This is a genomic window from Ensifer adhaerens (assembly GCF_028993555.1).
In the GTDB taxonomy this organism is placed as follows: Bacteria; Pseudomonadota; Alphaproteobacteria; order Rhizobiales; family Rhizobiaceae; genus Ensifer; species Ensifer adhaerens_I.
Window position 1 is genome coordinate 4,017,079 of the sequence record NZ_CP118610.1, and the last position, 109,702, is coordinate 4,126,780.

113 protein-coding genes, 2 tRNA genes and 1 other RNA gene are annotated in these 109,702 nt (G+C 62.9%); 67 read left to right on the forward strand and 49 right to left on the reverse strand.

Annotated elements, in window-relative coordinates; translation table 11 throughout:
• Window positions 1-13 precede the first annotated feature (13 nt).
• A complete protein-coding gene (locus tag PWG15_RS19330; RefSeq protein WP_275022179.1) occupies window positions 14-958 on the forward strand; it encodes an AEC family transporter in 945 nt (314 codons plus the stop codon).
• Window positions 959-1,106: 148 nt separating this feature from the next.
• Here the strand turns inward: PWG15_RS19330 and PWG15_RS19335 are convergent, their stop codons facing one another.
• Window positions 1,107-1,808 (reverse strand): c-type cytochrome, encoded by a 702-nt coding sequence (locus tag PWG15_RS19335; RefSeq protein WP_275022180.1) that lies wholly within the window; start codon window positions 1,806-1,808, stop codon window positions 1,107-1,109.
• 156 nt (window positions 1,809-1,964) lie between these two features.
• Here PWG15_RS19335 and PWG15_RS19340 point away from each other — a divergent pair, with 156 nt between their 5' ends.
• The 3 genes from PWG15_RS19340 to PWG15_RS19350 all read left to right on the forward strand — a co-directional run bounded on the left by PWG15_RS19340 (window position 1,965) and on the right by PWG15_RS19350 (window position 4,191).
• Window positions 1,965-2,723: a 3-deoxy-manno-octulosonate cytidylyltransferase gene (locus PWG15_RS19340; protein ID WP_275022181.1), complete on the forward strand. Its 759-nt coding sequence runs from the start codon at window positions 1,965-1,967 to the stop codon at window positions 2,721-2,723.
• A gap of 19 nt (window positions 2,724-2,742) precedes the next feature.
• Window positions 2,743-3,597 carry a prephenate dehydratase gene (locus PWG15_RS19345; RefSeq protein ID WP_275022182.1) on the forward strand — a complete coding sequence of 285 codons (855 nt, stop codon included), beginning with the start codon at window positions 2,743-2,745 and terminating at the stop codon, window positions 3,595-3,597.
• A gap of 456 nt (window positions 3,598-4,053) precedes the next feature.
• On the forward strand, window positions 4,054-4,191 hold the full coding sequence (locus PWG15_RS19350; protein WP_064817013.1) for a DUF1127 domain-containing protein: 138 nt from the start codon (window positions 4,054-4,056) through the stop codon (window positions 4,189-4,191).
• Between the two features lie 160 nt (window positions 4,192-4,351).
• Here PWG15_RS19350 and PWG15_RS19355 read toward each other — a convergent pair whose 3' ends face one another.
• From PWG15_RS19355 to PWG15_RS19370, 4 genes are all read right to left on the reverse strand, one after another.
• Entirely contained in the window at window positions 4,352-4,720 is a 369-nt protein-coding gene (locus PWG15_RS19355) for a VOC family protein (RefSeq protein ID WP_275022183.1), read from the reverse strand.
• 83 nt (window positions 4,721-4,803) lie between these two features.
• Complete coding sequence (locus PWG15_RS19360) at window positions 4,804-5,511, reverse strand: helix-turn-helix transcriptional regulator (protein ID WP_275022184.1); 708 nt, start codon at window positions 5,509-5,511, stop codon at window positions 4,804-4,806.
• A gap of 28 nt (window positions 5,512-5,539) precedes the next feature.
• The gene (gene nudC, locus PWG15_RS19365) at window positions 5,540-6,520 is read right to left on the reverse strand and encodes an NAD(+) diphosphatase (protein ID WP_275022185.1); all 981 of its coding nucleotides are present in this window, start codon (window positions 6,518-6,520) and stop codon (window positions 5,540-5,542) included.
• A gap of 2 nt (window positions 6,521-6,522) precedes the next feature.
• Window positions 6,523-6,927, reverse strand: coding sequence for an HIT family protein (locus tag PWG15_RS19370; protein WP_275022186.1), 405 nt, complete (start codon window positions 6,925-6,927; stop codon window positions 6,523-6,525).
• A 109-nt stretch (window positions 6,928-7,036) separates the two neighbouring features.
• Between PWG15_RS19370 and ffs the strand changes: the two genes are divergently transcribed.
• The 3 genes from ffs (at window position 7,037) to PWG15_RS19385 (ending at window position 9,411) form a co-directional block, all read left to right on the forward strand.
• An RNA gene (ffs, locus tag PWG15_RS19375) (signal recognition particle sRNA small type) lies at window positions 7,037-7,134 on the forward strand.
• 45 nt (window positions 7,135-7,179) lie between these two features.
• Complete coding sequence (locus tag PWG15_RS19380) at window positions 7,180-9,048, forward strand: DNA polymerase III subunit gamma/tau (RefSeq protein ID WP_275022187.1); 1,869 nt, start codon at window positions 7,180-7,182, stop codon at window positions 9,046-9,048.
• A 39-nt stretch (window positions 9,049-9,087) separates the two neighbouring features.
• Entirely contained in the window at window positions 9,088-9,411 is a 324-nt protein-coding gene (locus PWG15_RS19385) for a YbaB/EbfC family nucleoid-associated protein (protein ID WP_275022188.1), read from the forward strand.
• Window positions 9,412-9,474: 63 nt separating this feature from the next.
• On the opposite strand, the gene PWG15_RS19390 is transcribed toward PWG15_RS19385, so the two are convergent.
• Window positions 9,475-11,301: a patatin-like phospholipase domain-containing protein gene (locus PWG15_RS19390; protein WP_275022189.1), complete on the reverse strand. Its 1,827-nt coding sequence runs from the start codon at window positions 11,299-11,301 to the stop codon at window positions 9,475-9,477.
• Between the two features lie 135 nt (window positions 11,302-11,436).
• Between PWG15_RS19390 and PWG15_RS19395 the strand changes: the two genes are divergently transcribed.
• The 3 genes from PWG15_RS19395 to PWG15_RS19405 all read left to right on the forward strand — a co-directional run bounded on the left by PWG15_RS19395 (window position 11,437) and on the right by PWG15_RS19405 (window position 14,012).
• A complete protein-coding gene (locus PWG15_RS19395; RefSeq protein WP_275022190.1) occupies window positions 11,437-12,048 on the forward strand; it encodes a LysE family translocator in 612 nt (203 codons plus the stop codon).
• Window positions 12,049-12,124: 76 nt separating this feature from the next.
• The gene (recR, locus tag PWG15_RS19400; RefSeq protein ID WP_113538848.1) at window positions 12,125-12,730 is read left to right on the forward strand and encodes a recombination mediator RecR; all 606 of its coding nucleotides are present in this window, start codon (window positions 12,125-12,127) and stop codon (window positions 12,728-12,730) included.
• Window positions 12,731-12,773: 43 nt separating this feature from the next.
• Entirely contained in the window at window positions 12,774-14,012 is a 1,239-nt protein-coding gene (locus tag PWG15_RS19405; protein WP_275022191.1) for a lytic murein transglycosylase, read from the forward strand.
• Window positions 14,013-14,131: 119 nt separating this feature from the next.
• On the opposite strand, the gene PWG15_RS19410 is transcribed toward PWG15_RS19405, so the two are convergent.
• Window positions 14,132-15,871: an MFS transporter gene (locus PWG15_RS19410; RefSeq protein ID WP_425536766.1), complete on the reverse strand. Its 1,740-nt coding sequence runs from the start codon at window positions 15,869-15,871 to the stop codon at window positions 14,132-14,134.
• Between the two features lie 168 nt (window positions 15,872-16,039).
• Here PWG15_RS19410 and rimP point away from each other — a divergent pair, with 168 nt between their 5' ends.
• The 12 genes from rimP (at window position 16,040) to PWG15_RS19470 (ending at window position 29,950) form a co-directional block, all read left to right on the forward strand.
• Window positions 16,040-16,660 (forward strand): ribosome maturation factor RimP, encoded by a 621-nt coding sequence (gene rimP / locus PWG15_RS19415; protein WP_113538851.1) that lies wholly within the window; start codon window positions 16,040-16,042, stop codon window positions 16,658-16,660.
• Between the two features lie 45 nt (window positions 16,661-16,705).
• On the forward strand, window positions 16,706-18,325 hold the full coding sequence (gene nusA / locus PWG15_RS19420) for a transcription termination factor NusA (protein ID WP_275022193.1): 1,620 nt from the start codon (window positions 16,706-16,708) through the stop codon (window positions 18,323-18,325).
• Window positions 18,326-18,330: 5 nt separating this feature from the next.
• Window positions 18,331-19,038, forward strand: a complete 708-nt coding sequence (locus tag PWG15_RS19425; RefSeq protein ID WP_275022194.1) for an RNA-binding protein — start codon at window positions 18,331-18,333, stop codon at window positions 19,036-19,038.
• 105 nt (window positions 19,039-19,143) lie between these two features.
• Window positions 19,144-21,843 (forward strand): translation initiation factor IF-2, encoded by a 2,700-nt coding sequence (infB, locus tag PWG15_RS19430; protein ID WP_275022195.1) that lies wholly within the window; start codon window positions 19,144-19,146, stop codon window positions 21,841-21,843.
• A gap of 72 nt (window positions 21,844-21,915) precedes the next feature.
• Window positions 21,916-22,323, forward strand: a complete 408-nt coding sequence (rbfA, locus tag PWG15_RS19435; protein ID WP_275022196.1) for a 30S ribosome-binding factor RbfA — start codon at window positions 21,916-21,918, stop codon at window positions 22,321-22,323.
• Between the two features lie 8 nt (window positions 22,324-22,331).
• Window positions 22,332-23,267, forward strand: coding sequence for a tRNA pseudouridine(55) synthase TruB (truB, locus tag PWG15_RS19440; protein ID WP_275022198.1), 936 nt, complete (start codon window positions 22,332-22,334; stop codon window positions 23,265-23,267).
• Window positions 23,268-23,450: 183 nt separating this feature from the next.
• Window positions 23,451-25,160 carry a sensor histidine kinase gene (locus PWG15_RS19445; protein WP_425536717.1) on the forward strand — a complete coding sequence of 570 codons (1,710 nt, stop codon included), beginning with the start codon at window positions 23,451-23,453 and terminating at the stop codon, window positions 25,158-25,160.
• Window positions 25,161-25,186: 26 nt separating this feature from the next.
• Entirely contained in the window at window positions 25,187-25,531 is a 345-nt protein-coding gene (locus tag PWG15_RS19450) for an SH3 domain-containing protein (protein ID WP_275022200.1), read from the forward strand.
• A gap of 169 nt (window positions 25,532-25,700) precedes the next feature.
• A complete protein-coding gene (rpsO, locus tag PWG15_RS19455) occupies window positions 25,701-25,970 on the forward strand; it encodes a 30S ribosomal protein S15 (RefSeq protein WP_029742369.1) in 270 nt (89 codons plus the stop codon).
• Between the two features lie 349 nt (window positions 25,971-26,319).
• Window positions 26,320-28,470: a polyribonucleotide nucleotidyltransferase gene (gene pnp, locus PWG15_RS19460; RefSeq protein WP_275022202.1), complete on the forward strand. Its 2,151-nt coding sequence runs from the start codon at window positions 26,320-26,322 to the stop codon at window positions 28,468-28,470.
• A gap of 81 nt (window positions 28,471-28,551) precedes the next feature.
• On the forward strand, window positions 28,552-29,568 hold the full coding sequence (locus PWG15_RS19465) for a class I SAM-dependent methyltransferase (protein WP_275022204.1): 1,017 nt from the start codon (window positions 28,552-28,554) through the stop codon (window positions 29,566-29,568).
• A gap of 160 nt (window positions 29,569-29,728) precedes the next feature.
• On the forward strand, window positions 29,729-29,950 hold the full coding sequence (locus tag PWG15_RS19470) for a hypothetical protein (RefSeq protein ID WP_275022206.1): 222 nt from the start codon (window positions 29,729-29,731) through the stop codon (window positions 29,948-29,950).
• 76 nt (window positions 29,951-30,026) lie between these two features.
• Here PWG15_RS19470 and fabI read toward each other — a convergent pair whose 3' ends face one another.
• The 3 genes from fabI to fabA are packed head-to-tail and all read right to left on the reverse strand — an operon-like array spanning window position 30,027 to window position 32,624.
• On the reverse strand, window positions 30,027-30,833 hold the full coding sequence (fabI, locus tag PWG15_RS19475; RefSeq protein ID WP_275022208.1) for an enoyl-ACP reductase FabI: 807 nt from the start codon (window positions 30,831-30,833) through the stop codon (window positions 30,027-30,029).
• Between the two features lie 4 nt (window positions 30,834-30,837).
• Window positions 30,838-32,061 (reverse strand): beta-ketoacyl-ACP synthase I, encoded by a 1,224-nt coding sequence (gene fabB, locus PWG15_RS19480; protein ID WP_275022209.1) that lies wholly within the window; start codon window positions 32,059-32,061, stop codon window positions 30,838-30,840.
• Between the two features lie 47 nt (window positions 32,062-32,108).
• Complete coding sequence (gene fabA, locus PWG15_RS19485) at window positions 32,109-32,624, reverse strand: 3-hydroxyacyl-[acyl-carrier-protein] dehydratase FabA (RefSeq protein WP_029742379.1); 516 nt, start codon at window positions 32,622-32,624, stop codon at window positions 32,109-32,111.
• 322 nt (window positions 32,625-32,946) lie between these two features.
• On the opposite strand from fabA, the gene irrA reads away from it, so the two are divergent.
• Window positions 32,947-33,369, forward strand: coding sequence for an iron response transcriptional regulator IrrA (gene irrA, locus PWG15_RS19490; RefSeq protein WP_057247827.1), 423 nt, complete (start codon window positions 32,947-32,949; stop codon window positions 33,367-33,369).
• 66 nt (window positions 33,370-33,435) lie between these two features.
• Here the strand turns inward: irrA and PWG15_RS19495 are convergent, their stop codons facing one another.
• Both PWG15_RS19495 and PWG15_RS19500 read right to left on the reverse strand, forming a co-directional pair.
• The gene (locus tag PWG15_RS19495; RefSeq protein ID WP_275022210.1) at window positions 33,436-34,071 is read right to left on the reverse strand and encodes a trimeric intracellular cation channel family protein; all 636 of its coding nucleotides are present in this window, start codon (window positions 34,069-34,071) and stop codon (window positions 33,436-33,438) included.
• 67 nt (window positions 34,072-34,138) lie between these two features.
• Window positions 34,139-34,930: a YdcF family protein gene (locus PWG15_RS19500; protein ID WP_275022211.1), complete on the reverse strand. Its 792-nt coding sequence runs from the start codon at window positions 34,928-34,930 to the stop codon at window positions 34,139-34,141.
• A gap of 201 nt (window positions 34,931-35,131) precedes the next feature.
• Here PWG15_RS19500 and PWG15_RS19505 point away from each other — a divergent pair, with 201 nt between their 5' ends.
• Window positions 35,132-35,434: a hypothetical protein gene (locus tag PWG15_RS19505; protein ID WP_275022212.1), complete on the forward strand. Its 303-nt coding sequence runs from the start codon at window positions 35,132-35,134 to the stop codon at window positions 35,432-35,434.
• 337 nt (window positions 35,435-35,771) lie between these two features.
• Here PWG15_RS19505 and PWG15_RS19510 read toward each other — a convergent pair whose 3' ends face one another.
• On the reverse strand, window positions 35,772-36,800 hold the full coding sequence (locus PWG15_RS19510) for a MarC family protein (RefSeq protein WP_275022213.1): 1,029 nt from the start codon (window positions 36,798-36,800) through the stop codon (window positions 35,772-35,774).
• Between the two features lie 432 nt (window positions 36,801-37,232).
• Between PWG15_RS19510 and PWG15_RS19515 the strand changes: the two genes are divergently transcribed.
• Window positions 37,233-38,192: a CorA family divalent cation transporter gene (locus PWG15_RS19515; protein ID WP_275022214.1), complete on the forward strand. Its 960-nt coding sequence runs from the start codon at window positions 37,233-37,235 to the stop codon at window positions 38,190-38,192.
• A 584-nt stretch (window positions 38,193-38,776) separates the two neighbouring features.
• Here the strand turns inward: PWG15_RS19515 and PWG15_RS19520 are convergent.
• Window positions 38,777-38,852 (reverse strand) — tRNA-Ala (locus PWG15_RS19520).
• A 200-nt stretch (window positions 38,853-39,052) separates the two neighbouring features.
• A complete protein-coding gene (locus PWG15_RS19525) occupies window positions 39,053-39,442 on the reverse strand; it encodes a TIGR02300 family protein (RefSeq protein WP_275022215.1) in 390 nt (129 codons plus the stop codon).
• A gap of 377 nt (window positions 39,443-39,819) precedes the next feature.
• On the opposite strand from PWG15_RS19525, the gene aroA reads away from it, so the two are divergent.
• The 4 genes from aroA to rpsA all read left to right on the forward strand — a co-directional run bounded on the left by aroA (window position 39,820) and on the right by rpsA (window position 44,503).
• Window positions 39,820-41,166 carry a 3-phosphoshikimate 1-carboxyvinyltransferase gene (aroA, locus tag PWG15_RS19530; protein WP_275022216.1) on the forward strand — a complete coding sequence of 449 codons (1,347 nt, stop codon included), beginning with the start codon at window positions 39,820-39,822 and terminating at the stop codon, window positions 41,164-41,166.
• A 5-nt stretch (window positions 41,167-41,171) separates the two neighbouring features.
• The gene (locus PWG15_RS19535; RefSeq protein ID WP_275022217.1) at window positions 41,172-41,996 is read left to right on the forward strand and encodes a hypothetical protein; all 825 of its coding nucleotides are present in this window, start codon (window positions 41,172-41,174) and stop codon (window positions 41,994-41,996) included.
• Entirely contained in the window at window positions 41,993-42,631 is a 639-nt protein-coding gene (cmk, locus tag PWG15_RS19540) for a (d)CMP kinase (RefSeq protein WP_275022218.1), read from the forward strand. Before PWG15_RS19535 ends, cmk begins: the two co-directional genes overlap by 4 nt.
• Window positions 42,632-42,796: 165 nt before the next feature.
• On the forward strand, window positions 42,797-44,503 hold the full coding sequence (gene rpsA / locus PWG15_RS19545) for a 30S ribosomal protein S1 (RefSeq protein WP_275022219.1): 1,707 nt from the start codon (window positions 42,797-42,799) through the stop codon (window positions 44,501-44,503).
• A gap of 87 nt (window positions 44,504-44,590) precedes the next feature.
• Here rpsA and PWG15_RS19550 read toward each other — a convergent pair whose 3' ends face one another.
• Complete coding sequence (locus PWG15_RS19550; protein WP_275022220.1) at window positions 44,591-46,192, reverse strand: hypothetical protein; 1,602 nt, start codon at window positions 46,190-46,192, stop codon at window positions 44,591-44,593.
• A 365-nt stretch (window positions 46,193-46,557) separates the two neighbouring features.
• Between PWG15_RS19550 and PWG15_RS19555 the strand changes: the two genes are divergently transcribed.
• Window positions 46,558-46,887: a DUF6665 family protein gene (locus tag PWG15_RS19555; RefSeq protein ID WP_275022222.1), complete on the forward strand. Its 330-nt coding sequence runs from the start codon at window positions 46,558-46,560 to the stop codon at window positions 46,885-46,887.
• Here the strand turns inward: PWG15_RS19555 and PWG15_RS19560 are convergent, their stop codons facing one another.
• Both PWG15_RS19560 and PWG15_RS19565 read right to left on the reverse strand, forming a co-directional pair.
• Complete coding sequence (locus tag PWG15_RS19560) at window positions 46,888-47,646, reverse strand: hypothetical protein (protein ID WP_275022223.1); 759 nt, start codon at window positions 47,644-47,646, stop codon at window positions 46,888-46,890.
• Between the two features lie 184 nt (window positions 47,647-47,830).
• The gene (locus PWG15_RS19565; protein ID WP_425536718.1) at window positions 47,831-48,226 is read right to left on the reverse strand and encodes a BA14K family protein; all 396 of its coding nucleotides are present in this window, start codon (window positions 48,224-48,226) and stop codon (window positions 47,831-47,833) included.
• Window positions 48,227-48,575: 349 nt separating this feature from the next.
• On the opposite strand from PWG15_RS19565, the gene PWG15_RS19570 reads away from it, so the two are divergent.
• From PWG15_RS19570 to PWG15_RS19580, 3 genes are all read left to right on the forward strand, one after another.
• Window positions 48,576-50,009 carry a phosphomannomutase gene (locus tag PWG15_RS19570; protein WP_275022225.1) on the forward strand — a complete coding sequence of 478 codons (1,434 nt, stop codon included), beginning with the start codon at window positions 48,576-48,578 and terminating at the stop codon, window positions 50,007-50,009.
• A 77-nt stretch (window positions 50,010-50,086) separates the two neighbouring features.
• Window positions 50,087-50,173 (forward strand) — tRNA-Leu (locus PWG15_RS19575).
• A 367-nt stretch (window positions 50,174-50,540) separates the two neighbouring features.
• Entirely contained in the window at window positions 50,541-51,500 is a 960-nt protein-coding gene (locus PWG15_RS19580; protein WP_275022226.1) for an adenylate/guanylate cyclase domain-containing protein, read from the forward strand.
• A gap of 7 nt (window positions 51,501-51,507) precedes the next feature.
• On the opposite strand, the gene PWG15_RS19585 is transcribed toward PWG15_RS19580, so the two are convergent.
• The 3 genes from PWG15_RS19585 to PWG15_RS19595 all read right to left on the reverse strand — a co-directional run bounded on the left by PWG15_RS19585 (window position 51,508) and on the right by PWG15_RS19595 (window position 55,111).
• Complete coding sequence (locus tag PWG15_RS19585; RefSeq protein WP_275022227.1) at window positions 51,508-53,514, reverse strand: adenylate/guanylate cyclase domain-containing protein; 2,007 nt, start codon at window positions 53,512-53,514, stop codon at window positions 51,508-51,510.
• A 151-nt stretch (window positions 53,515-53,665) separates the two neighbouring features.
• Window positions 53,666-54,706: a hydroxyacid dehydrogenase gene (locus tag PWG15_RS19590; protein ID WP_275022228.1), complete on the reverse strand. Its 1,041-nt coding sequence runs from the start codon at window positions 54,704-54,706 to the stop codon at window positions 53,666-53,668.
• Between the two features lie 93 nt (window positions 54,707-54,799).
• Window positions 54,800-55,111, reverse strand: a complete 312-nt coding sequence (locus PWG15_RS19595; RefSeq protein ID WP_275022229.1) for a hypothetical protein — start codon at window positions 55,109-55,111, stop codon at window positions 54,800-54,802.
• A 108-nt stretch (window positions 55,112-55,219) separates the two neighbouring features.
• Between PWG15_RS19595 and PWG15_RS19600 the strand changes: the two genes are divergently transcribed.
• Window positions 55,220-55,846, forward strand: a complete 627-nt coding sequence (locus PWG15_RS19600) for a ribonuclease D (protein WP_275022230.1) — start codon at window positions 55,220-55,222, stop codon at window positions 55,844-55,846.
• Between the two features lie 25 nt (window positions 55,847-55,871).
• On the opposite strand, the gene PWG15_RS19605 is transcribed toward PWG15_RS19600, so the two are convergent.
• Together PWG15_RS19605 and PWG15_RS19610 are read right to left on the reverse strand one after the other, a co-directional pair.
• Window positions 55,872-56,216 carry a YqaA family protein gene (locus PWG15_RS19605; protein WP_275024467.1) on the reverse strand — a complete coding sequence of 115 codons (345 nt, stop codon included), beginning with the start codon at window positions 56,214-56,216 and terminating at the stop codon, window positions 55,872-55,874.
• An 83-nt stretch (window positions 56,217-56,299) separates the two neighbouring features.
• On the reverse strand, window positions 56,300-56,581 hold the full coding sequence (locus PWG15_RS19610) for an Rdx family protein (protein ID WP_275022231.1): 282 nt from the start codon (window positions 56,579-56,581) through the stop codon (window positions 56,300-56,302).
• Between the two features lie 220 nt (window positions 56,582-56,801).
• Between PWG15_RS19610 and PWG15_RS19615 the strand changes: the two genes are divergently transcribed.
• Window positions 56,802-57,257: a DoxX family protein gene (locus PWG15_RS19615; RefSeq protein WP_275022232.1), complete on the forward strand. Its 456-nt coding sequence runs from the start codon at window positions 56,802-56,804 to the stop codon at window positions 57,255-57,257.
• A 96-nt stretch (window positions 57,258-57,353) separates the two neighbouring features.
• Here the strand turns inward: PWG15_RS19615 and rnk are convergent, their stop codons facing one another.
• The gene (rnk, locus tag PWG15_RS19620) at window positions 57,354-57,758 is read right to left on the reverse strand and encodes a nucleoside diphosphate kinase regulator (RefSeq protein ID WP_275022233.1); all 405 of its coding nucleotides are present in this window, start codon (window positions 57,756-57,758) and stop codon (window positions 57,354-57,356) included.
• Window positions 57,759-58,113: 355 nt separating this feature from the next.
• Here rnk and PWG15_RS19625 point away from each other — a divergent pair, with 355 nt between their 5' ends.
• The 4 genes from PWG15_RS19625 to PWG15_RS19640 all read left to right on the forward strand — a co-directional run bounded on the left by PWG15_RS19625 (window position 58,114) and on the right by PWG15_RS19640 (window position 60,537).
• Window positions 58,114-58,869, forward strand: coding sequence for a type 1 glutamine amidotransferase (locus PWG15_RS19625; RefSeq protein ID WP_275022234.1), 756 nt, complete (start codon window positions 58,114-58,116; stop codon window positions 58,867-58,869).
• Window positions 58,866-59,345: a GFA family protein gene (locus PWG15_RS19630; RefSeq protein WP_275022235.1), complete on the forward strand. Its 480-nt coding sequence runs from the start codon at window positions 58,866-58,868 to the stop codon at window positions 59,343-59,345. The genes PWG15_RS19625 and PWG15_RS19630 overlap by 4 nt, the downstream gene beginning before the upstream one ends.
• Complete coding sequence (locus PWG15_RS19635; protein WP_275022236.1) at window positions 59,342-59,905, forward strand: sugar O-acetyltransferase; 564 nt, start codon at window positions 59,342-59,344, stop codon at window positions 59,903-59,905. Before PWG15_RS19630 ends, PWG15_RS19635 begins: the two co-directional genes overlap by 4 nt.
• 119 nt (window positions 59,906-60,024) lie before the next feature.
• Window positions 60,025-60,537, forward strand: coding sequence for a GNAT family N-acetyltransferase (locus tag PWG15_RS19640; RefSeq protein WP_275022237.1), 513 nt, complete (start codon window positions 60,025-60,027; stop codon window positions 60,535-60,537).
• 135 nt (window positions 60,538-60,672) lie between these two features.
• Here the strand turns inward: PWG15_RS19640 and PWG15_RS19645 are convergent, their stop codons facing one another.
• Entirely contained in the window at window positions 60,673-61,287 is a 615-nt protein-coding gene (locus PWG15_RS19645; protein WP_425536719.1) for a TetR/AcrR family transcriptional regulator, read from the reverse strand.
• Between the two features lie 127 nt (window positions 61,288-61,414).
• Here PWG15_RS19645 and PWG15_RS19650 point away from each other — a divergent pair, with 127 nt between their 5' ends.
• Window positions 61,415-62,881, forward strand: coding sequence for an MFS transporter (locus PWG15_RS19650; RefSeq protein ID WP_275022239.1), 1,467 nt, complete (start codon window positions 61,415-61,417; stop codon window positions 62,879-62,881).
• Window positions 62,882-63,003: 122 nt separating this feature from the next.
• Here the strand turns inward: PWG15_RS19650 and lepA are convergent, their stop codons facing one another.
• Window positions 63,004-64,830: a translation elongation factor 4 gene (gene lepA / locus PWG15_RS19655; protein WP_425536720.1), complete on the reverse strand. Its 1,827-nt coding sequence runs from the start codon at window positions 64,828-64,830 to the stop codon at window positions 63,004-63,006.
• 70 nt (window positions 64,831-64,900) lie between these two features.
• Window positions 64,901-66,142 carry an MFS transporter gene (locus tag PWG15_RS19660; RefSeq protein ID WP_275022241.1) on the reverse strand — a complete coding sequence of 414 codons (1,242 nt, stop codon included), beginning with the start codon at window positions 66,140-66,142 and terminating at the stop codon, window positions 64,901-64,903.
• Window positions 66,143-66,354: 212 nt separating this feature from the next.
• Here PWG15_RS19660 and PWG15_RS19665 point away from each other — a divergent pair, with 212 nt between their 5' ends.
• From PWG15_RS19665 to PWG15_RS19680, 4 genes are all read left to right on the forward strand, one after another.
• Window positions 66,355-66,933, forward strand: a complete 579-nt coding sequence (locus PWG15_RS19665; RefSeq protein WP_275022242.1) for a helix-turn-helix domain-containing protein — start codon at window positions 66,355-66,357, stop codon at window positions 66,931-66,933.
• 2 nt (window positions 66,934-66,935) lie between these two features.
• Window positions 66,936-67,463, forward strand: a complete 528-nt coding sequence (locus PWG15_RS19670) for a GNAT family N-acetyltransferase (protein WP_275022243.1) — start codon at window positions 66,936-66,938, stop codon at window positions 67,461-67,463.
• A gap of 299 nt (window positions 67,464-67,762) precedes the next feature.
• Entirely contained in the window at window positions 67,763-68,788 is a 1,026-nt protein-coding gene (locus PWG15_RS19675; protein ID WP_275022245.1) for a histone deacetylase family protein, read from the forward strand.
• Window positions 68,789-68,885: 97 nt separating this feature from the next.
• A complete protein-coding gene (locus PWG15_RS19680; RefSeq protein WP_275022246.1) occupies window positions 68,886-69,239 on the forward strand; it encodes an antibiotic biosynthesis monooxygenase in 354 nt (117 codons plus the stop codon).
• A 119-nt stretch (window positions 69,240-69,358) separates the two neighbouring features.
• Here the strand turns inward: PWG15_RS19680 and PWG15_RS19685 are convergent, their stop codons facing one another.
• On the reverse strand, window positions 69,359-69,997 hold the full coding sequence (locus PWG15_RS19685; protein WP_275022247.1) for an exopolysaccharide biosynthesis protein: 639 nt from the start codon (window positions 69,995-69,997) through the stop codon (window positions 69,359-69,361).
• Window positions 69,998-70,245: 248 nt separating this feature from the next.
• Between PWG15_RS19685 and PWG15_RS19690 the strand changes: the two genes are divergently transcribed.
• A complete protein-coding gene (locus PWG15_RS19690; protein WP_275022248.1) occupies window positions 70,246-70,908 on the forward strand; it encodes a YiaD family glycine zipper/OmpA-like lipoprotein in 663 nt (220 codons plus the stop codon).
• A 52-nt stretch (window positions 70,909-70,960) separates the two neighbouring features.
• Here the strand turns inward: PWG15_RS19690 and PWG15_RS19695 are convergent, their stop codons facing one another.
• From PWG15_RS19695 to epmA, 6 genes are all read right to left on the reverse strand, one after another.
• The gene (locus PWG15_RS19695; RefSeq protein ID WP_275022249.1) at window positions 70,961-71,785 is read right to left on the reverse strand and encodes a class I SAM-dependent methyltransferase; all 825 of its coding nucleotides are present in this window, start codon (window positions 71,783-71,785) and stop codon (window positions 70,961-70,963) included.
• 100 nt (window positions 71,786-71,885) lie between these two features.
• The gene (locus PWG15_RS19700; protein ID WP_275022250.1) at window positions 71,886-73,313 is read right to left on the reverse strand and encodes an MFS transporter; all 1,428 of its coding nucleotides are present in this window, start codon (window positions 73,311-73,313) and stop codon (window positions 71,886-71,888) included.
• A gap of 89 nt (window positions 73,314-73,402) precedes the next feature.
• On the reverse strand, window positions 73,403-74,296 hold the full coding sequence (gene sigJ / locus PWG15_RS19705) for an RNA polymerase sigma factor SigJ (RefSeq protein WP_275022251.1): 894 nt from the start codon (window positions 74,294-74,296) through the stop codon (window positions 73,403-73,405).
• Between the two features lies 1 nt (window position 74,297).
• Complete coding sequence (locus PWG15_RS19710) at window positions 74,298-74,729, reverse strand: carboxymuconolactone decarboxylase family protein (protein WP_275022252.1); 432 nt, start codon at window positions 74,727-74,729, stop codon at window positions 74,298-74,300.
• Between the two features lie 167 nt (window positions 74,730-74,896).
• Complete coding sequence (locus PWG15_RS19715) at window positions 74,897-75,949, reverse strand: lysine-2,3-aminomutase-like protein (protein WP_275022253.1); 1,053 nt, start codon at window positions 75,947-75,949, stop codon at window positions 74,897-74,899.
• Window positions 75,946-76,998, reverse strand: a complete 1,053-nt coding sequence (epmA, locus tag PWG15_RS19720; RefSeq protein WP_275022254.1) for an EF-P lysine aminoacylase EpmA — start codon at window positions 76,996-76,998, stop codon at window positions 75,946-75,948. The genes PWG15_RS19715 and epmA overlap by 4 nt, the downstream gene beginning before the upstream one ends.
• Before the next feature lie 160 nt (window positions 76,999-77,158).
• Between epmA and efp the strand changes: the two genes are divergently transcribed.
• Entirely contained in the window at window positions 77,159-77,728 is a 570-nt protein-coding gene (gene efp / locus PWG15_RS19725) for an elongation factor P (protein WP_275022255.1), read from the forward strand.
• A 163-nt stretch (window positions 77,729-77,891) separates the two neighbouring features.
• Complete coding sequence (locus PWG15_RS19730) at window positions 77,892-79,133, forward strand: SAM-dependent methyltransferase (RefSeq protein ID WP_275022256.1); 1,242 nt, start codon at window positions 77,892-77,894, stop codon at window positions 79,131-79,133.
• Here the strand turns inward: PWG15_RS19730 and PWG15_RS19735 are convergent.
• On the reverse strand, window positions 79,123-79,953 hold the full coding sequence (locus PWG15_RS19735; protein ID WP_275022257.1) for a C40 family peptidase: 831 nt from the start codon (window positions 79,951-79,953) through the stop codon (window positions 79,123-79,125). The genes PWG15_RS19730 and PWG15_RS19735 overlap by 11 nt on opposite strands.
• Window positions 79,954-80,116: 163 nt before the next feature.
• On the opposite strand from PWG15_RS19735, the gene mbfA reads away from it, so the two are divergent.
• Complete coding sequence (gene mbfA, locus PWG15_RS19740) at window positions 80,117-81,100, forward strand: iron exporter MbfA (RefSeq protein WP_275022258.1); 984 nt, start codon at window positions 80,117-80,119, stop codon at window positions 81,098-81,100.
• Between the two features lie 70 nt (window positions 81,101-81,170).
• On the opposite strand, the gene PWG15_RS19745 is transcribed toward mbfA, so the two are convergent.
• Window positions 81,171-81,791: a transglutaminase-like cysteine peptidase gene (locus PWG15_RS19745; protein WP_275022259.1), complete on the reverse strand. Its 621-nt coding sequence runs from the start codon at window positions 81,789-81,791 to the stop codon at window positions 81,171-81,173.
• A gap of 288 nt (window positions 81,792-82,079) precedes the next feature.
• Window positions 82,080-82,880 (reverse strand): alpha/beta hydrolase, encoded by an 801-nt coding sequence (locus PWG15_RS19750; protein WP_275022261.1) that lies wholly within the window; start codon window positions 82,878-82,880, stop codon window positions 82,080-82,082.
• Between the two features lie 219 nt (window positions 82,881-83,099).
• Between PWG15_RS19750 and infC the strand changes: the two genes are divergently transcribed.
• The gene (gene infC, locus PWG15_RS19755; protein WP_173518054.1) at window positions 83,100-83,636 is read left to right on the forward strand and encodes a translation initiation factor IF-3; all 537 of its coding nucleotides are present in this window, start codon (window positions 83,100-83,102) and stop codon (window positions 83,634-83,636) included.
• Window positions 83,637-83,833: 197 nt separating this feature from the next.
• Here the strand turns inward: infC and PWG15_RS19760 are convergent, their stop codons facing one another.
• Window positions 83,834-84,298, reverse strand: coding sequence for a hypothetical protein (locus tag PWG15_RS19760; RefSeq protein WP_275022262.1), 465 nt, complete (start codon window positions 84,296-84,298; stop codon window positions 83,834-83,836).
• Window positions 84,299-84,618: 320 nt separating this feature from the next.
• Here PWG15_RS19760 and PWG15_RS19765 point away from each other — a divergent pair, with 320 nt between their 5' ends.
• From PWG15_RS19765 to pheT, 7 genes are all read left to right on the forward strand, one after another.
• The gene (locus tag PWG15_RS19765) at window positions 84,619-85,128 is read left to right on the forward strand and encodes a PepSY domain-containing protein (RefSeq protein ID WP_275022263.1); all 510 of its coding nucleotides are present in this window, start codon (window positions 84,619-84,621) and stop codon (window positions 85,126-85,128) included.
• 8 nt (window positions 85,129-85,136) lie between these two features.
• On the forward strand, window positions 85,137-85,802 hold the full coding sequence (locus PWG15_RS19770; RefSeq protein WP_275022264.1) for a response regulator transcription factor: 666 nt from the start codon (window positions 85,137-85,139) through the stop codon (window positions 85,800-85,802).
• Window positions 85,799-87,166 carry a sensor histidine kinase gene (locus PWG15_RS19775; RefSeq protein WP_275022265.1) on the forward strand — a complete coding sequence of 456 codons (1,368 nt, stop codon included), beginning with the start codon at window positions 85,799-85,801 and terminating at the stop codon, window positions 87,164-87,166. Before PWG15_RS19770 ends, PWG15_RS19775 begins: the two co-directional genes overlap by 4 nt.
• Before the next feature lie 222 nt (window positions 87,167-87,388).
• The gene (gene rpmI / locus PWG15_RS19780; RefSeq protein ID WP_065372108.1) at window positions 87,389-87,592 is read left to right on the forward strand and encodes a 50S ribosomal protein L35; all 204 of its coding nucleotides are present in this window, start codon (window positions 87,389-87,391) and stop codon (window positions 87,590-87,592) included.
• 39 nt (window positions 87,593-87,631) lie between these two features.
• A complete protein-coding gene (gene rplT / locus PWG15_RS19785; RefSeq protein WP_275022268.1) occupies window positions 87,632-88,036 on the forward strand; it encodes a 50S ribosomal protein L20 in 405 nt (134 codons plus the stop codon).
• Window positions 88,037-88,308: 272 nt separating this feature from the next.
• Complete coding sequence (gene pheS / locus PWG15_RS19790; protein ID WP_275022269.1) at window positions 88,309-89,391, forward strand: phenylalanine--tRNA ligase subunit alpha; 1,083 nt, start codon at window positions 88,309-88,311, stop codon at window positions 89,389-89,391.
• A 31-nt stretch (window positions 89,392-89,422) separates the two neighbouring features.
• The gene (pheT, locus tag PWG15_RS19795; protein ID WP_275022270.1) at window positions 89,423-91,849 is read left to right on the forward strand and encodes a phenylalanine--tRNA ligase subunit beta; all 2,427 of its coding nucleotides are present in this window, start codon (window positions 89,423-89,425) and stop codon (window positions 91,847-91,849) included.
• Between the two features lie 71 nt (window positions 91,850-91,920).
• Here pheT and PWG15_RS19800 read toward each other — a convergent pair whose 3' ends face one another.
• From PWG15_RS19800 to PWG15_RS19810, 3 genes are all read right to left on the reverse strand, one after another.
• Window positions 91,921-92,319 (reverse strand): VOC family protein, encoded by a 399-nt coding sequence (locus PWG15_RS19800; protein ID WP_275022271.1) that lies wholly within the window; start codon window positions 92,317-92,319, stop codon window positions 91,921-91,923.
• Entirely contained in the window at window positions 92,316-92,678 is a 363-nt protein-coding gene (locus PWG15_RS19805; protein ID WP_275022272.1) for a nuclear transport factor 2 family protein, read from the reverse strand. The genes PWG15_RS19800 and PWG15_RS19805 overlap by 4 nt, the downstream gene beginning before the upstream one ends.
• Before the next feature lie 104 nt (window positions 92,679-92,782).
• Window positions 92,783-93,778: an aldo/keto reductase gene (locus tag PWG15_RS19810; protein WP_275022274.1), complete on the reverse strand. Its 996-nt coding sequence runs from the start codon at window positions 93,776-93,778 to the stop codon at window positions 92,783-92,785.
• Between the two features lie 250 nt (window positions 93,779-94,028).
• Between PWG15_RS19810 and PWG15_RS19815 the strand changes: the two genes are divergently transcribed.
• Together PWG15_RS19815 and PWG15_RS19820 are read left to right on the forward strand one after the other, a co-directional pair.
• Window positions 94,029-94,919: a LysR family transcriptional regulator gene (locus tag PWG15_RS19815; protein ID WP_275022276.1), complete on the forward strand. Its 891-nt coding sequence runs from the start codon at window positions 94,029-94,031 to the stop codon at window positions 94,917-94,919.
• A 92-nt stretch (window positions 94,920-95,011) separates the two neighbouring features.
• Window positions 95,012-95,647 (forward strand): hypothetical protein, encoded by a 636-nt coding sequence (locus PWG15_RS19820; RefSeq protein ID WP_275022277.1) that lies wholly within the window; start codon window positions 95,012-95,014, stop codon window positions 95,645-95,647.
• On the opposite strand, the gene PWG15_RS19825 is transcribed toward PWG15_RS19820, so the two are convergent.
• Both PWG15_RS19825 and PWG15_RS19830 read right to left on the reverse strand, forming a co-directional pair.
• The gene (locus tag PWG15_RS19825; protein ID WP_275022278.1) at window positions 95,599-96,072 is read right to left on the reverse strand and encodes a GNAT family N-acetyltransferase; all 474 of its coding nucleotides are present in this window, start codon (window positions 96,070-96,072) and stop codon (window positions 95,599-95,601) included. The genes PWG15_RS19820 and PWG15_RS19825 overlap by 49 nt on opposite strands.
• 19 nt (window positions 96,073-96,091) lie before the next feature.
• Complete coding sequence (locus PWG15_RS19830) at window positions 96,092-97,042, reverse strand: aldo/keto reductase (RefSeq protein ID WP_275022280.1); 951 nt, start codon at window positions 97,040-97,042, stop codon at window positions 96,092-96,094.
• Between the two features lie 200 nt (window positions 97,043-97,242).
• Here PWG15_RS19830 and PWG15_RS19835 point away from each other — a divergent pair, with 200 nt between their 5' ends.
• The gene (locus tag PWG15_RS19835) at window positions 97,243-98,229 is read left to right on the forward strand and encodes a Gfo/Idh/MocA family protein (protein ID WP_275022281.1); all 987 of its coding nucleotides are present in this window, start codon (window positions 97,243-97,245) and stop codon (window positions 98,227-98,229) included.
• Window positions 98,230-98,304: 75 nt separating this feature from the next.
• Here the strand turns inward: PWG15_RS19835 and PWG15_RS19840 are convergent, their stop codons facing one another.
• Window positions 98,305-98,721: a hypothetical protein gene (locus PWG15_RS19840; RefSeq protein WP_275022282.1), complete on the reverse strand. Its 417-nt coding sequence runs from the start codon at window positions 98,719-98,721 to the stop codon at window positions 98,305-98,307.
• 129 nt (window positions 98,722-98,850) lie between these two features.
• Here PWG15_RS19840 and PWG15_RS19845 point away from each other — a divergent pair, with 129 nt between their 5' ends.
• Entirely contained in the window at window positions 98,851-99,630 is a 780-nt protein-coding gene (locus PWG15_RS19845; RefSeq protein WP_275022283.1) for a helix-turn-helix domain-containing protein, read from the forward strand.
• A 43-nt stretch (window positions 99,631-99,673) separates the two neighbouring features.
• On the opposite strand, the gene PWG15_RS19850 is transcribed toward PWG15_RS19845, so the two are convergent.
• Genes PWG15_RS19850 through PWG15_RS19865 form a run of 4 tightly spaced genes read right to left on the reverse strand, consistent with a single transcriptional unit; the run spans window position 99,674 to window position 102,020 of the window.
• Window positions 99,674-99,886, reverse strand: coding sequence for a hypothetical protein (locus tag PWG15_RS19850; RefSeq protein WP_275022285.1), 213 nt, complete (start codon window positions 99,884-99,886; stop codon window positions 99,674-99,676).
• 14 nt (window positions 99,887-99,900) lie between these two features.
• Entirely contained in the window at window positions 99,901-100,263 is a 363-nt protein-coding gene (locus PWG15_RS19855; protein ID WP_275022286.1) for a DMT family transporter, read from the reverse strand.
• A 9-nt stretch (window positions 100,264-100,272) separates the two neighbouring features.
• Entirely contained in the window at window positions 100,273-100,977 is a 705-nt protein-coding gene (locus PWG15_RS19860) for a class I SAM-dependent methyltransferase (protein WP_275022288.1), read from the reverse strand.
• Window positions 100,974-102,020, reverse strand: coding sequence for a glycosyltransferase family 2 protein (locus PWG15_RS19865; RefSeq protein WP_275022289.1), 1,047 nt, complete (start codon window positions 102,018-102,020; stop codon window positions 100,974-100,976). The genes PWG15_RS19860 and PWG15_RS19865 overlap by 4 nt, the downstream gene beginning before the upstream one ends.
• A gap of 150 nt (window positions 102,021-102,170) precedes the next feature.
• Between PWG15_RS19865 and PWG15_RS19870 the strand changes: the two genes are divergently transcribed.
• From PWG15_RS19870 to PWG15_RS19885, 4 genes are all read left to right on the forward strand, one after another.
• Window positions 102,171-103,991: a hypothetical protein gene (locus PWG15_RS19870; RefSeq protein WP_275022290.1), complete on the forward strand. Its 1,821-nt coding sequence runs from the start codon at window positions 102,171-102,173 to the stop codon at window positions 103,989-103,991.
• Window positions 103,992-104,066: 75 nt separating this feature from the next.
• On the forward strand, window positions 104,067-105,671 hold the full coding sequence (xseA, locus tag PWG15_RS19875) for an exodeoxyribonuclease VII large subunit (RefSeq protein ID WP_275022291.1): 1,605 nt from the start codon (window positions 104,067-104,069) through the stop codon (window positions 105,669-105,671).
• 70 nt (window positions 105,672-105,741) lie between these two features.
• On the forward strand, window positions 105,742-106,341 hold the full coding sequence (locus PWG15_RS19880) for a chloramphenicol phosphotransferase CPT family protein (protein WP_275022292.1): 600 nt from the start codon (window positions 105,742-105,744) through the stop codon (window positions 106,339-106,341).
• A gap of 162 nt (window positions 106,342-106,503) precedes the next feature.
• Window positions 106,504-107,094: an NAD(P)H-dependent oxidoreductase gene (locus PWG15_RS19885; RefSeq protein WP_275022294.1), complete on the forward strand. Its 591-nt coding sequence runs from the start codon at window positions 106,504-106,506 to the stop codon at window positions 107,092-107,094.
• An 18-nt stretch (window positions 107,095-107,112) separates the two neighbouring features.
• On the opposite strand, the gene PWG15_RS19890 is transcribed toward PWG15_RS19885, so the two are convergent.
• Window positions 107,113-107,595 (reverse strand): MarR family winged helix-turn-helix transcriptional regulator, encoded by a 483-nt coding sequence (locus PWG15_RS19890; RefSeq protein ID WP_275022295.1) that lies wholly within the window; start codon window positions 107,593-107,595, stop codon window positions 107,113-107,115.
• 101 nt (window positions 107,596-107,696) lie between these two features.
• On the opposite strand from PWG15_RS19890, the gene PWG15_RS19895 reads away from it, so the two are divergent.
• The 3 genes from PWG15_RS19895 (at window position 107,697) to PWG15_RS19905 (ending at window position 109,702) form a co-directional block, all read left to right on the forward strand.
• Entirely contained in the window at window positions 107,697-108,575 is an 879-nt protein-coding gene (locus PWG15_RS19895; RefSeq protein WP_275022297.1) for an EamA family transporter, read from the forward strand.
• Window positions 108,576-108,647: 72 nt separating this feature from the next.
• Window positions 108,648-109,253: an RNA polymerase sigma factor gene (locus tag PWG15_RS19900; RefSeq protein ID WP_275022298.1), complete on the forward strand. Its 606-nt coding sequence runs from the start codon at window positions 108,648-108,650 to the stop codon at window positions 109,251-109,253.
• 47 nt (window positions 109,254-109,300) lie between these two features.
• Complete coding sequence (locus PWG15_RS19905; RefSeq protein ID WP_275022299.1) at window positions 109,301-109,702, forward strand: VOC family protein; 402 nt, start codon at window positions 109,301-109,303, stop codon at window positions 109,700-109,702.

The window sequence follows — 109,702 nt, forward strand, 5'->3', positions numbered from 1 at the left end:
CCAAGGCTCGCGCATGTCCGACATCTTCCAGAACGTCCTGCCCATCTTCATCCTGATCCTGGCCGGCTGGCTGCTGGTTCGGTCAGGCTATCTGAAACCGGCTGTCGGCGAGGCGCTCGGGGATTTCGTCTTTCGCGTCGCCGTTCCCGTTCTGCTGTTTCGCACGATTGCCGAGGCCGATTTCAAGGACGGTTCGCCCTGGCCGCTCTGGGTTGCCTATTTTTCCGGCGTCGCCGTCACCTGGACGGTCGGGCATCTGGCGGCAACGCTCATTTTCGGTCGCGACGCGCGCATGGGCGTGCTGGCCGGTGTCTCCTCCGCCTTCGCCAACACCGTGTTCATCGGCTTGCCGCTGGTCTCGCGCATCGTCGGGGAAGAGGGCATCGTCGCGATCTCCATCCTGCTCTCCGTCCATCTGCCGGTGATGATGATCGCCGGCACGCTGCTGATGGAGCGGGCCGAGCGCCGTGCAAGCGGCAAGCCAGGGCAACGCCCGCTGCAGCTTCTGGCCGGCGTCGGCCGCAACCTGGTGCGCAATCCGCTGGTCATCGGGCTTGCTTGCGGCGCGGCGTTTCATCTCATCGGTCAGCCGCTCGGCGGCCCGGTGAAGACCGTCGTTGACCAGCTTGCTTCGATGGCGGCACCGGCGGCGCTGATCTCGATCGGTATGGCGCTCGACAAGTACGGCCTTGCCGGCAATCTCGGCCTTGCTTCCTTCACGAGCTCGCTGAAGCTCCTCGTCATGCCCGGGGTGGTGTTCACCAGCTGCCACCTGCTTGGCCTCAACGACAACTGGACGACGGCGCTCGTGCTGACGTCGGCCGTGCCGACGGGTGTCAACGCCTGGCTGATCGCCAACCACTTCAACGTCGGCCATGCGCTCGCCTCGTCGACGATCACACTGACGACAGCACTCGGTGTCATCAGCGTTTCGATCTGGGCCTATCTGCTGGTGTGATTGCTTCGGAACGTCGGGAAAGTGTTTTCCTGCGAGAAGCGAAGTCTGCTCTATCGATTCGCGTGGATGTATCGCGTCGCGTGCCCCAAACGCAAAAGGCCCGGCGCGAGCCGGGCCTTTCGAATGGGTTGCTTCCAACCGCCAAAGCTTATTGCGCCGGTGCCGGCTGGCCTTCGGCAGGCTTGGCTTCCGTAGCCGGAGCGGCCTGGCCTTCAGCCGGCTTGGCTTCGGTTGCCGGAGTTTCGGCCGGCTTTGCGCCTTCGGCGCCAGCAGCCGGTGCCGCTTCGGCAGAGCCGCCAGCCGCATCCGGCAGCGGAGCCGGAGAATCGGCCTGCTCGCGCAGCCAGGCGATCAGGTTGGCGCGCTCATCCGGCTTCTTGACGCCGGCAAAGCCCATGGCGGTGCCCGGAACGTGCTTCTTCGGCGCTTCGATGAAGAAGCTCAGGTGGTCGTAATCCCAGACGACCTTGCTGCCTTCGGAGAAGGTCTTCATGCCGGCCGAGTAGCTGAAGCCTTCATGCGAGGCGATCGGACGGTTGACGAGGCCCCAGAGGTTCGGACCAACTTTGTTTGCGCCGCCCTTGTCGGCGGTGTGACAGCTCGCGCACTTCTTGAACACGGCTTCACCGGCAGAAGCATCGGCCTTGAGCAGCAGCGGCTTGATGTCGACTTCGACTTCTGCGGCGCCGCCGGCACCGGCTTCAGACGTGCCCTCTTCGGCAACGATCGTGAAGCCTTCCTTCTCGGGAGCCTCGGAGTGGAAAATGCCTTCCGATGCAATGGACACGGACATCAGAACGAAGACCGTCCCCAGAAAGGCACCCACGCCCATGTTCACATATGAATTCATCTGCAAACGCTCCCTTTGCCACCGGCGCAAACAAAAACCCGGCCTATCTTGAAATCGCGCGGAACCTATGTCTTTTGGCTCTGCGTTGCAACAGTGATTATCGGCCCCTAACTGAGACTTATTGACACTTTCAGCGGGGTTTTTGAAGGCCAGATCATGAATCGCGAAAATTCAGGTAAAGCCATCGTGCTCATTCCGGCGCGCATGGCCTCGACACGCCTGCCCGGAAAGCCACTCGCCGACATTTGCGGCCTCCCGATGATCGTCCAGGTGGCGAAACGCGCCAGCGAGGCGAATGTCGGTCGCGTCGTCGTCGCCGTCGACGACCAGCAGGTCTTCGACGTGGTTAGAGAGGCCGGCTTCGAGGCGATCATGACCCGCATCGACCACCAGTCCGGTTCCGACCGGATCTATGAAGCGCTGCAGAAGGCCGATCCGAATGACGAAGCGGAGATCGTCATCAACGTGCAGGGCGATCTGCCGACGGTCGAGCCGGCATCGATTCGTGCCGCGCTGAACCCGCTTGAAGACGCAGACACCGATATCGCCACGCTGACGGTGGCGATCACCGACGAGAGCGAGAAGACCAACCCGAACATCGTCAAGGTCGTCGGCGCGCCGCTGAGCGACAGGCGCCTGCGCGCACTCTATTTCACCCGTGCCACCGCACCTTACGGTCAGGGCCCGCTCTATCATCACATCGGCCTCTATGCCTATCGCCGCCCGGCGCTGGAGCGCTTCGTCTCGCTTCAGCCCTCGACGCTGGAGCGTCGCGAATCGCTCGAGCAGTTGCGCGCGCTCGAAGCTGGCATGCGCATCGATGTCGAGATCGTCGATTCGGTTCCGCTCGGCGTCGATACGCCGGTGGAGCTGGAAAAAGCCCGCCGTATCCTTTCCGCCCGCCATCCCGAATAAGCCTGAGAAGGAAGCTATCGTGACCGTCAAGACCAACAGGATTTCCTTCCAGGGCGACTACGGCGCCAATTCCGACATGGCCTGCCGCGACATGTTTCCGTCGATGGAACCGCTGCCCTGCCAGACCTTCGAGGATGCTTTCGTCGCCGTCGAGAACGGTGACGCCGATCTCGCGATGATCCCGATCGAGAACACGATCGCCGGCCGCGTCGCCGATATCCATCACCTCCTGCCGGAATCGCGCCTGCACATCGTCGGCGAATATTTCATGCCGATCCGTTTCCAGCTGATGGTGCTGCCCGGCGTTACCCGTGACGAAATCCGCACCGTGCACAGCCACATCCACGCGCTCGGCCAGTGCCGCAAGATCGTGCGTTCCAATGGCTGGAAGCCGGTCGTCGCCGGTGATACGGCGGGTGCCGCAAAGCTCGTCTCCGAGAAGGGCGATCGCTCGATGGCAGCGCTTGCACCAAGGCTTGCCGCCGATCTCTACGGTCTGGAGATCATCGCCGAGAACGTTGAGGATACCGAAAGCAACGTCACCCGCTTCGTCGTGCTGTCCCGTGAAGAGCAGCGAATCGCGCGCACCAATGACGACGAACTGATCATCACCACCTTCGTCTTCAACGTCCGCAACATTCCGGCCGCTCTCTACAAGGCCATGGGCGGTTTCGCGACCAACGGCATCAACATGACGAAGCTCGAGAGCTATCAGCTCGGCGGCAGGTTTGTGGCCACGCAGTTCTATGCCGATATCGAAGGACATCCGGATGATGTCGGCGTGCGCCATGCCATGGACGAGCTGCGCTTCTTCTCCGAAAAGGTCCGCATCCTCGGCACCTACAAGGCGCATCCCATGCGTGGCGTGCTCTGAGCAGGAAAGCCTGGCGCCACAAGACGAAATCCAAAGCTCAGCGAAATGGAGGTCCGGTCGATACGGACCTCCAATCCCTGTTTGATGTGAGGTGCTGCTGCTGCAAATCGGACGCCGCGATACGATCATGCCAGATTTTCCCATTGCGAATTGACGGGGCAGCTGCCTGAATTTCGATCGACGGTGAAACCTTTGGTTGTTTGTCGCCGCCTGCCGCGCAGGCCTGCTTTGCATCTGGCTAACATGTTCCGGCTACGCATAAAGGGCCGTCCAAAGGGAACTCGCTCGAATTTCCCGCGAGAATCATTGGCTTTGCAACTGAACTGCCACCGAAGAAAGTGGCAAAAATTCGTTAACCGGCTACGCGTCTGACGCATGCCTAGTTTGCAATCGCGGCGGTACACATATTTTAGGCAAATGCCTACTTAACGCCCGTTCAAGTATGGAGTGTTAAAGATGAAGATCCGTCAGAAGATCATGGAATATGCGAAGACCCGCCGTGCAATCCGCGAGCTGAACGCTCTCGACGACCACGCACTGAGCGACATCGGTCTGTCCCGTTCGCAGATCCAGGCTGCCGTTTACGGCCGCTAATCGCGCCATTCGCGCATCCCGTCGCGTCTGCATGTTTCCTTTGATCGTTCCGATCAAAGGATAAAAACATGCAGCAATGTAAGTGCTACAGCGACCTTTGCACGTCTACTAAGACGTGCGGCGCTGTAGGGCTGGCGGGATGCGCGCCGCTGCCTCCCGATCATGAATCGTAGAGGCAGACGCGCAGCCGGTGACCATCCGGATCGAGCGCGACGAAGGTCGGACCGAAATCCATCTCGGTCAAATCCTGCACAATCCGCAGCCCTTCCGCCTTCCATTTCTCATAATGCGCGCGCACCGCGCTCTCGTCTTCCACCATGAAAGCCAGCTCCGATCGGTGGCCTGACGCTGTCGGCTCCGGCGCGACCGTATGTTCGGCCCACAGCCCAAGCGTGAAGCCCCCAGGCAGTTCGAAGGATGAGAAGGTCTGATATTCGACCCGCGGCTGCTGTTCGAGCACTTTGCGGTAGAACGCCACGCTCGCCAGCGGGTCTTTGACGTAGAGAACGATGAGATTTGCCTTGGCCATGCTGTTTCCTCCTTGTTGCGGGAGTTGCAGGCTAGGCGCGGGCGCTGCCAACTTCTGTCAGCATGGCGCGGAGATCAGCCGTGTCAGGAGCCGACCGTCTGGCGCTTGGATGCGCCGATGTCCTGGCTCGCGCGCCAGTCCTTCATCAGTACCTGGCGGCGGCGTGGGTAACGCGCGTCGGTCACTGTCATCTGCTGCATGCGGTCGGCGCGAAAATGCCGGAAGTCCAGGCGCAGTTCGCACCACGCCATGACCATGCGGACATTTTCGAAGAAGCCGAGCGCGAAGGGCCATATGGTCCGTTGCGTTGCGGTGCCATCGTTGTCGACGTAGTCGAGTTCCACCTTGCGCTCGTTGCGGATCGCGCGCCTCAGCGCGGCGATGTCGATGCCGTTGGTGGCGGGCGGGCTCGGTCCGACGAGCAGGGTCGAGCTGTCCAGTTCCTCGCGAAGCTCAGCTGGAAGCACCGCGGCGATCTTGGCAAGGGCGTTTGCTGCCGCGCCTGCGAGATCGTCGTCGGTGCGCTTGGAGACCCAGCGCGATCCGAGCACCAGTGCCTCGATTTCCTCCGCGGAGAACATCATCGGTGGCAGCATGAAGCCGGGCTTCAGCACATAGCCGAGCCCCGGCTCGCCCTCTATATGGGCGCCCTGGGCTTGCAGGCTGGCGATATCGCGATAGAGCGTTCTGAGGCTGACGCCGGTTTCTTCCGCCAGCCGCTGGCCGCTCACCGGCTGGCGGTAGCGCCGGAGCACCTGCAGAAGATCCAGCAGCCGTTCGGAGCGGGACACGGTCGGCCCTCCTCGTAACCCGTCGCCCTCAGGCGCGCTCGGCCCAGGCGAGCCAGTCGCGCATCAGTTGATGCGCGATCGCGCCCTTTGGCGGCGGAATATGCTCGTCGCCGGTGTTGGCAACGCCGGTCGAACGTTCGAGCATCGCGATCGTTTCCTCACGCGTGAACCAGCGCACGTCCTCGAGTTCCTGCTCGTCGCGCTTGATGACGGTCGATTTCGCCTCGGCATAACAGCCGATCATCAGCGTGTGTGGCATCGGCCAGGGCTGCGAGGCATGGTAGCGCACCCGGCCCACATGGATGCCGGACTCCTCGTGCGTTTCCCGGCGCACGGCATTTTCGATCGTCTCGCCCGGCTCGACGAAGCCGGCAAGGCAGGAATACATGCCAGGCGCGAAATGCGGGCTGCGGCCAAGCAGGCAGAGGTCGCGCTCAAGGTCGATCGTCATCATGATGACGACCGGATCGGTCCGAGGGAACACCATATGGCCGCAGGCGGTGCAGACGCGTCGATAGCCGCCGGCCTTGCCTTCCATCGGCCCGGCGCAGCGGCCGCAGAAGCGGTTGTTGGCGTTCCAGGTAATCAGGCTCGAGGCTTGCGCGAACTGGCCAAGCAGTTCCTCCGGCAGCATCTGCTGCCGGTAGAGCGTGCGGCCATCGGCGATCTTGAAGGGCTCAGCGATCGTCTCTTCGGTCAGGCCCGTCGGCACGGCAAGCCGTGGCTCGCCGTTCGGCAGGTAGCCTAGCAGGATGGTCTCGTCGAGCACCGGCTCGAGCCCTTCGAGTTCGTAAGGGGCAAACAGCGGGTCGATGATCTTCTCGTCGTGCTTGACGATCAGCTTCGGACCCGAGAAGGCCAGGAAATGGGCGCCAGGGTGCTTGAGCGCGAGCTCGACGCAATCGTCGCCGCGGTGCTCCGACTGGCGGTCCAGGTGGTTTTCGGAAAAGGCGACGAGAGTGCTTGGCTCCGGATGCGGGCTACGAAGGTCAAAGATCGATTTCGTCATGTTCAGAGGTTTTCCAGAATGCGCGCTGCGAAGTCCTGATGTTCTTTCTCGTCCCACGGCTCCGACTTGCCGAAGCCCCAGACCGGCCCCGGCCAGTTCGGGTCGCCGTCGTTGCGGGCGATGATATGCACATGTAGCTGCCGAACGATATTGCCCAATGCGCCGACATTGATCTTTTGAGCGCCGGTGACCTTCTTCAGGGCCGTTGCAGCCATCGTCGTCTCGAAGGTCAGCATCGTCTGGTCGAGTGGGGTCAGGTCGAAGATTTCCGAAATGCCTTCACGCTGCGGAATGAGCACGAGCCAGGGCCAGCGGCGGTCGTTCATCAGCCGCATCTGGCAAAGCCCGATCGAGGCGATCGGGATGCCGTCGCGTTCGAGCCGCTCGTCGAGGGTGAAGGTCGTCAAGTGGTTCTCCTCGGCCATGGATTACGGATTCGCCTTGTTTTGCATATCGATATCAGTTTTTTGATGGCTTGGCTTGCATTTGCTTTCGATATTGCCGATATGGAAGCCGGGAGGTTGGTGGTGGACGAGCCACTCGCCAACCGGGTCAGGTCCGGAAGGAAGCAGCCCCAACGAGCTCCGGCACGGGTCATCGTGCCAGCCTCCCACCTTTTCCGTCCTGTCGGGACAAGAGTTCGAACAGCGGCAGGGTCGATGAGCGACGACACGTCCATTTCATCCGTTGAGAAACCAGCCGCCTACCGTGTTCTGGCGCGCAAGTATCGCCCCAAGGACTTCTCCGACCTGATGGTCGGCCAGGAGCCGATGGTACGCACGCTCACCAACGCTTTTGATACTGGGCGCATTGCGCAGGCCTATATGCTGACCGGGGTGCGAGGCGTCGGCAAGACCACCACCGCCCGCATCCTTGCCCGCGCGCTGAACTACAAGACACCTGAGATCGACAGGCCGACGATCGACCTGCGTGTGCCGGGCGAGCATTGCCAGGCGATCATGGATGGCCGCCATGTCGACGTCATCGAAATGGACGCCGCCTCGCATACCGGTATCGATGACATCAGAGAGATCATCGAGCAGGTCCGCTACCGTCCCGTATCGGCGCGCTACAAAGTCTACATCATCGACGAAGTGCACATGCTCTCGAACCAGGCCTTCAACGGCCTGTTGAAGACGCTCGAAGAGCCGCCGGAGCATGTGAAGTTCATCTTCGCGACAACAGAAATCCGCAAGGTTCCGATCACGGTTCTGTCGCGCTGCCAGCGCTTCGATCTGCGTCGCATCAGCGCCTCTGATCTCGTTGGCCTGTTTTCGACGATCCTCGGCAAGGAAGGCGTTTCCTTCGATCCGGAGGCGCTTGCGATGGTCGCCCGTGCTGCCGAAGGCTCGGCGCGCGACGGCCTGTCGCTGCTCGACCAGGCGATTGCCCACGGCGGCGGCGCGGTCGAGGTCGAGACCGTGCGCTCGATGCTCGGCCTTGCAGACCGCGCCCGCATCGTCGATCTCTTTGACCATGTCGTCAAAGGCGACGTCGCGGCAGCACTCCAGGAATTTACCGCGCAATACGAGGCCGGCGCCAATCCGACGGTTGTTCTGACCGACCTTGCCGATTTCACCCATCTTGTCACCCGCATGAAATATGTGCCGGAGGCGATCAACGATCAATCGCTGAGCGAGATCGAGCGCACCCGCGGTGCCGTCTTCGCCGAAACGGTTGCGGTCACGGCGCTGTCGCGCATCTGGCAAATGCTGCTCAAGGGCATCCCGGAAGCCGAAAGTTCGTCGCGTCCGGCAGGCGCTGCCGAAATGGTGCTGATCCGGCTGGCGCATGCCGCGCATCTGCCGGCGCCGGAAGAGGCTGCGCGGCGCGTGCTTGAGCTTGCCGGCGGTGAAGGCGGGGGCGCCCGCCCGGGCCCGATCGGCGGCAATGGCGGCGGCGCGCAGGCTTCCGCTTCAGGTTCGATTTCAGCGCAGGCCACCCAGGTGATGCCGGTGCAGCGCCCGACGAGCAATGGCGCGACCATGTTGCGCGCCGTACCGGATGCAGCACCCCAGGCGGTCACAGTTGGTCGTATCGAGGAGCGGCCCTCCGTAGCCCCGGCCGCCAAGCCGCAGCCGTCGGTGCCGGTCAACTCGATCGCAGACATTGCCGAACTTTGCGCCAAGAACCGCGACATCAAGCTGAAGACGCTGGTGCGGGGCTTCCTGCGCCTCGTGCATATCGAACCCGGCCGTCTCGACGTCAACGTGTCCGACGACGCACCGAAGACACTGCTCGGCGAGGTGGCGGTCAAGCTCAAGGAATGGACCGGCATCCATTGGATCGTCAGCTACAGCCGCGAGGCCGGCGAGCCGACGCTGATCGAGGCCGAACAGCGGGCGCAGGAACAGCGCGTCAACGACGCACGCCAGGACCCGGACGTTGCCGCCATTCTCGCCCGATTCCCGGGTGCGAAGATCACCGACGTGCGCATTCGCGCCGTCGAGGAAGAGACCGAGAGCGTTGCTCCGGCCACAGCCGAATCCGCCGATGGCGATATCGTCCCTGGCGACGACATCGAATAGTCCCGTCTGCGAGCAGAAACAGATAAACAGGAGACGACGATGCGCGACATCATGGGGATGATGGGCAAGGTCAAGGAAATGCAGGCCAAGATGGAGAAGATGCAGGCGGAGATCGCCGCACTCGAAGTCGACGGCTCTTCCGGCGGTGGTCTGGTGACCGTTCGCCTCGATGGCAAGGGCACCCTCAAGAGCCTGAAGATCGACCCCTCACTCTTCAAGGAAGATGACGTCGAGATTCTCGAGGACCTGATCGTTGCGGCTCACAAGGACGCCAAGGACAAGGCCGAAGCGGTCCAGGCGGAAAAGACCCGCGAACTGACCGCCGGCCTGCCGATCCCGCCCGGCATGAAGCTGCCGTTCTGACCAGCTTGAAAGAGTTGGAGCGGGGTTCGGGCGGATAACCGCACGCATTGTCCTCATTCCGCTCTATTGATCGGGCGCCGGTGGCGTGTCCAGCCGCGGCGGGTTCGCCCCGCGCGGATTGGTATCCATGCTGGCGGTGATCCTGAGATCCACCTTCTGGCTGGACGCTGGAGGAATGGGGCGCCGATCGAGTTCGGCGCCTATGGCTGCGAGCTTCTGGGCAAGCGCGTTCAGCGCCATACGATCAGCCTTTGTAACGCCGACGAGGCCGGTCGGATCGTATTGCGTGAGGATCGCCGGATAGTCGATCCGGCGCTCAGTCGCCGGTTCCATGTAGCGATTGGACAGCTTGCGCAGCGACTCTGAAAGTGTCGGCAGCATCGTCATCGCTCGACGCCATCGATGTTCGTTGAAATCGAAATTCTTGAGCACGACGTCGCCGGCCTTGCCGCCGAGGGTGCTGAGGAACTTCACGGTTTCCCCATCCATGTCGAGATTGAGCCCGCCTTCCTTGGCGTCATCGAGCCTGACTTCGACGATACGTTCGCTGTAGCCATGCAACTGGCATTGCAGCGTGTCCTGCCAGTTGCGGGCGGTATCGAGGATCGCCGCAACGAAGGCGAAAAGTCCCTCGACCGGATGGACCGGCGTCGCTTTGCCTTCGGCGGTGCGGCGCGGCAGGTGCACGCGGCTGCCACCCGATCCATCCTCATCCTCTCCATGACGTCTCGGATCATAACTCGCCAGCGAAATACCGAAGGTCGGGCGACCGGGCAGCAGTCCGTCGAACAGATGGATCGGGAAATTGCTGGTGATGCCGCCATCGGAAAACAGGCAGCGGATGTGGGTCGAGGGGTCGCGCCGCGCCGCCGCGCGCAGGGAATAGTCGTAGCGATAGAGTGGAACGCCGCGGATCAAACCGGGGAAGCTCAGACTCATGCGGGCGATGATCGCCACCGGCAGCTTCTTTGCCGGCGGCAGCTGGTAGAAGTCCCGTACGCCGTCCGGCCCCACGATGTCGCGAGGTTTGCTCTCCTTCAGGAGGTAGCTCATGATCGACGGCGGAAACAGCCTCTCGAATTCCGACTTGCGGTAATTGTGCACCCGGTCGCCAAAGGGCAGTTCGTAAGGCCGCCGCGAAGAGAGATCGGTGGTGACGCTCCTCAGTGTGATATCGTAGCGATCGAGATCGCCGATCGTCAAAGGCCGCGCTTCTCCGTCGGGGCGAACCGGCCCGGCAAGCGCTTCGATCCGCTCCGCGATCCAGTTGGTGAAGGCCGGTTTCCTCGCGCCCGGCTGGGTCAGGCCGCTGCATAGGCCAAAGTCGTGGGCCGGCAGCACCACCGCAACGGCGCGATAGAGCTGATAGATCAGCATGGCAATCGCGCCGATCAGGACGACGAGCGCCCCCAGGAGGCCAAGCGCCCAGTCGCGCGCGGCAATGCCGGCGACGATCAGCGCAAGGCCGGGGAGGGCGGCAAGAAGCAACGCCAGGTGAAAAACCCGGAGGGCCTCAAGGGCCGCCGCCACCACCTTGCTTCCCGGCGTTCGCACCATCGCCATCCCGATGCGAAAGAGCGGCGCTGTTTCCGCCGATGGCTGGAAGAAGGTCGGAAGATTGGCGGCCAGCTCTGCCGGCATCGTATCGATCAGCGCGAAGCCGGCGTTTTTTTCGTCCGCCGTTGCGGCACTCTGGCGTCGGTATTCGGCGGCCGCTGTCATGACGGCGGCGATTGCCCCGGCCGATGTGCCACCGATATGCATGAAGCGGTAGCGCGTTGCGAGTTCGGTGATGGCGCGCGGGAAGACGACTCCTGAGGCGATGCCGCCTTTCATGATCAGATCGCATTCATCGCTGGGGGCTGCGTAGCGGAAAGGCGTATCGCTCATCGGAGCCTCCATCTGCTGAAATCAACAATAGATTGCACCCGGCTCGTTTGCACGCCAATTCGCAATCGCCGCCCAACGCCCGGTGTCGTCTTCGCAAATCCGTGCTAGCTTCCCTGTCGGAAAAGGAGGCTGCTGATGACGCTCACGTCCCTGCTTGTCTTTGCCGGTGCATTGCTGGTTGCTGCCGGTTCGCCAGGTCCAAGTGTCGCCGCACTGGTTGCCCGCGTGCTCGCGAAGGGCGCACGCGACGTCATGCCTTTCCTTGTGGCGCTCTGGATCGGCGAGGCCATCTGGCTCTCATTCGCCGTCGCCGGTCTTGCGGCGATTGCCGAAAGCTTTCATCTGCTCTTCCTCGCGATCAAATGGCTGGGCGTCGGCTACCTGTTCTATCTCGCCTGGAAGATGTGGTCGGTCGAGCCGGACATATCAGGTGATGACCTGCCGCAGTCGCGCTCGGCCGCAAAGCTCTTCTTCGCCGGCATCACCGTCACGCTCGGCAATCCCAAGGTGATGATGTTCTATGTCGCGCTGCTGCCGTCGATCATCGACCTCGGTTCGGTGAGCGTTGTCGGTTGGGTGGAGCTGGTCGCGACCATGCTGGTCGTGCTCGTGGTCGTCGATTTCGGCTGGGTGGTTATGGCCACCAAGGCCCGCACGTTCCTGAAGAGCCGCCGCGCCGTACGCATCGCCAACCGGACGAGTGCGGCGACGATCGCTGGTGCCGCCGTGGCGATCGCCACGCGGTAGCGGCCTCTGACGGTATCGTCACAGCGCTCTCTCGAAGACGATTCCGTTTAGGGCCGATATGGGCTAAAAGCGCGGCATGGCAAAACGAGTCACCGGCCCCGAAATCGAAAAACTCATCCAGCTCCTGGCAAAGGTCCCGGGGCTCGGGCCGCGTTCGGCACGCCGCGCCGCCCTCCATCTCGTCAAGAAGAAGGACCAGTTGCTGGGGCCGCTCGCCGATGCGATGGGAGAGGCGCACCGCAAGGTCCGGATCTGCTCCTGCTGCGGCAATGTCGATACGATCGATCCCTGCACCGTATGTTCCGACGAACGTCGCGACCAGTCGGTGATCATCGTCGTTGAGGACGTCTCCGACCTCTGGGCGCTGGAGCGCGCCGGGGCGATGAACGCGGCTTACCATGTGCTCGGCGGCACGCTTTCGCCGCTCGACGGCGTCGGGCCAGATGACCTCAATATCAAGGGGCTCGTGCAGCGTGTCGCCAATGGCGGAGTGCGCGAGTTGATCATCGCCGTCAACGCCACCGTCGAGGGCCAGACCACCGCGCACTACATCACCGACCAGCTCGAGGGCATGGAGGTGAAGATCACCCGGCTTGCCCACGGCGTGCCTGTTGGTGGCGAACTCGACTATCTCGACGAAGGCACGCTGGCTGCCGCACTTCGCGCGCGCACGTCGATCTGAACCGCATCTTCGAGCGGTGCAATCCAACCGATAGGGAAGCCTTATGCTGAGACTTCTGGCATTTTCGACCTTGCTGTTCTGCAGTTGGCTGGGATTTGCCCATGCCGCGACCAAGGCGGATGTGGAGGCACAATTCCGCACCTGGCTACAGAACGATCTCTGGCCGGAAGCGCAGAAGGCTGGCATTTCTGCCGGTTCGTTCAAGGCAGCTTTCGCAGAGGTGAAGCTCAACTGGGACCTGCCGGACCTGGCGCCTCCCGGTTTCCCGAAGCCGAAAGAACAGAAGCAGAGCCAGGCGGAGTTCTCCTCGCCCGGCAGCTATTTCTCGGAGAAACGCCTTCAGGGGTTGGCGGCGACCGGTCGCAGCCTTGCCTCCACCCATGCGTCGACCCTGAAGAAGATCGAGCGCACCTATGGCGTTCCCGGTTCGGTTGTCGTGGCGATCTGGGGGCGTGAATCCGGCTTCGGCCGTGCCAAGATCCCCTATCCGGTCGTTGATGTGCTGGCGACCAAGGCCTTCATGTCGACGCGGCCCGACCTTTTCCGGCGCGAACTGATCGCGGCGTTGCACATTCTCGACAGCGGTGATGTCGACGAGGCGGCGATGCGCGGCTCCTGGGCCGGCGCCATGGGCCAGCCGCAGTTCATGCCGTCGAGCTTCCTGCAATACGCCGTCGATTTCGACGGTGACGGTCGCCGCGACATCTGGAATTCGGTGCCGGATAGCCTGGCCTCGATCGCCAACTATCTCGTCAAGAAGGGCTGGCAACGTGGTCGCGACTGGGGCTTCGAGGTGTCGATCCCCGAAGCGGTCTCCTGCGCCCAGGAAGGGCCGGATCTCGCCCAACCTCTGTCGAGCTGGGCGAACAAGGGCATCACGCGGATTTCCGGCAAGGCCTTCCCGTCGCACGAACTGTCGGCGTCCTCGATGATGCTGGTGCCGGCCGGCCGGCACGGGCCGGAATTCATCGTCACGCCGAACTTCTATGTGCTCAAGGAATACAACAACTCTGACCTCTACGCCCTCTTCATCGGCAATCTCGCCGATCGCATTGCCACCGGTGGCGGCGCCTTCCGCGGGAGCTGGGGCGATGTCGGCAACATGCTGCGCTCCGATGTTCTTGCCATGCAGAAGGCGCTCGTCGCCAAGGGCTACGATGTCGGCAAGGTCGATGGCCTCCCCGGCTACAAGACACGCCGCTCGCTCGGCGACTGGCAGGCAAAGAGTGGCCTTGCCGCGACCTGCTTCCCCGATGCCTCCTTGAAGGCGAAGTTGCGCTAAGAAAAGTTCCTGCCAAAGGCATCCGGGGTCCAGCGCTGGACCGCAAAACGAAAGAGGCCCTGCAATGCAGGGCCTCTTTTCCGTTGTCGCGGTTGGTTTGGGCGGCCCTGACCACGGCACTAGTGCATGTCCACGTTCACCTGGCGCTTGTAGCGCTCGTAGTGCGTCGGCACGATCGTCTGGCGTTCGATCATGCGGTGCACGCGCGGTGGCGCTGCACCGCTGTGCAGCGCCGTGAGCTTGTCGCCGACGGCGGCGTCGGCCTGGGTGCGGCGCTGGTTGTGGCGCACATACTCGACCCAGGTCGGCACGTGGTAGGTCTCGGTCCAGGTCGTCGGGTTCTCGAGATCGCGCATCAGTGCCCAGTGTCCGGCGCCGTCGCGGATGCGGATGCGCCGACGCTCTGCCATGGTCGTCAGGAACTCGGGGATATCGTCGTCGGCGATCTCGTAGTCGATCATGATGACGATCGGCCCGCTGCGGGGCTTCAGATCCAGTTCGAGCGGCGGTTCGTTGAAGCGGTTGAGCGGATCGAGATTGAGCGAGGTGAATTCCGGCAAGGGCAGCCGGAAGCCGACCACGACGCCGGCGAACATCAGCAGACAGGAGCCCATCAGCGCATTGGCCGCGCCATATTGTTCTGCCGCCGTACCCCAGAGCCAGCTGCCGCCGGCAATGCCGCCGAAGGTCATCGTCTGGTAGAGCGACAATGCCCGGCCAACGACCCAGCGCGGCGTCGAAAGCTGCACGGTCGTGTTGAAGAGCGACAGCGCCAGCACCCAGCAGGCGCCGGAGACAAGCAGCGCCAGACAGCTCAAGACGGCATAGGGGCTGAAGGCGGTAATCGCGGCGCTTGCGGCAAAACCGGTGAAGGCGATGCGCACGATCGCCTCGCTCGAAAGTTTCTCTCGAAGTCGCGCACTGAGCAGCGCCCCGCCGATCGCGCCGAGGCCGAAGGCGCCGAGCATCAGGCCGTAGGTAAGCGGCCCGCCCTGGACGAGGTCGCGGGCGACGAGCGGCAGCAGCGCGAGGATCGCACTGGCCGAAAGGCCAAAGAGGAAGCCGCGCAACAGCACCTTGCCGATGTTCGGCGACATCGCGACATAGCGCAGGCCCGCTGAGATGGCGCGGCCCAGCGTCTCGCGCGGCAGGGTGTTCGTCGGCACGTCCCGCCGCCAGCGCACCAGTGCGAATAGGATCGCGAAATAGCTGAGCGTGTTGGCGAAGAAGGCAGCCGCAGCACCGGCCGCGGCAACGATCGCGCCGCCGATCGCGGGACCGACGCTGCGGGTGATGTTAAAGCCCATGCTGTTGAGCGCCACTGCCGCCGGCAGGTCGTCACGCGGGACCATGTCGCCGACCGAGGCCTGCCAGGACGGGTTGTTGAGTGCCGTGCCGCAGCCAATGAGGAAGGTGAAGAGCAGAAGCAGCCAGGGCGTGATCAGCCCGACATAGGCGCAGATTGTCAGAAGTGCCGAGACGAACAGCATGAAACACTGCGCCACCAGCATGATCCGCCGCCGATCGAAATTGTCGGCAAGCGCACCGGAGACCAGCGAGAACAGCATGATCGGCAGCGAGGTCGATGCCTGCACCAGCGCCACCATGTTCGCCGAAGAGGAGATCGAGGTCATCAGCCAGGCGGCGCCGACCGATTGGATGAGGCCGCCGAAGTTGGAGGCGAGGCTCGCGATCCAGATCGTGCGGAAAATGTCGTGCTTGAAGGGGGCAAGCGGCGAAATACGGGTGGGCACCTCGTCTTCTCTCTTCGTTGTTGATTGTCGTCTCGAAGCGGTTCGCTTCCTCTTATAGGCCTGACAACGCGAAGTGCCACCCGCTGAAACTGACCTTGTTGCGATGGGGGTCGGGCGGCAGGAGGCTCGCGGCATTTGCCGAAGGTGGCCCAACGCCTTGCAATTTGCGGCGATGGGGCGTATATGAGCCTCAAATTCTTGATCGGTAGATGAAGAGTGGGCCCGTCAGGACCCGCTCTTTTTTATTAGCCGGTCCGATGAGGAGATGATCGTTTGTCCGATACGACAACGGCTGAAAATGCAAATGAACCGCGCCTGATCACCGAAACCGGTCTCGACCAGCGCATCGCCGACATCATCGAGCCGGTTATCGTGCCGATGGGCTATCGCCTGGTGCGCGTGCGCATGTCTGGCCAGAACGGCCTGACGCTGCAGATCATGGCCGAGCGCAACGATGGCACCATGACCGTCGAGGACTGCGAAGAGATCTCCAAGGCCATTTCGCCGGTGCTCGATGTGGAAGATCCGATCGACAAGGCGTATCATCTCGAAGTGTCGTCGGCCGGCATCGACCGCCCGATGGTGCGCAAGTCCGATTTCTTCCGCTGGCAGGGTCATCTGCTGAAATGCGAGACGTCGGTCCTGGTCGATGGCCGCAAGCGGTTCCGCGGCAAGATCGTTTCTGTCGATGACGATGGTTTCCGGCTTGAGCGCGACCAGCCTGCCTATGGCGAGGAACCTGTTGTCGTGATCCCGTTCACCACGCTTTCCGAAGCGCGGCTGATCCTGACCGACGATCTGATCCGTGACGCGCTGACGGCCGACAAGAAGGCCAAGGCTGAGCGTGCAGCGAACGAGAATTTCGAAGACGAAGATTCACCTATTGAGGAATAAGTCGGGCGGAGCGTGAAGCCCCCTGCAACCCAACGGAGACAAGACATGGCAGTCAGTGCTAACCGGCTCGAGCTTCTGCAGATCGCGGATGCCGTTGCGCGTGAAAAGGTGATCGACCGCGAGATCGTTCTGGCCGCAATGGCCGATGCGATCCAGAAGGCCGCCCGCTCGCGCTATGGGTCGGAATCGAACATCCGCGCCGACATCAACTCGAAGACCGGTGAAATCCGCCTGCAGCGTCTTCTTGAAGTGGTCGAGAAGGCTGACGACTACTCCACGCAGATCCCGCTCGAGCTTGCTCGCGATCGCAATCCGGACGCCAAGCTCGGCGATTTCATCGCCGACCCGCTGCCGCCGATGGATTTCGGCCGCATCGCCGCTCAATCGGCCAAGCAGGTCATCGTGCAGAAGGTTCGCGAAGCCGAGCGTGATCGCCAGTTCGACGAATTCAAGGATCGCGTCGGAGAGATCGTCAACGGCACGGTCAAGCGCGTCGAATACGGCAACGTCATCGTCGACCTCGGCCGTGGCGAAGGCATCATCCGCCGCGACGAGATGATCCCGCGCGAAAACATGCGCTACGGCGACCGCGTCCGCGCCTTCGTCTACGACGTGCGCCGCGAACAGCGTGGCCCGCAGATCTTCCTGTCGCGTACCCATCCGCAGTTCATGGTGAAGCTCTTCACCATGGAAGTACCGGAAATCTACGACGGCATCATCCAGATCAAGTCGGTTGCCCGTGACCCGGGTTCGCGCGCCAAGATCGCTGTTGTCTCGAACGACTCGTCGATCGACCCGGTCGGCGCCTGCGTCGGTATGCGCGGTTCGCGCGTTCAGGCCGTCGTCGGCGAACTGCAGGGCGAAAAGATCGACATCATTCCGTGGTCACAGGATCCGGCATCGTTCATCGTCAACGCGCTGCAGCCGGCGGAAGTGGCCAAGGTCGTTCTCGACGAAGATGCGGAGCGCATCGAAGTGGTCGTTCCGGACGAGCAGCTTTCGCTCGCCATCGGCCGCCGCGGCCAGAACGTTCGTCTCGCTTCGCAGCTGACCGGTTGGGATATCGACATCCTCACCGAGCAGGAAGAGAGCGAGCGTCGTCAGAAGGAATTCACCGAGCGCACCAACCTGTTCATGGACGCGCTCGATGTCGACGAGATGGTCGGCCAGGTTCTGGCATCCGAAGGCTTTGCCGCCGTCGAGGAGCTTGCCTATGTCGATCTCGACGAAATCGCATCGATCGACGGCTTCGACGAGGAGACCGCGACCGAAATCCAGACCCGTGCGCGCGAGTTCCTCGACAAGCTCGAGGCGGAAATGGACGCCAAGCGCAAGGAACTCGGCGTTGCCGACGAACTGCGCTCGATCGAAGGCCTGACCAGCCAGATGCTCGTCGCACTCGGCGAAGAAGGCATCAAGACGATCGAGGACTTTGCCGGCTGCGCCGCTGACGACCTCGTCGGCTGGAGCGAACGCAAGGACGGCGAAACCAAGCGCTTCGAGGGCACCTTCTCGAAGTTCGACGTTTCGCGCGCCGAAGCCGAAACCATGATCGTTCAGGCCCGCCTCGCGGCCGGCTGGATCACGGAAGAGGATCTGGCAAGCGATGAGGCCGACGGCGAAGAGCCGATCGACGTTGCCGAAGGCGCCGAGCAGGACGCTTAAGGACAATGACCGCCTCTGATGATGCCGACAGCCTGCCTTCGGAGACCCTGCCCTTGGATGCAGGCCCGAAGGATCGGAGCGGCAGCACGCGGACCTGCATCGTCACCCGCGAAAGCGGTTCGCCCGACGAGTTGATCCGCTTCGTTGCCGGGCCCGACGGCCGCGTCGTTCCCGATCTGAAGCGTCAGCTTCCGGGGCGCGGCTGCTGGGTGAAGGCCGAGCGTGTGCTTATCGAAAAGGCGGTGGCGAAGAAGTTCTTCGCCCGCGCCCTCAAGGCGGACGTCAAGGCCGACGCGACGCTCGCCGACGACGTTGACCGGCTGCTCTGCGAGCAGTTGGCCGGCATGATGAACATGGCGCGCAAGGCGGCCCAGTTCATCTCCGGTGCGACGAAGACGGAGCAGGCCGTACGCGGTCTTGCAGCGCTTGCCGTGTTCCATGCGGCCGATGCTGCAGCCGACGGCGTGCGCAAGATAGACCAGGCCCGCAAGGCGATGAGCTTCGTGGCCGACGACGAAATGGAAATACCTTCGTTCCGTCCCTTCACCGGGGCGGAAATGGAGGGCCTTTTAGGAAGTAATGCTTTTATCCATGCCGCAGCGCTTGCAGGGCAGGCGGGTGAGGGTGTAGTGAAGCGCGCAATCATGCTCGAAAAGTACCGAGGATCCGTCCCGGTCCGGGCCGACGGCGGCGCTGGCAAGCCACAGCAATGACCCGCGTCACCGGCACAGTCCGGCATCGCGTACATTGTTTGAGACAAATTGGAAGACAGGGTCAGGTGATACGCATCCGGCCCTGATCGCTAGGAACGGAACGGAATGACCGACAACAACGACGACAAGACAGGCAGCGCAGCAGGCAAGAAGACGCTGACCCTGAAGCCCCACGGGGTTTCGCAGGGGACCGTGCGTCAGGACATGGGCCGTGGCCGCACCAAGGCGGTCGTGGTCGAAACCAAGAAACGCCCCTTCCATCGCCCCAAGGACGAGCGTCCGATCACGCCGGTTGCCGCGGCTCCCGCCGCCCGCCCGGTCGAGCAGCGCCCGGCTCAGCCGCAGCCTTCCGGCCGCGCGGCCCCGCAGTCGCAGCAGCACTCGACCCGCCAGGAAGCCAACCAGGCCAACCGTCCGCGTGTCGGTGTCGTTCTGAACCAGCTTTCCGCCGGTGAGATCGATGCGCGCCGCCGTGCTCTGGCCGAAGCGCAGATCCGGGATGCCGAAGAAGCGGTCATCCGCGCCGAGAACGAAGCACGCCGCAAGCGCGAGGAAGAAGCCCGTCTCCAGCAGGAGAAGGAAGAAGCCGCACGCCGTGCCGCCGAAGAAGCAGCCCGCGCGGCTGTCGAGCCCGAAGTCAAGGTCGAAGAAGTTGTCGAAGAGCGCCCCGTGGCTGCTCGCGCCCCTGCTTCCCCCGAGCGTCGCGCCGACAATCGCCCGCAGGCCCCGCGGCCTGCCGCCCCGGCAGCTGGACTTCCGACCCCCGCTCCGGCCGGCGCTCTGCGCGGCCGCAAGGTCGACAATGAAAAGGATGACGATCGTGGTCCGCGTCCCGGCGCAGGTCCGGCGCGTGGCAAGGTCGTGCGTCCCGAGCCCGCCAAGGTTCCAGCCCGCCCGAAGGCTGACGACGGTCGCCGCCAGGGCAAGCTGACGCTGACCGCTGCCGTCGACGAGGATGGCGGCCAGCGCAACCGCTCGCTGTCGGCCATGCGTCGCCGCCAGGAGAAGTTCAAGCGCAGCCAGATGCAGGAAACCCGCGAGAAGATCTCGCGCGAAGTCATCCTGCCTGAGACCATCACCATTCAGGAACTGTCTCAGCGCATGTCCGAGCGCGCCGTCGACGTCATCAAGTACCTGATGAAGGAAGGCCAGATGATGAAGCCGGGCGATCTGATCGACGCCGACATGGCTGAACTCATCGCCGGCGAATTCGGCCACACGGTCAAGCGCGTTTCGGAATCCGACGTCGAAGAGGGCATCTTCAACGTCACCGATTCCGACGAGGAACTGCTGCCGCGTCCGCCGATCGTCACGATCATGGGTCACGTCGACCACGGCAAGACGTCGCTGCTCGATGCGATCCGCCACGCCAACGTGGTGGCCGGCGAAGCCGGTGGCATCACCCAGCACATCGGCGCCTATCAGGTCGAGCAGAACGGCAACAAGATCACCTTCATCGACACCCCCGGCCACGCGGCGTTCACCGCCATGCGTGCCCGCGGCGCCCAGGCGACCGACATCGCGATCCTGGTGGTTGCGGCCGACGACAGCGTGATGCCGCAGACGATTGAGTCGATCAACCACGCCAAGGCGGCCGGTGTTCCGATCATCGTGGCGATCAACAAGGTCGACAAGCCGACGGCGAACCCGCAGAAGGTTCGCACCGAGCTGCTGCAGCACGAAGTCTTCGTCGAATCCATGGGTGGTGAAGTTCTCGACGTGGAAGTGTCGGCGAAGAACGGCACCAATCTCGACAAGCTGCTGGAAGCGATCCTGCTGCAGTCCGAAATCCTCGACCTGCGCGCCAATCCGAACCGGACGGCCGAAGGTACGGTGGTCGAAGCCGAGCTTGACCGTGGTCGCGGTGCGGTTGCGACCGTCCTCGTCCAGAAGGGCACGCTGCGTCCGGGCCAGATCATCGTCGCCGGTGATCAGTGGGGCCGTGTGCGCGCGCTCGTCAACGACAAGGGTGAACACGTCAAGGAAGCTGGCCCGTCGATGCCGGTCGAGGTTCTCGGCCTTTCGGGAACGCCGGCAGCTGGTGACAAGTTCGCCGTCGTCGAGAACGAGAGCCGTGCCCGCGAGATCTCCGAGTACCGCCAGCGTCTCGCCCGCGAGAAGCAGGTTGCCCGTCAGTCCGGCTCGCGCGGCTCGCTCGAGCAGATGATGACCCAGCTCCAGACCTCCGGTCTCAAGGAGTTCCCGCTGGTCATCAAGGGCGACGTGCAGGGTTCGATCGAAGCGATCGCCGGTGCTCTCGACAAGCTCGGAACCGACGAAGTGCGTGCACGCATTGTGCATTCGGGTGCCGGCGGTATCACCGAGTCCGACATCTCGCTCGCCGAGGCGTCGAACGCCGCGATCATCGGCTTCAACGTCCGCGCCAATTCGCAGGCCCGTTCGGCGGCCGAGCGTGCCGGCATCGAGATCCGCTACTACAACATCATCTACGATCTGGTGGATGACGTGAAGGCGGCGATGTCGGGCCTGCTCTCGCCGGAGCGTCGCGAAACCTTCCTCGGCAACGCCGAGATCCTGGAGGTGTTCAACATCACCAAGGTGGGCAAGGTTGCGGGTTGCCGCGTCACCGAAGGCAAGGTCGAGCGTGGCGTCGGCGTCCGTCTGGTTCGCGACAACGTCGTTATCCACGAAGGCAAGCTCAAGACCCTCAAGCGCTTCAAGGACGAAGTCTCGGAAGTCAACGTCGGTCAGGAATGCGGCATGGCCTTCGAGAACTACGAAGACATCCGCGCCGGCGACACGATCGAGTGCTTCCGCGTCGAGCACATCACGCGGACGCTTTAAGCTCCGTCCGATTAGAGATCATGCGGGCGCCGGGTTATCCTTCGGCGCTCGCATTTTTTTGAGGTACCGTCCATGAGCAAAGCCACATCCTCTGCCCCCTCCCAACGCATGCTGCGCGTCGGTGAACAGGTGCGTGCCGCCATTACCCAGGTTCTGCAGCGTGGCGAAGTCCGCGATCCGGTGATCGAGAAGACCGTCATCGCGATCTCGGAAGTGCGCATGTCGCCTGACCTCAAGATCGCCACCGCCTACGTGACCCCGCTCGGCGTGCCCAATCATGCCGAGGTCATCGAGGCGTTGAACCGCAATGCCAAGTACCTGCGCGGCCGCCTTGGCCCGCACCTCAGGCAGATGAAGTACATGCCCGAGGTTCGTTTCCGTGATGATACGAGCTTCGACAACTACAAGAAGATCGATGAGTTGCTGCGCTCTCCGGAAGTCAGCCGCGACCTCGACCAGACCAGCGAAGACGAAGAATAGTAGATTTCATGTCCAAACCGCGTAAGCCCAAGGGCCGCCCGATCTCGGGCTGGCTGATCCTCGACAAGCCGCTCGACTTCGGCTCCACCGAAGCCGTTTCGAAGATCAAGTGGCTGTTCAAGGCCCAGAAGGCCGGCCATGCCGGCACCCTCGACCCGCTCGCCTCCGGCATGCTGCCGATTGCGCTCGGCGACGCGACGAAGACAGTTCCCTACGTGATGGATGGTCGCAAGATCTACGAATTCACCGTCGCCTGGGGCGAAGAACGCTCGACCGACGATCTCGAAGGCGAAGTCACGCATTCCTCGGCGGAGCGACCGAACGAAGAGGCGATCCGCGCGCTGCTGCCGAAATATACCGGCGTCATCAGCCAGGTGCCGCCGCAGTTCTCGGCGATCAAGATCGACGGCGAGCGCGCCTATGATCTCGCCCGCGATGGCGAAACGGTCGAGATTCCGGCCCGCGAAGTCGAGGTCCACCGGCTGACGCTGCTGGGTGCCGCTCCCAATCTTGCGCATTTCGAAATCGAGTGCGGCAAGGGCACCTATGTGCGTTCGCTCGCCCGCGATATGGGCCGCGATCTCGGCTGTTTCGGCCACATCGCTTCGCTGCGCCGCACCTTTGTCGCGCCGTTTGGCGAAGAGGACATGGTGCCGCTCGCCGATCTGGTGGCGCTGGAGAAAATCGAGAGCGACGAAGAACGCCTGGCGGCCCTCGACGCCTATCTGATCGAGACCGGCGAAGCGCTTTCCAACCTTCCGCATGTCGCCGTCAACGATGACCAGGCGCACCGCCTGAGAATGGGCAACCCGATCATTCTGCGCGGCCGCGATGCGCCGCTTGCGACGCCTGAAGCCTATGCAACGGCACGCGGCAAGCTGGTCGCCATCGGCGAGATCGCCGAGGGTGAGTTCCGTCCGAAGCGTGTTTTCGCCACCGGCTAAGCGCCCGGAAGCGTTTGCCTTTGTACCATCCTTGACGCATGATCCCCGGCATGGGCTTCCTATCCATCCGAGGTGATTCCGTTTCCGTTCCGCGCTCCGGAGCCGATTGGCGATCGTACCGTCTCCTCAGGCGCGCGCCGAAAGCAGCTGCGCGCCGGTGCGGAACGAAGAAGGGCGACTGAGGTGACGAGCGTGCTCGACGAAGGAAAGCGGAAGGCTGCCAACGGTGTGGCGACGGTCGTCGATCTGGTTCGTCATCGCCTGACCCGGCCATTCAGCTTCTATCTGACGTCGCTGCTCCTGGTGGCCATCGTCCCGGCCTTCATCTTTTCGCTCGTCGTGCTAAAGCGCAGCGTCGACCAGCAGGAACAGGTGATCACGGCGCTGCTGCAGGCTTCGACCGGCTCGGTGACGCGTATCGTCGAGCGTGACATCGAGGGCATGTTGACGACGCTCAAGGTGCTGTCGACATCGCAAGAGATCGAAGACGGCAACATGGAGGCCTTCTACCGCAGGGCCGCGACGGCGCTCGCCGAAACGGACTCCTACCTGATCGTCATCGACCGCAAGCACAATCAGCGGCTCAACACCCGCGTGCCTTTCGGCACCCAGCTCAACAAGGCCTCGGATACTGACTCCGTCGAGCGAGCCTTCACCAACAATGGCGCGCCGCTCGTTTCCAACGTCTTCTTCGGCCAGACCGCAGGAAAATGGGTCTTCAACGTCTACCTGCCGGCGAAACTGGCGACCGGTGAGGAGTATCTGCTGACGTTGACGCAAAACGCCGAGAACATGGCCAAGGCTGTCAACCGCGACACGCTCTCGCCCGGCTGGAACGCGGCACTGGTCGACGGCGCAGGCAAGGTCATCATCTCGTCGGATGCGGCCGTCAAGGCTGGGGAGCCGTTCTTCCTCGACAAGGTGCCGGCGATCAGCATCGGCGTCCGCAACATCAAGGAAAACGGCACGGAGTATCGTGTCGCAACCGAATTCTCCGTCGTTACGGGATGGCGGATCATTGCCTGGGCGCCGCGCGCGACCGTCGATGCGCCGGCCGTCTGGTCGTTCCTCTGGCTGTCGCTTGGAGGCATCCTCTTCGCGGGCATCGCGATTGCCGGCTCGCTGGCGATTGCGCGGCTGCTGTCGCAAGGCGTCAAGCTGGTGGCGCAGGACGCCCGTCGTCTCGGCGCCGGCGAGCGGATCGAATCGCGGCCGCACATGATCTCCGAGGTCGAGCAGGTTTCGGCGGCGCTGGCACGGGCAGCGGCAGCGCGCGGCAAGGCCGAAAACGAGATCCGCTTCCTCATGCGCGAGGTGGCGCATCGCTCGAAGAACCAGCTCACCGTCATCCAGTCGATGCTCAACCAGTCGGTCTATTCGGCCGAGAGCGCGTCGGATTTCGCCGACAGCTTCCGCAAGCGTATCGCCGGGTTGGCGCGCTCCACCGACCTGATGATCGCCAATGCCGCGCAAGGGGTCGATTTCCGTGAGCTCGCCCAGAACCAGTTGCAGCCGTTTACCCCTGACGATCCGAAGCGCGTGATCCTGTCCGGCCCGGCCCTGAGGCTCGACACGCAGATCGCCCAGACCCTCGGCATGGCCCTGCACGAGCTTGCGACCAACGCCACCAAATACGGTGCGCTTGCCAACACCACCGGGGTCGTCAAGCTGAGCTGGTCGCTGGAGGATGAGGGCATTGCCATTCGCTGGCGGGAGGAGGGCGCAGATCTCGCCGGCAAGCCGACCGACCCGATCCGCAAGGGCTTCGGGACGCTTGTGCTGGAGCGCATGCTCGGCATGGCGCTGAACGCTGCGCTGGAGCGGGTGATGCATGCCGATGGCATCGAGTGGCGGATCACCATTCCCCGCGATGCGAAGGAAGAAGGGGCATGAAGGCGAACAGGAGGAGGGCGTCTGTGATGAAACGGTCTTTCGGTCGCCTGTCCGTGATGGTCGTGATCCCGGTGCTCGTCCTGTCGAGCGAACCGGCGCGCGGCGCCGAGATTGCGTGCACCGTTGCGGATCCGACCGGGACGCCGCTCAACATCCGCGACGCGCCGAACGGTCGGGTCGTGATGACCTTGTCGAACGGGGCGAAGGTGAAAGCGGCGGGAGAGCGCGACCACAAGGGCAAGCGCTGGTCTTTGGTCGCCAATGAAACCGGCGCGCTTGGCTGGGCTTTTTCCGCCTATCTCGACTGCGTTTCCGTCAATCGCGACCAGCAGAAATCGGCGCCGATGCGACCGCGCCCGACAAGCAATTGATGCGCTCTGCCGGCCTTCCGGGGCGTCGGTCCATGACCCTTTCCTTTTTCATCCAATTCGTTTATAGGCACGCCAGCAAAAGGCGCATGCCCGTTGCATTCACGGCCGCAGCTGGACGACATCCCGGCTGACGGCGTCCCTAAATCCTCGAAATCGAAAGGATCATCCGATGTCGATTGCTGCAGAGCGTAAGGCTCAGCTCATCAAGGAATTTGCAACCGTTGAAGGCGACACCGGTTCTCCGGAAGTCCAGGTTGCTATCCTGACGGAACGGATCAACAACCTGACCGAACACTTCAAGGGCCACAAGAAGGATAACCATTCCCGCCGTGGTCTGCTCGCAATGGTTTCCAGCCGTCGTTCGCTCCTCGACTATCTGAAGAAGAAAGACGAAGCGCGCTACACCAAGCTGATCGGTGCCCTGGGCATCCGTCGCTAAGCGACTTATCCGGCGGGTCATTGCGGCCCGCCGGCTTTTTTATGGAGCGCTGGGCGCTCAGGAAATGATCTCTCCGGCCGCTTGGAAAGCGTGGCCCAGGAGAGAATCCAGCGAACCGGATGGGCCGGTATCGCGGATCAACCGATGGCCCGTCATGGGGCAGGATTGCAGGATGCTTCGGCCCTGCTTGCCGGAAACCGCACAGTGTTGGTTCTGGCAAAGCGGAGACAGCCGATTTCAAGCGTGAAGCCTCCCGTTGTCTTGCCCGTGATGCGCCATTTCATGCGGCCCTTCGACCACCCGCGCTGCAACAGCCGCGGAACGGTCCGCCGCACACGAAGGACAGAACATGTTCGATACCCACAAGGTTGAAATCGAATGGGCTGGGCGTCCGCTCAAGCTCGAAACCGGCAAGGTCGCCCGCCAGGCTGACGGCGCCGTTCTCGCCACCTACGGCGAAACCGTCGTTCTCGCCACCGTCGTTTCGGCCAAGGCGCCGAAGCCGGGCCAGGACTTCTTCCCGTTGACCGTCAACTACCAGGAAAAGACCTACGCCGCCGGCAAGATCCCGGGTGGCTACTTCAAGCGCGAAGGCCGTCCGAGCGAAAACGAAACGCTGGTTTCGCGCCTGATCGACCGCCCGATCCGCCCGCTTTTCCCCGAGGGCTACAAGAACGACACCCAGGTCGTCGTCACGGTCATGCAGCATGACCTCGAAAACAACCCCGACGTCCTGTCGATGGTTGCCGCTTCTGCAGCGCTGACGCTGTCGGGTGTCCCGTTCATGGGCCCGATCGGCGGCGCGCGCGTCGGCTACATCAACGGCCAGTACGTGCTGAACCCGCATCTCGACGAGATGGACGAATCGACCCTCGACCTCGTTGTCGCCGGCACCCAGGAAGCGGTGCTGATGGTCGAATCCGAAGCCAAGGAACTGGCTGAAGACGTCATGCTCGGCGCCGTCGTATTCGGCCAGAAGGGTTTCCAGCCGGTCATCGACGCGATCATCAAGCTGGCTGAAGTTGCCGCCAAGGAGCCGCGCGACTTCCAGCCGGAAGATCATTCCGCGCTCGAAGCCGAAATGCTCGGCATGGCCGAAGCCGAACTGCGCGACGCCTACAAGATCACCGAGAAGGCTGCCCGCTATGCTGCCGTAGACGCCGTCAAGGCAAAGGTGAAGGCACACTTCTTCCCGGAAGGCGCCGAGCCGAAGCACACCGCCGAAGTCATCGGCGCCGTCTTCAAGCACCTGCAGGCCAAGATCGTTCGCTGGAACATCCTCGACACCAAGAGCCGCATCGACGGCCGCGATCTGGAAACCGTTCGCGCGATCGTTTCGGAAGTCGGCCTTCTGCCGCGCACCCACGGCTCGGCGCTGTTCACCCGCGGTGAAACGCAGGCGATCGTCGTTGCCACGCTCGGCACCGGCGAAGACGAACAGTACGTCGACAGCCTGACCGGCATGTACAAAGAACGCTTCATGCTGCACTACAACTTCCCGCCCTACTCGGTCGGCGAAACCGGCCGTATGGGCTCCCCGGGCCGCCGCGAAATCGGTCACGGCAAGCTCGCCTGGCGCGCTATCCGCCCGATGCTGCCGGAAGCCGAGCAGTTCCCCTACACGCTGCGCGTCGTATCCGAGATCACCGAATCCAACGGCTCCTCGTCGATGGCCACCGTCTGCGGCACCTCGCTCGCTCTGATGGACGCCGGCGTTCCGCTGGCAAAGCCGGTTGCCGGTATCGCCATGGGCCTGATCAAGGAAGATGAGCGCTTCGCCGTTCTCTCCGACATCCTCGGCGACGAAGACCACCTCGGCGACATGGACTTCAAGGTTGCCGGTACCGACGCCGGTATTACCTCGCTCCAGATGGACATCAAGATCGAGGGCATCACCGAAGAGATCATGGGCATTGCGCTCAACCAGGCCAAGGGCGGCCGTCTCCACATCCTCGGCGAAATGGCCAAGGCCATCTCCGAAAGCCGTGGCCAGCTCGGCGAGTTCGCACCGCGCATCGAAGTCATGAACATTCCGGTCGACAAGATCCGTGAAGTCATCGGCTCGGGCGGCAAGGTCATCCGCGAAATCGTCGAGAAGACCGGCGCCAAGATCAACATCGAAGACGACGGCACCGTGAAGATCGCCTCCTCGTCCGGCAAGGAAATCGAAGCGGCCCGCAAGTGGATCCATTCGATCGTCGCCGAGCCGGAAGTCGGCCAGATCTACGAAGGCACCGTTGTGAAGACCGCCGACTTCGGCGCCTTCGTCAACTTCTTCGGCGCCCGCGACGGCCTCGTCCACATCTCGCAGCTCGCTTCCGAGCGCGTCGCCAAGACGACCGACGTCGTCAAGGAGGGCGACAAGGTCTGGGTCAAGCTCATGGGCTTCGACGAGCGCGGCAAGGTTCGCCTGTCGATGAAGGTCGTCGACCAGGCCACCGGCAAGGAAGTCGTTGCCGAAAAGTCTGAAAAGAAGGGCGACGGCGAAGCCGCCGAATAAGCGGGCTTCACCCGAATGCATTCGGGGCGCGGAGCGGATCGCTCCGCGCCCCTTTCTCGTAGGAAGATGACGGATAGACCGATGAGCCGAGATGCGTTGAAGACCCTGTTTTACCCGTTCGATAGCGGCGTGATCGATCCGCCGGGCGAGGGCGAGCGTGTGCTCTTCCTCGGCGCTGAGGCGGGCTACAGGCTGCCGCAGGGCTTCGAAGCCTCCATCGCGGCGGTTCAGCCGCTCCGGCCGCTCTATCGCGCCCTGGAGGCTGTACGTGCCGATGTAGCGCCTGAGGTCACTGGTGAAGACTACGATGTCACGCTGGTGCTGGCAGGCAAGCACAAGGGCGAGAACGAGGACCGCATTGCCGAGGCGTTGAAGCGCACCCGCGAAGGCGGCCTGATCGTCGTTGCCGGCGGCAAGGAAGATGGCATCCAGTCGCTGAAGAAGCGCATCGCCAAGTTCGAATGGGAGGGTGACCATCTGCCGAAGTATCACGGCGTCGCCTTCTGGTTCACCCGCCCCGAAGATGTCACCGACGCCGTGCGCAAGCTCGCCAAGGTCCCGGTGCGCGTCGATGGCCTGTTCGAGGCGTCGCCCGGTATGTTCTCGCACGACCGTGTCGATGCGGGCTCCGAGTTGCTCGCCTCCCGTCTGCCAAGCGACTTTCATGGCCACGCCGCCGATTTCGGCGCCGGCTGGGGCTATCTCGCGGCGAAGCTGGCCGAAGCCGCGCCGGGCACCAAGGGCATCGACCTGTTCGAGGCCGATCACGAGGCGCTTGAGGCTGCCCGCGTCAACATGATGGCGAACGCGCCGCGTATGCCGGCACGGTTCTACTGGTTCGACCTCACCAGCGAAGAGCCGCGCGACAAATACGATCTTATCGTCATGAACCCGCCTTTCCACGAGAGCCACGCCGCCGAGCCGGCGCTTGGTAGTGCCCTCATCAAGACGGCGCTGAAGGCACTGAAGCAGGGCGGAAAGTTGATGCTGGTCGCCAACCGCGGCCTGCCCTACGAACAGGTGCTGGCCGAGAATTCCAAGGAATACGGTGAAACCTGCCGCAACGCCCGCTTCAAGGTGCTCTGGGCGAAGCGCTGAAGACCATCGAGGATTAAGCAAGAAGCCGGGCCGATCGCCCGGCTTCTCGCGTTCCGGGCCTATCGTTCCGGCCATGGGCAGCGACAGTTTGCCTGTTGCCATCGCCCCTGTACGGGTTCACCATGACGCCGTCGGTATTTCTCGTCGGAGGATGAGTGCCATGACGTGGGGAGTAAGCAGGCCGCCTTTGACCGAGGACGCGGCTGAGGCCGTCGCCAAGGACATCAAGCATGCCGAGGGACACGGAGCGACCTCCGAGGTACCCATGTCGTTCCTGAAGAGCCTCTATCACCTGCCGCTGGAGCCGGGGCGGCGCACGCATACGGGTTTCATTGTGCTGGCGATCGTCGTCGCCGTGTTCGCACTGTTTCTCTTTCCCTGAGCGGATCATGAACGACAAAGCCCGCCGATCGAGGCCGATCCGCGGGCTTTGTTTTGCTTTCAGGCACGCTGACGCGTTACTCGGCGTCGGCCGTCCGTAGCGTGTCGAGCGCCGGCATCGAGGTGATGTTGTAGCCGGAATCGACGTAGTGGATCTCGCCGGTGACGCCGCGCGAAAGATCGGAGAGCAGGTAGAGGGCCGAGCCACCCACGTCGTCGATGGTAACCGTGCGCCGAAGCGGCGAATTCTTCTGCTGCCAGGAGAGCATCGCCCGGGCATCGGAGATGCCGGCGCCGGCAAGGGTGCGGATCGGGCCGGCCGATATCGCGTTGACGCGGATGCCGCGCGCGCCGTAGTCGGCCGCGAGGTAACGAACAGAAGCCTCGAGCGCGGCCTTGGCAACGCCCATGACGTTGTAGTTCGGCATGACGCGCATCGAGCCGCCATAGGTCAGCGTCAGCATCGAGCCGCCGTCATTCATCAGTTCGGCAGCGCGCTTGGCGATCTCCGTGAAGGAGAAGCAGGAGATCACCATCGTGCGGCTGAAATTGTCGCGCGAGGTGTCGGCATAGAGGCCCTTCAGCTCATTCTTGTCCGAGAAGCCGATGGCATGCACGATGAAATCGAGATTGCCCCAGCGTTCCTTGATCGCATCGATGACGGCATCGACGGACGCAATGTCTTCGACATCGCAAGGCAGCAGGAAGTCCGAGCCGAGCTCGGCGGCGAGCGGCTTGACGCGCTTGCCCAGCGCCTCGCCCTGGTAGGTGAAGGCGAGTTCCGCCCCTTGCGCTGCAAGCGCCTTGGAAATGCCCCAGGCAATAGAGTGGCTGTTGGCCACACCCATGATGAGGCCACGCTTTCCCGTCATCAGTCCCGTCATGGTGTTATCCGTTGTAGCGCTGGAAGACGAGCGTCGCATTGGTGCCGCCGAAGCCGAAGGAGTTCGACAGAACCGTATCGATCTTGGCGTTGTCGATGCGTTTGCGAACGATCGGAACGCCGTCGAATTCCGGGTCGAGTTCGCTGATATGCGCGCTTTCGCCGATGAAGCCGGCCTGCATCATCAGGAGGCCGTAGATCGATTCCTGCACGCCGGCTGCACCCAGCGAGTGGCCGGTCAGCGACTTGGTCGACTGGATGTGCGGCATCTTGTTGCCGAACACTTCGCGGATCGCGCCGATTTCCTTGCTGTCGCCAACCGGCGTCGAGGTTCCGTGGGTGTTGATGTAGTCGACATCGCCCTTCACCGTCGAAAGCGCCTGACGCATGCAGCGGATCGCGCCTTCGCCCGAGGGAGCCACCATGTCGTAGCCGTCGGAGGTCGCGCCGTAGCCGACGATTTCGGCGTAGATCTTGGCGCCGCGGGCCTTGGCGTGCTCCAGTTCTTCGAGAACGAGAACGCCTGCGCCGCCGGCAATGACGAAGCCGTCGCGGTTGACGTCATAGGCACGGGACGCAGTCGCCGGCGTCTCGTTGTATTTCGAGGACATGGCGCCCATGGCGTCGAAGAGGTTGGACATGGTCCAGTCGAGATCTTCGTGGCCGCCGGCAAACATCACGTCCTGCTTGCCCCACTGGATCAGCTCGGCGGCGTTGCCGATGCAGTGCGCCGAGGTCGAGCAGGCCGAAGAGATAGAGTAGTTGACGCCGTGAATCTGGAACCAGGTGGCAAGCGTCGCCGATGCCGTGGACGACATCGCCTTCGGAACGGCGAACGGGCCGATGCGCTTCGGGCTCACATTCTTGCGGGTGATGTCGGCAGCTTCGACGATCGTGCGGGTGGACGGACCGCCCGAGCCCATGATGATGCCGGTGCGCTCGTTGCGGGCAACGACGGACTCTTCGAGACCGGAGTCGGCGATCGCCTGTTTCATCGCCACGTGGTTCCACGCGCCGCCCTGTGACAGGAAGCGCATGGCGCGGCGGTCGACGAGCTCGGTCGGATCGAGCGACGGGGCGCCCCAGACCTGGCACTTGAAGCCGTTCTCCGCGAAATCGGGAGAAAACGTGATGCCCGACTTTGCATCGCGCAGCGACGCCGTGACTTCGTCCGCATTGTTTCCGATCGAGGAAACGATGCCGAGGCCCGTGACAACAACCCGTCTCATGATACTGACCTTTTCTTTATTTCGTTCGGTGCAGGCAGGCCTGGACTTTACTCGGCCTTATCCTTGGACAGACCGACGCGCAGGTCGGTTGCCTGATAGATAGTCTCGCCATCGGCCTTCAGCCAGCCGTCGGCGGTGCCAAGCACGAGCCGGCCGCGCATGACGCGCTTGAAGTCGATGCCGTATTCGAGAAGCTTGGTGTGGGGACGAACCATGCCCTTGAACTTCACTTCACCGGTGGACAGCGCCATGCCGCGGCCCGGCTCGCCGAGCCAGCCGAGGTAGAAGCCGGTCAATTGCCACATGCCGTCGAGGCCGAGGCAGCCCGGCATGATCGGATTGCCCTGGAAGTGGCAGGGAAAATACCAGTCGTCGGGGCGCACGTCGTATTCGGCGCGCAGGTAACCCTTGTCAAAGGCGCCGCCCGTTTCGGAAATCTCGGTGATGCGATGAACCATCAGCATCGGCGGCAGCGGCAGCTGCGCGTTGCCAGGGCCAAACAACTCGCCACGGCCGCAGGCCAGGATTTCCTCGTAGCTGAAGCTGGATTGTCTGGTGGTCATGAATGGATGCTTCCCCGAATGACTTAACGTGTTGTCCGATCTGCTTTAGAGCAAGTTCGGCTTGAAATGAAGCGTGGAGAACCCGGACCTTCTCGTTTCCGGTCAGGTCACCGTCGCTTCAGATGGCATTTTCGTTCCGCCGTCGCTTACAGGATCAATGTGGGCGCGACCAGAGTTAATTGCCAGCCTTCCCCGAGTTTGACCGGTTTTTCGAGCTTTGCAACGCATGTTTGACCGAGAATCTATTGAAAGCGCGGGGCGCAAAAGTTATATCGCAACGGAAGTATTGTGAATTTCGCCGGGATACATGGAACGACCCTTGATGACGAAAGCAACAGAAGTGAGTTCGGAAGAAAGGCTGCGCCATTCAGGCCTGCGTCCGACCCGTCAGCGCGTTGCCCTCGCCGATCTGATCTTTGCCAAGGGTGACCGTCACCTGACCGTCGAGGAACTGCACGAGGAGGCTGTCATGGCCGGGGTGCCCGTTTCGCTCGCAACCGTCTACAATACGCTGCACCAGTTCACCGAGGCCGGCATGATCCGCGTCCTGGCGGTGGAAAGCGCCAAGACCTATTTCGACACCAACGTGTCGGATCACCATCATTTCTTCGTCGAGGGCCAGAACGAGGTTCTCGATATCCCCGTCAGCAACATCCAGATCGACAATCTTCCTGAGCCGCCCGAGGGCATGGAGATTGCGCATGTCGACGTGGTGATCCGCCTGCGCCGCAAGAACGGCCGCTGATCCGACCGAGAGTCGATCATCAAGAAAAATTGATTGCAGAGCTTGCGTCTGTCGGCGTGTGAGCTTTCACATCACGTCGTCGGGATTGCGACCCGGCAACGCCTTGCCCGTCGGCAGGGTCCAGCCAAACTTGAGCGCGCCGCCGCGCACGGCAAAGGCCGAGAGAACACCCAGTGTCGACGCTGCCACAAGCGGCAGGCCCGCGACCGTTGCAAGCACGAAGGCGCCGGCGCCGACGAGCGCCGCCGTAACGTAGATTTCCGGCCTCAGAAGCACCGAAGGCTCGCCGGCGAGCATATCGCGCAAGACCCCGCCGAAGGTGGCGGTCAGCATGCCGGTGACGAGCGCCACCGTCGCCGAGCCGGTGGCAGCATACCCCTTGGCGGCGCCCATGACGCTGTAGGCCGAGAGCCCGATCGCATCCAGCCAGACCAGCATCCGGTAGCGAGAATCGAAGAGATGGGCGGTGAAGAACAGGACGATCGCGACCGTGGCGCAGACGAGTAGGTAGGTCGGGTTGGTGACCCAGAAGACCGGCGTGGCGCCGAGCACGACATCGCGCATCGTTCCGCCGCCGATCCCGGTGACTGAGGCAAGGAAGAGATAGCCGATAATGTCGAGCTGCTTGCGTGAGGCCGACAGTGCTCCGGTCGCTGCAAAGACGGCCACACCGGCATAGTCGAGGATTTCGAGGATCGGCATGGGCGCTCCGGGCAAGATTCGGCGGTTTGCTTTGAAGCTGGGCCATCTCGTGCCCCGCCGTCAACTCTCAGGGCGCCGGCAGGATCGAGGGTGTCCGGCCGGCTAGGCGATAGGCCAGCAGGCCGATCCATTCGCGCACCGCCGTCGTCGTCAGTTGCGCGTTGAGCGACGGCTGGGTGAAGTCGAGGCCAAGGCCAAGCCTGCCGCTGGTACGATAATCCGTCGGCCAGGGAACGACCGGGATATCGAGGGCGCGGAAGAGCCCGACTGAACGGGGGATGTGGAAGGCGGAGGTGACGAGTGCGCAGTTCGAGAGTCCATTCGCCGCCAGCAATTCCTTGGTGTTGCGGGCGTTCTCGAAGGTCGTGCGCGATTGTTCTTCGCGAAGCAGCCGCTCGCCGCCGATGTCGAACGCGGCGAGGAAGCTTTCCGATGCCGCGGCATCTCCGGCATAGGCGCCGCTGAACGAGCCGTCGCCGCCGGAAACGAGAATGCGGGCTTCGGGATAGCGCTTGGCGAGCGCGACCGTTTCGATGAAACGGTCTGCCGCCTGGTTGAATTCGGTGCCGCCGCGACCCGCCATCACCTCGTTCTCGAAGGCGCCGCCCAGCACAACGATGCAGGAGAGCGTCGCAGGTGGTGGCGAGGGGCGCGTGAAACGGTCTTCGAGCGTCTGGAGAGCGTAGGGCCCTGCGGTCGTGAACAGGCAGACGAACAGCACCAGCGCACCAAACGCGCCAAGAAAGCCGCCGATGCGACGCAGGCCCGCCGCCGTCGCCAGCAGCCCGGCAAGGGCGGCGAAGAACGAGAACGACAGCGGCTGGGCGACCAGCCAGAAGATTTTCGAGATCAGGAACATGGCATCAGCTTCTGCGTTTCGATGCTTAACAAACTGTAAACGCGCACCGGATGGGCCGGCTGCAGCGATACACGCCTGTGCGGCTTGTCCGTCTTGTTCGCGTTCGCGCAAGGTTGCTCGCGTAGCTTGTTCATCCGAACGTTGCACAGCCGGGGCCGGCCACCACTTTCATTTGAAGCCGAAAGGAGTATCATCTGGGAGATGACCACGATATCGGGCTTCAGATCCCAGCTGTTTCGTGCCGCCAACGAGGTTCATGAACTTACCCCGGTGCAGGCACAACGGCTGCTCGAAGGCGCAGTGGCGCTGATCCGCTGCATGCGCGAACAGACCGGCATGGAACCCAACACCGATGCCCCTGATGTCACCAATGTCCTGCTCGACATTGCCGCCTCCGTGCCCAACCGATCGGAACGCGAAATCCGCAACGCCCTGCTCGAGTCGGCTGACATCATCCGGCTCTTGACGATGATCCTGGATTCACTGGACGAGTTGGAAACTTAGGATCGTCGCTTAGGTATTGCAGAGCCGGACATATGGAATTGCCGCCGCTAGTCCCCTGCTAGCTCCACACGCTATGGCGAAAATCGTACTTCCTGAGCTCGAAGAAGCGCTGCAGGATCTTAATTGCTAGGCCATATGTGTACTTGGCGCCATCCCGTCATGGTGCCAATCTTCGGTGCCTTCAGGAGGCCGCTTACCCTTCGACTGCTGATAACAGTTGGGTTGTTTCCGCTACCGGATCAGGGTTCGGCATTTGCTCTGATTGCGGCCGGCGGGCTCGAAGTCGGCATGGCTGGCTCACTTGCTCACAAGGCGTTTGCGACGTACGTCGGCTTTTCTAAAGGGCAATCATGTTTAAGCTATGCAGGATGATCTGCAGACCGAGCGCTGCCTGGGTAACCCCGAGCACCACTGCCAATACCTGAAGCGGCGTTCCGATCCACCTTAGAATAGTCTGCGCGAATATCATGGCCGCCCAGTCCAGTGCCAATATCAGCAGTACGATAGCGGTCACGGTGAGGCCTTCAGTCTGGCGGCCACCCGCCAATGTCGCGAAAACGATGACCGCGGCGATTCCATAAGGCGTGACAATCGTTGGAAACGCCAGCGGTGTAAGGGCGAATTTCAGATCTGGCGGCGGTTGGTTTGGCTGAGTTGATATATCCGGCAGGCTGGCGGACGGCTGCAAGACGGTTTGCAAGGCCACGAGAAACAGGATGATGCCCCCAGTCATCGCCAACACAGGCAATGAGATTTCGAAATTCTCAAGCATGGTGCGTCCAAGCACGCCGGCGATGGCCAGGGCGGCTGCGGAAAAGAGGATCGCGCGCCTCGCCATCCGACGTCGCAAGTGGGTGTCGCAACTGTTCGTGATACGCACGAAGGGTACCAGGATCTTGATCGGGCCAAGCATCAGGAAAAGCATGAGGAACATTTTCCGCGCGCCGAACTCCACTTCCGGCAGGCCAGCTTCAAGCGGCGATTGTGCATAGGATTGCATAGGCAAACATACAAGGGCCACCGCAAGGACTAAGCTTAGGCGAATCGAGCACGCAAGACGGTCTTCAAATAAGACCAGCAACTTCAGCGTTGGTTCTATGATCGTGTTTTTACTTTCAAGATCGTAGCGGTGTAGCCGCGCAACCTCATGGAGCTCGGATCGTTCCGTCCCAGGCCGCAACGAGGCTAACTTGAGCAGGGAGGATACCAAGCTTGTTGTGCCTTCGTCTTTTGCACTGTCGAGTAGTTCGACGAATGCGCGATTGCCGTCGATCAACCGAGTGAAGGCAGTGTTCGCATCAGTCGGTCTGGGGCGAACGCCGAGGTCCTTCTCCTCGGACCGGTACTCAATTCCTACCGTTCTCACTGGGGTTCCCAGCCGTTTCAAGGCGCATGTAGAGATTATACTCTCGTTGCAACTTCCGGGCCACCATCAGTGAATCGGGTCACTTGTCGTTGCCCTGAACGAGAGCGCCGATTGAGCGAGTAGACACCAACCACGGCGACAATCGGCGCGGCGGACTTCGACGGCGTGCCGTCCTAGACGATGTAAGCGCTGGCTGCTAGTCTCAAGGTTCGGCTTAGTCTTCTGGCGACCAAGTACAATGGAACACGATCGTGCGTCTTCCGATGTGGGGCTCACCACTGGCGGGAACATTGATTGCCTCCTTTATGATAGGCATCGTGCTACCGCTGCGCTGGTTTGACCGTGCCAAACGAGTCACCGAAAAAAGGCGGGCAAACTAACGCCAGGGTGAGGCCGCTCTTCGGCTTTCGCTTTTCACAGGCGGGAGCGGTGGTGCAAGAGTACTACCTGCCCGATCCCGCCGAAACTCCCGCTTCTGAGCGGGACGATACGTTCCTCTGGGTCCATCTCGACCTTTCCGACCCGTCGATGGTCGACTGGTTGATGCGGCTCGCGATCCCCTCAGACGTTCGGGAGGCTGTTTCCCGTCCAATTCCGCGTGGCCGGATCTTCACTCTCGACACGTTGATATACGGTCAGTTGCGTGACTTGCGCGTTCCGACGGCGGATGAGGGCAGTGGGCGGCAGTCCGCGGCGCTGAGTCTGCTGATCATCCCAGGGCTCGTGGTCACCGGTGGTGTGGAGCCATTGACGACGGTGGAGCGCCTGCGGGAGCGTATCGTCGCCGGCGCGGCGAGAGTTGGCTCTCCAATCTCTCTGCTCACAGAGTTCTTTATTTCGCTCAACTTGCTTGGCGAGCAGGCTCTGGACGAGGCCTCCGAGAATATCGCTCAGCTGGGGTCCAGGATGCTGAGAAGTCAACGCAGCTTCGAGCAGCGCCAAGAGCTGCCGCGCATGCGCCAACAGCTCCTGCAAACGCGCGTGCATGCGATGAACATAGCCCGAGACATGGCGTACAAGCGAACCGCTATGCTGGAGCTTTTGCGCGAATGCCCCCCCATTTCGGAGCCCGGGGACTATCGCGAACTTCGACGTGAAATCGATCGGTACAATGCGCTGATCGACGACATTCGCGACTTTGCCGATCGATGCCAGTCCATTCTCGATGAACAGCGCGCCCAGGTTGAGGAAGCCGCAAGCCGAAACCTCTACATCTTGACGATCTTCTCCGCCGTCTTCATGCCAGCGACGCTAATCGCGGGAATGTGGGGGATGAACGTAAGCTGGTTGCCCTTCGGCGTAGGTGAATACGGTTTCTGGGAAATTTCCGCACTGGTAGCGCTATCGGTTGGTGTCGTCCTGCTCTGGGTTCGTTTGATGCGGATATTGTAGTGGATTTCGGTGTGTCTGAAAGGTGAGGAGGGTGCAGCGCTGATGGTGGCCGGAATGAAATCGGGATAGGCGGCCGGCTTCGTTTCGGAATCAATGGCCGACTTCACCGGAATGCGCATCTTGCGTCGCACTCAGCGCAGTGGACCAGCTCTCTCGTCTCCATGTCGCGGTACGAAATGCGCTCACGTGTGCCGCATCTGGTACACTGAATTTTAAAGCTACCCACAGCAAGATTTTCATTGGCCCTTCTGTGCGGACCGCGTGCTGGTCCAGCGCAGGAGAACCCGAGCTATGTCATCTCGCGACGGCTTTTAGTCTCGCCTCGCCTGTTGACGGAATTGCTGTTGCCGCTCCCGTTGAGCGGCATTCTTCTGTTTGGTGGTTTTCGGCATGTTCGCACCTCCAAGCGCAAGGTGCACTCCGCAGCGTGTAAGAAACCACGTCAGGCGCTCGTAGTTCGAAGATGGCGGATCAACGGCGCAGTTTTTTGAGTTCGGCGTTTCCCTGGCGCGCTCCCCGCATGCCAAAGCAGGATTGGCACCCTTTGGCGCTTCGGTAACATTCGGTATTCATTTAGAGAAGTTTGGTGGAGCTAAGCGGGATCGAACCGCTGACCTCTTGCATGCCATGCAAGCGCTCTCCCAGCTGAGCTATAGCCCCATATCGGGTTCCGGCTAGGCCGGTCCGGGAAGTTCGCCGGGCTGTTTTGCTCGGCGAGTGGCGGCTTATTACTTCCCCTTTTTGAGGATGGCAAGCCGAAAAATGCGTGGCCTGTGGATTTATTTTCAGTCCGGGCCGATTTTCTCCCGTCCGGGCCCTATAGGCCGAGGACGGGAGCATTCTCATGTCATTTGAAGTGCTTAGACGTCTTCGTCTTCGTCGGAAACGCCGATGAGGCCGCTCATGTCGTCGTCGTCTTCGTCCTCGTCGGCTTCGAGGAAGGTATCGTCGTCGTCACCGTCGATTTCGACGTCGTCGTCGCCGAGATCCGGCAGGTCGTCGCCGCCCGCTGCCTCGTCATCGGCATCCTCGAGCGAAACGAGTTCGACTTCGGTGTTCTCTGCATCGACTTCCGTGACGTCTTCTTCTTCTTCCTTCTCGAGCACCTTGGCGACCGAGCTTTCTTCGAAGAAGGACAGCGGGTAGGACTTGCCGGTGTAAGGCGAAACGATCGGATCACGGTTCAGATCGTAGAATTTGCGCCCCGTTTCCGGGTCGATGCGCTTTGTTCCAAGTTCCGGTTTTGCCACAGTCAAAGCCTCTTGAATGGCCGGCCGTGCCGGCTCTTGCCGGAAAACCGGCGGGTGGAAAGGGTATCAAGCTTATGATGATTAGCCGGTCCCCATAATCATCTTGGCAGCATCTGTCAAAGACAAAACTTGCAAGCCCCTGTGTCACGGGCATTCCGGCGCGCGCGAGGATGACCGTTCGCGGTGATTTATGGAAGCGGGGTTGTGGCAGGTGTGCTGCCGAATGCAGGCGTCGGTCTGCAGGGACGCCTTGTGTGCTGCATTGTCTTCTTCGATCCTATCCGGTCTAAGAATAAGAACAGTCGGCCATTCAAGCTGACGCGACTTTGGCGCGTCTTGAGCGCGCGACACCGTCTTGCATGTTTCGAGGATACCGCATGTCGCAAGGATTGGGCCAAGGCCCCGTCACCGCCCGCAAGTCCGACGGCCTCAAGGGCACGGTCCTTGTTCCCGGCGACAAGTCGTTCTCGCATCGGTCGCTGATGCTCGGCGGGCTTGCCGCCGGCGAAACCCGCATCACCGGGCTGCTCGAGGGGGCAGATGTGATCGCCACCGGCCGGGCGATGCAGGCGATGGGTGCCAGGATCCGCAAGGACGGCGACACCTGGATAGTCAACGGCGTCGGCAACGGCGCGTTGCTCGCACCGGAAGCGCCGCTCGATTTCGGCAATGCGGACACCGGTTGCCGCCTCATCATGGGGCTGGTCGGCGTCTATGATTTCGAAACGACTTTCGTCGGTGATGCCTCGCTCAGCCGGCGGCCGATGGCGCGCGTGCTCGATCCTCTGCGCCAGATGGGTGTGCAGGTGAAGGCGGCCGCTGGCGACCGGCTGCCGGCAACGCTTCGCGGACCGAAGACGCCGACGCCGATCAGCTATCGGGTGCCGGTCGCGTCCGCTCAGGTGAAATCGGCGGTGCTTTTGGCCGGCCTCAATGCGCCTGGCATCACCACCGTCATCGAGCCGGTGATGACCCGTGACCACACGGAGCGCCTGCTCCGGAGATTCGGCGCCGAACTCTCGGTCGAAACCGATGCAGAGGGTGTCCGCACCATCAGGCTCGATGGTCGCGGCAGGCTCGTCGGCCAGGAGATCGAGGTACCGGGTGATCCATCCTCGGCGGCGTTCCCGCTTGTCGCGGCGCTTATCGTTCCGGGGTCTGACATTACCATCCGCAACGTGCTGATGAACCGGACCCGTACGGGCTTGATCGTGACGCTCCAGGAGATGGGCGCCGACATCGAGATACTGCAGGCTCGGCTCGCCGGCGGCGAGGATGTGGCGGACCTGCGGGTTCGACATTCCGAACTGAAGGGCGTGACAGTCCCCGCAGAGCAAGCCGCCTCAATGATCGACGACTATCCCATTCTTGCCATCGCGGCCGCCTTTGCCGAAGGCGAGACCGTTATGAGCGGTCTCGATGAGCTGCGCGTGAAGGAGTCCGATCGCCTTGCCGTCATCGCCACAGGCTTGAAACTCAACGGTGTCGATTGCGAAGAAGGCAAGACCTCGCTGGTGCTACGCGGCCGTCCCGCCGGTACTGGGCTAGGCAGCGCCTCCGGCGCGGTCGTGAAGACTGATCTCGACCACCGCATCGCCATGAGCTTCCTTGTCATGGGGCTTGCTTCGGAGCACCCGGTCGCGGTCGATGATGTGTCGATGATCGCGACGAGCTTTCCCGGGTTTATCGAGCTGATGACGGGACTCGGGGCTCAGATCGCGTGAAGTCCATGGCGCTGGTGATAAGGCCCAGGTGGCTGCTGACAATCGCAGTCGTTGTTTTCCTGACGTTGCTGACGCAGATTGGCGGCTTGGTCTGGCTTGTCGCGCTCGGCCTTGCGCGCCGAAGCGGATTGGGAACCCTCGCTTTTCTCGCACTCTTTCTTGGCCTCTATACAGCGGGGGGTGCGCTCAGCTATGCCGTGGCGCCGGTCTTCGGCCGGGTTCCATTGCCCTGTTTCGACGACGGCACGTCGAGGTTCAGGATGCAGTCACCCTTCTTCTGTGTCCTGAACCGCCAATATGTCGTTCCGGAACTAGAAGAAGCAGCCGCCGCGCTGTCGTTGCATATGGATCGGGCATTCCCCGGAACGACAACCTTGGCGCTCGACGCCAATTTCCCATTCTTCGACGGCTTCCCGCTGTTTCCCCATCTCTCCCACTCGGACGGCCGGAAGCTCGATGTGGCGTTCTTTTATCAGGATGCCGATGGCGGATACCTGGATAAGACGACACGCTCGCCGATCGGTTATTTCGCCTTCGAACAGCCGCTCCCGGATAGCATTCTTCCATGCCGGGATCGCGAAGACCTCTTGACCTTGCGGTGGGACTTGGACTTCTTGCAGTCGCTGTGGCGACCCTTACCGCTGGAGGAAGGACGAACTGGCGAAGCGCTCCGCTGGCTCTCCGGAAAGGGCAGCGGGTTCGGTATCGAGAAGATTTTCGTGGAGCCGCATCTGGCGCAAAGGCTTGGCGTCGAGGCGGAGTCCATTAGGTTTCAGGGTTGCAGGGCCGCCAGGCACGACGACCACATACATATGCAGGTTGGAAAATGACGTTCACCATTGCCATCGACGGACCGGCCGCAGCCGGCAAGGGCACGCTCTCGCGTCGGATCGCCGAGGAGTACGGCTTTCACCATCTCGATACGGGGCTGACCTATCGCGCCACCGCCAAGGCGCTGCTGGATGCCGGCCTGCCGCTCGATGACGAGGCGGTCGCCGAAAAGATGGCGCGCGAGGTCGAACTGGCGGGGCTCGATCGTTCCGTGCTGTCCGCCCATGCAATCGGCGAGGCGGCATCGAAGATCGCGGTCATGCCGGCGGTGCGCCGGGCGCTGGTCGAGGCGCAGCGCGCCTTTTCGTTGCGCGAGCCCGGAACGGTGCTCGACGGCCGCGATATCGGCACGGTCGTCTGCCCGGATGCGCCGGTAAAACTCTACGTCACCGCGTCGCCGGAAGTGCGGGCGAAGCGCCGCTTTGACGAGATCGTCGGCAACGGTCAGCCGGCCGATTTTGAGGCGATCTTCGAGGATGTGAAGAAGCGCGACGAGCGCGACATGGGGCGCGCCGACAGTCCTTTGCGTCCCGCCGATGACGCGCACTTGCTTGATACGTCTGAAATGAGTATAGAGGCGGCGTTTCAGGCCGCGAAGTCTTTGATCGATGCGGCCCTGATCAAGAAGATCTGAAGAAGAGCCTATCCCCGACACTGTCAGGATCGCTCTTCTTGCATAGCCTGAAATTCCGTCCACGCGCCGGATTGTCCCTTTGATGGGACGGACTGGGTTCAGGCCTGTTCAACACCAGCCCCCGGCGCATGTGCGTCTCCACGCGAGATGCATGCAGGAGATTCCATGTCTGCTACCAATCCTACCCGTGACGATTTCGCCGCCCTTCTCGAAGAATCCTTCGCGAAGACCGATCTCGCCGAAGGCTATGTTGCCAAGGGCATCGTTACGGCCATCGAAAAGGACGTCGCCGTTGTCGACGTCGGTCTGAAGGTCGAAGGCCGCATCGCTCTGAAGGAATTCGGCGCGAAGGCCAAGGACGGCTCGCTCAAGGTCGGCGACGAAGTCGAAGTCTACGTTGAGCGTATCGAAAACGCGCTCGGCGAAGCTGTTCTGTCGCGCGAAAAGGCTCGCCGCGAAGAAAGCTGGATGCGCCTGGAAGTGAAGTTCGAAGCCGGCGAACGCGTCGAAGGCATCATCTTCAACCAGGTCAAGGGTGGCTTCACCGTCGATCTCGACGGCGCCGTTGCCTTCCTTCCGCGTTCGCAGGTCGACATCCGTCCGATCCGCGACGTCACCCCGCTGATGCACAACCCGCAGCCCTTCGAAATCCTCAAGATGGACAAGCGCCGCGGCAACATCGTCGTTTCGCGTCGTACGGTTCTCGAAGAGTCCCGCGCCGAGCAGCGTTCTGAAATCGTTCAGAACCTTGAAGAAGGCCAGGTTGTCGAAGGCGTCGTCAAGAACATCACCGACTACGGTGCGTTCGTCGACCTCGGCGGCATCGACGGTCTGCTCCATGTCACCGACATGGCATGGCGCCGCGTGAACCATCCGTCGGAGATCCTGAACATCGGCCAGCAGGTCAAGGTTCAGATCATCCGCATCAACCAGGAAACCCACCGCATCTCGCTCGGCATGAAGCAGCTCGAGTCGGATCCGTGGGATGGCATCGGCGCGAAGTACCCGGTCGGCAAGAAGATCTCCGGTACCGTCACGAACATCACCGACTACGGTGCATTCGTCGAGCTGGAGCCGGGCATCGAAGGCCTGATCCACATCTCCGAAATGTCCTGGACCAAGAAGAACGTACACCCCGGCAAGATCCTGTCCACGAGCCAGGAAGTCGACGTTGTCGTTCTCGAAGTCGATCCGACCAAGCGTCGTATCTCGCTCGGCCTCAAGCAGACGCTCGAGAACCCGTGGCAGGCATTCGCGCATAGCCATCCGGCTGGCACCGAAGTCGAAGGCGAAGTCAAGAACAAGACCGAATTCGGCCTGTTCATCGGCCTCGACGGCGACGTCGACGGCATGGTTCACCTTTCCGACCTCGACTGGAACCGTCCGGGCGAGCAGGTCATCGAAGAGTTCAACAAGGGCGACGTTGTTCGCGCTGTTGTTCTTGACGTCGACGTCGAAAAGGAGCGCATCTCGCTCGGCATCAAGCAGCTCGGCAAGGATGCAGTCGGCGATGCCGCTGCTTCCGGCGAACTGCGCAAGAACGCCGTTGTTTCGGCCGAAATCATCGCGATCAACGATGGCGGCATCGAAGTGAAGCTCGTCAACCACGAAGACATCACCTCGTTCATCCGCCGCGCTGACCTCGCGCGTGACCGCGACGAACAGCGTCCGGAGCGTTTCTCGGTTGGTCAGGTTGTCGACGCCCGCGTCACCAACTTCTCCAAGAAGGACCGCAAGATCCAGCTGTCGATCAAGGCTCTGGAAATCGCCGAAGAGAAGGAAGCCGTTGCTCAGTTCGGTTCGTCCGACTCGGGCGCTTCGCTCGGCGACATCCTTGGCGCGGCTCTGAAGAACCGCCAGAACAACGAGTAATCGTTGCCTGACATCTGAACTGAAAAACCCGCGGAGAGCGATCTCCGCGGGTTTTTCTTTGCTCGAATGCTTGCTCGGGTCGCGCCCTCAGCCGAGGCCGCCGAGCCTGCGGTAGAGATCATAGGCGTCGGGTGCTTCCGGTGCCCCGTCGTCGAGCAGGGCTTCGTCCATTGGTTCTGCTCCACCTGCCTGATCGTCCCCGTCGCCTTCTTCTGCGCCCTCATCTTCCTCCGAGGCCTGATCCTCAGATCCGCCGGGCATTTCATAGCTGGGGTTTTCGGCCTCCGCCGCATCCTTGGCGGCCAGCGGGTAGGGGATCATGGCAAAGGGAATGGCTTCGCGCGGCAGACCGTTTTCGACCAGCCTGGCGATGACCTGCTGCATCGTCTGCTCATCGGCTGTGCGTTGTGGCCGCATGTCCGCAGGCGTACGCTGGGCCGCCTTTGCGTCCTCCGCCTGGTCGTCGAGCACGGACGGCAGGGCGTTGCCGCCGTCCGGGACCTCGCGCTGGCGCACCGCAGCGTCGATTGCACGCACCGGTGTGGCCGCTTCCTTTACCGGGACCGGCGCCGGCGCGTCGCTACGATCGGCGTGCTCAGCCGTCGGTCTGGTCTCGGCGCCGGCCGTGCTTCCGGGCAGGGCCACGCTGTCACGGATGAGCGTCTTGATCGCCTCGAAGAGTACCCGCATCGGCCGGGCTTCGGGATTGCCGCGACCGGCCGCCGTTGTTGTCTTGGCGTCCTTCTCCTCCTCGGCATCGGGCATCGGGCCGTAGGTGCCGTCGGGGTCTGCGTCCTCGGCGGTTTCGGCAGTCGCATCGGCTTCGGCCGGCGCCGCGGTGCTCTCGCCAGCTGGGGCCTCGATTTCGACTTGCCCACCATCGGTCGGGGGCACGGTTTCCTGGCGTTCGGGGGCGAAGGCCGTTTGCGACGCTTCCTCGACTTCGCCTTCACCTGCAAGCAGGGCGGCGGCGGTTTCGACCTGGGTGCCTTCCGGCGACGTGGGCTTGCCCGCGCTCGCACGCGCGTCGCTTCGCTCGGCCGGTGCGGCGTTTCGAGCTTTGGAGGGCGCCTCTGTCGTTCCGGCCTGGTCCGGGTCGTCGCCTTGCGGTTCGAGCGCTTCGGTGTCGTTGCCGACCCCAAAGGTCTTGCGCAGCACCGTCTGCAGCAGCGCGACCTCGCCGGCAACTGGCGCTCGTGCCGCCGCCGGGTTGAGAGGCATTGCCGGTTGGAGGGAAGGATTGCGCAGGATCACGTCCCGCGCCTGGGCGGGCATCGGAGTGGCGGTGCTGCTCGGCGCGCTCGTGCCATTGCGGACCGCCGGCAGTTCGGCGAGCAGGCCGACCCGGACGGCAAGGCTGCGCCCGCCGAGCTGGCGCTCGAGCAACAGCCGATCGGACGCCGGCATCGTTTCGAGGAAGGCAACCAGGCGCCGCACGAAATCCCGCCCGCCTTCCTGCGGCAGTGGCGGGAACTTCAGGATGCGCGCCAGGTCCTCCATCAGTCGCACCAAGGCGTCCTTGGAGAGGATTTCGCGACCCGAGAGGTGTCGGGTCAGCGCGTCCAGGATCTTTTGAATGGCTTCGCCGCGTTGGCCGGCGGGCAACAGTGCTGCAGGCTGTTGCGTTTTGGTGTTTGTATCTTCTGCGGTAGCGGCCGCGGCTCGGGCCGTCTGGATGGGTATCAGCATTCTGGTCTCCATCTCGCTTGACCTCAGGTTGACCAATCGTCGTTGACCGACGAAACGCGGGTGCACGCTGGACACGGGACCGATTTCCGGCGCGCGTGCGAGCTGTTTTCTTTGTCACTTACGGGTAGGCGCTTCATGCGCGTCTACAGCGCCGCGCGACTTATGACGCGCAAAGGTCGTTGTAGCTCTTGGGCCAATGGCCGGACAGCCGCGACAAGGTCGCGGATAAGGGAATCGGCATGATGTCTAAGGTTAGGTGAAAGAGGTTTATGAAATCTTAACCAAGTTTCGATCGCTGCGGCGGTCGGCGGCTCTTGCCTCAAGCCTCCGGCAGCGCCATCTTCTGGGCTCGTGAGGAGTTCCGGATGAGCCTACGTCCCCCAAAAGCCCTGAGCCCGACCTTCGCGACCACCGGCGCCTTCAACGTGCTCGAATATGAACTCATGTCGGAGCGGGCCGATGCGCTCGGTCGGCATGGACTGAAGGTGGAAAAGGCGCTTGCCGCACTGTCGGAGCTAAAGGCGGAGGCAGCCCCGGATTTGCGCGAGCGGCTTCTCGATGAAGCGGCCGATGCCGTCTGGGCGTTTTTCATCCAGCGCGAGATCTGCGGCCTGCGTGACAGCCGCGATGCCGTTCGCCGTTACGGCATTCCCAAGGAGGTCATGGCAAGGCTCGGCATCGTGCGGAGGAAATGATCAGAAGCTCTGCGCCGCCAGGCTGTACAGGCCGTTCTCATCGAAGCGAACCAGGTTTTGCAGCTCGGCTTCGCGGCGCTCGGCGACATTTTCCATCTCGTCCTTGAGCTGGAGCGCCCGAAGCTGCGCGCTTTGTTCGACCAGCGACTGCTTGTCAGTGCTTCGCGTGGGATCGTTGCGCAAGCTGTCGACCTGGGCTTCCTCGAGCGACCCGGAATCCGCTGGGCTCTTCAGCCGATCCACCGCCTTGGCAGCCTGTGCCTGACTCTGTGAACTCTTGCCGCTCGTTTCTCCAAGCGCCGCCTTCAGCGTCTCGTTTTCCCGGCCGCCCGGATTTTTGAGTGCCTCAGCCAGTTCGGTGAGGGAGAGGCCGAGCCTATCCAGCCCAAGCTGCTCTTCGACCTTGGCGGCATCGCTCGGATCCAGATCCTTGATCTGGTTTTCGAGCGCTCTTGCGAATGCGGCGTCGGATTTGAAACTCTCGCGGTCGAGGTCGAAGAACTCGCCGACCTGGCGAACGAGAGCCGCGCGATTGCTGTTGGGGTCGTTCTGGGTGCGATCGAAGAAGTGCGCGTTGATCTTGTCGTTGGCCGCCTTGCGGGCATCGTCGGACTGGACCTGCGCCTTCAGGACCTTGTCGTCCTTTGTGCCCCTGGCCTTTTCTTCTTCTTCCGCCTGTCGCTTTTCGATGTCCTTGAGGATCGAGCCGACCAGACTGGTCGTTGCGGTGGCGGTCGACTGCTGGGTCGGAAGCAGCATGTATGATCCCCGGGCAGCATCGTGGAGTTTTCCGAAACGGTAGGTCGTCGCGGTTAATGCCGGCTTAACCGAAGTTTCCCACAAATCGGGACCGATCAGGCAGACGAAGCCTTCTGCTCCGCGATTGCGCACGGAGAGATGCATGAGGCGGAATCGCCTTGACCACGCGGCGCGTCAGTCTCGCCTACCGATAAGGCGAGTAGCAGACCCTGTACGCACCACCGTAGCTTAGGAATCGGTTGGTCGCCGGATTATAGGAGCGGTAGCGCGACATGCACCAGCTCACATGTGAGCCGCCGCCAACATATCGGTCACGATAGTAGTAGTTACCGCCGTAGTAGCGACGCGGGTAGTAGCCATAGCGCGGATAGTATCCGTAGCGGGGGTAGTAGCCGCCATAGCGCGGGTAGTAACCGCCATAATAGCCGCCACCGTAATAGCCGCCGGAGCCGAAGTAGAAGCTCAGTCCCGAGCCATAATACGGGCCGCCCCACCCTCGACCATAGTAGGGGCCGCCGCCCCACCCGCGACGCCAGCCGTACCCGCCATATCCGCCGTAGCGCCGGTGATAATACTGCACATTCTGGACGTCGCCCTGTGCCTTGATCTGCAGATCGGGCGCCTGAATCGGCATTGCCTCAACAGGTCCGATGGGGGTGATCAGGGAGGTGGCGGCCAGGCTGCAGCCGATAACGAAATTGCGAAATCCCGTCATTTTATCCTCACTTTCAGAAGGCCATGCCTTCCGGTTGTGTCCCTGCCTGTATTACGTTTGTTTTTCTTGGTTTATTCATGGCGCCGAGCGCGCCGCGTGGTTGCGGGAACCACCGGATTTCCGCCCGTTGCCCTGCAGGGTACGATGCGCCTATCCTTCGGGAGTGTCACTGCGGTTCTTGTCCGATCCTTTTCCGTCGTCAGCGAGGTACGCGATGCAATTGAAATTTGGCACCAGTGGCTTGCGCGGCCTCTCCGAGGAACTGAAGGGCGAGCCCTCCGCCCGCTACGCGACGGCTTTTGCCCGGCACCTCGTGGCGTCCGGGCACAGCAAGCCCGGTGATCCCATTCTGATTGCTCGCGATTTTCGCGACTCGAGCCCCGAGATCGCGGCCGTTTGCGCCGCGGCGCTGTCGCGCGAGGGGCTGCGTGTATTTGACTGTGGCACCCTGCCGACGCCCGCACTGGCGCTCTACGGCCTTGCCAATGGGGCGGCGGGCCTGATGATCACCGGCTCCCACATTCCGGCCGATCGCAACGGCATCAAGTTCTATCGGCCGGATGGTGAGATCGACAAGGAGGACGAGATGGCGATCAGCCGCATCGCCGATGGAATTGCACAACAGATCGCGCCGGTCGCCGATGCCGGGACCGGGGAGGATCACGCAGCCAGGGCCGCCGCCCTCTTCATGGAACGGAACCGGCAATTGCTGCCGGTCGGAGCGCTTTCCGGGCTCAAGGTCGGTGTCTACCAGCATAGCACCGTCGCCCGCGACCTGATCGCCGAACTGCTGGCTCACTTCGGCGCCGATGTCGTCGCCCTTGGGCGCTCGGAGCATTTCATTCCGGTCGATACCGAGGCGGTTTCGGCGGAGACGATCGAGCGGCTTCAGGATTGGGCGCGCGAACATCGCCTCGATGCGATCGTCTCGGCGGATGGCGACGGCGACCGGCCCCTGGTCGCCGACGAGAACGGATTGCCCCTGCGCGGTGACCTGCTGGGCCTGATGGCTTGCGGTTTCGTCGGGGCGCGGCTTGCCGTCACTCCGGTCACGTCGAATTCGGGCCTTGAGGGCAGGGAAGGGCTCTCTGTCCTGCGCACCCGTGTCGGTTCGCCTTTCGTGATCGCCGGCATGCACCAGGCGCTCAAAGAGGGCGCCCAGAAGGTCGCCGGCTTCGAGGCCAATGGCGGCACGCTGACCGCGAGCTCCTTTGAGGTCAATGGCGCAAGGCTGGAAGCGCTGCCCACCCGGGATAGCTTTCTGCCGCTTGTTGCGACACTGGCCGCGGCGGCCGAGGCCAGGCTTTCGCTTTCTGCGCTCGCCGCTTCCTACCGCTTGCCTGTGGCGCTCAGCGATCGGCTTGAAAACTTCCCCGTGGAAACCAGCGCCTTGCTGATGGCCTATCTACGCGCAAGCGAGGCAAACCTTAAGGAATTCCTGGCGCCGATCGGCGGCGTCGCGGCGCTGAGCGACATCGATGGTCTGAGGGTGACGCTGGATGATGGTCGGATAATCCATTTCCGGCCCTCGGGCAACGCGCCGGAGATGCGGTGCTATGTCGAGGCGGAGACACCGGAGGCCGCCGAAGGACTGCTCTCAAGGGGGCTATCCACAATCCGCCGGTGGACAGAATCCGCTTCGAACTGAGTTTTTTGCAATCCGACACGAAAACTTCAAAAACCCTGTTGACACTTCAGCCCGAGCCTTTTACACCCCCGCTCGTCGCCCAGATGGCGGAATTGGTAGACGCGCCAGCTTCAGGTGCTGGTACTCGCAAGGGTGTGGAGGTTCGAGTCCTCTTCTGGGCACCAAATTCCCAAGCCAAATCGTTGATTTGGTTTTGAAAAACCCCGGTTCGCCGGGGTTTTTTCGTTTCTGGCGCTGGGCCTTTTTCGGGGCTGGTTCTTCTCGATCAGATGTCGATTTCCCGCCAATTGGGTTGCGCTTCGACGGTATTTTCGAGCACCGCGACTTGAAGCTTTCAGCGACAGCAATGATATTCTATCCGGACAAAAATGAGTGGGACGCGTGGCGACGGTGCATGCGCTTTTGGCAAGCGTGGCTTGGGACGCCAGACCGGTGTTCGCAAGCGGGGGCAGGCGCGCGACGCAACACCTGTCGATGCGAAGCTATGCAGTCATCCGTCGTGCTGGCGGATTTTGAGTGAGGACGAAGGCGATGTCGGAGACACGTCGTAAGCTGACCACCATCTTTTCCGCGGATGTCCAGGACTACACGCGGCTGATGCGCGCCGATGAGGAAGGCACGCTCGCCACGCTGAAAGCGTATCGCGATGCCATGGGGCGGCTCATCGAGGCCCGTGAGGGTCGCGTCGTCAATACCTGGGGCGATGGTCTGATCGCTGAGTTTCCGAGCGTCGTGGAGGCCCTGCGCACGGCGATCGACGTGCAGAATGAATTGGCCGGCTGCAACGCCAAGTGCCCGGCCGACGAACAGATGCTGTTTCGCATCGGCCTCAATCTCGGCGATGTGATTGCCGAAGGCGACGATCTCTATGGCGATGGCGTGAATGTTGCCGCGCGCCTTCAGGCCTCGGCGCCCGCCGGTGGCATCGTCATTTCCAACACGGTCTATGACCAGGTGCGCAACAAGGTCGCCGTCGGTTTCGACTTTCTGGGGCCGCTCGAAGTGAAGAACATCGATGGCGGTATCCCGAGTTACGCCGTGCGAATCGGCGCGCCGACTGTACAGGTCGCGGCCGAGGGCGGTCTCTTTGGTCGAGGCGTTGGAAAGAAGGCAGCCCGCGAGGCGGCCAGTCCGGCCACCGGTGCGGCCAAGGCCGCCGACTCGGTTGCCGTTGCCAACAGACGCTCGGTTCCGGTGCTGGCGGTCATCGCTGCGGGACTGGCAGCGCTCAACCTGCTCACCTGGGACGGTGTGTTCTGGGCAGTCTGGCCAATGCTCGGTGTTGCCATTCTTGCCGGTCTCTCCTGGCTCAAGACCAACCGTTGGGTGGACCGCGGCATTGGCATACTTGCGCTTTCCGGACTGGTGCTGCTGACCATCAATCTTCTGACGTGGCATGGCGTCTTCTGGGCGGTGTGGCCGTTGCTCGGTCTTGCCGTGGCGGCCGGCCTTCGCTGGGTCACCCGGCAGCGCCGCAGCCTGCGCTCTTGAAAGCGGCCTACACGCTCTTGTCGGAGCCGCCCGAGCCGTCGTCGGCTGTTTGCGGCGCTTCCTCCTTGGAGGTGGTTTCCTCCGGCTCTGCGCCCAACACCTCATAGATCTCCAACGCGGAAGCGCGGCCCTTCGCCTGCGCCGAGCCGAGCGGCCGGAAATGAATGGCCTTACCGGCCTGGGCGACCACTGCCCCGCTCGCCATGATCGTCGTGTCGTAGTTCTTGTTCATGCCTTCCAGGCGCGAGGCGACGTTCACCGTATCGCCCATGGCGGTATATTGCAGTCGTTCTTTCGCGCCGACATTGCCGACGACGGCAGTGCCGGTATGGATGCCGAAACGGGTGCGAAACTCCGGAAGCCCCTTCTGACGCTGCGCCTCGTTGAAGACGCGCAGGCGTTCCTCGACCGCCAGCGCGCAACGACAGGCGTTTTCTGCGTGCCTTTCGTCCGGTGCGGGTGCGTTCCACATCGCGAACACCGAATCACCGAGGAACTGGATGATCGTTCCCTCGTGTTTTCCGACGGTCTCGCTGAAGATGTCGAAGTACTCCGACAGCATCGCCACGACCTCTTCCGGCGGATATTTTTCGCTGAGCGTGGTGAAATCGTAGATATCGGTGAAGAGCGCCGTCACCTCCTGTCGCCAGGCGGAGCGGCCGCTGAACTGGCCGGATTCGATGCCCTTGCGCACCAACTCCTTGGGCACATAGAGCGCAAAGGTGAAGATCGCGTCTCGCGCCCGGTTCATGGCTCCGCCGAGCGTGGAGATCTCGCTGACATGCGAGGACACGTCGATCGGCGTCGTGAAATCGAGATCCTGCAGCCGGTTGGCGCTCGCTGTCAGCTGGTTGAGCCCCTTGGTGATCAAATGCGCAAGCACCAGCGAAGCGAGCACCGCAAGCGCCACGACCGATCCGGAAATCACGAGCCCCTGCACGAGCGTCTGGTTGGCCTCCGCCATCAACTCGTCCAGCGGCGCTGCCACCACGGCGCGGTTGCCGGACAGAAGCAGCGTGGATTCGAGCGGTGTCACCATGACGAGATAGGTTCGGTCTCCCACCTCGACGAAGTCGGCCTTGCCGGGGGCGGGCGGATTGTTGCTGATGCTCTGGATCAGGGGGTCGCTGTCGGCCTGAACGATCGGGCTATCCTTGTCCTTCGCCGCCATGATGCGTCGCATCATCACCCGGTCCGAGTGGATGATCGGACGTCCGACGGCATCGAGGATGAACGAGACTGAGCCGGCCGTCAGCCGCTCGCGGGCAAGGAAATCGGTGATCGTATCGAGAATGACGTCCGCGCCGATGACGATCTCGCGATTGCCGCGATGCGCCTGCGAGATCGTCATCTCCAGCGTTTCGGTCGTGGCACTTTCGTAAGGGCCGGTCGAGACCGCGGCCTTCCCGTTGACGGCCGCGCGATACCAGGGCCTGGTCCGCGGGTCGAAGCCTGTCGGTGGCAGCTGCCGTTCAGAGAACTGCATGCCGTCCTTGTCGAGGAAGAGCACGCGCTGGAGAGACTTGCCGCTGGCATCCTTTTCCATCGAACGCACGGCAATGGCAGCACCACGCGGCGCGTCGAGCGCCATGCGCCAGGCGACCTGCTTGAGATCGACCACCTGAAAGAAGGCGCCGTCGGGATAGCCGACATAGACCCCGTCGATATGCGGCGAGCGGCTGATACCCTCGCGTAGTACCGCCACCTTGTCGTTCATGCGTTCCGGCGGTGGCACGAGGAAGGAGTTGGCGACCGAGGAAACGAGATTGACGAGGGCGGAGGTGTCGCCCGAGAGCACGCCCAGCCGGTCGACGAGGCGGTTCATGAAGCCGCGCATATTGGCCTCGGCGTCGGCGATCGCGGCGTTGCGTGAGCGATGGTAGTCCAGCCCGACGAGTGTGGCCGAGACGACAATCAGCATGGCGACCATGACCAGGCTGAACAGCGATCGCAGCGAGCTGTTCCAGCCGTCGCGTGTTCTGCTTTGTGGAGCACCGGACGCCGTGTCTGCCATTGCGGTTCTCTGCTTTCCTACCGATCAACTGACGACGACCTTAACGTGCAAGGATGGCCGCATGTGCAAGGAAAGTTAAATGCGATTCCCATAAAACACGTTAATCGGCGGGATGCACGCTCGCCGACATCCGTCGCAAAGATTTGGCGGCTCAGTTCACCGTCACAGGCTTCGAGCGCATGCGGGCGACGGTTTCCCGCTCAGCCCGCTTGCAGCGCATCGGCGGCAGGTTGCGGTCCATCAGGTCCATGTCTTCGAGCACCATGTCGCCCATCTTCTTGAAGGCGCTGTCGAGCGCACCGGCGCGGTGGGCGGAGCGCAGGAAGCCCGCCAGCCCGCGAACCGGATGATCTGGTGGCAGCGGCTCTTCCGGAAAGACGTCGCTGGCCGCCACGATATGGCCGCGTGCAACCGCCGCCATCAGCGCGTCGAAATCGACGACGCCGGCACGGCTCAACAGGATGAAGGCAGCGCCTGGGCGCATGCGGGCAAAGGCCTTTTCGCCGAGGAAGCCCTCGTTCTCGCTGGTGACCGATGCGACGACGAAGACGAAGTCGCTTTCGCCGAGGACCGTATCGAGCGACGCCGGCTCGACGCCGTTGTCCCTCAGGATCGAGGCCGGCATCCAGGGATCGAAGACGCGGATCTTCGCGCGAAAACCGGAGAGCACGCGGTTCAGCGCCTTGCCGAGGTCGCCGAAGCCGATGATGCCGATGTCGGCGCCGGAGAGAAGCCGCGCCGACCGGTTGCCGTCACCGCCCCACAGTTCACGGCCTTCGCGGAAGGCGAGATCGGCGTCGACGATGCCGCGGGCGATGTTGAGCGCCATGGCAAGGCCGAGTTCGGCGACCGGTTCGGCAAAGACCTGGCCCGTGGTCACCACATGGATGCCGCGCTCGAACAGCACTTCGTAGGGCATGTTGTTGATCAGGTTGCTCTCGACATTGAGGATCGCCCGAAGCCGGCCCATGCGCCGGAGCGTGGCGTGATCGAGCGGCGGCTGGCCGATGATGTAGCGCGTTTGCGAGAGGATATCGTCGCCAAGCCCGGAGATATCGTCCGGATCGGCTTCAACAATGCGGTAACGCCGGTGCAGGTCCTTCAGGGCCTCCGGCGTGAAGATGAGGTCGAGCGTGCGTGGCGCGGGCGCGCTGATGGCAAGCGGCCGGTTATCGGTCTTGGTATCGGACATGGTTCCCCCTGGCGGGAGCAGGCCCCGCTTTTCTGCCGTCAGGCTAGGAACAATTCCGCGTCTTGCCAAGCATAGAGACGGATGCGCCAGGCCCTAGTAGCCGAGGCCACGCTTCTGCCGGTAGAGTGACGGCGGCAGATCGCTGCCCTGAAAGACCGGTCCATCGCCGCGGCGGCAGTTGTAGACCGTATCGTAGATCGGGCCGCCGCGGGCCGTCGATTCGAACGGATAGTTGCGGTCGACGAAGGTCTGTTCGCATACGATATGATCGCCGCCGCCATTCAGCGGATCCATCTGGCGCACGCCGGGCAGGTCCCGGTAGGTCTGTGCCGGTGCCGGAATGGCGGAGAACCCCAAAGTCAGCGCGAGGGCCGAAAGGGTGAGAGCGGAGCGAAAAAACGTCATGGTCAGGACTTTCGAACGGGCGACCGTCTGGCGGGATACGGTAGCGGTATCGCCGGCGCCAAACTTGCGCTATAGGCCACACCACTTCGTTTGATCTGGGGATTTACGATGGCGAATGCAATACGGGTCCATGAAGGCGATATTTCCGCGGCCGATGCTGCGCGCTACACGGGCGCGATTGCCATCGACACCGAAACGCTTGGCCTCATCCCCCGCCGTGACCGTCTCTGCGTCGTGCAGCTTTCGCCGGGAGATGGCACCGCCGACGTCATCCGCATCGCCGCCGGCCAGAAAGAGGCGCCGAACCTCGTCGCCATGCTCGCCGATCCGGCTCGCCAGAAGATTTTCCACTTCGGCCGCTTCGATATCGCCGTGCTCTTCCATACGTTCGGGGTGACGACGACGCCGGTCTTCTGCACCAAGATCGCCTCGCGGCTGACCCGGACCTATACCGACCGCCATGGCCTCAAGGACAATCTCAAGGAGATGCTCGACGTCGACATTTCCAAGCAGCAGCAGTCGTCCGATTGGGCGGCGGACATCCTGTCGCCGGCGCAGCTCGAATATGCGGCTTCCGATGTGCTGCACCTGCATGCGCTGCGCGACAAGCTGACGGCACGCCTCATCCGCGACGGCCGCATGGAGCATGCCGACGCCTGCTTTGCCTTCCTGCCGACGCGCTCCAAGCTCGACCTCTTGGGCTGGGACGAGACGGATATCTTCGCGCACAGCTGAGCCATGATCGCAACGTCTGATGGCTTCAGGGCGTGAGGTAGAGGACGACGGCATAACGCGCCGCCTTGCCGATGGTGACGAACAGCAGGAACAGCGGCAGCTTCATGCGCAACAGGCCGGCTACCAGCGTCAGCGGGTCGCCGATGACGGGCAGCCACGAGAGCAGCAGCACCGGTTGCCCGTAGCGGGCAAATAGCGCCTCCGCCTTTTGCCGGTTGGCCGCCGAAACGGGAAACCAGCGCCGCCCTTCGAAGCGAATGAGGAAACGCCCCAGCGCAAAGTTGACGACGGCGCCGAGCACGTTGCCGAGCGTGGCCGCGACGAAGAGGGCAGGGCGGCTTGTTTCGCCGTGCAGGGCGGCAGCAACGATCGCAGCCTCCGACATGCCGAACAGCAGCGTCGCCGACAGGAATGCAGCGGAAAAAACGCCGGCAAGAATTCCGAAATCCAGGATCAGCTCCTGTCCGTATGGCCGAGATCGCGCTCCGGCTCGATGATATCGCGGATGCGCTGCTTCAATTCCTTGGGGCCGGGGAAGCCGCCATCGCGCTTGCGTTCCCAGACGAGTGCGTCATTCACACGAATTTCGAAATTGCCGCCGGTGCCGGGAATGAGCGCCACTTCGCCGAGCGACTGGCCGAAGGTCTGCAGCAGTTCCTGCGCCATCCAGCCGGCGCGCAGCAGCCAGTTGCACTGGGTGCAATAGAGGATGGTAATGCGTGGTTTCGGATCCATCGGCCTGGTCTCGGACGTGTGTCGGGGCGGCGACCATACCGGCGGCGCCGGGTGGAAACAACTGCGTTGCTCCGCCTCAGATGCTCACGCCGCGCTCACGTAATTGTCAACCAATTTAGTCATGTTTTTATCGACTGGCAGCTTGCTTTGAACGGTCGTCGCGGCGAGACAATGCGGCATTGCACAAATTGTCGCACCCCAACCGCCGGAGAGGCCCTTCATGACCGACGTCACTGTTTCCAGTTCCCGCCCGCGCGCCATTCTGCCGGCGCTGGAGAAGATTTATCTGTCGCTGGATACATCAGCCGAAACGTTGCTGCGCATTCTGGCCGGCGTCCTGCTTGCGGTCCACGGCTTCGGCAAGATCACCGATCCCTTCGGCGCGATCGGCATGGTCGAGGGCCTCGGCTTCTATCCCGGCGTCTTCTGGTCGCCGCTTCTTGCCGCCACCGAATTCTTCGGCGGTATCCTGATCGCGATCGGTCTGCTTACGCGCCCGGCCGCCTTTGCCGGCATGATCGTTCTTCTCGTCACCGTCTACTTCCACGGCATCGTTCAGGGCGAGGGCCTCTTCGGCGCAGAGAAGTCGATCCTGTGGGCGGCAATCCTGTTCTTCTTTGCCATCCGCGGTGCCAACAGCCAGTCGGTGGATGCCAAGCTCGGCAAGCAGTTCTGATTGATCGAACGATGATCAGGGAAACGGGGAGGCGGTGAAGACCGGCCTCCCCGTTTTCATTTGGCGGCACATGGTGCGCTTGCCGCCGGCCTGCTTTCAGGCGCTTTCCTTCGCCGTCACGCTGAATATGGTCATGCGATGCACCTTGCCCGACCGGTCTTGCCAGTCGATCGACTGGCCGACGGACAGGCCGATCAGCGCCGCGCCGACGGGCGTCAGCACCGAGATGCGTCCAGTCTCGATATCGGCCTCGCCGGGATAGACGAGTGTCACCTGCTTGGAAAAGCCGTTGTCCGCCTCGAAGGCAACGGTGGAACCCATCTGCACGCTGTCGGCAGGCAGGGCGCCCGGCGCGCCGATGCGGGCGCGATCGAGTTCGGAAAGCAGCGCTTCGGCCACGTCGGGCACGCGATCGAGCGCGGAGGAAGCCAGCGCCGTCAGCCGCTTGTGATCCTCGGCATTGATGATGATGGATGGAAGTTTCTTGCGGGATGCCGCCATGATGTGACCTGCCGTGTTCGGCCGTGGCGCCCACGGGCGCGCTCGGAATCGATAATCTGGGAATTCGGCGCTCGTTCAGCCGCGTTCAGAAATTTCTTCTGCGGACGCGAAAGGCTCCCCTTACCCGGAGAGCGCAAACATCCGGGCTGGGGTCAGGTTCCTGCGATCGGGCACACCCGGAAGCAGTGATAGGAAGAAATCGAAGACATCATGATGTCCCGAAGGTCGGAAAGTTTGACCGGGAAGTCAAGACCCGTGACGGAAGGGGTAAAGCGCAGGGCGGATCATTGCGCCTCTTGAACAGCGGCCATGCTCGTGGTCAATCTCGGTTCACGACGGCGAAGGGAAGGTGACGATGCGGGTATTGGTGGTTGAAAACATGGCGAAGACCGAGCTTGGCCAAGTCGGCACGGCGCTTCGCGAGGTCAAGGCGCAGATCGAGATCCACCGCGCCTATCTGGGTGAAACCGTTCCTGCAGCGCCCGACGGCTACGATGCGCTCGTCGTGCTCGGCGGCGAGCAGAGCGCGCTCGACGATGCCGCCTTTCCCTATCTGCCCGATCTCGCCGCACTGATGCGCGCCTTCGGCGACAGCGGTCGCTCCGTGCTTGGCATCTGCCTCGGAAGTCAGCTTCTTGCGCGCGCCTATGGCGGGGAGAACCTGCTGGGCGCCGCCAGAGAGTTCGGCTGGTGCCAGATCCAGGTACGCGGCGAAGGCGCCGAGGACCCGGTGCTGTCCAGCGTCGGCGAGAGCTTCCCGATTTTCCAGTGGCACGGCGATACCTTTACCTTGCCGGAAGGCGCAGTTCATCTCGCCGAAAACGCCGTCACTACCCATCAGGCCTTCCGCGTCGGCCGCGCCGCCTACGGCACCCAGTTCCATTTCGAGGCGGACACGCATCTGGTCGAAGACTGGAACCGTGCCTTCCCGGATACGATCAATCGGCTCGACCCCACCTGGCTTGTCCGCTACCGCGAGCACGCCGCCCGGCATGGCCGCGAGGCCGATGCGGCCGGTCTGGCGCTGGCGCGCGCCTGGGTGGCGACGATCGGTCGACGGGAGGGCGCTGCCGCGAACACAGATTCGGTTCTGGAGGAGGTGGATGGATGAGCGAGGCAAAGAACGGTGGCTGCTTCTGCGGCAAGATCCGCTATCGGCTGAAGGCCGCGCCGATGTTCGTCAACTGCTGCCACTGCAGCGATTGCCAGCGCCAGGTCGGTAGCGCCTTCGTCGTCAACGGCGTCATCGAGCGCGACAACATCGAGCTCACCACAGGCGAGCCAATCGTCGTCACGCTCCCCACGGATAGCGGCCGCCCGCACGACGTCTATCGCTGCGCCGAATGCCAGACGGCGCTCTGGAGCGACTACGGCCGGCGCGGCTGGCTCTCCTTCCTCAGGATCGCGAGCCTCGACAGCCCTTCGGACTTTCCGCCGGATGCGCATATTTTCACCCGCTCCAAGGTCGAGTGGCTGTCGCTCGACGGTGGCGCCCCGGCCTTCGAGATCTATTACGATATGAAGACCCTTTGGCCGGCCGATAGCCTGGCGCGGCGCGAGGCGGCGGAAGCAAGGGCAAAAGCGTGACTGTCAGCGAACGCGACAAGATGGCGGCCGGGCAATGGTACTCGTGTCTCGACGCCGAACTCGACGCGCTTCGCCTGACGGCGCGCGAAGCCGTCCACCGGCACAACACCATGCCGCCGGCGGAACGCCAAAGCATGGCACCGGCCTTGCGCGCGCTCTTCCGTGCAGCCGCCGATGACGTCTTCATCGAGGCGCCGTTCCATTGTTCCTACGGCATCAACATCAGTCTCGGTGCCCGCGTCTATCTCAATGCCGGCTGCACTGTCCTCGACAGCGGGCAGGTGGCGATCGGCCGGGGGACGATGCTCGGGCCGAACGTGCAGATCTATTGCGCCGAGCACCACAAGGACGCCGTGCTTCGGGGGCAGGGCCTCGAAGTCGCCCGCCCGGTGACGATTGGCGCCGATGTCTGGATCGGCGGCGGTGCGATCATTCTGGGCGGCGTGACCATCGGCGACGGCGCGATCGTCGGGGCGGGTTCGGTGGTGACGAAGGATGTGGCGGCCGGCGCAGTCGTGGCCGGCAACCCGGCGCACCCTCTGCCGCGTAGCCAGACCTGACTTCAGGAAGACAGTGAAGCGGCACTCTGCCAGGATTTCGTAATTTCAAAGGGTTAGGTCATTCACCGTTCCCGCGGACAAATGATCGATCCAAGGCCATTTCGAAAGGACCACTTTCAATGACGAGCGAGACCAAGACCATCCATGTACGCCCGGCGCGTCCCGACGACGCACCGGCACTCTGCGCCTTCCTCAACGAAATCATCCGGATCGGCGGCACCACCGCCCACCAGACGCCGTTCACGCCGGAGAGCTTCGCGGAGCACTATCTCGCTGGTCCCGGTTTCGTCAGCTGCTTCGTCGCCGAGGACGAGAATGGCGCGCCCTGCGCTTTCCAGGGGCTGGATCGCTGGGACGGTATACCGGAGAACTGGGCCGACATCGGCACCTTCTCCCGCCCGGGCAACAAGGTTCCCGGTGCCGGTACGGCCCTTTTCAAGGCCACCTGCGACTATGCTCGCTCTATCGGGCTCAAGGCACTCAACGCCACCATCCGCGCCGACAACACCGGTGGCCTCACCTACTACGGCAAGATGGGCTTCGTCGACTACAAGGTCGACAAGGCGGTGCCGCTTAAGGATGGGCAACTCGTGGATCGGGTTTCGAAGCGCTACTTGCTTGCGGAGACGTGAGGCGAAGTGGGCCGCTTCGGCATCGCCTCACTCCCCAGTTGTCATCCTCGGGCTTGACCCGAGGATCCACGCCCGGGCACTCAACAAAGTTCGAATTGCGGGTCGAGAGGTGGCACCTCTTGTGAGCATGCCGCTCTAGCGTCCGCTTCGCTGCACCATGGCGACGATCGTCTCGTAGAGCTCGTCCTGTGCCTCATCGGCGGTGATCTCTCCCGTCGCTGCGGCGTTGGACAGGCCATCGGCGGCTCCGAGCATCGCCCAGAAGCCGGCCAGCGCGATATCCTCCTGTCCGGTGAACCGGCGCAGCACCGTTTGGCACTTCTCGATGTAGACCCGTTGATAGGCTCGCTTGACGGTCTCAAGCTCGGGCGAGCCGGCCAGTGCTGCCAGCACGCCGGGGATCTCGCGGCCCTGTGTCAGCACGCAGTCGACATAGGAAGAGGCAATGGTCCTGGCTATCCCTTCCAGCGTCGGGTCGCTCGCTGCGACAGCGGCGTCCATCACCAGGGTCTGGCGCGCGTCGAAGTCCTGATAGAGCGCTGCGAGCAGACCGTTGCGCGTGCCGAAATGATCATAGACCACAGGCTTGGCGACGGCTGCCTCTTCGGCCAGCCGCGGCAGCGTTAGTGCGTCGGTACCTTCTTCGCGAACCAGCCTCCACGCCACGTCGACGAGCTGGCTTAGCCGCTGCTCACGCGTGAGACGAACGCGCTTGGCAGTGATCGGACTTTTTTCCATTGCGCTTGACATCGTTATATACCAAAAGTAACTTACCTTAAGTATATAGAAGAAAACTCCTCACCGCAACCATCCGCCGGCTGACCGCCGCGGCCGAAGCGGCATGCACGCGCATGCCGTTTGCAAAGGATTCATGCCGATGACTGACACTTCACTCCCCCGTTCTCAGCACCGAAGCGCATGGCTTGGTCTGATTGCCGTGTTGCCGCTTGTCCTGCTCGTGGCCATGGACGGCTCGATCCTCTATCTCGCCATGCCGCGCGTAACCTCGGCTCTCATGCCGACTGCCGACCAGGCGCTCTGGATTCTCGATATCTACGGCTTCGTGGTCGGTTCGCTGCTGATCGCTTTCGGCAATATCGGTGACCGTTATGGGCGGCTGAGATTGATCATGATCGGTGCCGTGGTCTTCGGCGCAGGATCGCTCGGGGCGGCCTATTCGCAGTCGCCGATGGCGCTAATCGCCTCGCGGGCGCTGATGGGGCTCGGTGGCGCGACATTGCTGCCCTCCGGCCTTGCGATCGTCAGCGCGCTGTTTCCTGATCCACGCCAGCGCGCCCAGGCGATCGGCATCTTTGCAGCCACGTTTGCGGCCGGGTTTGCGATCGGTCCGGTTCTCGGTGGCCTGCTGTTGCAGCGGCTGGAGTGGGGCGCCGTGTTCCTGATCAATGTCCCCGTCGTTCTCGGTTTCCTGGTCGCAGCACCGGTCCTGCTTCGCGAGGTGCGTTCCACGGCCTATGGCCGCATCGACCTGCCGAGCCTCGTGCTGTCCTTTGCCGGCATCCTGCTTTTCACCTATTCGCTGAAGACCGCTGCCGCCTATGGCTTGACGGCCATGCAATCGGCCGCTGGGGCCGTTGGCCTGCTCGCCATTGTGCTGTTCCTTCGCCGGCAAACGAGGATCGCGTATCCGCTGCTGGACCTGGCCCTGTTCCGCGACCGCATCTTTTCGATCGCCATCCTCACCGGCCTCTTGCCGCTGGTCGTCTGGTCCGCCGCTGGCTATCTCTCAGGCATCTATCTGCAATCGGTGCTGGGCTTCGACGTTTTTAAGGCGGCACTGCTGACCTTGCCGGGCGCCATCGTGCTGATGGCCACCTGCGTCGGCACGGCCCGCGTCGTCGATGCGATCGGTCGTAGGACGGCGCTCGTCGCAACACATTTTCTGATCGCAACCGGCGTCCTCTTGCTGCTGTTGACGACCACCGATTCTGGCGTCGCGGCCTTTATCGCCTCGACCGTTGTCGCTGGCATGGGTTACGGCCTCTCCTTCAGCCTCGTGGCCGAGATCGCCGTCTCGGCTGTGCCTACAGAACGCGCCGGCGCAGCCGGTTCGATCGCCGAGACCAGCAACGAGCTCGGCAATGCGCTCGGCATCACGCTTCTCGGTTCGCTGGCGGCGCTCAGCTTCCGGCTGTGCGGCCCCGGTGTGGCGGGCACGCTCAACGAAACTCTCGACCGGCCGGGTCTCTCGTCGGAGACTGTCCTGCAAGCCAATGAGGCCTTCCTCACCGGCCTGCATGTCGCCGCTGGCGTCGGCGCCTTGTCGCTCCTCGCATTGGGCATCGTCGCGTGGCTCTGGCTGCCGAAGAAGCTGCCGGAGTAAGCGTCGCGATTTGTAGCAGGCATCATGGCCGATAGCCTCAGATGCCGAAACGAAACGAAACGGGCGGCCATGAGGCCGCCCGTTGGGTATTCCTGTCTGGTTGAGGCAGAGGCAGGAAGCCCTTACTCGTCGCCCATCTTGAGGGCGGCGATGAAGGCCTCCTGCGGAATTTCCACCTTGCCGAACTGGCGCATGCGTTTCTTGCCGGCCTTCTGCTTTTCGAGCAGCTTGCGCTTGCGGGTGGCGTCGCCGCCGTAGCACTTGGCCGTCACGTCCTTGCGCAGCGCCGAGATGGTTTCGCGGGCAATGACGTTGCCACCGATCGCCGCCTGGATCGGGATCTTGAACATGTGCTTCGGGATCAGCTCCTTGAGCTTCTCGCACATTTCACGACCGCGCTTTTCCGCCGCCATCCGGTGCACCATCATCGACAGGGCGTCGACCGGCTCGCCGTTGACGAGGATCGACATCTTCACAAGGTTGCCTTCCTTGTGCTCGGTGATCTGGTAGTCGAACGAGGCATAGCCCTTGGAAATCGACTTCAGGCGGTCGTAGAAGTCGAAGACGACTTCGTTGAGCGGCAGGTCGTAGGTCAGCATCGCGCGGGTGCCGACGTAAGTCAGTTCGATCTGGATGCCGCGCCGGTCCTGGCAGAGCTTCAGGATGCCGCCGAGATAGTCGTCGGGGGTCAGGATCGTCGCGCGAATCCACGGCTCGTGGATTTCCGCGATCTTGACGACGTCGGGCATGTCGGCCGGGTTGTGCAGTTCGCGCTCGGAGCCATCGGTCATGAACAGCTTGTAGACGACCGAAGGGGCTGTCGCGATCAGGTCGAGGTCGAACTCGCGCTCCAGGCGTTCCTGGATGATTTCGAGGTGCAGCAGGCCGAGGAAGCCGCAGCGGAAGCCGAAGCCGAGGGCGGCGGAGGATTCCATTTCGAAGGAGAACGACGCGTCGTTGAGGCGCAGCTTGCCCATGGCCGAGCGCAGGTCTTCGAAGTCGGCAGCATCCACCGGGAACAGGCCGCAGAAGACCACCGGCTGGGCCGGCTTGAAGCCCGGCAGTGCCTTGTCGGTCGGGCGCTTGTCCTCGGTGATGGTGTCGCCGACGCGGGTGTCGGCCACTTCCTTGATCGAGGCGGTGATGAAGCCGATCTCGCCGGGGCCGAGCGCATCCATCGCCACCATCTTCGGGGTCAGCACGCCGACGCGTTCGATCGTGTACTTGGCGTCGGTGCCCATCATGCGGATGGTCATGCCCTTCTTGAGCGTGCCGTCGATGATGCGCACGAGAACCATGACGCCGAGATAGGTGTCGTACCAGCTGTCGACTAGCAGGGCTTTGAGCGGCGCCGCATCGCCGCCGTCGCTCTTCGGCGCCGGCAGCTTGGTGACGATTGCTTCGAGCACATCCGGGATGCCAAGGCCGGTCTTGGCCGAAATCAGCACCGCGTCGGACGCGTCGATGCCGATCACTTCCTCGATCTGCTCCTTGATGCGGTCCGGTTCGGCCGCGGGCAGGTCGATCTTGTTAAGCACGGTGACGAGCTCGTGGTTGTTGTCGATCGCCTGGTAGACGTTGGCAAGCGTCTGCGCTTCCACGCCCTGGGACGCGTCGACGACGAGCAGCGAGCCTTCGCAGGCCGAAAGCGACCGCGAGACTTCGTAGGCAAAGTCGACGTGGCCGGGGGTGTCGATCAGGTTCAGCACATAGGTTTCGCCGTCATTGGCCTTGTAGTGCAGGCGCACCGTCTGGGCCTTGATGGTGATGCCGCGCTCGCGTTCGATATCCATGCTGTCGAGCACCTGCTCGGACATCTCGCGCTCGGCGAGGCCGCCGGTGGACTGGATCAGCCGGTCGGCAAGCGTCGACTTGCCGTGGTCGATGTGGGCCACGATCGAGAAGTTGCGGATATGCGAAAGGGGCGTCTTCGAAGATGTTGTGCTCATGGGCCGCATATAGCAGTGCCTTCAACCGCCGCAAAGCGGGAAATGAAGGCTTCGTTCACTATAAATCGGGCTATTCGGCGCCCGCCTCGGCATCGACCAGCGCGCCGGCATTCGGCACCTGCGCGCTCCTGATCTCGAAGCCCTCGCGCTCGGACGCTGGCACCTCGTCGCGTTTCCTGAGTCTCAGCAGCACGAAGAGCGCATAAAGTGCTGCAACCGCCATCGCCGCATAGATGAAAGTGCGCTGCCCGAACACAGGTGTCAGCAGCGTCACCAGCATCGGCACGACGGTCGCGGCGATCGACCAGGCGACCAGCATGGTGCTGGCAAGCGGCACGAAATCTGCCGGGTCCGTGCGGTCGTTGGCGTGCGCATTGGCGATCGAATAGACGGTCTCGACGGCGCCGGCAAAGAGCGCAAAGACCAGCATCAAGAGGATCAGGTTGCTGAACGAGGCCGAAAGCGCGAAGAAGCCGGCGGCAAGGATCAGCAGGCAGGTGCCGATCAGTACCAGGCGTCGGTCGATCCGGTCCGACAGCGTTCCCATCGGGTACTGGATGGCAATGAGGCCGAACTGCATGACGAACATCAGGTTGGCGACATCGCCCTGGCTGACATTGTTGGCGGCCGCATAGATCGGCGTGAACCCCTGCACCACCATAGACAGGCCACCGGCGGCAAGCACGCCGATGAAGGCGACCGGGGAATTGCGCCAGACCATCGGGATATCGATGCTGACCTTCGCGGGTGCCGGCGGTGTCGGCAGCCGTGTCAGCCCTATCGGCAGGAGTGCGAGCGCCGTGAAGAAGATGGTCACGAGTGGCGGCAGGTTGCCGTCGGCCGGGATCTGCCCGAACAGCCAGGCGCCGGTGCCAAGCCCGATGACATAGGCCATGTAGAACAGTGCCATCGCCTTGCCGCGCCAGTGGTTTTCACTGGCATGGTTGAGCCAGCTCTGGGCGATGATGAAGTTGGTGTTGCCGGATGCGCCATAAAGCCCGCGGGCAAGCACCCACAAGAGCGGATGCATGCCGAGCGCGATCGTCAGCGCCGAGAGGATGACCAGCGCCATCGAGCAGGAGAAGGCGCGCGCGTGGCCGACGCGGCGGATCATCGGCCCGGCGATGACGCAACCGATGAGCCCGCCGAAGGCGATCATGGTCACGGCCGCACCCGGCACCCAGTCCGGTGCGTCCGAGCGCGTCAGCGCGAAGGGCACATAGGCGAGCATCATGCCGTTGCCGATCGCGACCGAAGTCATCGAAGCGACGATACTGGCGATCGAGGTCAGCGAGGAGGGCTGCGTTGTCATGTCCAACCTGTCGATGAAGGGCCGCGCCTTCGGGCGCGCTGGATGAGAACTATCTAAAGTATTGAAGTGTAAGCTTTTCTCGTTTCTGTTCGCGAAGCCGCCACCATAGCCGAAAGGCCGTCGATACGCTGTCGCCAAAGCGGCATCGCATGCCCGTATTTTCAGTCTTTCCCAGTCTTGACTCCACTATATGAGAAATGCAATCTCAAATAATGGAAAACATCACCGACCCCCTGGAATATGCCATCGGCGAGCGTATCCGCACGCTGCGCACGGAACAAAGCCTGACGCTCGACGAGCTTGCCAGCAGTTCCGGCGTCAGCCGCGCGATGATCTCGCGCATCGAGCGAGGCGAGACGAGCCCGACGGCGCAACTTCTCGCAAAGCTCTGCAGCGCACTCTCGACCACGCTCTCGGAGCTGTTTGCCTTCGAGGCGAAAGCGGCGTCGCCGGTTGCGCGGCGCGCCGACCAGCGCCTCTGGCGCGATCCGGAATCCGGCTATCTGCGCCGCTCGGTCTCGCCGGACGGGCTCGGTTCGCCGGTCGATATCGTCGAGGTCGAGTTTCCGCCTGGCGCCCGTGTTGTCTTCGAGCGGCAGCCGTCGAATCGGGGAATCACCCAGCATCTCTGGCTGTTCTCCGGTCGGTTGGAACTCACCACCGAATCCGGCTCACATTCGCTGGAGGCTGGCGACTGCCTGTTCATGGGCCTTGAGGCGGGCCACATCTTCCACAACCCGCACGACGAGCCGGCTCACTACACCGTCGTCCTCTGCCGCACCAAGGTTTGACCATGTCCGATATAGAGATCCGCCTGCTCGATGAAACCCAGGCCCGTGCAGCAATCCCGGCACTCGCCGAGGTGCTGTCCGATTGCGTCGAGGGCGGCGCGTCGGTCGGCTTCATGCAGCCCTATCCGCCGCAAAGCGCGCTTGCCTACTGGCAGGCGGTCGCCCAGGCGGTTGCCGCGGGCGAAACGCTGCTGATGGTGGCGGAGGTCGAGGGACGCATTCTCGGCACGGTGCAGGTCGGCGTCGCGCAGATGCCGAACCAGCCGCACCGCGGCGATCTGAAGAAGCTGCTTGTGCACCGCGCGGCCCGCGGCAAGGGCCTTGCCCGCCGGTTGATGGAGGCGGTCGAACGTAAAGCGGCGGCGTGCGGCAAGACGCTGCTGGTGCTCGATACTGCGACCGGCAGCGAGGCGGAGGCGATCTATCCACGCCTCGGTTGGGAGCGCGTCGGTGTCATCCCCGACTATGCGATGTGGCCGGAGGGCGGCCTCTGCGCCACCACGTTCTTCTACAAGCGGATCGCGGCGTAGCGAGATCGCAGTTCCTGGAGACTGCCCCTCACCCTAACCTCTCCCCGCAGGCGGGGAGAGGGAACGCGGAAGTTCCGCGGATACCTCATCTGCCACATCCGGAAATCTTGAGAGTTGAGCATGGGAGCGAGCGCATGCAACGGGTGTCCTTCTCCCCGCTTACGGGGAGAAGGTGGCCGGCAGGCCGGATGAGGGGCTCCGCCCGGCATGACCAGCAGGCCGGAGGGAGCCGCCGAGGTTGCCAAGCCCGCACGCTTGGATAGGTTACCAGCACCCTTCTTGCCGATCAGGACCTCCCCATGCGCATCTTCTACTCCGAGGACCACAAGCTCCGTGACGCCAAAACCGAACTCTTCGGTGGCGAACTCGTGCCGCCCTTCGAGGCGCCGTTCCGCGCCGAGTGGATTCTGGCGGCGGTGAAGGAGGCGGGCTTTCATGATGTCGTCGCACCCGAGCGTCACGGCCTCGACGTCGCCCTCAAGCTGCATTCGGCCGATTATCTCGAATTCCTCGAAACCGCCTGGTCGCGCTGGGTCGCCGATGGTTATCTCGGCGAGGCGATCGCCACCTGCTTTCCGGCCCGACGCATGCGCCAGCATCCGCCGCGTGATATTGACGGTGCGCTTGGCTACTATTCCTTCGCCGCGGAGACGGCGATCACCGAGGGCACCTATGCCGCCGCGCGTGCCGCGATGGATTGTGCGCTTTCGGCTGCCGACCATATCCATGCCGGCAACCGCGCTGCCTTCGCGCTCTGCCGGCCGCCCGGCCACCATGCGGCGATCGATCTCTATGGCGGCTACTCCTTCATCAACAATGCCGCCTGTGCTGCCCAACGCCTAAGGGATCACGGTGCCCGCAAGGTTGCGGTGCTCGACGTCGATTTTCACCACGGCAACGGCACGCAGGATATCTTCTACGAGCGCGGCGACGTCTATTTCGCCTCGCTGCACGGCGATCCCGTCGATGCCTTCCCCTATTTCCTCGGTTTTGCCGACGAGGAGGGCGCCGGCGAGGGGCTGGGCACGACGAAGAACTACCCCTTGCCGCGGCGCACCGGCTACGATGTGTGGTCGGCAGCCATGGACGACGCGCTGTTGCGCATCGCCGCCTTCGGCGCCGAGGCGCTGGTCGTCTCGCTCGGCGTCGACACCTTCGAGCGCGATCCGATCTCGTTCTTCCGCTTGACGTCCGACGATTACGTCCGCATGGGCGCGGCGCTGGGGCGCTCGGGCCTGCCGGTCGTCGTCTGTATGGAGGGCGGCTATGGCGTTCCGGAGATCGGGCTCAACGTTGCCAACGTCCTGAAGGGCCTTTGCGGCTGAGCATGCCATCGTGAAAAATACGGTGCCCGCTATTGACCTCAACTTTACTTGAGGTCGTACGACTGCTCCTGTTCAAAGAGATGAGAGGACAGGAGCAATGAGTAACCAATCGAAGCCGGCTGTTGTGGCGCCGCTTTACCGCATCAACAAATACACAGTACCTGTGGAGGCACGCCAGCAGTTCGTCGAACTGGTCGACAAGACGCTTGCGGTCATCCGAAAGCAGGAGGGCTATGTGAAGGACCTGTTCCTGGAGCAGCATGCCGGCCCCGGCCAGTTCGATTTCATCACGATGATCGAGTTTTCCAGTGCTGACGTCGCGCCGAAGGTTGCTGCTGCTCTGGGTGAGTTCGATCGCAGCCTCGGCCTCGACCGCGAGGCACTGATGAAGACGCTCGGCATCCGCACTGACTTTGCCAGCTACCGGGCCTTCGGCGGTCTGGCTGCCTAGAGCAATTCCAGGAAAAGCGTGCAACGGTTTTCCGTCCGGAATTGCGGTGATAACAGAGAGTTAGAACGAAAAGGCTCGGCAGTGCCGGGCCAATCCAAGCTCGTGCGCAATCCATTCCGTCAGGAGACGAAGAACGTCGACAGGCCCTGACCGGCGGCAAAGGCCATGTAGGCAAGAACGGTGAAGTAGATCGTCGTCGCGATCAGGAAGAGATAGCCACCCGCCACCATCAGCCCGTCGCGCTGGATGATGCCAAGCGAGAGAAGCAGGATCGCGATCCCGGGCAGCGTGTTCGACAGCGGGATCAGCCCGAGCGGGAACATCAACAGCACGCCGCCGGCCATGATCATCAGCCCGTTGAAGCGGTTCATCACCGCCCCTTGTGTCAGGAAGCCGAGGCGCGGGCGAACGTAGCGGTCGAGCTTGGAGACGATGCTCGCTCCCTTCTGCAGCGTCGGCACCAGCTTTTCGGTCTCGATCTTGCGGTCGAGAATGCGCTGCGGCACCCAGGGCAGGCGGTTGAGCGTGATCGATACGGAGATCAGGATGATTGCTGCGCCGAAAACGGTGCTGACGCCGGGGATCGACACCGGCAACAGGAACGGCAGCGTCAGAAGTGCGCAGAGCAGCAGGAAACCCTGTTCGCCGATCTCGGTCATCAGTTCGCGCAGCGTGATCGTCTCGCCGCGGATGGAGGCAATCATGCCGTTGAGCGTGTCGCTGAGACTGCGTTGCGTGTCGCCGAACTCGATTGCCATCAAATCTTGCCTCGTCTTTATCAATGGGCGGCGGCGCAAAGCCGCACACATTTTATCCCGGTCGCCTGGATGTCCGTCCTACCAAGGGCATGTGAAGGATCGGTTATAGTGTGGCCCGACCGGCACACCCAGTCCGGGCAAACCGGCATTTGCCGGTAAACCATGGCGTGATTGGGACGCTTCTTCATCTTCCTGCCGCAATCGCTAGTATGAAGCACCTTTGAGCACCAATGGGGACAACTGATTCCATGATCAAGAAATGCGCCATTCTGGCTGTTGCGGCCATCTATCTTTCGGGATGCACCACCACCGATCCCTATACGGGTGAACAGAAGATGTCGAACACCGCTGGTGGCGCGCTGATTGGCGCAGGCCTCGGCGCTGCGACCGGTCTGCTTGTTGGTGGCAGTGCTGCAGGACGGCGCGACTCGGCACTTGTGGGCGCCGCGATCGGTGGCCTCGGCGGCGGCCTGATCGGCAACTACATGGACAGCCAGGAAGCGGAATTGCGCGCCCAGCTGCAGGGTACCGGCGTTTCGGTGACCCGTGCCGGCGACCGTATTATCCTCAACATGCCGTCGAACATCACGTTTGCGACCGACCGCGACCAGGTGATCCCGGCCTTCTACGACACGCTGAACTCGGTGGCGATCGTGCTGCGCAAGTTCAACAAGACGATGATCGACGTCGACGGTCACACCGACGCGACCGGCAGCGCCTCCTACAACCAGGGCCTCTCTGAGCGCCGTGCCGCTTCGGTTGCCAACTACCTGGCCGGCCAGGGCGTCGACCAGCGCCGCATGTCGGCCATGGGCTACGGCAAGGAGCGCCCGATCGCTTCGAACGGCACGGAAGCCGGCCGCGCGCAAAACCGCCGCGTCGAAATCTCGATCGCGCCGATCAAGGCCTGATCGGCAGATATCGATTGCCTGCAAGGGGCTGCGCCGCGAGGCGCGGCCTTTTTCATGTCTGCTTGAAGCGGTAGCGCAGCAGGCGTCCCATACGGCGCAGCATGGGGATCGCGCTGAAGAACTGGATCGCAATCCGCGCCATCGGCGACATGCGGGCGATCTGCGCGGCATCGTATTCGTGAATGTCTTCGAGTAACGTCAGCCCGGGCACCTCCCGTTCCAGCGCCCGTGCGTCCTCGATCCCCCAGCGAAGCTCAGCACCCGTCGCGCGCAAGGACGGGTTGAAGCGCAGGAGCTCGATGCCGAGATGGCTATAGGCGTCGAAGACGATCTCGCCGCCGGCAAGGCAGGTCACGACGCGCCGCAGCAGGTCGCGCACTTCCTGGTCGCGGAGATAGGGCAGCACCCCTTCGGCGACGACGATCACCGGCCGGTCATCTGGAATCCGGTCGATCCAGTCCCGCTCGGTGATGGAGGAGGCGACCGTCGTGCAGCCGATGCGATCCGGGAAGAGGCGCTGTCGCAAGGCGATGACATCCGGAAAGTCGACGTCGAACCAGGCGATGGAGGAAGGCGGATCGAGCCGCAGGATTCGCGTGTCGAGGCCGCAGCCAAGATTGAGCACAACCGCATCCGGGTGGTTCCCGATGAAAGCTCGGGTCCACCGATCGAGCAGATAGGCGCGCATCGCGATGCCGATCGTCATGTCGTGACCGACATTGGGCCCTTTCGCCTTGCCGTCGAGACGCCGCATCAGTTCGGCGGCAAAGCGATCGTGCAGGAGAGAATCGGGCAGTGCGCTCTCCGCTGCCTTTGCGCGGAGCGTGATCAGCAGCGTTTCGCGCACGCCATGAAGGCCGATGCTCGCGGCTTCCATCGTTTCCTCCTGACCGCGCTCCGTCGAATGGAGTTCGGGCGCCGCAGTCTTTTCGTCGCGGCCCGCTATCGGCTCGGCGGGCCGCATTGCCCGATAGGGCTCACGCCACCGTGCGTCTCGCGCGCCGTACGCGCCTGGCGGTCAGCACTGCCAGTGCGGGCAGCAGCGCGAACAGACCGAAGAGCCAGGTCGTTGCCAGCGCCACGCCACCTTCCGACGACGCTTCGATCCCGGCGAGGTTGGCAGTCAATCCTGCAAGCGCTGCGCCGAGTGCAGCGGCAAAGAGCTGGACGGTGGTGATCGAGCTCGATGCCTTCTCCGCTTCGCCTTCCGGCGCGAATTCATAGACGGCGGTAACGATATGCGGCCAGGCAAAGCCCATGCCGAAACCGACCGCGATGATGCCGACGCTGAGCGGCGCAGCGATCACCAGGAACTCTGCGCCTGCCATCGGCATGAACAGGGCGATCAGGGCTAGGCCGATGAAACCGAAGGCCGGACCGGCAAAGATCGTCTGCTTCGCTCTTTCTCCGTGCCAATGGGCACTGGTCATCGATCCCGCCGTCCAGCCGATCGACATCAGTGCTGCGATATAGCCGGCCAGCAGTGGCGACAGCCCATGCAATTCCTGCAGCAGGTACGGCACATAAATCTCAGGCTGCAGGCCCACCATCAGCAGGGTGATCGTAGCATAAAGGGCGGCCAGCGGGGAGGTGAGCGTAAAGCTGCCGGTGGGCAGAAGCTTGCCCGTTACCCGACGTTCGACGAACAGGAGGCTCAGGAACAGGAGGATCGCAATGCCGACGCAGCCGATCTGTTCCGTGGCCATGGTGCGCGTGCTCGCAATCGAAAGCGCAAGCACGATGCCGACGAGAAGCAGAAGTTGCAGCAGCGGGAGCGGCGTGCGCCCCTCTTCATCGGCGACCTTTCGCGGCAGCGTCGAGAAGGCGAGTGCGACAAGCAGCGCCGTCAGCGGCAGAAGAGACCAGAACGCGATGCGCCAGGTGGAGAACTCGGCAAACATGCCGCCGATCGCGGGGCCGATCAAAGTCGCCGTTCCCCAGGTTGCCGAGATCAGGCCGATGGCGCGGGTCCGCAGCTCGGGCCGGAACACCTGCCGGATAACGCCATAGGCGAGCGCATAGAGCAGGCCACCGCCGAAACCCTGGACCGCCCGGCCGGCAAGCAGCACCGCCATCGAAGGGGCCGTCGCGCAGAAGAGCGTCCCTAGGCCGAAGACCAGCGCGCCGATCGCATAGGCGCCGCCGGCACCGACGGCACCGAGCAGCCGCGCCGACAATGCGGCGCCGAGAATGGAAGCCGCGACGAAGACCGTTGTGCTCCAGGCGTAATATTCCAGACCGCCGATCTCGCGCACGATCGACGGCATGACCGTCGTCACCACGTAGATGTTGAGCGCATGCAGCGCGACGCCGCCGCTGAGCACCAGCGAATGCACGGCGTTTTCGCCCGAGAGCAGTGCGCTCCAGCCGGTTTCCTGTGGGGGAGCGGGAGTTTTTTCAAGCATGTCAGTACCTCACGCGGGGCACCGCAAGCGAACGCGCGCCGGCTCATCCGGAACCGGAAGTTCGCATTCGCTTCGGCGGTGCCGCTATGTCAGTGGAGCGCAGCCTCGCCAAAATGCGTGAGCTTGTCCGGGTTGCGCATGATGAAGATGTCGTTGACGTTTCCGTCACCGTCATAACCGAAGGCGACCGTCGCGGCGATCTCGTTTTTCGCCTCGTCCCGAAGCACGATGCCGCGGCCGCCGTTGATGTCGCCGATTTCCCAGACATAGTGCGCCCAGTATTCGGTAAGCCGATCGATGATGAAACCGAGCACGGTCTCCTTGCCGGAGAGCACGCCAAGCACGGTCGCCACCTTGCCGCCGCCGTCGGCGGTCAGCTTCACATCGGCTGAAAGAAGTGCGGAGAGCCCGGTGACATTACCGCCATGGATTGCCTGGTGGAAGGCCGATAGCAGCTCATCCTGGCGCTCGCGCGGTGTCTGGTGGCGGGCCTTCTCCAGGCCGATATTCGTCTTGGCACGCGACACCAGCTTGCGCGCGGTGGTCTCCAGCATGTCCAGCGTGTCGGCGACTTCGTCATAGGGCTGGCCGAAAATCTCGTGCAACAGGTAGGCGGCACGCTCCTTCGGCGTCAGCCGCTCGAGCATCAGCAGAAACGCGGTCGTCAGCGAGGAGGTCAGTGCCAGCTTTTCCTCGGCATTGTCGTCGCTCGTCGTGTGGATCGGTTCGGGCAGCCACGCGCCGACATAGTCGACGCGTTTGCGGTGTGCGGCCTTGAGCAGATCGAGGCACCGGCGTGTGCAGGCGGTCGTGAGCCAGGCCGCCGGCGTTTCGATCGATGCGCGGTCAACCTCCTGCCATTTGAGGAACGTGTCCTGCACCGCATCTTCCGCATCGGCGCGCGAGCCGAGGATGCGGTAGGCGAGGCCAAGAAGGCGCGGGCGCGCCTCCTCGAAGATCTGCATATGCTGCCTATCATTCATGTCAGTGCCTCGAAATCTGGATGCGGTTCCAAAGGTTGATCATCGCCACCGTCGAGGTGATGACGCTGATCTCCTTTTCGCTGAAGTGCTGGCGCAGCTCGGCGCGCAGTGGCGCAAAGTCGGTGCGTGGTTCGAGTTCGGTCAGCGCTTCGGTCCAGGCAAGCGCTGCTTTTTCGCGCGGTGTGAAATCACTCACCTGGTCCCAGACGATGATGCGGTCGAGCCGCTCGTTGCTCTCACCCTCGGCGCGGGATTCCTTGGTGTGCATCTTCACGCAGAAGCCGCAGCGGTTGATCTGCGAGGCGCGCAGCTGCACGAGATTGTGGATCGTCCGGTCGAGTCCGTGCAGGTCCATGGTCTTGTGCACATCGGCAAGTGCACCGAGCACATCCGGAATCTCCTGCTCGTAACGGACAGCCTTCGTATCGGTCATGGTCTCAACTCCATCGTGTTGTGTTGCTTATGACCATTTGACGATCGACGTCGGACACCTGTGACGCGGCTCGATGATTTTTCTCGCAGGATGCCAAGAAAAATGCATGACCTGATTATTTTGAAGAAGTTTCAATAATTTGGAGAGTCGCGATTTATCGCGGTGTATCAGGTCTTCGGCGGATAGCTGTGTTCGCCACCGCGAAAATCGGTGACCGTGTAGCAGCCGCCACCGTCGGCTGCGATCGCCGCCGCGCTGATCACCGCCTTGCCGTGGCCGCCGGGGATATCGAGGATGTAGGTCGGCTGGCAAAGGCCCGAGACCCGGCCGCGCAAGGCGGCAACCAGTGCCTGACCTTCCGCGATCGACAGGCGGAAATGGCTGGTGCCCGACGCCAGGTCCGGATGGTGCAGGTAGTAGGGTTTGATCCGTGTCTCGACGAAGGCGCGCATCAGGCTGGCGAGCACGTCGGCGTCGTCGTTGACGCCCTTCAAGAGCACCGATTGGCTGACCATCACGATACCGGCATCGATCAGTCGCGCCGAGGCGGCGCGCGCCTCTTCCGTCAGTTCGCGCGGGTGGTTGGCGTGCAGGGCGACATAGGTGGCCTTGCCGCTGGCCCTCAACGCCTCGATCAGGTCGGCGTCGATGCGTGACGGCTCGACCACCGGCACGCGCGTGTGGAAGCGGACGATCTTGACATGCGGGATCGGCTTCAGCCGTTCCATGAGCTCGGTTAGCCGCCGCGGCGACAGCACCAGCGGATCGCCGCCAGTGAGGATCACTTCCCAGATCTCTTCGTGGCTCGCGATATAGGCAATCGCCGCGTCGAGTTCGGCCGGCGTCAGCGTGCCGAGACCCTGCGGCCCGACCATCTCGCGGCGGAAGCAGAAGCGGCAATAGACCGGGCAGACATGCACGGCCTTCAAGAGTACCCGGTCCGGATAGCGATGGACGATGCCGGCAACGGGACTGTGCGGCTTGTCGCCGATCGGGTCATCGCGCTCCTCGGGCAGCAGCATCAGTTCGGCGGCATCGGGTACGAACTGCCGGGCGATCGGGTCGGCGGGATCGGCAGGATCGATGAGGCCGGCGATGACAGGGCTGATCGCGACGGCATAACGCTCTGCCACCGCGGCAACCGTCTCCTCCTTGCTGCGGTCGATGAGGCCAGCATCGACCAGCTCGCGCGCGGTCTTGATCGGGCGGTGCACGTTCACGCTCGTGTCTCCGCTACGGGCGCCCAAAGCACCTGGTCGATGCGCGACGCACCGGTTGCCAGCATCACCAGCCGGTCGAAGCCGAGTGCGATGCCGCTCGCCTCAGGCATGATGGCGAGCGCCGTCAGGAAATCCTCGTCGAGCGGATAGGTCTCGCCGTAGACCCGTGCCTTTTCGGCCATCTCCATCTCGAAACGCCGGCGTTGCTCAGCCGCGTCGGTCAGTTCGCCAAAGGCATTGGCGAGCTCGACGCCGCAGGCATAAAGCTCGAAGCGTTCGGCGACCCGCCGGTCGCGCGCCGCCGGCCGTGCCAACGCCGCTTCCGCCGTCGGATATTCATCGAGGATCGTCGCACGGCCAAAGCCGAGATGCGGCTCGACCTTTTCCACGAGCACGCGGCTGAAGAGATCGGCCCAGGTGTCATCATGGGCGACCCGCAGGCCTGCCCCGGTCATTGCCGCAGCGAGGTGCTCACGGTCGGTTTCGCCATTGGCGGCGATTGAGGCCAGCAGGTCGATGCCGGCAAAGCGCTTGAAGGCGTCCGCAACGCTCAGCCGTTCGGGTTCGGCGAAGGGGTCACAGATGTGTCCCTGGAAAGTGAACTGCTTGGTACCAGCGGTTTCGGCCGCGAGTGCCAGGATCTCGGCGCAGTCACGCATCAACGCCTCGTAGCTTTCACCGGCGCGATACCATTCGAGCATGGTGAATTCGGGATGATGCAGCGGCCCGCGCTCGCGGTTGCGATAGACATGGGCGAAGCAGGCGATGCGCTGTTCGCCGGCAGCAAGCAGCTTCTTGCAGGCGAACTCGGGCGACGTGTGCAGGTAGAGCGGATGGCCCGAACCGTCGTGGTTGAGCGCTTCCGTGGTGAAGGCGTGCAAATGCGCCTCGTTGCCGGGCGAGACCTGCAGCGTCGCCGTGTCCACCTCGATGAAATCGCGTGTCTCGAAGAACCGGCGCAACGCCGATTGGATCCGGTTGCGGCCGAGAAGAAACGGGCGCCGGTCGGCATGGACATCGGGCGTCCACCAGGGTGAGGCATGCGACATGATCGGTTCAGTCCAGGCTTTCTTCGTGCAGACAGCGGCTCAGGCTGGCTATTTGCACGAAATTAGGGTAGTGGCGGCGCGAAATCCTTCTTTCCGCGTCCTTCAGGGCCAGTGTTTCCGGCCCGCCGTGTCGCGCATACCTCTGTTACAAGGAAGACTAATGGTCAAGGTCATCGCTTCATCTGTCCGTAAGGGCAACGTTCTCGACGTCGACGGCAAGCTCTATGTCGTGCTTACCGCCCAGAACTTCCACCCGGGCAAGGGCACGCCGGTCACCCAGGTCGACATGCGCCGCATTTCCGACGGCGTGAAGGTGTCCGAGCGCTACCGCACGACCGAGCAGGTCGAGCGCGCCTTCGTCGAAGACCGCGAGCACACCTTCCTTTATGAAGATGCCGAAGGCTTCCACTTCATGAACCCGGAAAGCTACGACCAGCTGGTCATGACCACCGACGACATCGGTGATCTGAAGGCTTACCTCCAGGAAGGCATGGCCTGCATTCTTTCGGTCCACGAAGGCCTGGCGATCGCCATCGACCTGCCGCGCCACGTCATCCTCGAAATCACCGAGACCGAGCCGGTCGTCAAGGGCCAGACGGCATCGTCGTCCTACAAGCCGGCAGTTCTGTCGAATGGCGTTCGCACGCTCGTTCCGCCGCACATCCAGGCCGGCACCCGCGTCGTGATCGCGACGGAAGATGGCTCCTACGTCGAGCGCGCCAAGGACTGAGGCATCAGCCGAACAACATTCGAGCGGGGACGGCGGCGAAAGCTGCCGTCCCCGTTTTCGTTCCGGAACCTTCGATCAGCAACCAGAAATTTAAGGGGCGCATTTCGAAAATCGGGTGCTAGGATGCGGCCGCTAGTACGACGGTTGTCTCAAGAGGGCCTGCATGTTCCCATTGTCGCATATGATGAAGTCGTTCATTCGCAAGGGTCGCCTGACGGTGATCGATGCAGACGGCAAGCGCCACGTTTTTTCCGGCACACCCGGTCCCGAAGTCACGATGCGGCTTACCGACAAGAAGCTCTATCGCAGTCTCGTCTTCAATGCGGAACTCGCCGCCGGCGAAGCCTACATGGACGGCACCATGCGCTTCGAGGAGGGCTCGACGCTCAGGGACTTCCTGACGCTGTTTTCGATAAACCGGCTGTCGCTCGGCTCCTATCCGATCCAGAAGCTCCTGCGCGCGGTGAAGATGCGCTTCCGCAAGCGCCAGCAGGCAAACCCGAAGGGCAAGGCGCAGCAGAACGTTGCGCACCACTACGATCTCGGCAACGAGTTCTACAAGCTGTTCCTCGACGAGAACATGCTCTACTCCTGCGCCTATTTCCGCGAACCCAATGAGACGCTCGAGAAGGCGCAGCGCAACAAGCTGAGGCTGCTCGCCTCCAAGCTCTGCCTGGAACCCGGCATGAAGGTGCTCGATATCGGCTGCGGCTGGGGTGATCTCGCGATGTACCTTGCCGAACTCGCGGATGTGCAGGTGCTTGGCGTCACCCTTTCCAAGGAGCAGCAAGCGCTTGCCACCGAACGGGCGCGAAAGGCAGGTCTGGCCGACCGGGTGCGCTTCGAGCTTAGGGATTACCGCGATGTCCAGGGGCCGTTCGACCGCATCGTCTCGGTCGGCATGTTCGAACATGTCGGCGTCCATCACTATGACGAGTTCTTCAAGAAGCTGAATGCGCTGATGCCGGATGACGGCCTGGCTGTGCTGCACTCGATCGGCCACATGAGCCCACCCGGCATGGCGAGCCCCTGGCTCAGGAAGTACATTTTCCCCGGCGCCTATTCGCCGGCGCTTTCGGAGGTTTTCGAGGTCGTCGAACGCAACAGCCTCTGGGTCGCGGATCTCGAATTCCTGCGCGTGCATTACGCCACGACACTTGCCCATTGGGGCGCGCGCTTCGACGCGAACCGCGACAAGGTCATCGCTCTTTATGACGAGCGCTTTGCCCGCATGTGGGAGTTCTACCTGATCAGCGCCGAGATGATGTTCCGCACCGGCAGCCAGCTCGTCTTCCACATGCAGCTCTCGCGCTCGCGTGATGCGGCGCCGATCGTACGCGACTACATCACCGATCGGCAACGCGATTTCATGGCCCGCGAACAGGCGCTGGCGCTCAACCTTTGAAAGGGTGATCGCCGTCGCTGTCCCAGCGCAGACGCTTGTAGTCGAAGCCGAACTCGAGCGTCGGCTTCACGATCGCGAAGAAGGGCGAAAGGTCGAAATCCCGAGGCGTATAGAGCGAGTGGTGCCGGATGTGCAAAATCTCCTCGCGCGAATAGGTCGAGGTCGCAGCGGCGCGGCCGGGGGCACGTGTGACTTCCGGCAGGATCGGGTAGCGGATCTGCTCGAAGGCGGCCGCGATCAGGGTCGAGCAGATCGCTCGCGTCGGGTCGCCGGAGCCGAAGGCAAGCAGGCGCCGCCGCCAGCGCACCGGCACCGGCGGGGTCGGCATGAAGTAGCGCAACATGTCGAGGATGTTCTTCAGGTCGTACTTCATTCCGAGCCGCGAGATCATGAAGCCGACGAGCGCCGTGCGGTCATCCGGCGTCAGCGCGATCGGCCGGCAGATGCGGGTGTTGAACGACGCGTATTTCTTCAGCGGCACCGCGATGCATCCTTCGCCGATGTTGACCTCGATGAGCTGCGGACGCTCGATGACCGGCAGCGTTGCCTGATCGAGCGTCAACGGCATCTGGTCGCCGGCAAAGAAGGCGGCGTGTGACCAGGTCGATTGCGTCAGATACTTGATCGCGGCCGATACCTTCTGGTTGCCCTCGATCAGGAGAACGTCGCCCGGACGCAGCGTGCGCGCCAGGGTTTCCTGATCGGAAGGGGTATAGGGCTCGTAGCCGGACGTCTGTGCTTGCAGGCGCGCGGCGAGCCTGGCGCCGAGCCGATCCAAAAACGTGTCCTTTCTTTCGGAAAGCGGATAGATGGTCCTCATCGAGGCGATCGCTCCGGGAATGACGGGGATTCGCGAGAGCCTTCATCGTGGCTGAGCCGCGACAGTCTGTCGAGAGATTGTCGCATGATTGCATGGCTTTGGCCTTGACGGTGCAGTCTCGGTTTTCTATTTTTAGAATTATTCTAAAGAAGGTTTTCTCTCAATGCTTTCACGCCTCTTCTCCCGTTCCAAACGTCCCTTTCTTTCCCTAAGCGAGCAGGAAATCCTGGCTCTCGCGATCTCGTCCGAGGAGGACGACGGGCGCATCTATCTCGCCTATGCCGACGCGCTCCGGCAGCAATATCCCCACTCGGCAAAAGTGTTCGAGGAAATGGCGGAGGAGGAAAGCCACCACAGGCAGTGGTTGATCGACCTGCACGTCCAGCGCTTCGGCAGCCGCATTCCGCTCATCCGGCGCGAACACGTGCGTGACTTCCCCGAGCGCAAACCCGACTGGCTGATTGCCGAAATGCCGATCGAGAAGGCGCGCGAGGAGGCAGAAGCGATGGAGGAAGCGGCGCACCGCTTCTATGTCGAGGCCGCGGCAAGAACCCAGGATGCCGCTACCCGCAAGCTGCTCGGCGATCTCGCGATCGCGGAAAAATCGCATGAATCGCTCGCCCGGCGGCTTGGCGAAGAGCACACGCCCGCGGACGTGCGTGCTGAAGAAGACCAGACGTCGCGCCGCCAGTTCATCCTCACTTACGTGCAGCCGGGCCTTGCCGGCCTGATGGATGGCTCGGTTTCGACGCTGGCGCCGATCTTTGCCGCCGCGTTTGCGACCCAGGATACCTGGCAGACCTTCCTGGTCGGCCTCTCGGCCTCGGTCGGTGCCGGCATCTCCATGGGCTTCACCGAGGCGGCCCACGATGACGGCAAGCTTTCGGGGCGAGGGTCACCGATCAAGCGTGGTCTTGCCTCCGGCATCATGACGGCGCTCGGCGGCCTCGGCCACGCACTGCCCTACCTGATCCCGCATTTCTGGACGGCGACCGCCACGGCGGCTGTGATCGTCTTCTTCGAGCTCTGGGCGATCGCCTTCATCCAGAACCGCTACATGGAGACGCCGTTCCTGCGGGCAGCATTCCAGGTGGTGCTTGGCGGCGGCCTGGTGCTCGCTGCCGGCATCCTGATCGGTAACGCGTGACGGCTGAGCGGCAAATACGAAAAAGGGCCGGTCGGACCGGCCCTTTTGAAACTCTTTGCTTTGCCTTGGATCAGTTGCCGACCGAGCCGACGACGACTTCGGCGCCGTTCTGGATGGTGACCCAACGGCCGCTGTGGTTCGTTGCCTGGCGCTTCAGGTAGCGGTAGGGCGTGTTGGTCCAGAGCTTTACGCCGTTTTCGAGATTGTCGAGAATGAAGTCGCCCTGCGAGGTGCGGACGGTCAGCACCGCATGGCCTTCGCCATCGGGCTTGCGAACGACGGTGATCAGCAGATCGCTCGCCGAGAAGCCTTTGTTCATCAGGCGCTTGCGCTTTTCAAGCACGAAGTCCTCGCAGTCGCCGGCGTTGTCCGGATAGGACCAGACTTCGTCCCTGCCGTGCAGTTCCAGGTCGGTGACCGGCATGATCTCGCGATTGACCGCAGCATTGACCTGCCGGATGGCGGCCCAGCCGCGTTCGGTCACGCGCGGCGCAACCGTTCCCTTGGAGCGCACATTGCATTCGCTCTTGTACTTCTGGCAAAATTCATAGTGGCCGATCGGCTGCGATGTCGCGGCGCCAGTCTGCATGTATGGAGAAGAACCTGCCTGTGCAGGAATTGCCGTGTTTGCTGAAATGAAAAGCGCGCAGACTGCCGCGATGCTTCCCTTAACCCCAGTCCAAGACGCCATGCAAATCCCCTGCAACGCGGTATGCCGGGCTCTTCCTGTCCGGACGTATTCGCGCAATCCTGAGTTGAAGGCAGCTTCCTTAGGTTCGTCCCCGCTGCTGCTCTAATCGTTAATAAAGAGTTAATCGTGTCGACGCTGCAGAGTCAATCGTCGGATTCGGTGCATCGGATTTTATGGTTAAAAGCGCTGTCGTGCGCGCGAAAACCCTTGCGCCGTGGGCGGTCCACGGCGCAGGGCGGTTTTTCGGGCTAGGTGCGGCGGAAGGGGCGGGCGTTTTCCCGCCTGGGCTCAGGCGAGCATCGTGCCGATGGCCTGCTTCATTTTAGCGATGTCTTCTTCACGCGAAAGGCGATGGTCGCCATCGCGGATGAGTGTCATGACGACATCGTCGCAGGGCAGATGCTCCATCAGCCGCAGCGCATGGGTATAGGGCACATCGGGGTCGCACATGCCTTGCAGAATGTGCACCGGGCAGCCGGTCGTGATCGTGCCCTCGAGCACCCGGTTCGCGCGCCCGTCTTCGATGAGGGCGCGGGTGAAGATGTTCGGCTCCGGGCTGTATTCGGAAGGCTCCTCGAAATAGCCGCGTTCGGCAAGCGAGGCTCTCTCCGCTTCCGTCAGGTTGGGTTCGATCAGTTCGGCGGTGAAGTCCGGCGCCGGCGCAATCAGCACCACGCCGGCAACGCGTGATCCGTCGCCACGCCGCTGGAGTTCCTGGATAACCCGCAACGCAATCCAGCAGCCCATCGAAGAGCCGATCAGCACGACGCGGCCTGGCGCCGCCCGATCAATGACCGCAAGGCTTTCCTCGAGCCAGCGCGAGATCGTGCCATCGGTGAAGGCGCCGCCGGAGGCGCCGTGGCCGGAATAGTCGAAGCGCACACAGGCGGTCCCCCGTTCCATGGCATAGCGCTCAACCTCCACCGCCTTGGTGCCGGTCATGTCCGAGCGGTAGCCGCCGAGCCAGACGAGCGTCGGCTGCCCTGAGGGCTTTTCCGGGTGGCGCACGCGCATTGCGATCCTGCGCTCAGCCGCAGGCGCGCCGACGTCGATGAAGCTGATTTCCGTCTCGGCTGGCGTATCCTGCATGCAATTTCTCTCCAAAGGCCGGTTTCGCTGGCGATTTTCTTTCTAAAACAGATTCGCCTTGGTATCGACAGGTGGTGATTTTCCTTGCAAGCCGTGCTATTGACTCTCGCGCCGCAATTCACACATTGCCGTCGGTGACAGATTCAGGCGCTTCGTTTGTGATCGCGCCGACGATCGAATTAAACAACATTTCGGAAATAGCTCGAGGAGAGTACGACCATTCGCAGACCGTTCAAAGCGGACGCCCCAGTCAAGGAGGGGCCGCGCTCAAACAAGGAAATCCGGGTTCCCCGGGTTCAGCTTATCGATGCCGAAGGCCAGAATATCGGTGTCGTACCGATCGACCAGGCGCTCCGCATGGCGGAAGAGGCCGGTCTCGATCTGGTAGAAATCGCACCGAACTCTGAACCGCCGGTGTGCAAGATTCTGGATCTTGGCAAGCTGAAATACGCCAACCAGAAGAAGGCGGCCGAAGCGCGCAAGAAGCAGAAGATCGTCGAAATCAAAGAAATCAAGATGCGCCCGAACATCGACACGCATGACTATGACGTGAAGATGAAGGCGATGAACCGGTTCTTCGAGGACGGCGACAAGGTCAAGGTCACGCTGAAGTTCCGCGGCCGCGAAATGGCCCACCAGGAACTGGGCATGAAGCTTCTGCTTCAGGTCAAGGATGATACCCAGGCGATCGCCAAGGTGGAGGCCGAGCCGAAGCTCGAAGGCCGCCAGATGATGATGGTTCTGGCGCCGCGCTAAGCCGCCGCTGCCATCGATCGCAGAAGTGATGAAAGCCGCCTTCCGGGCGGCTTTTTTCGTTGCCGGAACCATGCCGGCGCTTTCTGACAGAATGCTGACAACCACCCTCAGCGGTCTGTCAGCGGGCGGATGCCATTCTCCGTGCATAGGCAACAGGAGAAGGACCGGAGATCATGAGTTCAGCGCTGCGAAAAGCCCTACTTGTTTCCACGCTCGGTCTGTGCGGGCTCGTTTCGGCACCCATCGGCCTGTCGGTAATCGCAACTGGTCCGGCGCATCCTTTCTCGGCCGCAGCTCTTGCCGATGATGATGATGATGATGATCACGGCGGTAATGATCGTGGTGGCCGCGGTCATGACGGACGGGACGATCGCGGTCACGATGACGACAACGACCGGCATGGCGTTGATCGGGATGATGACGGCGACGATCATCATCGCGGCCCGGGCCGACGCGACGACGATGATGATGATGATGATTTCGACGATAACGACGACGTGCGCGATGCCCGCGATCGTCCCGAGATCGAACTCCGCGTGTCCGAGGAAAGCCTTCGCGGTCTGCGCGACGGATCGCTGATCGCCGTCGATGATCTCGGCCGTGTGCTCGAGGTCGAAGTGGAGTTCGAAGATGGCGTTCGCATTGTGACCGTCGAGCCGCACCGCGGCGATTTCCGCCGTAACCCGGGACCGATTACCAGCGTCTCGATCAAGCCGGCACGCTGATCTGTTCGGAACTTGCCCGGCGCATTACCCCCGCACCCTGCGCCGGTGCAAGGGTCGACCGCCACAGCTCGCCCGGCGGTTCGACCCTGCCAAGCGCATGCCCCCGTGCCCACGTGGCGCTGGGGGTATGCGCGTTGCTGGCGTTGTGGCGATAGCGTTGGCTGGCGCGTCATGGGCGCCGGCTCGGGACGCCAGCCCGCAAACGCGCCAAGGAAAACGACTCTGAACGGAAACGGCGACCGCGACTGGATGACGCCATGGCGATGACACGACGAGACCTGATTGCGCTCTTCTGCTGTTCGTTCCTGCTTTCGCTTGCGCCGCAACCCGGTCGCTTGGCAGCCCTTGCCAAGGACGGCGAGTCCGGCAGCGATGGTGGTTCGCATGGAGGCGATAGCGGTAGCAGTGGCCACGGTGGCGGAGACGATGACCACGATGACGATCGCGGAAACAAGGGCGACGGCAACGACGGCGATGATGACGATGACGATGAAGACGACGACGGTGATGGTGGCACTGGCGGCGGCGGTCGCCGCAGCGACCAGGAGCGCGCGCGCGATGCCGTGGAGAAAGGCGATATCCTGCCGTTGAAGGACGTTCTCCGACTGGTCGACGAGGACAGATACGGCAGGGTCATCGGCGTTGATCTCAGGCGCTCCGGCAGCAGCGAGGTTTACCGTCTGCGCACGCGCGACCGGCAGGGGACGATCCGCAACCTGCGCATCAATGCGCGCACTGGAAAGTTCATGAACATCTTTGGTTTCTGAGGGGCGGCATGCGCATTCTTCTGGCGGAGGACGATCCCAACATAGCAGCCCACGTGACAAGCAGGCTCGAGGCGGCGGGCTACGGCGTTGATCGGCTCGCCTTGAGTCCAGACATCTGGGAGCGCGGCGAAAGCGGCAACTATACCGCGATCATTCTCGACCTTGGCCTGCCGGGCATGGACGGGCTGTCGATCCTCAAGCGCTGGCGGCAGGCCGGGCTGGAGACGCCGGTGCTGGTGCTGACGGCGCGAGGCTCCTGGATGGAGCGCGTCGACGGGTTCGACGCCGGTGCGGACGACTATCTGCCGAAACCCTTTCGCGCGGAGGAACTGCTGGCGCGGCTGCGGGCCCTGCTGCGGCGCGCCGGTCCGCGCATCACGTCTGTCCGCGCCGCCGGGCGTTTCATCCTCGACGAGGCGACGCGACGTGTGACCTTCGACGGAGAGCCGCTTGAACTCAGCCCGCTCGAGTATCGGATGATCGCGCTCTTCGTGGATCGCAAGGGCCAGGTCATCACGCCGCTGGAACTGGCAAGCCATGTTCAGGGGCGCGATGACGATGCGGCCAAGAATGCCGTCGAAGCGATGATCGGCCGTCTGCGCAAGAAGACAGGAAGCGGTGCGATCGAGACCCGTCGCGGCTTCGGCTACGTTCTACCGGACGGCCCGGCATGATCCGGTCACTGCGGCTGAGGCTCGCCATCGGCGCCTCGATCGCCATAGGCCTGGTGCTGCTGGTGGTCTGGCTCTCCTTGAGCAGGCTATTTACCGATTACGTCGTCGATCGCTATCGCGCGGAGATGGCGACGCTGGTCGATACGATTGCCGCCCAGGTAGCGGTGCGCAACGGCGAACTCGTCCTGCCACGAGAGCCGGCTGATCCGCGGCTGAGCCTGCCGGCCGGCGGACGCTACTGGCAGATCACCAGCGACGGCCGTGCGCCCATCCGTTCGCGCTCTTTGTGGGATACGGTCATCGACGGCGATCGCCCATCGGCGGCGCGCCATCTGGGGTTCCTGGAGATGGAAGGTCCGGACGGAGCGCCCGTGCTGGTCTACCAGCAGGCGCTGACCCTCGGTGAGGGGCCGGAGGCACAACGGTTTTCTGTTGCTGCCGGCTTTGCGCGCAGCGAGCTTGACGATGCGCTGGCCGCCTTTCACAGCCAGATCCGGCTTATGCTCGTTGCAACCGCCCTCGTGCTCGCCGGCGCTGCGTTCCTGCAAGGTGCCCTCGGACTTTTGCCGCTGGTGCGCTTGCGCGAGAGGGCAGCCCGTGTTCGCTCCGGCGAAGAGAAGGACTTCGGCTCGGCCGGTCCAAGCGAAGTGCGGCCGCTGGTCGCCGAGATAAATCTACTGCTTTCCGAGCGCGAGGCAGCCTTGACGCAAGCGCGCGCCCGTGCCAGCGACCTTGCCCACGGCCTGAAGACGCCGTTGACCGTGCTCGCACAACTGGTCGAAAGCCTGCCGCAGGACCAGCGTCGGATCGCGCTCGAGCAGGTCGATCTCGTGCGCCAGCGCGCCGATCGCCAGCTTCAGGCAGCTCGTATGGGCGTGGAGCGCATGGCGACCACGTCGATTGCCAGCCTTGGTGGCAAGCTGGTCAACGTGCTGCGCCCGATCACGGGCGAGCGCGACGTCGTCTGGGAGGTGGATATCGACCCGTCAATCTCGCTCGACGTCGATCCGGCCGACCTCGCCGAATGCCTCGGCAACTTGCTCGACAACGCCGCCAAATGGGCGCGGACCCGCATCCGCCTTTCGGCCGAGGCGGCCGGCGGGCGCGTGCGCATTGTCGTTGGCGATGATGGTCCGGGCGTCGCCGAGGGCGACCGGGAACAGGCGTTGCGCCGCGGGACGCATGGCGAGAACGCGGCGGGCAATCACGCCGCAAACACCGGTCTCGGACTTGCGATCAGCGCCGATATCGCGGATGCCTATGGTGCGGTGCTGTCGCTCGGGCAGTCGCCGTTGGGCGGCCTCGAGACCGCGTTGACTTTCGAGGCGAGTGGCGGCCGTCTCAAACCGCGCGATCCCGCCTAGGGTACGTGCTGCCAACGTGCTAGAGATGCGTTGGGCAACGATAGCGAAGCGCCCGGCCGCGCGCTTGCGGCGCCATCTTCGATTCCCCAGTTGCGCTTTTCGGGATGTGCGGTTATAAGCCCCCGTCCGAACGGTCCGGCAGGGCATGCCGTGGCCGTTCTTAACGCTGGAAATGGACCTCGTCTGTCCGTTTCGAATTCTTAAGAACAATGGAGTAGCAAAATGCCCAAGATGAAGACGAAATCGTCTGCCAAGAAGCGGTTCAAGATCACCGCGACCGGCAAGGTTCGTGCAGCGGCTGCTGGTAAGCGCCACGGCATGATCAAGCGTACCAATAAGTTCATCCGCGACGCGCGTGGAACCATGGTTCTCGCCGAGCCCGATGGCAAGAAGGTCATCAAGAACTACCTGCCGAACGGTCTCTAAGACTTTCAGGCATATTGGACACGTTAAGGAGATCATGACATGGCACGTGTAAAACGCGGCGTTACCGCCCACGCCAAGCACAAGAAGACGCTCAAGGCAGCCAAGGGCTTCTACGGCCGTCGCAAGAACACCATCCGCGCCGCCAAGGCAGCGGTTGACCGTTCGAAGCAGTACGCTTACCGCGACCGCAAGGTCAACAAGCGCAACTTCCGCGCTCTCTGGATCCAGCGCATCAACGCTGCCGTCCGCGAATTCGGCCTGACCTACGGCCGCTTCATCGACGGCCTGAACAAGGCTGGCATCGAAGTCGACCGCAAGGTTCTGTCCGACATGGCGATCCATGAGCCGGCAGCATTCGGCGCCCTCGTCGAAGCTTCCAAGAAGGCGCTTGCCTACCTCAAGGAAGCCGGCACGACGAACGAGTTTGAAAGCGCTGTCCGTTAAGCCAGCGTTTTCCCAAAACCGTACTTAAAATTCGTTGGGAAACCCGCGCTGGCAGGGCTAGCGCGGGTTTTTCTTTTTTCGCGAGATGAACGTGCGAGACGGCCAAAAGGAACTGCCCCGGTTCCGCCTTTCGACGACGCTTCGGCCGGGCCTCCGGCTTCGTCGTCCTTGCGTCTTTGCACCGGCATTCTTTGCGACCGCGGCGCGATCACATTCCTGAAGACTTGAGCCGATATAGAACCGAACCCATTCCCGCATCGAGGCAGGATAGAATGAGCGAACTGGAAACACTGGAACGGACACTGCTGGCGGACATCGATGCCGCGGGCGATGAGGGATCGATCGAGGCCGTGCGCGTCAATGCACTCGGCAAGAAGGGCTCGATCTCCGAGCTCTTGAAGACGCTGGGCACCATGACGCCGGAAGAGCGTCAGACCCGCGGTGCGCAGATCAACGCGCTGAAGACCACGGTCGCCGACGCGATCGCCGCCCGCAAGTCGGCGCTGAAGGATCAGGCGATTGCCGAGCGCCTCGCTCGCGAGACGGTCGACATCAGCTTGCCGGTGCGTTCGTCGCCGGCCGAGCGTGGCCGTATTCACCCGATCAGCCAGATCGTCGACGAAATCAGCGCGATCTTCGGCGACATGGGTTTCTCGATCGCCGAAGGTCCGGACATCGAGACCGACTACTACAACTTCACGGCGCTGAATTTCCCTGAAGGTCATCCGGCCCGCGAGATGCACGACACCTTCTTCTTCAACCCGGATGAGAAGGGCGACCGCAAGGTCCTGCGTACGCACACCTCGCCGGTGCAGATCCGCACCATGGAAGCTGAGCAGCCGCCGATCCGCATCATCATCCCCGGCAAGACCTATCGCCAGGATTCCGACGCGACGCACTCGCCGATGTTCCATCAGGTCGAGGGCCTGGTCATCGACAAGGCGGCGAACGTCGCCAACATGCGCTGGGTGCTCGAAGAATTCTGCAAGGCCTTCTTCGAGGTCGACCAGGTGACGATGCGTTTCCGCCCGTCGTTCTTCCCCTTCACCGAGCCGTCGTTCGAAGTCGACATCCAGTGCGACCGCTCCGGCCCGATCGTGAAGTTCGGCGAAGGCACCGACTGGATGGAAATCCTCGGCTGCGGCATGGTGCATCCGAACGTGCTGCGCTCCGGCGGGCTCGATCCGGACGAGTACCAGGGTTTTGCCTGGGGCATGGGCCTCGACCGCATCGCCATGCTGAAATACGGCATGCCGGACCTGCGCGACTTCTTCAACGCCGACGTTCGCTGGATGACCCATTATGGCTTCCGCCCGCTCGACATGCCGACCTTGTTCGGCGGCCTCTCGGCCTGATCGCGTAGAATTATAGGACACAGGTGAAATCATGAAATTCACGCTTTCCTGGCTCAAGGACCACCTTGATACCGACGCTTCGCTGGAAGAGATCTGCGCCCGCCTGACGATGATCGGGCTCGAGGTCGAGGACGTCGACGACAAGGCCGCCTTCAAGCCCTTCGTCATCGCCAAGGTCGTCTCGGCCGAACAGCACCCGAACGCAGACAAGCTGCGCGTCCTGATGGTCGATACCGGCAACGGTGCTCCGATCCAGGTTGTCTGCGGTGCGCCGAACGCCCGCGCGGGCCTCGTCGGCGCCTTTGCCGCTCCCGGCACCTATGTGCCCGGCATCGACGTGACGCTTGCCATTGGCACCATCCGTGGCGTCGAAAGCCGCGGCATGATGTGCTCGGAAAAGGAACTGCAGATCTCCGAGGATCACAACGGCATCATCGACCTTCCGGCCGATGCGCCTGTCGGTACGAGCTACGCCACTTATGCCGGCCTCGACGACCCGATGATCGAGATCAACCTGACACCGAACCGGCCGGACTGCACCAGCGTCTACGGCATTGCCCGCGATCTCGCCGCCTCCGGCCTCGGTACGCTGAAGGCACGGCATGCACCGTCCTTCGCGGTTGAAGGCGATACGCCGGTGAAGCTGACGCTCGACCTCGGCGAAGACAGGCACCTGTGCCCGGGCTTCTCGCTGCGCCTCGTGCGTGGCGTCAAGAACGGCCCGTCGCCGAAGTGGATGCAGCAGCGTCTGCTCGCGATCGGCCTGCGCCCGATCAACGCGCTTGTCGACATCACCAACTACATGACCTTCGACCAGGGTCGGCCGATGCACGTCTTTGACGCCGCCAAGGTCAAGGGCAACCTTACGGTTCGCCGCGCCAGGGACGGAGAGACGGTGCTGGCGCTCGACCAGCGCGAATACAAGCTCGGCCCCAACAATGTCGTCATCGCTGACGAGAAGGCGATCGAGTCGATCGGCGGCGTCATGGGTGGCGAACACTCCGGTTGCGACGAAAACACCAGCGATGTGCTGATCGAATCGGCGCTCTGGGATCCGATGAACATCGCCAAGACCGGCCGCACGCTCGGCATCATCACCGATGCGCGCTACCGCTTCGAGCGTGGCGTCGACCCGGAATACATGGTGCCCGGTCTTGAGCGCACGACCGAACTGGTGCTCGAACTCTGCGGCGGTACGGCGGCCAAGGCCGAGATTGTCGGCTACGCCGGCTACCAGCCGAAGATCGTCGACTTCCCGGTTTCCGAAGTGAAGCGGCTGACCGGCCTTGAGGTTTCGTCGGAAGAGAGCGTCGCGATCCTGAAGAAGCTCGGCTTCGGCGTTGAAGGCTCTGGCGAGCGCTTCAAGGTCTCGGTTCCCTCCTGGCGGCCGGATGTCGACGGCAAGGCTGACCTCGTCGAAGAGGTCATGCGCATCCACGGCGTCGACAATATCGTCGCAGCCCCGCTGCCAAGCCACGGCACCGTCAACGGCAAGATCCTGACGACGCTGCAGATCCGCACCCGCCTTGCCAAGCGCGCGCTTGCAAGCCGCGGCATGCTGGAAGCCGTCACCTGGTCGTTCATCTCCGAGGATCAGGCGAAGCTCTTCGGCGGCGGCGCACCCGCGCTGAAGCTCGCCAACCCGATCGCCTCGGACATGTCGGACATGCGCCCGTCGCTGCTGCCGGGTCTGCTGACGGCTGCCCAGCGCAACGCCGACAAGGGTTTCGGCGACGTCGCGATCTTCGAGGTCTCCGGCACCTATGAGGGCGATACGCCGGATGCCCAGCGCCGCGTTGCCGGCGGTATCCGCCGCGGCACGGCATCCCTCAACGGCGCCGGCCGCCTCTGGTCGAACGCCGCCAAGGGCGGCGGCAAGCCGGTCGACGTCTTCGACGCCAAGGCCGACGCCATTGCGGTGCTCGAAGCCTGCGGCGTGCCGATGGGCAACGTCCAGTTCGAGCCGGGCGGGCCCGCCTGGTATCACCCGGGCCGCTCCGGCACGATCAAGCTCGGCCCGAAGATCGTTCTCGGCACTTTCGGCGAGTTCCATCCGAAGACGCTTGAGGCGCTTGACGTCTCGGGCGCGCTCTGCGGCTTCGAGATCTATGTCGATGCCATGCCCGAGCCGAAGAAGAAGGCGACCCGCACCAAGCCGGCGCTCGATCTGTCGCCGTTCCAGGCGGTGAAGCGCGACTTCGCCTTCGTCGTCGACAGAGCGGTCGAGGCGGGCGCCATCCTGCGTGCGGCCTCCGGTGCCGACCGCAAGCTGGTGACTGGCGTCAGCGTCTTCGACGTCTTCGAGGGTGCTTCGCTCGGCGAAGGCAAGAAGTCGATCGCCATCGAAGTCACCATCCAGCCGGTCGAGCGCACGCTGACCGACGAGGACTTCGAGGCGCTCACCGCCAAGATCGTTGCCAATGTGACGAAATCGACGGGCGGGGTGCTGCGCGCCTGATCTGCGCACAAGCGCCTGAGCAAACGAAAAAGGGCCGTTGCATCGCAGCGGCCCTTTCCATTTGCCGATGCTCAATCGGCGCGTTGCATCAGTTCGATACGGTTGCCGAAGGGATCGTTGACATAACATCTGCGGCAGCCTGCCAGCGGCTCGTCCTTGGCGGTGGCCACGCCGGCCGCTTCGAGCCGGAGCACTAGGCGGTCGAGATCGTCGACGAGAAAGGCCGGGTGGGCCTTGCGCGCCGGCCTGAAGTCTTGGTCGATGCCGAGATGCAGCCGGATGCTGCCTTGCTCGAACCAGCAGCCGCCGCGCCCAAGAAGATTGGCCGGCTTGCTGACCTCCGAAAGGCCGAGGAGACCGCCGTAGAAGCCGCGCGCTGCCGGTTCGGCACCCGCAGGCATGGCGAGCTGGATATGGTCGATGCCGATGAGCCTGCCCGTCGGCTCGGGATTCCCCAGCGGTCCGGTCATGACGCGTGCTGATGGAAGACCTTGTTGACGATCACCCAGCGCCCGTCGATCTTCACCAGGGAGAGGTGATCGGAGTAGCGCTCACCGGCAAAACTGTCGATCACCTTCACCGTTGCGGCATCGCCGGTAATGTCGATCCGCTTCACATCCATCTCGGGCTGGGTTCCCGGGGGTGCGGCGCCCGTTTCCACGACCGTCTTGATGAAGCCTTCGCGCGTCGTCCATTCGAGCGCGCCCTTGTAGTTGCCGATAATCGCCGCATCGGGATGAAACGCCTTGCGCAGCGCACCCTCGTTGGCAAAGGCCATGCCGTCCACATAGAGGTGCACCACCGCGCTGATCGCCTGCTCGTCGGACATTCCCACTCCTCCGGATTTGTTGCCGTTGGTTGAGAGGTAGTGCGTCCGGCTTGAATTTCGATGGGAAATCTCCCCGCCCTTCAAGGAAGGCGGGGAGAAATCCGTCAGCGGTTGGTGAGCGCCAGCGAAGCGTCCGTGTAGCGATTGCCGGCGACAAGGGCCGGCGACAGCGCTTCGGCGAGGCGGCTGGATTCTTCGGCACTCAGCGTGATGCTTGCCGCGGCCGCATTCTGCTCCAGATGGTCGAGCTTGCGGGCCCCCGGGATAGGCACGATGAAATCACCCTGGTTGATGACCCAGGCAAGTGCAAGCTGGGCCGCGGTCACACCCTTCTCCTCAGCCAGCGCCTGGAGCGTTTCCACGAGCTGGACGTTGGCATCGAAGTTCTCGGCTTGGAAACGCGGCAGCGAGCGGCGGAAATCATCGGCTTCCAGATCCTCGGCCTTTTTCAGCGCGCCGGTCAGCATGCCGCGCCCGAGCGGACTGTAAGGCACGAAGCCGATGCCGAGTTCGCGGCAGGTGGCAAGCACGTCCTCTTCCGGGTCACGCGTCCACAGCGAATACTCGCTCTGGACAGCGGCGATCGGATGAACCTTGTGGGCCCGACGGATGGTGGCGGCACTCGCCTCGGAAAGGCCGAGGGTCCGCACCTTGCCTTCGCGCACGAGCTCGGCCATGGCGCCGACAGTATCCTCGATCGGAACCTGCGGGTCGACACGGTGCTGGTAGTAGAGGTCGATGACATCGGTTCCGAGCCGCTTGAGCGAGGCTTCCGCCACCGCCTTTGCATGTTCCGGCCGTCCGTCGACGCCCCTGATCGCCTGGGCCGCCGGCACGCCGGGCTCGATGCGGAAGCCGAACTTGGTGGCGATCGTCACCTTGTCGCGCACGGGGCCGAGCGCCTTGCCGAGCAGCTTCTCGTTCTCGAAGGGACCATAGACTTCGGCCGTGTCGAAGAAAGTGATGCCGAGGTCGACGGCGCGGTGAAGGGTGCGTATCGATTCCGCCTCGTCGGCTGCGCCATAGGCGAAGCTCATGCCCATGCATCCAAGGCCAATGGTGGAGACGGTGAGGTCATTCCCGAGTTTGCGGGTCTTCATGTCGTTTCCTTGTCTAGCTGCCACGCGCCGGAACGAACGCGCTGGGAGCGCACGTCTGTCGTCCGAGGCATGAATTGGTGGCTGGGCACCACCGCTGCGCCCTTGCACGGCGTAGCGACGGGTTCCTCTGTGCCATCGCTGACGAGCTCCTCGCTTCGTTCACGCGTTGGCGACGAATTGAAGAATAGAGCCGTAACGGGCGGCTGAAAATCACTGTCAATTCTCACGGGCTGTTCTATTATTTCGATCAATGAACAGAACACAGCTCTCCCAACTCGCGGTGCTGGCCGCCGTTGCCGCCCATGGCAGTTTTCGTGGGGCCGCCCGAGAACTCGGTGTGGCGCCGTCGGCCGTCAGCCACGCCGTCGGCAGTCTGGAGGCGAGCCTCGGCATTCGCCTGCTGGCGCGCACCACACGCAGCGTCGCGCCGACGGAGGAGGGGCGTCGGCTGCTCGAAAGGCTGGCGCCAGCGCTGGAAGAGATCGCCCATGCGCTGGAAGCGGCCGCCGACGCGCGCGAGCGTCCCGCGGGCAATCTGCGCATCACTGCGCCGCGGTTTGCTGCAGATCTGATCCTCGCACCAAGGCTTGGGCGCTTCCTGAACCTCTACCCGGAGATCGTCCTGGAGATCGCCAACGAGGATGGCTTCACCGATATCGTCGAGGAAGGTTACGACGCCGGCATCAGGCTCGGCGAAAGCCTGGAGGCCGATATGATTGCCGTGAAGGTCGGGCCTGAACTGGAAAGCGCCGTCGTCGCATCGCCCGATTACTTCGAGCGCCATGGCCGGCCGCAGCACCCGCGCGACCTGGCGGAGCATCGCTGCATCCGGCGGCGTTTCTCCAATGGCGCGCTTTATCGTTGGGAGTTCGAGAGGGACGGCGAGGAACTGACGGTATCGGTCGAGGGCCCGCTGATCCTCGGCGAAGACCGGCCCATCATCAAGGCGGCAATCGGCGGCGCGGGCCTCGCCTATCTGTTCCTCTCGCGTGTCGAAACCTCACTTGCCGAAGGGCGGCTGGAGCGCGTCATGGAGGACTGGTGCGCGCCCTATGCCGGTCCCTATCTCTACTATCCGAGCCGCCGGCAGATGCGGCCGGCCCTGCGCGCCTTCATCGATTTCTTCCGTCACAGCGGCTAGCAGCCGGCGCGGAATCGAGTGGCGCGGTCCGGCCGGGTCTGGAATGCACGTGGTTTGATACACTCCGTAGGTTGAGATGAGAAAGGAAAGCGATGAAGAAGCCCGGATCGATGAAGGGTCTTGAAGATCTCGGCCGGGTTCGGCTCTCCCGAAACTTCTTCTTTCGCGATTTCCTGCACTCGGAGATCGCCGATTTCTACCGCATTCCGAACATCCCCGATGATCCAGATCTGGCGATCGAGGCAGGGCGACGTCTCTGCGAAGAGTTATTGGAGCCGCTGGAGGCGACCTTCGGACGTCTCGTCATTCGCTCCGGTTATCGCAACCGCGCCGTCAACGGCTTCGGCAACGCCAATGGGCTCAATTGTTCGACCAATGCCGCTTCCGCCGCCGATCATATCTGGGACATGCGCGACGCCGACGGATGCATCGGCGCCACCGCCTGCATCGTCATCCCCTGGGTCTGGGATCGTCGCGGTGATATCGGCGGCTGGCAGTCGATCGCCTGGTGGATCCACGACCATCTGCCCTATGCGTCGCTCTGCTTCTTCCCGAAGTTGTGGGCCTTCAACATCCAGTGGCACGAGCGGCCAGCGCGCCGGATCTCGAGTTTCATCCAGCCGCGCGGCGTGCTGACCAAGGCCGGCATGGCCAACCAGGCCGGCAGCCATGCGGAGGCCTATGCGGGATTTCCGGATTTGAGAAACGTGCCGAAATTGACCTTGTAGCGCACGTGCTCGTCGGTCCCGGAGTAGCGATCGTAGAGCCGCCGCGCCGTGGCATTGTCAGCTTCCGTGTACCAGTAGAGCCGGTCCCAGCCCATGTCCTGACAATGCGCGATGAGATGGTCGATCATCGCCCGCGCCACGCCCCGGCCGCGCGCCGTGGGATCGACATAGAGATCCTCGATGTAGCAGACCGGCTGGCGGAAGAAGGTGGCGAGCTGTTCCTGGCAGATGGCGAAACCGACCGTCTTTCCGTCGAGGATCGCCAGCCACGCGAAGAGCGGTGCTGACGGGTCGATAAGGTGGCTCCAGGTGAGGTCGATGATGTCTTCGGCGAGATCGGTGCCGGAAAAGGCGACATAACCGGCCCAGAGGCGGCGCCAGTCCGCCTCGTCGCCATCAGCCGCAGCGCGTATCGTCAGTGCCATCGGGTTGGGTTTGCTCCCATCATTCGCTCACGTCGTTGAGCTTTCGGATCGCTTCATCCGACAGCTTGAGTTCTGCGGACCGAATGAGGCTCTGCAATTGCGCGAGGCTGGTGGCGCTGGCGATCGGCGCTGTGACGCCCTTGCGCGTCCGGATCCAGGCAAGCGCGATTTCCGCCTGGGTCGCCCCGGTATCGGCCGCAATGTCGTCGAGCACGCCGAGGATGCGCATGCCGCGACCGTCGAGATATTTTTCGACGCCGCTGCCGCGCGCCGAACCTTCGAGGTCCTTGTGCGTGCGGTACTTTCCAGAGAGGAACCCGCGCGCCAGGCCGAAATAGCTGATGACGCCGATCTCTTCGGCAATGCAGAGCTCGCGAAGCGGCCCTTCGAACGCATCGCGGTCGTAGAGATTGTATTCCGGCTGCAGCACCTGATAGCGCGGCAGGCCCTGGTTTGCCGATACGTCGAGCGCCTCGCGCAGTTGCAGCGAGTTCAGGTTGGAGGCGCCGATGGCGCGGACCTTGCCCTCGGTCAGCAACTGGTCATAGGCGCCAAGCGTCTCTTCGTAGGGCGTCTCCGGGTCTGGCCAATGGGAGAGATAGAGATCGATGTGGTCGGTCTGCAGCCGTTTGAGCGAATCTTCGACTGCCTGCAGGATCCAGCGGCGCGAAAGCCCCTTGCGGTCGGGGCCGAGTTCGGAGCCGACCTTGGTGACGATAACGGCCTTGTCACGCGACCGGCCCGACTGTTTCAGCCATTTGCCGATGATCGTTTCGGATTCGCCGCCCTGATTGCCCGGCGCCCAGGAAGAGTAGACGTCTGCAGTATCGATGGCGTTGAACCCGGCGTCGAAAAAGGCGTCGAGCAGGGCAAAGGAGGTCTTTTCGTCGGCGGTCCAGCCGAAGACATTGCCGCCGAACACAAGGGGCGCAATTGTCAGGTCGGTGCGGCCAAGTCTCAGTTTTTCCATGGTTTCGCTCCATTGGACTGGATGAAAGCATATCGCGATCGGGAGGATTGCGAAGGGAAAGATAGGGCAGAAAAGCTGACATTGTCACCCGCCCGCCGGCATTTTTCTGCGAAACGCATATCCTTGGCCGAATGAAAGCAACTGCTTGATAGGTACGTACCTCGACGCTAGTCTCGGCCACCACATCAGGGAGCTTCACCATGTTACGTTTCGGAATTCTGTCCACGGCCCGGATCGGCCGCGACCTCGTCGTGCCCGCCATTCAGGACGCGGAAAACTGCGTTGTCTCGGCTGTTGCCAGCCGCGACTTCGCAAAAGCCCGGGCGATGGCCGATCGCTTCTCCGCACCGCATGCCTTCGGCTCCTACGAGGAGATGCTGGCGTCCGACGTGATCGATGCGGTCTACATTCCGCTCCCGACGGCGCAGCACGTCGAATGGTCGATCAAGGCGGCCGACGCCGGCAAACATGTGCTGTGCGAAAAGCCGATCGCGCTTCGCGCTTCCGAGATCGACACGCTGATCGCGGCACGTGACCGCAACGGCGTCCTGATCGCCGAAGCCTTCATGGTCACCTACAGCCCTGTCTGGCGCAAGGTGCGCTCGCTGATCTCCGAAGGCGCGATCGGCCGGCTGCGACACGTCCAGGGCGCCTTCACCTATTTCAACCGTGACCCCAACAATATGCGCAACATTCCGGCGCTCGGCGGCGGCGGCCTGCCGGATATCGGCGTGTATCCGACGATCACCACGCGGTTCGTCACGGCCAAGGAACCGGTGCGGGTGCAGGCGAGCACCGACCGCGATCCGGAGTTCGGCACCGATATCTATTCGAGCGTGCGTGCCGATTTCGGCGATTTCGAGCTGAGCTTCTATATCTCCACCCAGCTCGCCGCCCGCCAGGTCATGGTCTTTCATGGCGACAAAGGCTTCATCGAAGTGAAGTCGCCCTTCAATGCCGACCGTTACGGCCGCGAGGAAGTGGAACTGACGAACCAGAACCACGCCCAGTCCCAGCTTTTCCGTTTCCAGGATGCCCGCCAGTACAAGCTCCAGGCTGAAGCCTTCTCGCGTGCCGCCAAGGGCGAGGATGAGGAAGTCGTGACGCTCGAGAATTCGCGTCTCAATCAGAAATTCATCGATGCGATCTATCGCGCCAGCGCCAAGGACGGCTGGGAGACGATTTGAGCCGATCGAAGTATACGAGAAGGCTCGCCGGCGTGGCCGCCGGCGGACCTCTTTCCCGATTTCTCGAGACCATCGTCAGGCGATCGCGGTGTGCTCCTGCGCCAGACCCCGCAGCTTGAAGAACAGGAAGTCGGCGACACCGATCATGCCAATGACGACGATGGCGATACCGGCGGCGGACAGGGAGGCATAGGCCGCCATCAGGAGCGCCAGGCTGGCCACCTGCCAGAGCATGTCGCCGGCGATGCTGATGCGCGCCGAGGCCGTCACCGGGCCGCCATTGCGCGCCGCCGAGAGGTGGAACAGACCCCAGATCAACAGACCGGCGCCCAGCGCCTTCAACATGACAGGCGTGATGAAGGGTGTTGCGGTGGTGTTGACCAGTGCGGCCAGCGGCACTGCTGCGAGGATCAGCACGGCGCCGCAGACGAGCGAGAAGGCTCCGTCGGCGAGGAAGGTCTTGTTGAGCAGGCTGCGGTTCGAGAGGGTCATCTTCGGCTCCATCTGTTTGTCGATGGCCGGATGTTGCGTTGATGACGTCATCAAGCCAATTACCTCTGAGGTAATGGATTTTACGCGGCACGCGCGCCACTCTGCCGGGCAAACGGAGAATCACGACACATGCAGTTTGGCGAACATCTGAAGGAATGGCGCGGGCATCGCCGTATGAGCCAGCTCGACCTGGCCGTCGCTGCGGGCATTTCGGCGCGCCACCTGTCATTTCTTGAAACCGGCCGCTCAAAACCGTCGGAAGGCATGATCCTGCGGCTGGCGTCGGTGCTGGATATTCCTGCCCGCGATCAGGGGACGCTGTTTTCGGCAGCCGGCTACCGGCCGCGGATGGCGACGCGGCCGGCCGCAGGGCTCGATGCCATGCCGCCGGCCGTCGCCAATGCCATCAGGCTGATTCTCGCCCGCCACGATCCCTATCCCGGCCTGGTGCTCGACCACGAATACACGCTGCTCGTCGTCAATCCGGCGCTGGCAAGTCTGGCCGTCGCCGCCGACATTCCGTTCCAGCCGGGTGAAAATTTCCTGGATACCTTCCTCGGCAACGACAATGTTCGCAAGCTGGTCGTCAATTGGGAGCCGGCGGCCGCCGACCTTGTGCAGCGCGTGCGCACAGAGGCCTGGCTGCAAGGACCGCGCAGCCGCCTCGGCAAACGCCTCGAGAAGGCCGTATCCAACCCCGCCGTGGCGCGCGCGGTCGAGGATCATCCGGATACTGACCGGCTGCCGGTGCTGCCGATCGAACTCGACGTCGGTGGCATACGGCTGAATTTCATTACGACACTTCAGACCTTTGGCTCGACCCAGGATGCCCTGGTGGAGGGCGTGCTGATCGAATCCTTTTTCCCCGCGGACGAGGAGACCAGGGCGTTTTTCGAGCGGAAGGGATGAGTGCTTGAGCGTCTTTCGTGCGTTCGTCCGAACGCACGGCGCTCTAGTGGCTGTCGCGCTGCAGCCCGACAGCGATGGCGCCGCAAAGTATCAGCGCGGCGCCCATATTGAAGGCGCCGATCGCCGCCGCCGCTTCGACCCAGCTGCCGCTGGCACCTGCCAAGGCCAGTAACACCGCACCCACCAGCAGGCAGACACGCGGAGAGCGCAGACCGCATGTGATGATGCCGAGGAGGAAGGAAGCGGCAACGATCATGGTCCCGGGCACCCTTACGAGTTGATGATGAGCATGCCGCTGATGATCAGCGCGGCACCGAGGGCGTAGCGCAGCGTCACGGCCTCGCCGAGGAAGACGGCAGCAAGAAGCGGCACAATGCAGAAGGTGAGCGCCATGAACGAATAGGCGATCGTCAGCGGCACGGACTTGATCGTGAAGATCCAGATGATCGTGCCGATGCCGTAGACGGCCAAGGCGGTGAGCAATGTCGGGTTAAGGGCCAGCGCCAGCAGCCCTTGAGCGTTTGCGTCGCCGGTCTTGGCGCTTGTCAGCTTGAACAGGATCTGGCCGGCCGAAATCAGCACGGGCGTGAAGAACAGCCCGAACCAGACGGTGGGCGCCAGATTGAGGTTCATTGCCACGCCTCACACCGCCAGAGCTTTGTCTTCGCGATAGAAGATGTCGCGGCCGATATCGATGCACTCGTGCTCGGTCGGCACCGGATGCACCGCGCGAAGGAAGGAGTGGGTATAGGGGAAGAAATTGAAGTGCGGATTGAAAGTGTAGCGATACTCGCGCTCGCGCGGCACGACGATGATCAGACGCCGGCGGGCAATCCGGCGAAGCTCGGAGATCGCTTTGCGGTAGTCGAGGATATGTTCGATGACATGGGTGCAGACGACGGTGTCGAATTCGCCATCCGCAAATGGCAGGTCCTCGATCATCGCCGCATGATATTCCACGCCCTCGATCCGGGCGGCATCATCGATGGCGAAGTCGACACCGGTGAGGCGCTGAAGGCCGGGGTTGGCTTCCCGAATGCGCTTCAACAGAACGCCGGTTCCGCAGCCGACGTCGCAGACGCTCTCGCCGGTGACGCCTGCCGCGATCTTGCGCACGCAGGCTTCGGAATTGTCCGTTCCCTCGTGAACCCTCGGATGGTGCCTATAGAGGTCTTCATATTCGCTGGCCGACAGGAACGGCGCCCGCGCGCGAAATTCCGCGAGATGCGCGATGTGCTTGCCCCAGGCAAGGCTGGCCATACCCTTGAACAGGCGCGAATCCCTGAGAACAGGCGGTATCACGTCTTCGATGATGAAGCGTATGCGGTTGGTCGTTTCCCGATTCATCCGTGACGTTCCCGAACAATGCGTGGCGTCGGCTGCAGGCCGGTTTCCTGGTCTTCGCCCCGGGACGGAGCGGTGCCGCTATCCAGGCTCGCAAGGGGCGCTGCCCGTGAGGCGGTCGCAATATAGTGCAGCCGAAGCTGCTCGGTCCGGCCCCGCGAGACCGAATCGAGGATCAGGCCTGCCGTGAACATGATGATCGCCATCATCAGCATGGCCAGCGCGAAGACCCAGGTCGGCATGCGCGGTACCAGCCCGGTGGCGAAATATTCGAAGAGCACCGGCATCATGAAGCCGACACTTGTCACGAAGAAAGCCATGCCGATCAGTCCGAAGAACGTGAAAGGCCGCGTTTCTTTCATGAGCATCGCGAAGGTCCAGAGGATCTTGGCGCCGTCCTTGTATGTCGACAGCTTGGAATGGGAACCTTCGGGGCGCCGGCCATAGTCCAGTTCAAGCTCTGCGACCGGCAGCTTCAGACGCGAAGCATGGACGGACATCTCCGTTTCGATTTCGAAGCCGTTGGAAATGGCAGGGAAACTCTTGGCGAACCGTCGCGAGAGCACGCGGTAACCGGAGAAGATGTCGTTGAAATCCGTGCCGAACATTTCCCGGTACAGAAGGTTGAAGATCCTGTTGCCGAAGGCGTGACCCTGCCTGCCGGCATCGTCGTGAACGCCGCGCCGCGTCCCGACGACCATGTCGGCACGCTCCGTGATCAAGGTGCGGATCAGATCTTCCGCATCCGTCGGGCAATAGGTGCTGTCGCCGTCGGCCATGACGTAGATGTCGGCATCGATATCGGCGAGCATCCGGCGCACCACGTGCCCCTTGCCCTGCCGGCGCTCGCGCACGACGGTCGCACCGGCAAGCATGGCCTTCAGTGCCGTGCCGTCCGTCGAATTGTTGTCGTAGACATAGATCTGTGCCGTCGGCAGCGCCGCCTGGAAGCCCCGAACCACTTGTCCGATGGTCGACGCTTCGTTGTAGCAGGGCAGCAGAACGGCGATGTTGAAACGGTCGAACATCCAGGTGGCTCGGCTCATGTTGGATCGGCGCCAGCATAGGCATCAGGGTGTTAACAAGACGCCAAGGGCCGCGTCGGTGTGCGCAGGTACCCCCCAATTGTCGCGGGCTTTACGCTTTTTTGAGCGCGCGTCGTTAGGTTGCGATGTGATCGAGACGAGCGAGGATCCATGGCAAACGGGACGGCGACGCTTTCTGAGGCGATTTCGAAGAACGCGCCGAGGCGGTTCTGGTCGAGCCTGCGTGTGATGGTGTTCGTCTACGGCGTCCCTACCATCCTCGTCCTTGTTGCCCGGTTCCTGACAGCGGCCGATTATGTTGGCCGCGACAACGATGATGTCATGCGTCTGGTTCAGGTACGCGATCTCCTCGCTGGCCAGAGCTGGTTCGACCTGACGCAGGCGCGCCTCGGCCTGGACGGCGGCACGCTGATGCACTGGTCGCGCCTCATCGACCTGCCGATCGCCGCACTCATGTCCGCCTTCAGGCCGTTCGTCGGAACAGTGCAGGCTGAGACCTTGGCCTTGGGGTTCTGGCCGATTTCGCTTGCGATCCCGTTGCTGGCGGCAATGGGCCTGGCTGGCCGTCGTGCCGGTGGTGTGGCGGCGATGCATTTCTGCCTGGGACTGACCACGATCTTCATCGTCACGACCAATCGCTTCCTGGGCGGTTCGATCGATCACCACAACGTGCAGTTGGTTCTTGTCGCTACAATGGCGGCGATGCTGGTCGATCGGCAGTATCGCGCATCCAGCTACGTCATCGCAGGGTTGGCGGCGGCGCTGGCGATCGCCATTGGGGCGGAAACGACGCCGCTTGTGGCTGTGGTCTGCGCCATCGTCGCCTGCCAGTGGGCTTGGGTCGGTCGGGAGGCTGCGCGGGCCACGGTTGCCTTCGGCCTTTCGCTCGCTGCGGGTCTGAGCCTCTTCTTCTTCGTGACGGTGCCGCCGCGCCTCTACCTGGCCGCAACCTGCGACAACCTCTCGATCGCCTTCTACTCATTGGCGCTTGCCGGGGGCGGCCTGCTGGCGCTTGCCGCCGCCACGCTAAGCCATCGGTCAACCGTCATGCGGTGTTTTGCCTTGGGTGCCTGCGGTCTCGGGGTCATTGTCGTGGCCCTGTTGGTGGCGCCGCAGTGCCTGGGCAATCCCCTGGCAGCGCTTGACCCGCTGCTCCGCGAGCTGTGGCTCGACAACGTCACCGAAGCGCGTTCCTTCGCGGTCGTTGCAACGGGGGAACCGACGAGCATCGGCGCCTACTACTTCACCGGTGCTTTTGCTACGCTTCTCTGTGCCTGGCGCATCTGGCGCCGCGATAGGGTCGGTCTCAATCTCATCCTCCTCGCGCTTGTGTTTTCGAGCCTGGCGATCGCGCTCGTCCAGGTGCGCGGGATGGCCTTTTCCAATCTCCTGGCGATCGTACCGATCGCGTTGCTGCTTTCGGATCTGCGTGCCCGCTCAAACGGCGGAACGGCAGGCACTGGCGCGTCTCTGCTCTATGTCGGCACGCTTCTCATTTCGGTTCCTGCGGTTTGGGCCATTGGCGGGGTTCTTGTCGACAAGGGAGTTGGAGGAGTTGTGGCGGCCGAAGCCCCGACCTCGAATGGTGAGGCGTGCCTGACGACGGCATCGCTGACCGATCTGGAAGGCTTGCCGCCATCGTTCATTGTCGGGCCGTCGGATATCGGTGCACCGCTCCTTCGCCGCACCCAGCACCGCGTGCTGAGCGCGCCCTATCATCGCAACGCCGCCGGCATGCTCATGGAACTGAAGATCGGTCTGGCATCGGCCGCAGACGCGGAGGCCATGTTGCGCCAGCTCGGGCATCCGGTGCTGGCCTTCTGCGCCGCAGACGTGCAGGCGCGAATGATCGCCGCGCGGGCGCCGCAAGGCTTCTATGCAGAACTTGCCGAAGGGCGCGTACCGGCCTTCCTTTCGCCCTTGCCGGTTTCCGAGGGCTCGCCCATTCGGCTCTACGCGCTGAAACCGTAAGCTGCGCCCGCCCTTGGCGGATGGAAAGCACAACGGATGTGCTGGCCTTCGGCGAAGGGTGCGGTAAAAGAGGCCATGGCTTCCTTTTTCGACAGCGATTCTCCGAGCAACCTCACCGAATATTCGGTGTCCGAGCTTTCGGGCTCGATCAAGCGAACGGTCGAACAGGCCTTCGATCAGGTGCGGGTGCGCGGCGAGATTTCCGGCTATCGTGGCCCGCATTCGTCGGGCCACGCCTATTTCGCGCTCAAGGACGACCGCGCGCGTATCGATGCGGTGATCTGGAAAGGCACGTTCTCGCGCCTGCGTTTCCGCCCGGAAGAGGGCATGGAAGTGATCGCGACCGGCAAGGTCACGACTTTCCCGGGCTCGTCGAAATACCAGATCGTTATCGAATCGATGGAGCCGGCCGGCGCCGGCGCGTTGATGGCGCTCCTCGAAGAACGCAAGCGCAAGCTGGGTGCGGAAGGGCTGTTTGATGCCAACCGCAAGCGGCCGCTGCCCTATATGCCCAAGGTGATCGGCGTCGTGACCTCGCCGACGGGGGCTGTCATCCGCGATATCCTGCACCGCATTGCCGACCGGTTTCCGGTTCATGTCGTCGTCTGGCCGGTTCGGGTACAGGGCGATGGTTCGGGTGATGAGGTAGCGGCAGCGATCCGCGGCTTCAATGCGATTGAGCCCGGTGGGCCGATCGCCCGGCCGGACGTCCTGATCGTCGCCCGTGGCGGCGGCAGCCTCGAAGACCTCTGGGGTTTCAACGACGAGGCCGTCGTTCGCGCCGCGGCCGCCTCCGAAATCCCGCTGATTTCCGCCGTTGGCCACGAGACCGACTGGACATTGATCGACTATGCCGCCGACCAGCGGGCGCCGACGCCGACGGGGGCGGCCGAAATGGCGGTGCCGGTCAGGGCCGATCTCGAAGCGGCGGTTTCCGGCCTTTCTGCGCGTCTCAAGGCGGCAGTCGGGCGACAGATGGACAATCGCCGCCAGGCGGTGCGCTCACTGGCGCGGGCGCTTCCGTCACTCGATCAGTTGCTGGCGCTACCGCGCCGCCGCTTCGATGAGGCGGCCCTTGGCCTCGGGCGTGGCCTGCAGATGAACACCGCCAACAAGCGTCGCCAGTTCGAGCGCGTCTCGGCCGAGCTGCGCGCCGATCTTCTCAAGGGCAAGCTGTCCGAGCGCCGCCAGCGCCTTGCCGATGCCATGAACAAGGCCGACCGCATCGTCGAGCGGCAGGTGCATCGCGGCGAGGCGCGCGTCCAGGCGGCCGACGCGGCGCTGCGGGCGCTGCCGTCACGCCTCATCGGCCAGATCCATCGCGCGTCGGATCGCGTCGCAGGCCTTGCCGCCCGATCCGATGCAGCGGTACGCGCCGACGTCCGTCGCCTGCGTAGCGTCATCGTCGCCCAGGACCGCATCCTGCAGTCGCTCTCCTATCGCAACGTCCTGCAACGCGGTTTCGCGCTGGTCCGGGACGCCGATGGCGGTCCTGTGCGCCAGGCGGCGGCCGTATCCACTGGTATGGCACTCAGCCTGGAATTCGCTGACGGTCGCGTTTCGGCAATTGCGGGCGAAAGCGAGGGGGAACCGGTTTCTTCGACCCCGGTGCCGCGCAAGAAACAGGCGAAACCCTCGGAGCCGGCAGGGGACCCACCGAAACAGGGCAGCCTGTTCTAGCACGTTTCAACTCATCGTCTGGGGGCGACACGACGCCCGCATTCGTGCGTCCTGGGAGATTCCGTCGGATATGGTCGAACGAGCCAAGATCATCTTCATTCATGGCGCCAGCAGCAGCGGGAAATCCACGCTGGCCCGCGCGGTCCAGGCGCAGATCGGCGAGCCGTTCTGGCACGTCTCGATCGATCATATCCGGGACTCGGGCATGCTGCCGATGGAAAGGTTCCGGCGCGGAGACTTTCAGTGGAGGCAGTACAGAACCGGTTTCTTCGAAGGGTTCCACCGCTCGCTGGTTGCCTATGCTTCGGCCGGCAACAATCTCTTGCTGGAGCATATTCTCGAGGAGCCCGGTTGGGCGGCTGATCTCGCCGTGATGCTCGAGCCCTTCGATGTCTTCTTTGTCGCGCTTCACTGCGAACTTGAGGAACTCGTCAGAAGAGAAACGCTTCGCGGTGATCGGCGGATTGGCAGTGCGGCCGACGACTTCCATCGGATTCACGAGGGACAGCGCTACGATCTCCATCTTCATTCGGAGCAGGCGGCCGAGGACAACGCAGCAAAGCTCATTTCTGCCTGGGCTTTGCGCCAGTCGCCGTCCGTTTTTGAGGAGCTCGCCCAGCACGCTGGGACAACGGGCACGTCGTTGCTAGCTGAGCAAGGACTTCCTTGATTCTCCTTTGAGTGAAGCGCGCTTTCTGCGTCCGTGTCAGCTTTTCGGCTCGGGAGCGCCGGGCCTTCCCGACGAACGAATGATCTGCAACAGATTGATTTTTTGTACCCTTTGAACGAGAGAGATTGTTGGACCCAGGGCCTCATGCTGTAGGAACAACGGATGCATATTCTGCTCGTGCTTGCTCATCCGCTCGAAGGCAGTTTTGCCGCAAGCGTGGCGCGTGAGGCGCGCGCCGCCTTGGAAGCGAACGGTCATTCCGTCGATCTGCTCGATCTTTATCGGGAGGATTTCGATCCGCGCCTGAGCGTTGCGGAGCGCGGCAGTTATTTCACCGACGCCTACGATCGAGGTGCTGCCGCCAGCTGGATCGCACGCCTGCAGGCGGCCGAAGGTCTCGTGCTCGTCTTTCCGCAATGGTGGTTCAACTTCCCGGCGATCCTGAAAGGCTTCTTCGATCGCGTCTTTGCCCCGGGTGTCGCCTTCGACAACGATCCGGCCGGCGGCCGCATCATCCCGCGCCTTCACAACATCAAGGTGTTCTGGGCCCTCACCACCACGGGCTCGCCCTGGTGGGTGGTGCATCTCTACATGGGAAATCCGGTCAAGCGGCTGCTGAAACGCGGCATCGCCGCCTTCTGTGCCAAGGGGCTGAATTTCCGCATGCTCGCGCTGCACGACATGGACAGAGCAACCGATGCCAAGCGCAAGGCGCATCTGGCGCGTGTCCGTCAGCTCGTCGCCCGTATCTGATCGGGTCCTAGAGGGGCGTTACTCGAACGCTGCCAGATACCTGCGCAGCAGCCCGTCGAGGGTCGCCCGCTCCTCGGGCGAGAGTTCGGAAACGACCCGATGCTGGTTCGCCACATGGGCACTCGCGGCCTCGTCGACACGGTGCAACCCTTCTTCCGTGAGCGCAATGATGACGCTGCGCCGGTCCTCGGGATTGGCAATTCGCTCGACCAGTCCCGCCTTCTCCAGTTGGTCGATGCGGTTGGTCATCGTCCCGGAGCTGACCATGGTCGTATCCAGCAGTTCGCCCGGCGAAAGCCGATAGGGAGCGCCTGAACGACGAAGCGCTGCGAGCACGTCGAAGCTCGAGGCGGAGAGGCCGCGTTCGGCGAAGGTCCTTTCGATCTCCCGGGCGATGTGGGTCGAAACCCGCGAGAGGCGGCCGAGCAGGCCCATGGCAGACACGTCGAGGTCCGGCCGCTCCCGGTGCCACTGGGCCAATATCCTGTCAACGCGATCCATCCGCAGCCTCCATTGCTTCGTCAGCTATAGAGTATCTTGACGTAGAGATAAACTGTGGTAGCTTTCATTTATCTTGATGTAGAGATTCTTGAGATAAAGATATGAGCACGAACCGCACCGCCGATCTCGTTTTGACCGCACTCGCGCCGGCCATTTGGGGCAGTACCTATCTGGTCACCACGCAATTCCTGCCGACAGGCTATCCCCTGACCGTTGCGATGTTGCGCGCCCTGCCGGCAGGGCTTCTGTTGCTGCTCATCGTCCGCCGATTGCCGGAGGGCATCTGGTGGCCGCGCACCTTCATTCTGGGCGCACTCAACTTCTCCTTCTTCTGGGCCATGCTGTTCGTCTCCGCTTACCGGCTGCCGGGCGGCGTTGCTGCGACGGTCGGCGCCGTCCAGCCGCTGATCGTCATCCTTTTGTCGCGCGTCTTCCTCGGCTCACCGATCCGCACGCTCAGCGTCGTCGCCGGCCTTGCCGGCATTGTCGGCGTTGCCCTCCTGGTGCTGACACCCGGCGCCACGCTCGATCCGCTCGGCGTTATGGCTGGTCTCGCCGGTGCCGTCTCCATGGCCTTCGGCACGGTGCTGAGCCGTCATTGGGCCCCACCGGTCCCGCCGCTCGCCTTCACCGCCTGGCAGCTGACAGCCGGTGGCTTGCTTCTCGTGCCGGCGGCCCTGTTCTTCGAGCCGTCGCTGCCGCCGCTGACCACGGCCAACGTTCTCGGGCTTACCTATCTCGGCCTCATCGGCGCCGCCTTCACCTACCTGCTCTGGTTCCGCGGCCTCTCGCGTCTCGAACCATCGGCCGTGTCGCCGCTTGGCTTCCTGAGCCCGGTCGTTGCGACTTTGCTCGGCTGGGGGGTGCTTGGCGAGCAACTGACGCCGGTCCAGGCCCTCGGAATCCTCGTCGTCTTCGTCAGCGTCTGGCTCAGTCAGCGCACACAACTGATGCCGAGAGTGCGACCAGTCCGCGCTTGAGCGCGGGCTTGCAACCATAGGGCAAGCGCTTCACATTGCCGGAAACGTCAATCGGCGAGAAGCGCATGCCCGATGACCGAGCACCTGACGCCGGCGCATTATTCCGATCTCCTCCGTTTCGCCAGGCGCCAGACCCGCCGCGCGGCCGAAGCGGAGGATTTGTTGCATGAGGCGCTGATCGTCGCGCTCCGGGCCCGGCGTTTCCCGACAGGCGATGATCGCGCCTGGTTCTGCGGCGTTATCCGCAAACTGGCCGCGATGCAGGCGCGCACGGCTTCCCGCCGTCTTCGGCGCGAGCAGCAGGCGGCTCCGCCTGAAGCAGAAGGTGGCGCGCGTTCGAACGATCCCCTGACCTTTGCCGCCACACTGGCGCTAAGCCTCAGGGTCGTGATGTTGCTTGCCATTGCCGGGCACAATCGGCTGGAGATCCGCCACCTCCTCAGTATTTCCGACGACGCGCTGCGCCAGCGCATTCTGATGCTGCGGCGCGCCTGGCGCGACGCCGGCCACGGCGAGACCAATCTGGAACTCATCGGACTGCGCTTTCCGTTGGAAAGCGGCCGCATCCGCCAGGCGTTGTTACCGGTCACGCGGGCGGCCGAGCGATCTTGGCGAGCCACGATCCCGATGGGCACCTCTTCGCGATCAATTTTTCCGCACGTGGGCCTCACGAAATGAAGGCTGGCGGCAACAAGCCGGCGTAACCAACAGAAAGGGAGCAACCAATGCTGTCGAAACCACGTATCGGAGCCGTCTGCTACTACATCCAGGAGATCGCCCGGACCGAAGCCTTCTATCGCGACGTGCTGGGCCTCAGCGTCCAACGCATGGACGATGACGGCGCCGGTGACGACTGGCTGATGGCCACCATCGAAAACAATGTCGAACTGCTCTTCTTCGTTGCCGAGAGCAAGCCCGGCAATTCACCGATCGTCGTCTTCGATCTCGCCGAGGGCGGCATCGACGACGTGGTCGGTGGGCTCGCTGAGAAGGGGACCACGATCGTCACGCCTGTAAGCCACGCGCCGGGCGGCTGGTCGGCGGAATTCGCCGATCCGGATGGACATGTCCTGTCACTCTATCAGTCGGCGGAGGTGCCACGTCTGAAGCGCGCCGCCAACGGCTGA

Excerpts from the sequence above, each read along its gene's own strand:
- PWG15_RS19330 (WP_275022179.1), top strand. The coding sequence starts at position 14 with ATGTCCGACATCTTCCAGAACGTCCTGCCCATCTTCATCCTGATCCTG.
- PWG15_RS19335 (WP_275022180.1), bottom strand. The coding sequence starts at position 1,808 with ATGAATTCATATGTGAACATGGGCGTGGGTGCCTTTCTGGGGACGGTC.
- PWG15_RS19340 (WP_275022181.1), top strand. The coding sequence starts at position 1,965 with ATGAATCGCGAAAATTCAGGTAAAGCCATCGTGCTCATTCCGGCGCGC.
- PWG15_RS19350 (WP_064817013.1), top strand. The coding sequence starts at position 4,054 with ATGAAGATCCGTCAGAAGATCATGGAATATGCGAAGACCCGCCGTGCA.
- PWG15_RS19355 (WP_275022183.1), bottom strand. The coding sequence starts at position 4,720 with ATGGCCAAGGCAAATCTCATCGTTCTCTACGTCAAAGACCCGCTGGCG.
- nudC (WP_275022185.1), bottom strand. The coding sequence starts at position 6,520 with ATGACGAAATCGATCTTTGACCTTCGTAGCCCGCATCCGGAGCCAAGC.
- PWG15_RS19380 (WP_275022187.1), top strand. The coding sequence starts at position 7,180 with ATGAGCGACGACACGTCCATTTCATCCGTTGAGAAACCAGCCGCCTAC.
- PWG15_RS19385 (WP_275022188.1), top strand. The coding sequence starts at position 9,088 with ATGCGCGACATCATGGGGATGATGGGCAAGGTCAAGGAAATGCAGGCC.
- PWG15_RS19390 (WP_275022189.1), bottom strand. The coding sequence starts at position 11,301 with ATGAGCGATACGCCTTTCCGCTACGCAGCCCCCAGCGATGAATGCGAT.
- PWG15_RS19395 (WP_275022190.1), top strand. The coding sequence starts at position 11,437 with ATGACGCTCACGTCCCTGCTTGTCTTTGCCGGTGCATTGCTGGTTGCT.
- recR (WP_113538848.1), top strand. The coding sequence starts at position 12,125 with ATGGCAAAACGAGTCACCGGCCCCGAAATCGAAAAACTCATCCAGCTC.
- PWG15_RS19405 (WP_275022191.1), top strand. The coding sequence starts at position 12,774 with ATGCTGAGACTTCTGGCATTTTCGACCTTGCTGTTCTGCAGTTGGCTG.
- nusA (WP_275022193.1), top strand. The coding sequence starts at position 16,706 with ATGGCAGTCAGTGCTAACCGGCTCGAGCTTCTGCAGATCGCGGATGCC.
- PWG15_RS19425 (WP_275022194.1), top strand. The coding sequence starts at position 18,331 with ATGACCGCCTCTGATGATGCCGACAGCCTGCCTTCGGAGACCCTGCCC.
- infB (WP_275022195.1), top strand. The coding sequence starts at position 19,144 with ATGACCGACAACAACGACGACAAGACAGGCAGCGCAGCAGGCAAGAAG.
- rbfA (WP_275022196.1), top strand. The coding sequence starts at position 21,916 with ATGAGCAAAGCCACATCCTCTGCCCCCTCCCAACGCATGCTGCGCGTC.
- truB (WP_275022198.1), top strand. The coding sequence starts at position 22,332 with ATGTCCAAACCGCGTAAGCCCAAGGGCCGCCCGATCTCGGGCTGGCTG.
- PWG15_RS19450 (WP_275022200.1), top strand. The coding sequence starts at position 25,187 with ATGAAACGGTCTTTCGGTCGCCTGTCCGTGATGGTCGTGATCCCGGTG.
- rpsO (WP_029742369.1), top strand. The coding sequence starts at position 25,701 with ATGTCGATTGCTGCAGAGCGTAAGGCTCAGCTCATCAAGGAATTTGCA.
- pnp (WP_275022202.1), top strand. The coding sequence starts at position 26,320 with ATGTTCGATACCCACAAGGTTGAAATCGAATGGGCTGGGCGTCCGCTC.
- PWG15_RS19465 (WP_275022204.1), top strand. The coding sequence starts at position 28,552 with ATGAGCCGAGATGCGTTGAAGACCCTGTTTTACCCGTTCGATAGCGGC.
- PWG15_RS19470 (WP_275022206.1), top strand. The coding sequence starts at position 29,729 with ATGACGTGGGGAGTAAGCAGGCCGCCTTTGACCGAGGACGCGGCTGAG.
- fabI (WP_275022208.1), bottom strand. The coding sequence starts at position 30,833 with ATGACGGGACTGATGACGGGAAAGCGTGGCCTCATCATGGGTGTGGCC.
- fabB (WP_275022209.1), bottom strand. The coding sequence starts at position 32,061 with ATGAGACGGGTTGTTGTCACGGGCCTCGGCATCGTTTCCTCGATCGGA.
- fabA (WP_029742379.1), bottom strand. The coding sequence starts at position 32,624 with ATGACCACCAGACAATCCAGCTTCAGCTACGAGGAAATCCTGGCCTGC.
- irrA (WP_057247827.1), top strand. The coding sequence starts at position 32,947 with ATGACGAAAGCAACAGAAGTGAGTTCGGAAGAAAGGCTGCGCCATTCA.
- PWG15_RS19495 (WP_275022210.1), bottom strand. The coding sequence starts at position 34,071 with ATGCCGATCCTCGAAATCCTCGACTATGCCGGTGTGGCCGTCTTTGCA.
- PWG15_RS19500 (WP_275022211.1), bottom strand. The coding sequence starts at position 34,930 with ATGTTCCTGATCTCGAAAATCTTCTGGCTGGTCGCCCAGCCGCTGTCG.
- PWG15_RS19505 (WP_275022212.1), top strand. The coding sequence starts at position 35,132 with ATGACCACGATATCGGGCTTCAGATCCCAGCTGTTTCGTGCCGCCAAC.
- aroA (WP_275022216.1), top strand. The coding sequence starts at position 39,820 with ATGTCGCAAGGATTGGGCCAAGGCCCCGTCACCGCCCGCAAGTCCGAC.
- PWG15_RS19535 (WP_275022217.1), top strand. The coding sequence starts at position 41,172 with ATGGCGCTGGTGATAAGGCCCAGGTGGCTGCTGACAATCGCAGTCGTT.
- cmk (WP_275022218.1), top strand. The coding sequence starts at position 41,993 with ATGACGTTCACCATTGCCATCGACGGACCGGCCGCAGCCGGCAAGGGC.
- rpsA (WP_275022219.1), top strand. The coding sequence starts at position 42,797 with ATGTCTGCTACCAATCCTACCCGTGACGATTTCGCCGCCCTTCTCGAA.
- PWG15_RS19550 (WP_275022220.1), bottom strand. The coding sequence starts at position 46,192 with ATGCTGATACCCATCCAGACGGCCCGAGCCGCGGCCGCTACCGCAGAA.
- PWG15_RS19555 (WP_275022222.1), top strand. The coding sequence starts at position 46,558 with ATGAGCCTACGTCCCCCAAAAGCCCTGAGCCCGACCTTCGCGACCACC.
- PWG15_RS19560 (WP_275022223.1), bottom strand. The coding sequence starts at position 47,646 with ATGCTGCTTCCGACCCAGCAGTCGACCGCCACCGCAACGACCAGTCTG.
- PWG15_RS19570 (WP_275022225.1), top strand. The coding sequence starts at position 48,576 with ATGCAATTGAAATTTGGCACCAGTGGCTTGCGCGGCCTCTCCGAGGAA.
- PWG15_RS19580 (WP_275022226.1), top strand. The coding sequence starts at position 50,541 with ATGTCGGAGACACGTCGTAAGCTGACCACCATCTTTTCCGCGGATGTC.
- PWG15_RS19585 (WP_275022227.1), bottom strand. The coding sequence starts at position 53,514 with ATGGCAGACACGGCGTCCGGTGCTCCACAAAGCAGAACACGCGACGGC.
- PWG15_RS19590 (WP_275022228.1), bottom strand. The coding sequence starts at position 54,706 with ATGTCCGATACCAAGACCGATAACCGGCCGCTTGCCATCAGCGCGCCC.
- PWG15_RS19595 (WP_275022229.1), bottom strand. The coding sequence starts at position 55,111 with ATGACGTTTTTTCGCTCCGCTCTCACCCTTTCGGCCCTCGCGCTGACT.
- PWG15_RS19600 (WP_275022230.1), top strand. The coding sequence starts at position 55,220 with ATGGCGAATGCAATACGGGTCCATGAAGGCGATATTTCCGCGGCCGAT.
- PWG15_RS19610 (WP_275022231.1), bottom strand. The coding sequence starts at position 56,581 with ATGGATCCGAAACCACGCATTACCATCCTCTATTGCACCCAGTGCAAC.
- PWG15_RS19615 (WP_275022232.1), top strand. The coding sequence starts at position 56,802 with ATGACCGACGTCACTGTTTCCAGTTCCCGCCCGCGCGCCATTCTGCCG.
- rnk (WP_275022233.1), bottom strand. The coding sequence starts at position 57,758 with ATGGCGGCATCCCGCAAGAAACTTCCATCCATCATCATCAATGCCGAG.
- PWG15_RS19625 (WP_275022234.1), top strand. The coding sequence starts at position 58,114 with ATGCGGGTATTGGTGGTTGAAAACATGGCGAAGACCGAGCTTGGCCAA.
- PWG15_RS19630 (WP_275022235.1), top strand. The coding sequence starts at position 58,866 with ATGAGCGAGGCAAAGAACGGTGGCTGCTTCTGCGGCAAGATCCGCTAT.
- PWG15_RS19640 (WP_275022237.1), top strand. The coding sequence starts at position 60,025 with ATGACGAGCGAGACCAAGACCATCCATGTACGCCCGGCGCGTCCCGAC.
- PWG15_RS19645 (WP_425536719.1), bottom strand. The coding sequence starts at position 61,287 with ATGTCAAGCGCAATGGAAAAAAGTCCGATCACTGCCAAGCGCGTTCGT.
- PWG15_RS19650 (WP_275022239.1), top strand. The coding sequence starts at position 61,415 with ATGACTGACACTTCACTCCCCCGTTCTCAGCACCGAAGCGCATGGCTT.
- lepA (WP_425536720.1), bottom strand. The coding sequence starts at position 64,830 with ATGAGCACAACATCTTCGAAGACGCCCCTTTCGCATATCCGCAACTTC.
- PWG15_RS19660 (WP_275022241.1), bottom strand. The coding sequence starts at position 66,142 with ATGACAACGCAGCCCTCCTCGCTGACCTCGATCGCCAGTATCGTCGCT.
- PWG15_RS19665 (WP_275022242.1), top strand. The coding sequence starts at position 66,355 with ATGGAAAACATCACCGACCCCCTGGAATATGCCATCGGCGAGCGTATC.
- PWG15_RS19670 (WP_275022243.1), top strand. The coding sequence starts at position 66,936 with ATGTCCGATATAGAGATCCGCCTGCTCGATGAAACCCAGGCCCGTGCA.
- PWG15_RS19675 (WP_275022245.1), top strand. The coding sequence starts at position 67,763 with ATGCGCATCTTCTACTCCGAGGACCACAAGCTCCGTGACGCCAAAACC.
- PWG15_RS19680 (WP_275022246.1), top strand. The coding sequence starts at position 68,886 with ATGAGTAACCAATCGAAGCCGGCTGTTGTGGCGCCGCTTTACCGCATC.
- PWG15_RS19685 (WP_275022247.1), bottom strand. The coding sequence starts at position 69,997 with ATGGCAATCGAGTTCGGCGACACGCAACGCAGTCTCAGCGACACGCTC.
- PWG15_RS19690 (WP_275022248.1), top strand. The coding sequence starts at position 70,246 with ATGATCAAGAAATGCGCCATTCTGGCTGTTGCGGCCATCTATCTTTCG.
- PWG15_RS19695 (WP_275022249.1), bottom strand. The coding sequence starts at position 71,785 with ATGGAAGCCGCGAGCATCGGCCTTCATGGCGTGCGCGAAACGCTGCTG.
- PWG15_RS19700 (WP_275022250.1), bottom strand. The coding sequence starts at position 73,313 with ATGCTTGAAAAAACTCCCGCTCCCCCACAGGAAACCGGCTGGAGCGCA.
- sigJ (WP_275022251.1), bottom strand. The coding sequence starts at position 74,296 with ATGAATGATAGGCAGCATATGCAGATCTTCGAGGAGGCGCGCCCGCGC.
- PWG15_RS19710 (WP_275022252.1), bottom strand. The coding sequence starts at position 74,729 with ATGACCGATACGAAGGCTGTCCGTTACGAGCAGGAGATTCCGGATGTG.
- epmA (WP_275022254.1), bottom strand. The coding sequence starts at position 76,998 with ATGTCGCATGCCTCACCCTGGTGGACGCCCGATGTCCATGCCGACCGG.
- efp (WP_275022255.1), top strand. The coding sequence starts at position 77,159 with ATGGTCAAGGTCATCGCTTCATCTGTCCGTAAGGGCAACGTTCTCGAC.
- PWG15_RS19730 (WP_275022256.1), top strand. The coding sequence starts at position 77,892 with ATGTTCCCATTGTCGCATATGATGAAGTCGTTCATTCGCAAGGGTCGC.
- PWG15_RS19735 (WP_275022257.1), bottom strand. The coding sequence starts at position 79,953 with ATGAGGACCATCTATCCGCTTTCCGAAAGAAAGGACACGTTTTTGGAT.
- mbfA (WP_275022258.1), top strand. The coding sequence starts at position 80,117 with ATGCTTTCACGCCTCTTCTCCCGTTCCAAACGTCCCTTTCTTTCCCTA.
- PWG15_RS19745 (WP_275022259.1), bottom strand. The coding sequence starts at position 81,791 with ATGGCGTCTTGGACTGGGGTTAAGGGAAGCATCGCGGCAGTCTGCGCG.
- PWG15_RS19750 (WP_275022261.1), bottom strand. The coding sequence starts at position 82,880 with ATGCAGGATACGCCAGCCGAGACGGAAATCAGCTTCATCGACGTCGGC.
- PWG15_RS19765 (WP_275022263.1), top strand. The coding sequence starts at position 84,619 with ATGGCGATGACACGACGAGACCTGATTGCGCTCTTCTGCTGTTCGTTC.
- PWG15_RS19770 (WP_275022264.1), top strand. The coding sequence starts at position 85,137 with ATGCGCATTCTTCTGGCGGAGGACGATCCCAACATAGCAGCCCACGTG.
- PWG15_RS19775 (WP_275022265.1), top strand. The coding sequence starts at position 85,799 with ATGATCCGGTCACTGCGGCTGAGGCTCGCCATCGGCGCCTCGATCGCC.
- rpmI (WP_065372108.1), top strand. The coding sequence starts at position 87,389 with ATGCCCAAGATGAAGACGAAATCGTCTGCCAAGAAGCGGTTCAAGATC.
- rplT (WP_275022268.1), top strand. The coding sequence starts at position 87,632 with ATGGCACGTGTAAAACGCGGCGTTACCGCCCACGCCAAGCACAAGAAG.
- pheS (WP_275022269.1), top strand. The coding sequence starts at position 88,309 with ATGAGCGAACTGGAAACACTGGAACGGACACTGCTGGCGGACATCGAT.
- pheT (WP_275022270.1), top strand. The coding sequence starts at position 89,423 with ATGAAATTCACGCTTTCCTGGCTCAAGGACCACCTTGATACCGACGCT.
- PWG15_RS19800 (WP_275022271.1), bottom strand. The coding sequence starts at position 92,319 with ATGACCGGACCGCTGGGGAATCCCGAGCCGACGGGCAGGCTCATCGGC.
- PWG15_RS19805 (WP_275022272.1), bottom strand. The coding sequence starts at position 92,678 with ATGTCCGACGAGCAGGCGATCAGCGCGGTGGTGCACCTCTATGTGGAC.
- PWG15_RS19810 (WP_275022274.1), bottom strand. The coding sequence starts at position 93,778 with ATGAAGACCCGCAAACTCGGGAATGACCTCACCGTCTCCACCATTGGC.
- PWG15_RS19815 (WP_275022276.1), top strand. The coding sequence starts at position 94,029 with ATGAACAGAACACAGCTCTCCCAACTCGCGGTGCTGGCCGCCGTTGCC.
- PWG15_RS19820 (WP_275022277.1), top strand. The coding sequence starts at position 95,012 with ATGAAGAAGCCCGGATCGATGAAGGGTCTTGAAGATCTCGGCCGGGTT.
- PWG15_RS19825 (WP_275022278.1), bottom strand. The coding sequence starts at position 96,072 with ATGGCACTGACGATACGCGCTGCGGCTGATGGCGACGAGGCGGACTGG.
- PWG15_RS19830 (WP_275022280.1), bottom strand. The coding sequence starts at position 97,042 with ATGGAAAAACTGAGACTTGGCCGCACCGACCTGACAATTGCGCCCCTT.
- PWG15_RS19835 (WP_275022281.1), top strand. The coding sequence starts at position 97,243 with ATGTTACGTTTCGGAATTCTGTCCACGGCCCGGATCGGCCGCGACCTC.
- PWG15_RS19840 (WP_275022282.1), bottom strand. The coding sequence starts at position 98,721 with ATGACCCTCTCGAACCGCAGCCTGCTCAACAAGACCTTCCTCGCCGAC.
- PWG15_RS19845 (WP_275022283.1), top strand. The coding sequence starts at position 98,851 with ATGCAGTTTGGCGAACATCTGAAGGAATGGCGCGGGCATCGCCGTATG.
- PWG15_RS19850 (WP_275022285.1), bottom strand. The coding sequence starts at position 99,886 with ATGATCGTTGCCGCTTCCTTCCTCCTCGGCATCATCACATGCGGTCTG.
- PWG15_RS19855 (WP_275022286.1), bottom strand. The coding sequence starts at position 100,263 with ATGAACCTCAATCTGGCGCCCACCGTCTGGTTCGGGCTGTTCTTCACG.
- PWG15_RS19860 (WP_275022288.1), bottom strand. The coding sequence starts at position 100,977 with ATGAATCGGGAAACGACCAACCGCATACGCTTCATCATCGAAGACGTG.
- PWG15_RS19865 (WP_275022289.1), bottom strand. The coding sequence starts at position 102,020 with ATGAGCCGAGCCACCTGGATGTTCGACCGTTTCAACATCGCCGTTCTG.
- PWG15_RS19870 (WP_275022290.1), top strand. The coding sequence starts at position 102,171 with ATGGCAAACGGGACGGCGACGCTTTCTGAGGCGATTTCGAAGAACGCG.
- xseA (WP_275022291.1), top strand. The coding sequence starts at position 104,067 with ATGGCTTCCTTTTTCGACAGCGATTCTCCGAGCAACCTCACCGAATAT.
- PWG15_RS19880 (WP_275022292.1), top strand. The coding sequence starts at position 105,742 with ATGGTCGAACGAGCCAAGATCATCTTCATTCATGGCGCCAGCAGCAGC.
- PWG15_RS19885 (WP_275022294.1), top strand. The coding sequence starts at position 106,504 with ATGCATATTCTGCTCGTGCTTGCTCATCCGCTCGAAGGCAGTTTTGCC.
- PWG15_RS19890 (WP_275022295.1), bottom strand. The coding sequence starts at position 107,595 with ATGGATCGCGTTGACAGGATATTGGCCCAGTGGCACCGGGAGCGGCCG.
- PWG15_RS19895 (WP_275022297.1), top strand. The coding sequence starts at position 107,697 with ATGAGCACGAACCGCACCGCCGATCTCGTTTTGACCGCACTCGCGCCG.
- PWG15_RS19900 (WP_275022298.1), top strand. The coding sequence starts at position 108,648 with ATGACCGAGCACCTGACGCCGGCGCATTATTCCGATCTCCTCCGTTTC.
- PWG15_RS19905 (WP_275022299.1), top strand. The coding sequence starts at position 109,301 with ATGCTGTCGAAACCACGTATCGGAGCCGTCTGCTACTACATCCAGGAG.